The 113,205-nt window shown below is 69.0% G+C and carries 110 protein-coding genes (2 of these 110 running past the window's edge); 44 read left to right on the plus strand and 66 right to left on the minus strand.

Going from position 1 to position 113,205, the window contains the following annotated elements; all coding sequences use genetic code 11:
* Positions 1 to 460, minus strand: partial view of a hypothetical protein gene (locus tag ACIA58_RS13100; protein ID WP_396403853.1) — the 5' portion only. 167 nt of this gene lie to the left of the window's left edge; 460 of the gene's 627 nt are visible here — the first part of the coding sequence; it begins with the start codon at positions 458 to 460; its stop codon lies beyond the left edge, outside the window.
* 33 nt (positions 461 to 493) lie between these two features.
* Positions 494 to 4,042, minus strand: a complete 3,549-nt coding sequence (dnaE, locus tag ACIA58_RS13105) for a DNA polymerase III subunit alpha (protein WP_396403854.1) — start codon at positions 4,040 to 4,042, stop codon at positions 494 to 496.
* A 141-nt stretch (positions 4,043 to 4,183) separates the two neighbouring features.
* Here dnaE and ACIA58_RS13110 point away from each other — a divergent pair, with 141 nt between their 5' ends.
* Positions 4,184 to 5,791 carry an HD domain-containing phosphohydrolase gene (locus ACIA58_RS13110; RefSeq protein ID WP_396403855.1) on the plus strand — a complete coding sequence of 536 codons (1,608 nt, stop codon included), beginning with the start codon at positions 4,184 to 4,186 and terminating at the stop codon, positions 5,789 to 5,791.
* On the opposite strand, the gene ACIA58_RS13115 is transcribed toward ACIA58_RS13110, so the two are convergent.
* Genes ACIA58_RS13115 through ACIA58_RS13130 form a run of 4 tightly spaced genes read right to left on the minus strand, consistent with a single transcriptional unit; the run spans position 5,759 to position 8,737 of the window.
* On the minus strand, positions 5,759 to 6,454 hold the full coding sequence (locus ACIA58_RS13115) for a DUF998 domain-containing protein (protein WP_396403856.1): 696 nt from the start codon (positions 6,452 to 6,454) through the stop codon (positions 5,759 to 5,761). The genes ACIA58_RS13110 and ACIA58_RS13115 overlap by 33 nt on opposite strands.
* 59 nt (positions 6,455 to 6,513) lie before the next feature.
* The gene (locus ACIA58_RS13120; protein WP_396404974.1) at positions 6,514 to 7,422 is read right to left on the minus strand and encodes an RluA family pseudouridine synthase; all 909 of its coding nucleotides are present in this window, start codon (positions 7,420 to 7,422) and stop codon (positions 6,514 to 6,516) included.
* A 32-nt stretch (positions 7,423 to 7,454) separates the two neighbouring features.
* Positions 7,455 to 8,024, minus strand: a complete 570-nt coding sequence (gene lspA / locus ACIA58_RS13125) for a signal peptidase II (RefSeq protein WP_396403857.1) — start codon at positions 8,022 to 8,024, stop codon at positions 7,455 to 7,457.
* A 23-nt stretch (positions 8,025 to 8,047) separates the two neighbouring features.
* Positions 8,048 to 8,737 (minus strand): TraR/DksA family transcriptional regulator, encoded by a 690-nt coding sequence (locus ACIA58_RS13130; protein WP_396403858.1) that lies wholly within the window; start codon positions 8,735 to 8,737, stop codon positions 8,048 to 8,050.
* 472 nt (positions 8,738 to 9,209) lie between these two features.
* On the opposite strand from ACIA58_RS13130, the gene ileS reads away from it, so the two are divergent.
* Positions 9,210 to 12,359 carry an isoleucine--tRNA ligase gene (gene ileS / locus ACIA58_RS13135; protein ID WP_396403859.1) on the plus strand — a complete coding sequence of 1,050 codons (3,150 nt, stop codon included), beginning with the start codon at positions 9,210 to 9,212 and terminating at the stop codon, positions 12,357 to 12,359.
* A gap of 193 nt (positions 12,360 to 12,552) precedes the next feature.
* Here the strand turns inward: ileS and ACIA58_RS13140 are convergent, their stop codons facing one another.
* The 6 genes from ACIA58_RS13140 to ACIA58_RS13165 form a co-directional block, all read right to left on the minus strand.
* Positions 12,553 to 13,314 carry a DivIVA domain-containing protein gene (locus tag ACIA58_RS13140; RefSeq protein WP_134098310.1) on the minus strand — a complete coding sequence of 254 codons (762 nt, stop codon included), beginning with the start codon at positions 13,312 to 13,314 and terminating at the stop codon, positions 12,553 to 12,555.
* Positions 13,315 to 13,511: 197 nt separating this feature from the next.
* Positions 13,512 to 13,817 carry a YggT family protein gene (locus ACIA58_RS13145; RefSeq protein WP_396403860.1) on the minus strand — a complete coding sequence of 102 codons (306 nt, stop codon included), beginning with the start codon at positions 13,815 to 13,817 and terminating at the stop codon, positions 13,512 to 13,514.
* 50 nt (positions 13,818 to 13,867) lie between these two features.
* Complete coding sequence (locus ACIA58_RS13150) at positions 13,868 to 14,419, minus strand: cell division protein SepF (RefSeq protein ID WP_396403861.1); 552 nt, start codon at positions 14,417 to 14,419, stop codon at positions 13,868 to 13,870.
* A gap of 82 nt (positions 14,420 to 14,501) precedes the next feature.
* The gene (locus ACIA58_RS13155) at positions 14,502 to 15,215 is read right to left on the minus strand and encodes a YggS family pyridoxal phosphate-dependent enzyme (RefSeq protein WP_396403862.1); all 714 of its coding nucleotides are present in this window, start codon (positions 15,213 to 15,215) and stop codon (positions 14,502 to 14,504) included.
* Complete coding sequence (locus tag ACIA58_RS13160) at positions 15,208 to 15,936, minus strand: polyphenol oxidase family protein (protein WP_396403863.1); 729 nt, start codon at positions 15,934 to 15,936, stop codon at positions 15,208 to 15,210. The genes ACIA58_RS13155 and ACIA58_RS13160 overlap by 8 nt, the downstream gene beginning before the upstream one ends.
* 9 nt (positions 15,937 to 15,945) lie before the next feature.
* The gene (locus tag ACIA58_RS13165; RefSeq protein ID WP_396403864.1) at positions 15,946 to 16,929 is read right to left on the minus strand and encodes a S41 family peptidase; all 984 of its coding nucleotides are present in this window, start codon (positions 16,927 to 16,929) and stop codon (positions 15,946 to 15,948) included.
* A gap of 57 nt (positions 16,930 to 16,986) precedes the next feature.
* On the opposite strand from ACIA58_RS13165, the gene ACIA58_RS13170 reads away from it, so the two are divergent.
* A complete protein-coding gene (locus ACIA58_RS13170) occupies positions 16,987 to 17,502 on the plus strand; it encodes an ArsR/SmtB family transcription factor (RefSeq protein WP_396403865.1) in 516 nt (171 codons plus the stop codon).
* Between the two features lie 78 nt (positions 17,503 to 17,580).
* On the opposite strand, the gene ftsZ is transcribed toward ACIA58_RS13170, so the two are convergent.
* The 13 genes from ftsZ to mraZ form a co-directional block, all read right to left on the minus strand.
* Positions 17,581 to 19,122, minus strand: coding sequence for a cell division protein FtsZ (gene ftsZ / locus ACIA58_RS13175; protein WP_396403866.1), 1,542 nt, complete (start codon positions 19,120 to 19,122; stop codon positions 17,581 to 17,583).
* A 171-nt stretch (positions 19,123 to 19,293) separates the two neighbouring features.
* On the minus strand, positions 19,294 to 20,034 hold the full coding sequence (locus ACIA58_RS13180) for a cell division protein FtsQ/DivIB (protein ID WP_396403867.1): 741 nt from the start codon (positions 20,032 to 20,034) through the stop codon (positions 19,294 to 19,296).
* Positions 20,035 to 20,052: 18 nt separating this feature from the next.
* On the minus strand, positions 20,053 to 21,513 hold the full coding sequence (gene murC, locus ACIA58_RS13185; RefSeq protein ID WP_396403868.1) for a UDP-N-acetylmuramate--L-alanine ligase: 1,461 nt from the start codon (positions 21,511 to 21,513) through the stop codon (positions 20,053 to 20,055).
* Positions 21,510 to 22,598 (minus strand): undecaprenyldiphospho-muramoylpentapeptide beta-N-acetylglucosaminyltransferase, encoded by a 1,089-nt coding sequence (gene murG / locus ACIA58_RS13190; RefSeq protein WP_396403869.1) that lies wholly within the window; start codon positions 22,596 to 22,598, stop codon positions 21,510 to 21,512. The genes murC and murG overlap by 4 nt, the downstream gene beginning before the upstream one ends.
* Before the next feature lie 22 nt (positions 22,599 to 22,620).
* Complete coding sequence (ftsW, locus tag ACIA58_RS13195) at positions 22,621 to 23,871, minus strand: putative lipid II flippase FtsW (protein ID WP_396403870.1); 1,251 nt, start codon at positions 23,869 to 23,871, stop codon at positions 22,621 to 22,623.
* 179 nt (positions 23,872 to 24,050) lie between these two features.
* A complete protein-coding gene (gene murD, locus ACIA58_RS13200; RefSeq protein WP_396403871.1) occupies positions 24,051 to 25,490 on the minus strand; it encodes a UDP-N-acetylmuramoyl-L-alanine--D-glutamate ligase in 1,440 nt (479 codons plus the stop codon).
* Positions 25,487 to 26,569 (minus strand): phospho-N-acetylmuramoyl-pentapeptide-transferase, encoded by a 1,083-nt coding sequence (gene mraY / locus ACIA58_RS13205; protein WP_396403872.1) that lies wholly within the window; start codon positions 26,567 to 26,569, stop codon positions 25,487 to 25,489. Before mraY ends, murD begins: the two co-directional genes overlap by 4 nt.
* Positions 26,566 to 27,969, minus strand: coding sequence for a UDP-N-acetylmuramoyl-tripeptide--D-alanyl-D-alanine ligase (murF, locus tag ACIA58_RS13210; RefSeq protein ID WP_396403873.1), 1,404 nt, complete (start codon positions 27,967 to 27,969; stop codon positions 26,566 to 26,568). The genes mraY and murF overlap by 4 nt, the downstream gene beginning before the upstream one ends.
* Entirely contained in the window at positions 27,966 to 29,492 is a 1,527-nt protein-coding gene (locus ACIA58_RS13215) for a UDP-N-acetylmuramoyl-L-alanyl-D-glutamate--2,6-diaminopimelate ligase (RefSeq protein ID WP_396403874.1), read from the minus strand. Before ACIA58_RS13215 ends, murF begins: the two co-directional genes overlap by 4 nt.
* A 56-nt stretch (positions 29,493 to 29,548) precedes the next feature.
* Positions 29,549 to 31,732 carry a penicillin-binding transpeptidase domain-containing protein gene (locus ACIA58_RS13220; RefSeq protein WP_396403875.1) on the minus strand — a complete coding sequence of 728 codons (2,184 nt, stop codon included), beginning with the start codon at positions 31,730 to 31,732 and terminating at the stop codon, positions 29,549 to 29,551.
* A 4-nt stretch (positions 31,733 to 31,736) separates the two neighbouring features.
* Positions 31,737 to 32,369 (minus strand): hypothetical protein, encoded by a 633-nt coding sequence (locus ACIA58_RS13225; RefSeq protein WP_396403876.1) that lies wholly within the window; start codon positions 32,367 to 32,369, stop codon positions 31,737 to 31,739.
* Positions 32,369 to 33,334, minus strand: a complete 966-nt coding sequence (gene rsmH / locus ACIA58_RS13230) for a 16S rRNA (cytosine(1402)-N(4))-methyltransferase RsmH (RefSeq protein WP_396403877.1) — start codon at positions 33,332 to 33,334, stop codon at positions 32,369 to 32,371. Before rsmH ends, ACIA58_RS13225 begins: the two co-directional genes overlap by 1 nt.
* Before the next feature lie 213 nt (positions 33,335 to 33,547).
* A complete protein-coding gene (gene mraZ / locus ACIA58_RS13235; protein ID WP_130446673.1) occupies positions 33,548 to 33,979 on the minus strand; it encodes a division/cell wall cluster transcriptional repressor MraZ in 432 nt (143 codons plus the stop codon).
* Positions 33,980 to 34,597: 618 nt separating this feature from the next.
* On the opposite strand from mraZ, the gene ACIA58_RS13240 reads away from it, so the two are divergent.
* The 3 genes from ACIA58_RS13240 to ACIA58_RS13250 all read left to right on the plus strand — a co-directional run bounded on the left by ACIA58_RS13240 (position 34,598) and on the right by ACIA58_RS13250 (position 39,257).
* Positions 34,598 to 35,503 carry an AAA family ATPase gene (locus ACIA58_RS13240; RefSeq protein ID WP_396404975.1) on the plus strand — a complete coding sequence of 302 codons (906 nt, stop codon included), beginning with the start codon at positions 34,598 to 34,600 and terminating at the stop codon, positions 35,501 to 35,503.
* 3 nt (positions 35,504 to 35,506) lie between these two features.
* Entirely contained in the window at positions 35,507 to 36,793 is a 1,287-nt protein-coding gene (locus ACIA58_RS13245) for a DUF58 domain-containing protein (protein ID WP_396403878.1), read from the plus strand.
* Between the two features lie 94 nt (positions 36,794 to 36,887).
* On the plus strand, positions 36,888 to 39,257 hold the full coding sequence (locus ACIA58_RS13250) for a transglutaminaseTgpA domain-containing protein (RefSeq protein WP_396403879.1): 2,370 nt from the start codon (positions 36,888 to 36,890) through the stop codon (positions 39,255 to 39,257).
* A gap of 342 nt (positions 39,258 to 39,599) precedes the next feature.
* Here ACIA58_RS13250 and ACIA58_RS13255 read toward each other — a convergent pair whose 3' ends face one another.
* A complete protein-coding gene (locus ACIA58_RS13255; RefSeq protein ID WP_396403880.1) occupies positions 39,600 to 40,160 on the minus strand; it encodes a DUF3040 domain-containing protein in 561 nt (186 codons plus the stop codon).
* An 87-nt stretch (positions 40,161 to 40,247) separates the two neighbouring features.
* Complete coding sequence (locus ACIA58_RS13260; RefSeq protein ID WP_396403881.1) at positions 40,248 to 40,994, minus strand: class I SAM-dependent methyltransferase; 747 nt, start codon at positions 40,992 to 40,994, stop codon at positions 40,248 to 40,250.
* Positions 40,995 to 41,190: 196 nt separating this feature from the next.
* Here ACIA58_RS13260 and ACIA58_RS13265 point away from each other — a divergent pair, with 196 nt between their 5' ends.
* Positions 41,191 to 41,550, plus strand: coding sequence for a cupin domain-containing protein (locus tag ACIA58_RS13265; RefSeq protein ID WP_396403882.1), 360 nt, complete (start codon positions 41,191 to 41,193; stop codon positions 41,548 to 41,550).
* Positions 41,551 to 41,666: 116 nt separating this feature from the next.
* Here the strand turns inward: ACIA58_RS13265 and ACIA58_RS13270 are convergent, their stop codons facing one another.
* The 4 genes from ACIA58_RS13270 to ACIA58_RS13285 all read right to left on the minus strand — a co-directional run bounded on the left by ACIA58_RS13270 (position 41,667) and on the right by ACIA58_RS13285 (position 44,216).
* Positions 41,667 to 42,878, minus strand: coding sequence for a DUF480 domain-containing protein (locus ACIA58_RS13270; protein WP_396403883.1), 1,212 nt, complete (start codon positions 42,876 to 42,878; stop codon positions 41,667 to 41,669).
* Positions 42,879 to 42,941: 63 nt separating this feature from the next.
* Entirely contained in the window at positions 42,942 to 43,187 is a 246-nt protein-coding gene (locus ACIA58_RS13275; protein ID WP_396403884.1) for a hypothetical protein, read from the minus strand.
* Between the two features lie 28 nt (positions 43,188 to 43,215).
* Complete coding sequence (locus ACIA58_RS13280; RefSeq protein ID WP_396403885.1) at positions 43,216 to 43,689, minus strand: SAV_6107 family HEPN domain-containing protein; 474 nt, start codon at positions 43,687 to 43,689, stop codon at positions 43,216 to 43,218.
* Positions 43,686 to 44,216, minus strand: a complete 531-nt coding sequence (locus tag ACIA58_RS13285; protein WP_396403886.1) for a DUF6504 family protein — start codon at positions 44,214 to 44,216, stop codon at positions 43,686 to 43,688. Before ACIA58_RS13285 ends, ACIA58_RS13280 begins: the two co-directional genes overlap by 4 nt.
* Before the next feature lie 358 nt (positions 44,217 to 44,574).
* Between ACIA58_RS13285 and ACIA58_RS13290 the strand changes: the two genes are divergently transcribed.
* Complete coding sequence (locus ACIA58_RS13290; protein ID WP_396403887.1) at positions 44,575 to 45,138, plus strand: DM13 domain-containing protein; 564 nt, start codon at positions 44,575 to 44,577, stop codon at positions 45,136 to 45,138.
* Between the two features lie 10 nt (positions 45,139 to 45,148).
* Positions 45,149 to 45,619: a YbaK/EbsC family protein gene (locus ACIA58_RS13295; protein ID WP_396403888.1), complete on the plus strand. Its 471-nt coding sequence runs from the start codon at positions 45,149 to 45,151 to the stop codon at positions 45,617 to 45,619.
* Here ACIA58_RS13295 and ACIA58_RS13300 read toward each other — a convergent pair.
* Positions 45,606 to 46,349: a nucleotidyltransferase domain-containing protein gene (locus ACIA58_RS13300; RefSeq protein WP_396403889.1), complete on the minus strand. Its 744-nt coding sequence runs from the start codon at positions 46,347 to 46,349 to the stop codon at positions 45,606 to 45,608. The two genes, ACIA58_RS13295 and ACIA58_RS13300, sit on opposite strands and share 14 nt — an antisense overlap.
* A gap of 10 nt (positions 46,350 to 46,359) precedes the next feature.
* Positions 46,360 to 48,291 (minus strand): N-acetylmuramoyl-L-alanine amidase, encoded by a 1,932-nt coding sequence (locus ACIA58_RS13305; RefSeq protein WP_396403890.1) that lies wholly within the window; start codon positions 48,289 to 48,291, stop codon positions 46,360 to 46,362.
* A 199-nt stretch (positions 48,292 to 48,490) separates the two neighbouring features.
* On the opposite strand from ACIA58_RS13305, the gene ACIA58_RS13310 reads away from it, so the two are divergent.
* From ACIA58_RS13310 to ACIA58_RS13320, 3 genes are all read left to right on the plus strand, one after another.
* Positions 48,491 to 49,087 (plus strand): DUF4126 domain-containing protein, encoded by a 597-nt coding sequence (locus ACIA58_RS13310; RefSeq protein WP_396403891.1) that lies wholly within the window; start codon positions 48,491 to 48,493, stop codon positions 49,085 to 49,087.
* The gene (locus tag ACIA58_RS13315; RefSeq protein WP_396403892.1) at positions 49,087 to 50,394 is read left to right on the plus strand and encodes a phytoene desaturase family protein; all 1,308 of its coding nucleotides are present in this window, start codon (positions 49,087 to 49,089) and stop codon (positions 50,392 to 50,394) included. The genes ACIA58_RS13310 and ACIA58_RS13315 overlap by 1 nt, the downstream gene beginning before the upstream one ends.
* Before the next feature lie 91 nt (positions 50,395 to 50,485).
* Entirely contained in the window at positions 50,486 to 52,705 is a 2,220-nt protein-coding gene (locus ACIA58_RS13320) for a HelD family protein (RefSeq protein WP_396403893.1), read from the plus strand.
* Between the two features lie 45 nt (positions 52,706 to 52,750).
* Here the strand turns inward: ACIA58_RS13320 and ACIA58_RS13325 are convergent, their stop codons facing one another.
* Both ACIA58_RS13325 and metF read right to left on the minus strand, forming a co-directional pair.
* Complete coding sequence (locus tag ACIA58_RS13325) at positions 52,751 to 53,290, minus strand: SixA phosphatase family protein (RefSeq protein WP_396403894.1); 540 nt, start codon at positions 53,288 to 53,290, stop codon at positions 52,751 to 52,753.
* A 4-nt stretch (positions 53,291 to 53,294) separates the two neighbouring features.
* A complete protein-coding gene (gene metF / locus ACIA58_RS13330; protein WP_396403895.1) occupies positions 53,295 to 54,212 on the minus strand; it encodes a methylenetetrahydrofolate reductase [NAD(P)H] in 918 nt (305 codons plus the stop codon).
* Between the two features lie 58 nt (positions 54,213 to 54,270).
* On the opposite strand from metF, the gene ACIA58_RS13335 reads away from it, so the two are divergent.
* On the plus strand, positions 54,271 to 55,341 hold the full coding sequence (locus ACIA58_RS13335; RefSeq protein ID WP_396403896.1) for a polyprenyl synthetase family protein: 1,071 nt from the start codon (positions 54,271 to 54,273) through the stop codon (positions 55,339 to 55,341).
* 4 nt (positions 55,342 to 55,345) lie between these two features.
* On the opposite strand, the gene ACIA58_RS13340 is transcribed toward ACIA58_RS13335, so the two are convergent.
* Entirely contained in the window at positions 55,346 to 55,765 is a 420-nt protein-coding gene (locus ACIA58_RS13340) for a helix-turn-helix domain-containing protein (RefSeq protein ID WP_396403897.1), read from the minus strand.
* Between the two features lie 76 nt (positions 55,766 to 55,841).
* Between ACIA58_RS13340 and ACIA58_RS13345 the strand changes: the two genes are divergently transcribed.
* Positions 55,842 to 56,195, plus strand: coding sequence for a DUF4180 domain-containing protein (locus ACIA58_RS13345; protein ID WP_396403898.1), 354 nt, complete (start codon positions 55,842 to 55,844; stop codon positions 56,193 to 56,195).
* Here ACIA58_RS13345 and ACIA58_RS13350 read toward each other — a convergent pair.
* The 3 genes from ACIA58_RS13350 to thiE are packed head-to-tail and all read right to left on the minus strand — an operon-like array spanning position 56,178 to position 57,678.
* Positions 56,178 to 56,612 (minus strand): barstar family protein, encoded by a 435-nt coding sequence (locus ACIA58_RS13350; protein WP_396403899.1) that lies wholly within the window; start codon positions 56,610 to 56,612, stop codon positions 56,178 to 56,180. The two genes, ACIA58_RS13345 and ACIA58_RS13350, sit on opposite strands and share 18 nt — an antisense overlap.
* Positions 56,609 to 57,034, minus strand: a complete 426-nt coding sequence (locus ACIA58_RS13355; RefSeq protein WP_396403900.1) for a ribonuclease domain-containing protein — start codon at positions 57,032 to 57,034, stop codon at positions 56,609 to 56,611. Before ACIA58_RS13355 ends, ACIA58_RS13350 begins: the two co-directional genes overlap by 4 nt.
* Complete coding sequence (gene thiE / locus ACIA58_RS13360; protein ID WP_396403901.1) at positions 57,031 to 57,678, minus strand: thiamine phosphate synthase; 648 nt, start codon at positions 57,676 to 57,678, stop codon at positions 57,031 to 57,033. The genes ACIA58_RS13355 and thiE overlap by 4 nt, the downstream gene beginning before the upstream one ends.
* A gap of 52 nt (positions 57,679 to 57,730) precedes the next feature.
* Between thiE and thiO the strand changes: the two genes are divergently transcribed.
* The 5 genes from thiO to ACIA58_RS13385 all read left to right on the plus strand — a co-directional run bounded on the left by thiO (position 57,731) and on the right by ACIA58_RS13385 (position 64,159).
* On the plus strand, positions 57,731 to 58,870 hold the full coding sequence (gene thiO, locus ACIA58_RS13365; RefSeq protein WP_396403902.1) for a glycine oxidase ThiO: 1,140 nt from the start codon (positions 57,731 to 57,733) through the stop codon (positions 58,868 to 58,870).
* Positions 58,871 to 59,038: 168 nt separating this feature from the next.
* The gene (locus ACIA58_RS13370; protein WP_396403903.1) at positions 59,039 to 59,992 is read left to right on the plus strand and encodes a LysM peptidoglycan-binding domain-containing protein; all 954 of its coding nucleotides are present in this window, start codon (positions 59,039 to 59,041) and stop codon (positions 59,990 to 59,992) included.
* Between the two features lie 72 nt (positions 59,993 to 60,064).
* Entirely contained in the window at positions 60,065 to 62,014 is a 1,950-nt protein-coding gene (gene pknB, locus ACIA58_RS13375; protein WP_396403904.1) for a Stk1 family PASTA domain-containing Ser/Thr kinase, read from the plus strand.
* Between the two features lie 37 nt (positions 62,015 to 62,051).
* Positions 62,052 to 62,942 carry a DMT family transporter gene (locus ACIA58_RS13380; RefSeq protein WP_396403905.1) on the plus strand — a complete coding sequence of 297 codons (891 nt, stop codon included), beginning with the start codon at positions 62,052 to 62,054 and terminating at the stop codon, positions 62,940 to 62,942.
* A 14-nt stretch (positions 62,943 to 62,956) separates the two neighbouring features.
* Positions 62,957 to 64,159 (plus strand): glucoamylase, encoded by a 1,203-nt coding sequence (locus ACIA58_RS13385; RefSeq protein ID WP_396403906.1) that lies wholly within the window; start codon positions 62,957 to 62,959, stop codon positions 64,157 to 64,159.
* On the opposite strand, the gene ACIA58_RS13390 is transcribed toward ACIA58_RS13385, so the two are convergent.
* A complete protein-coding gene (locus ACIA58_RS13390) occupies positions 64,156 to 64,551 on the minus strand; it encodes a RidA family protein (RefSeq protein WP_396403907.1) in 396 nt (131 codons plus the stop codon). The two genes, ACIA58_RS13385 and ACIA58_RS13390, sit on opposite strands and share 4 nt — an antisense overlap.
* 75 nt (positions 64,552 to 64,626) lie before the next feature.
* On the opposite strand from ACIA58_RS13390, the gene ACIA58_RS13395 reads away from it, so the two are divergent.
* Positions 64,627 to 65,181 (plus strand): TetR/AcrR family transcriptional regulator, encoded by a 555-nt coding sequence (locus ACIA58_RS13395; RefSeq protein ID WP_396403908.1) that lies wholly within the window; start codon positions 64,627 to 64,629, stop codon positions 65,179 to 65,181.
* On the opposite strand, the gene ACIA58_RS13400 is transcribed toward ACIA58_RS13395, so the two are convergent.
* Positions 65,178 to 66,248, minus strand: a complete 1,071-nt coding sequence (locus ACIA58_RS13400) for a glycoside hydrolase family 172 protein (RefSeq protein WP_396403909.1) — start codon at positions 66,246 to 66,248, stop codon at positions 65,178 to 65,180. The two genes, ACIA58_RS13395 and ACIA58_RS13400, sit on opposite strands and share 4 nt — an antisense overlap.
* Before the next feature lie 140 nt (positions 66,249 to 66,388).
* On the opposite strand from ACIA58_RS13400, the gene ACIA58_RS13405 reads away from it, so the two are divergent.
* Entirely contained in the window at positions 66,389 to 66,886 is a 498-nt protein-coding gene (locus ACIA58_RS13405) for a SigE family RNA polymerase sigma factor (RefSeq protein WP_396403910.1), read from the plus strand.
* A complete protein-coding gene (locus tag ACIA58_RS13410; RefSeq protein WP_396403911.1) occupies positions 66,876 to 68,087 on the plus strand; it encodes a hypothetical protein in 1,212 nt (403 codons plus the stop codon). The genes ACIA58_RS13405 and ACIA58_RS13410 overlap by 11 nt, the downstream gene beginning before the upstream one ends.
* A gap of 15 nt (positions 68,088 to 68,102) precedes the next feature.
* Here the strand turns inward: ACIA58_RS13410 and ACIA58_RS13415 are convergent, their stop codons facing one another.
* Complete coding sequence (locus ACIA58_RS13415; RefSeq protein WP_396403912.1) at positions 68,103 to 68,627, minus strand: hypothetical protein; 525 nt, start codon at positions 68,625 to 68,627, stop codon at positions 68,103 to 68,105.
* A gap of 140 nt (positions 68,628 to 68,767) precedes the next feature.
* On the opposite strand from ACIA58_RS13415, the gene ACIA58_RS13420 reads away from it, so the two are divergent.
* Positions 68,768 to 71,836, plus strand: a complete 3,069-nt coding sequence (locus tag ACIA58_RS13420) for an amidohydrolase family protein (RefSeq protein WP_396403913.1) — start codon at positions 68,768 to 68,770, stop codon at positions 71,834 to 71,836.
* Positions 71,837 to 71,874: 38 nt separating this feature from the next.
* Here ACIA58_RS13420 and ACIA58_RS13425 read toward each other — a convergent pair whose 3' ends face one another.
* The gene (locus tag ACIA58_RS13425; RefSeq protein ID WP_396403914.1) at positions 71,875 to 72,996 is read right to left on the minus strand and encodes a Gfo/Idh/MocA family protein; all 1,122 of its coding nucleotides are present in this window, start codon (positions 72,994 to 72,996) and stop codon (positions 71,875 to 71,877) included.
* Positions 72,997 to 73,062: 66 nt separating this feature from the next.
* Between ACIA58_RS13425 and ACIA58_RS13430 the strand changes: the two genes are divergently transcribed.
* Entirely contained in the window at positions 73,063 to 73,626 is a 564-nt protein-coding gene (locus ACIA58_RS13430; RefSeq protein ID WP_396403915.1) for a hypothetical protein, read from the plus strand.
* A gap of 11 nt (positions 73,627 to 73,637) precedes the next feature.
* On the plus strand, positions 73,638 to 74,426 hold the full coding sequence (locus ACIA58_RS13435) for an alpha/beta hydrolase (RefSeq protein ID WP_396403916.1): 789 nt from the start codon (positions 73,638 to 73,640) through the stop codon (positions 74,424 to 74,426).
* Here the strand turns inward: ACIA58_RS13435 and ACIA58_RS13440 are convergent.
* From ACIA58_RS13440 to ACIA58_RS13460, 5 genes are all read right to left on the minus strand, one after another.
* Positions 74,423 to 74,887, minus strand: a complete 465-nt coding sequence (locus tag ACIA58_RS13440) for a cupin domain-containing protein (RefSeq protein ID WP_396403917.1) — start codon at positions 74,885 to 74,887, stop codon at positions 74,423 to 74,425. The two genes, ACIA58_RS13435 and ACIA58_RS13440, sit on opposite strands and share 4 nt — an antisense overlap.
* A gap of 60 nt (positions 74,888 to 74,947) precedes the next feature.
* On the minus strand, positions 74,948 to 75,715 hold the full coding sequence (locus tag ACIA58_RS13445; protein ID WP_396404976.1) for a phosphotransferase family protein: 768 nt from the start codon (positions 75,713 to 75,715) through the stop codon (positions 74,948 to 74,950).
* A gap of 218 nt (positions 75,716 to 75,933) precedes the next feature.
* Positions 75,934 to 76,581 carry a VOC family protein gene (locus ACIA58_RS13450; RefSeq protein ID WP_396403918.1) on the minus strand — a complete coding sequence of 216 codons (648 nt, stop codon included), beginning with the start codon at positions 76,579 to 76,581 and terminating at the stop codon, positions 75,934 to 75,936.
* 16 nt (positions 76,582 to 76,597) lie between these two features.
* The gene (locus ACIA58_RS13455; RefSeq protein WP_396403919.1) at positions 76,598 to 76,753 is read right to left on the minus strand and encodes a hypothetical protein; all 156 of its coding nucleotides are present in this window, start codon (positions 76,751 to 76,753) and stop codon (positions 76,598 to 76,600) included.
* Between the two features lie 64 nt (positions 76,754 to 76,817).
* Positions 76,818 to 77,705: an aminoglycoside phosphotransferase family protein gene (locus tag ACIA58_RS13460; RefSeq protein ID WP_396403920.1), complete on the minus strand. Its 888-nt coding sequence runs from the start codon at positions 77,703 to 77,705 to the stop codon at positions 76,818 to 76,820.
* A 207-nt stretch (positions 77,706 to 77,912) separates the two neighbouring features.
* On the opposite strand from ACIA58_RS13460, the gene ACIA58_RS13465 reads away from it, so the two are divergent.
* The 4 genes from ACIA58_RS13465 to ACIA58_RS13480 all read left to right on the plus strand — a co-directional run bounded on the left by ACIA58_RS13465 (position 77,913) and on the right by ACIA58_RS13480 (position 80,840).
* Positions 77,913 to 78,305 carry a hypothetical protein gene (locus ACIA58_RS13465; RefSeq protein ID WP_396403921.1) on the plus strand — a complete coding sequence of 131 codons (393 nt, stop codon included), beginning with the start codon at positions 77,913 to 77,915 and terminating at the stop codon, positions 78,303 to 78,305.
* Between the two features lie 22 nt (positions 78,306 to 78,327).
* Complete coding sequence (locus ACIA58_RS13470) at positions 78,328 to 78,933, plus strand: ankyrin repeat domain-containing protein (RefSeq protein WP_396403922.1); 606 nt, start codon at positions 78,328 to 78,330, stop codon at positions 78,931 to 78,933.
* A gap of 84 nt (positions 78,934 to 79,017) precedes the next feature.
* Positions 79,018 to 79,191, plus strand: a complete 174-nt coding sequence (locus tag ACIA58_RS13475) for a hypothetical protein (RefSeq protein WP_371401441.1) — start codon at positions 79,018 to 79,020, stop codon at positions 79,189 to 79,191.
* 185 nt (positions 79,192 to 79,376) lie between these two features.
* Positions 79,377 to 80,840: a DUF1214 domain-containing protein gene (locus tag ACIA58_RS13480; protein ID WP_396403923.1), complete on the plus strand. Its 1,464-nt coding sequence runs from the start codon at positions 79,377 to 79,379 to the stop codon at positions 80,838 to 80,840.
* 50 nt (positions 80,841 to 80,890) lie between these two features.
* Here ACIA58_RS13480 and ACIA58_RS13485 read toward each other — a convergent pair whose 3' ends face one another.
* Positions 80,891 to 82,594 carry a SulP family inorganic anion transporter gene (locus ACIA58_RS13485; RefSeq protein WP_396403924.1) on the minus strand — a complete coding sequence of 568 codons (1,704 nt, stop codon included), beginning with the start codon at positions 82,592 to 82,594 and terminating at the stop codon, positions 80,891 to 80,893.
* A gap of 188 nt (positions 82,595 to 82,782) precedes the next feature.
* Here ACIA58_RS13485 and ACIA58_RS13490 point away from each other — a divergent pair, with 188 nt between their 5' ends.
* Positions 82,783 to 83,697 carry a phosphotransferase family protein gene (locus tag ACIA58_RS13490; protein ID WP_396403925.1) on the plus strand — a complete coding sequence of 305 codons (915 nt, stop codon included), beginning with the start codon at positions 82,783 to 82,785 and terminating at the stop codon, positions 83,695 to 83,697.
* A 102-nt stretch (positions 83,698 to 83,799) separates the two neighbouring features.
* Here ACIA58_RS13490 and ACIA58_RS13495 read toward each other — a convergent pair whose 3' ends face one another.
* The 5 genes from ACIA58_RS13495 to ACIA58_RS13515 all read right to left on the minus strand — a co-directional run bounded on the left by ACIA58_RS13495 (position 83,800) and on the right by ACIA58_RS13515 (position 88,627).
* The gene (locus ACIA58_RS13495) at positions 83,800 to 84,777 is read right to left on the minus strand and encodes a ribose-phosphate diphosphokinase (protein ID WP_396403926.1); all 978 of its coding nucleotides are present in this window, start codon (positions 84,775 to 84,777) and stop codon (positions 83,800 to 83,802) included.
* Between the two features lie 221 nt (positions 84,778 to 84,998).
* Complete coding sequence (locus ACIA58_RS13500) at positions 84,999 to 86,021, minus strand: threonine aldolase family protein (protein ID WP_396403927.1); 1,023 nt, start codon at positions 86,019 to 86,021, stop codon at positions 84,999 to 85,001.
* Entirely contained in the window at positions 86,018 to 87,391 is a 1,374-nt protein-coding gene (locus ACIA58_RS13505; protein WP_396403928.1) for a class II 3-deoxy-7-phosphoheptulonate synthase, read from the minus strand. Before ACIA58_RS13505 ends, ACIA58_RS13500 begins: the two co-directional genes overlap by 4 nt.
* Before the next feature lie 43 nt (positions 87,392 to 87,434).
* A complete protein-coding gene (locus ACIA58_RS13510; protein WP_396403929.1) occupies positions 87,435 to 87,827 on the minus strand; it encodes a DUF2237 family protein in 393 nt (130 codons plus the stop codon).
* A 35-nt stretch (positions 87,828 to 87,862) separates the two neighbouring features.
* Positions 87,863 to 88,627: a lysophospholipid acyltransferase family protein gene (locus ACIA58_RS13515; protein ID WP_396403930.1), complete on the minus strand. Its 765-nt coding sequence runs from the start codon at positions 88,625 to 88,627 to the stop codon at positions 87,863 to 87,865.
* Between the two features lie 336 nt (positions 88,628 to 88,963).
* Between ACIA58_RS13515 and ACIA58_RS13520 the strand changes: the two genes are divergently transcribed.
* From ACIA58_RS13520 to ACIA58_RS13545, 6 genes are all read left to right on the plus strand, one after another.
* Positions 88,964 to 89,734, plus strand: a complete 771-nt coding sequence (locus ACIA58_RS13520; protein WP_396403931.1) for an alpha/beta hydrolase — start codon at positions 88,964 to 88,966, stop codon at positions 89,732 to 89,734.
* On the plus strand, positions 89,727 to 90,428 hold the full coding sequence (locus ACIA58_RS13525) for a hypothetical protein (RefSeq protein WP_396403932.1): 702 nt from the start codon (positions 89,727 to 89,729) through the stop codon (positions 90,426 to 90,428). The genes ACIA58_RS13520 and ACIA58_RS13525 overlap by 8 nt, the downstream gene beginning before the upstream one ends.
* 61 nt (positions 90,429 to 90,489) lie before the next feature.
* Entirely contained in the window at positions 90,490 to 91,728 is a 1,239-nt protein-coding gene (locus tag ACIA58_RS13530; RefSeq protein ID WP_396403933.1) for a TIGR00300 family protein, read from the plus strand.
* 25 nt (positions 91,729 to 91,753) lie between these two features.
* Positions 91,754 to 92,176, plus strand: a complete 423-nt coding sequence (locus ACIA58_RS13535) for a YybH family protein (protein WP_396403934.1) — start codon at positions 91,754 to 91,756, stop codon at positions 92,174 to 92,176.
* 17 nt (positions 92,177 to 92,193) lie between these two features.
* Positions 92,194 to 92,943: an enoyl-CoA hydratase-related protein gene (locus ACIA58_RS13540; protein WP_396403935.1), complete on the plus strand. Its 750-nt coding sequence runs from the start codon at positions 92,194 to 92,196 to the stop codon at positions 92,941 to 92,943.
* A gap of 40 nt (positions 92,944 to 92,983) precedes the next feature.
* Positions 92,984 to 93,709 carry a hypothetical protein gene (locus ACIA58_RS13545; RefSeq protein WP_396403936.1) on the plus strand — a complete coding sequence of 242 codons (726 nt, stop codon included), beginning with the start codon at positions 92,984 to 92,986 and terminating at the stop codon, positions 93,707 to 93,709.
* On the opposite strand, the gene ACIA58_RS13550 is transcribed toward ACIA58_RS13545, so the two are convergent.
* The 7 genes from ACIA58_RS13550 to ACIA58_RS13580 all read right to left on the minus strand — a co-directional run bounded on the left by ACIA58_RS13550 (position 93,699) and on the right by ACIA58_RS13580 (position 99,206).
* Complete coding sequence (locus tag ACIA58_RS13550; RefSeq protein WP_396403937.1) at positions 93,699 to 94,403, minus strand: endonuclease/exonuclease/phosphatase family protein; 705 nt, start codon at positions 94,401 to 94,403, stop codon at positions 93,699 to 93,701. The two genes, ACIA58_RS13545 and ACIA58_RS13550, sit on opposite strands and share 11 nt — an antisense overlap.
* Positions 94,400 to 95,542, minus strand: a complete 1,143-nt coding sequence (locus ACIA58_RS13555; RefSeq protein ID WP_396403938.1) for an ROK family glucokinase — start codon at positions 95,540 to 95,542, stop codon at positions 94,400 to 94,402. Before ACIA58_RS13555 ends, ACIA58_RS13550 begins: the two co-directional genes overlap by 4 nt.
* 67 nt (positions 95,543 to 95,609) lie before the next feature.
* On the minus strand, positions 95,610 to 96,581 hold the full coding sequence (locus ACIA58_RS13560) for an ROK family glucokinase (protein WP_396403939.1): 972 nt from the start codon (positions 96,579 to 96,581) through the stop codon (positions 95,610 to 95,612).
* On the minus strand, positions 96,572 to 97,018 hold the full coding sequence (locus ACIA58_RS13565; RefSeq protein ID WP_396403940.1) for a hypothetical protein: 447 nt from the start codon (positions 97,016 to 97,018) through the stop codon (positions 96,572 to 96,574). Before ACIA58_RS13565 ends, ACIA58_RS13560 begins: the two co-directional genes overlap by 10 nt.
* A complete protein-coding gene (locus ACIA58_RS13570) occupies positions 97,015 to 98,334 on the minus strand; it encodes an ArsA family ATPase (RefSeq protein ID WP_396403941.1) in 1,320 nt (439 codons plus the stop codon). The genes ACIA58_RS13565 and ACIA58_RS13570 overlap by 4 nt, the downstream gene beginning before the upstream one ends.
* A 4-nt stretch (positions 98,335 to 98,338) precedes the next feature.
* A complete protein-coding gene (locus tag ACIA58_RS13575; RefSeq protein ID WP_396403942.1) occupies positions 98,339 to 98,770 on the minus strand; it encodes an SRPBCC family protein in 432 nt (143 codons plus the stop codon).
* A 4-nt stretch (positions 98,771 to 98,774) separates the two neighbouring features.
* Positions 98,775 to 99,206, minus strand: coding sequence for a polyketide cyclase / dehydrase and lipid transport (locus tag ACIA58_RS13580; RefSeq protein ID WP_396403943.1), 432 nt, complete (start codon positions 99,204 to 99,206; stop codon positions 98,775 to 98,777).
* Positions 99,207 to 99,311: 105 nt separating this feature from the next.
* Here ACIA58_RS13580 and ACIA58_RS13585 point away from each other — a divergent pair, with 105 nt between their 5' ends.
* The 6 genes from ACIA58_RS13585 (at position 99,312) to ACIA58_RS13610 (ending at position 105,228) form a co-directional block, all read left to right on the plus strand.
* A complete protein-coding gene (locus ACIA58_RS13585; protein WP_396403944.1) occupies positions 99,312 to 101,099 on the plus strand; it encodes an AMP-dependent synthetase/ligase in 1,788 nt (595 codons plus the stop codon).
* Between the two features lie 89 nt (positions 101,100 to 101,188).
* The gene (locus tag ACIA58_RS13590; RefSeq protein WP_396403945.1) at positions 101,189 to 102,103 is read left to right on the plus strand and encodes an ABC transporter ATP-binding protein; all 915 of its coding nucleotides are present in this window, start codon (positions 101,189 to 101,191) and stop codon (positions 102,101 to 102,103) included.
* A complete protein-coding gene (locus tag ACIA58_RS13595; RefSeq protein WP_396403946.1) occupies positions 102,100 to 102,876 on the plus strand; it encodes an ABC transporter permease in 777 nt (258 codons plus the stop codon). Before ACIA58_RS13590 ends, ACIA58_RS13595 begins: the two co-directional genes overlap by 4 nt.
* Positions 102,877 to 102,901: 25 nt before the next feature.
* Positions 102,902 to 104,137, plus strand: a complete 1,236-nt coding sequence (locus ACIA58_RS13600; protein ID WP_396403947.1) for a sensor histidine kinase — start codon at positions 102,902 to 102,904, stop codon at positions 104,135 to 104,137.
* A complete protein-coding gene (locus ACIA58_RS13605) occupies positions 104,130 to 104,774 on the plus strand; it encodes a response regulator (RefSeq protein WP_396403948.1) in 645 nt (214 codons plus the stop codon). Before ACIA58_RS13600 ends, ACIA58_RS13605 begins: the two co-directional genes overlap by 8 nt.
* A 133-nt stretch (positions 104,775 to 104,907) precedes the next feature.
* A complete protein-coding gene (locus ACIA58_RS13610; RefSeq protein WP_396403949.1) occupies positions 104,908 to 105,228 on the plus strand; it encodes an STAS domain-containing protein in 321 nt (106 codons plus the stop codon).
* Between the two features lie 35 nt (positions 105,229 to 105,263).
* Here the strand turns inward: ACIA58_RS13610 and ACIA58_RS13615 are convergent, their stop codons facing one another.
* Genes ACIA58_RS13615 through ACIA58_RS13630 form a run of 4 tightly spaced genes read right to left on the minus strand, consistent with a single transcriptional unit; the run spans position 105,264 to position 109,625 of the window.
* Positions 105,264 to 106,139, minus strand: a complete 876-nt coding sequence (locus ACIA58_RS13615; protein ID WP_396403950.1) for a carbohydrate ABC transporter permease — start codon at positions 106,137 to 106,139, stop codon at positions 105,264 to 105,266.
* A complete protein-coding gene (locus ACIA58_RS13620; protein ID WP_396403951.1) occupies positions 106,136 to 107,176 on the minus strand; it encodes a carbohydrate ABC transporter permease in 1,041 nt (346 codons plus the stop codon). Before ACIA58_RS13620 ends, ACIA58_RS13615 begins: the two co-directional genes overlap by 4 nt.
* On the minus strand, positions 107,173 to 108,411 hold the full coding sequence (locus ACIA58_RS13625; protein WP_396403952.1) for an extracellular solute-binding protein: 1,239 nt from the start codon (positions 108,409 to 108,411) through the stop codon (positions 107,173 to 107,175). The genes ACIA58_RS13620 and ACIA58_RS13625 overlap by 4 nt, the downstream gene beginning before the upstream one ends.
* Positions 108,408 to 109,625, minus strand: a complete 1,218-nt coding sequence (locus tag ACIA58_RS13630; RefSeq protein ID WP_396403953.1) for a hypothetical protein — start codon at positions 109,623 to 109,625, stop codon at positions 108,408 to 108,410. Before ACIA58_RS13630 ends, ACIA58_RS13625 begins: the two co-directional genes overlap by 4 nt.
* A 104-nt stretch (positions 109,626 to 109,729) precedes the next feature.
* Here ACIA58_RS13630 and ACIA58_RS13635 point away from each other — a divergent pair, with 104 nt between their 5' ends.
* A complete protein-coding gene (locus ACIA58_RS13635; protein ID WP_396403954.1) occupies positions 109,730 to 111,460 on the plus strand; it encodes a glycoside hydrolase family 36 protein in 1,731 nt (576 codons plus the stop codon).
* A gap of 34 nt (positions 111,461 to 111,494) precedes the next feature.
* Positions 111,495 to 112,457 carry a LacI family DNA-binding transcriptional regulator gene (locus ACIA58_RS13640; protein ID WP_396404977.1) on the plus strand — a complete coding sequence of 321 codons (963 nt, stop codon included), beginning with the start codon at positions 111,495 to 111,497 and terminating at the stop codon, positions 112,455 to 112,457.
* Here the strand turns inward: ACIA58_RS13640 and ACIA58_RS13645 are convergent.
* On the minus strand, positions 112,423 to 113,205 hold the 3' portion of the coding sequence (locus ACIA58_RS13645) for a LysR family transcriptional regulator (protein WP_396403955.1). 102 nt of this gene lie beyond the right edge of the window; 783 of the gene's 885 nt are visible here — the last part of the coding sequence; the start codon falls outside the window, past its right edge — the gene reads right to left on this strand; it ends in the stop codon at positions 112,423 to 112,425. The two genes, ACIA58_RS13640 and ACIA58_RS13645, sit on opposite strands and share 35 nt — an antisense overlap.

The following is a 113,205-nucleotide window of genomic DNA, read 5'->3' on the forward strand; positions in this document are numbered from 1 at the left end:
CGACCAGATCACCCGGCCGGGCCGCCCGCAGCCGCGGCTCGAGCGCGTCGTGCCCGAGCAGCATGCCGACGCCCCAGCAGACTCCGGAACCCAAGCAGGCGCCCAGGGCAACGATCGCCACGGACCACGGACCGTAGTTGCGCAGCCACCAGAACAGTGCCCCGCCGAGCACCAGCGCGGCGAGGAAGCCGATCGCGGTGAAGGTGCCGTCCGGCCCGAAGATCCGGGTCATCTGCTCCTCGCCCAGCGCGCCACCCTGGTCATCCACGGTGTACTGCGCCAACGGCGAGAACTCCTGCCACGCCCACCCGGCCACCACTCCCGCGACCAGGAACACCGCGACCGTCACGAGCACGGCCTTCGCCCACGGCAGCGGACGCTCCACCTCCGGCGGCGCGCCGAACGGATCACTCGACGGCGGTGCCACGTACGGCGAGGGCTGGGACGACTCTTGACTCACGTCGACAGTGTGCCGCATGGGCTCCAACGCCGATCAGCTGGCCAGGCAGGAGGGACCGAGGAGCGCCTTCAGGTCGGCCATCAGCGAGGCCGTCGGCGTGACCCGGTACTGATCCGCGATCCGCCAGATCTCCGTCTTCTGCCGGGCCTGCAGCTTGAGCTGCACCTCGGTCATCCCCGGGTGCGACTTCAGCACGTCCCGCAGTTGCGTGACCACCGGCGGCGTACACCGGTTGGCCGCCATGGTGATCACCACCGGTCCGCTCGGGCCTTCGGTGAGGTCCGGTACGACGACCTCGTCACCGCTCAGCTCGAGCCGGTCCTCGCGGCGGCGGACCCGGCCCTTCATCAGGATGATCGCGTCGTTGGTCAGCAGGTGCGCGTGCAACTGGTACGCCGAGGAGAACATCATCACCTCGATCGAACCTTCCAGGTCCTCGATGGTGACGATCGCGTAGATGTCGCCGCGCTTGTTCACCTTCCGCTGGACCGCGGTGACCAGGCCGCCGATCGTCACCCGGCTGCCGTCCGGACGGTCCTCGTCGGCGAGCAGCTGACCGATCGTGCAGTCGCTGCCGTTGGTGAGCACGTGCTCGACGCCGAACAGCGGGTGGTCGGACACGTACAGCCCCAGCATGTCGCGCTCGTGCGCGAGCTTGGTGGCCTTGTCCCACTCCTCGATCTCGGGAACGGTGACGGTCAGGCGGCTGTTGCCCTCGCCCTCGTCGGCCTCGTCGTCGCCCATCGAGAACAGGTCGAACTGCCCGTGCGCCTCGTTGCGCTTGAGGTCGATGGCTTCGTCGACGGCCTGCTCGTGCACGGCGACGACCGCGCGCCGGGCGTGGTTCATCGAGTCGAACGAGCCGGCCTTGGCCAGCGACTCGATCACGCGCTTGTTGCAGACCGGCAGCGACACCTTGTCGATGAAGTCGACGAAGTCGGTGAAGCGCCCCTTCTCCTCGCGGGCCACGACGATCTCGGCGACCACGTTCACACCGACGTTGCGGATCGCGGACAGGCCGAAGCGGATGTCGGTGCCGACCGGGGTGAAGTTCGAGTCGGACTCGTTGACGTCCGGCGGCAGCACCTTGATGCCCATCCGGCGGCACTCGTTCAGGTAGATGGCCATCTTGTCCTTGTCGTCCTTCACGGACGTCAGAACAGCGGCCATGTACTCCGCCGGGTAGTTCGCCTTCAGGTACGCCGTCCAGTAGGACACCAGACCGTACGCCGCGGAGTGCGCCTTGTTGAACGCGTAGTCGGAGAACGGAACCAGGATGTCCCACAGCGCCTTGATCGAGGCTGCGCTGAAACCGTTGTCCTTCATGCCGGACTCGAAGCCGACGTACTCGGCGTCCAGGACCTCGCGCTTCTTCTTGCCCATCGCCTTGCGGAGCAGATCCGCTTTGCCCAGGCTGTACCCGGCGAGCTCCTGGGCGATCCGCATCACCTGCTCCTGGTAGACGATCAGCCCGTACGTCGGGCCCAGGATCGGCGTCAGCGCCTGCTCCAGCTCCGGGTGCAGATAGGTGATCTCCTGCTGGCCGTTCTTGCGGAGCGCGTAGTTGGTGTGCGAGTTGGCACCCATCGGGCCCGGCCGGTAGAGCGCGCCGACCGCGGAGATGTCTTCGAAGTTGTCCGGCTTCATCAGCCGCAGCAGCGCCCGCATCGGGCCACCGTCGAACTGGAACACCCCGAGCGTGTCGCCGCGGGCAAGCAACTCGTACGTCGGGCCGTCGTCCAGGGTGTGGCTCAGCCCGTCGAGGTCGATCGTGATGCCGTGTGCGGCCTCGATGTTCTTGACCGCGTCGTCCATGATGGTCAGGTTGCGCAGACCCAGGAAGTCCATCTTGACCAGGCCGAGCGTCTCGCAGCTCGGGTAGTCGAACTGGGTGATGACCTGGCCGTCCTGCTCGCGGCGCATGATCGGGATCAGCTCGATCAGCGGCTCGCTGGACATGATCACGCCGGCCGCGTGCACACCCCACTGGCGCTTCAGGTTCTCCAGGCCGCGGGCGGTGTCGACGATCTTGCGGACGTCCTGGTCGCCCTCGTACAGCGTGCGGAACTCGCCGGCCTCGGAGTACCGCTTGTGCTGCGGGTCGAAGATGCCGGACAGCGGCACGTCCTTGCCCATCACCGACGGCGGCATCGCCTTGGTGATCCGGTCGCCCATCGCGAACGGGTAGTCCAGCACCCGGCCGGCGTCCTTGATCGCCTGCTTGGCCTTGATCGTGCCGTACGTGACGATCATCGCGACCCGGTCGTCGCCGTACTTCTCGGTGACGTAGCGGATCACCTCGGGGCGGCGGCGGTCGTCGAAGTCGATGTCGAAGTCGGGCATCGACATCCGCTCGGGATTCAGGAACCGCTCGAAGATCAGGCCGTGACGCAGCGGCTCGAGGTCGGTGATCCGCATCGCGTAGGCGCAGATCGAACCGGCGCCGGAGCCACGGCCGGGGCCGACCCTGATGCCCTGCTTCTTGGCCCAGTTGATGAAGTCGGCGACGACGAGGAAGTAGCCCGCATACCCCTTGGAGACGACGATCTCGATCTCGTAGTCGGCCCGCTTGCGGATCTCGTCGGTGATCCCGCCCGGGTAGCGCTCGTGCAGCCCGACCTCGACCTGGTTGACGAACCAGGACTCCTCGTTGTGACCCTCCGGGCAGGGGAAGCGCGGCATGAACCGGCCCTCGCCCTCGGTGAAGCTGACATCGCACTGCTCGGCGATCAGCAGCGTGTTGTCACAGGCCTCCGGGAAGTCCTTCCAGACCTCGCGCATCTCGGCGGCGGTCTTGACGTAGAACTCGTTCGCGTCGAACTTGAACCGGTTCGGGTCGGACAGGGTCGAGCCGGACTGGACGCACAGCAGCGCGGCGTGGGCCTGGGAGTCCTCGGGCTTGGTGTAGTGCAGGTCGTTGGTGGCGACCAGCGGGAGGCCGAGCTCCTTGGCGAGTTTGAGCAGGTCCTGCTGGATGTCGCGCTCGATGCCGAGGCCGTGGTCCATCAGCTCGCAGTAGTAGTTCTCCTTGCCGAAGATGTCGCGGAACTCCGACGCGGCCTCGATCGCCTCCTTGTACTGCCCGAGGCGAAGCCGGGTCTGCACCTCGCCGGACGGGCAGCCGGTGGTCGCGATCAGGCCCTGGCCGTAGGTGTTCAACAGGTCGCGGTCCATCCGGGGCTTGAAGTAGTAGCCCTCGAGGCTGGCCAGCGAGCTCATCTTGAACAGGTTGTGCATGCCGGAGGTGTTCTTCGCCAGCAGCGTCATGTGCGTGTACGCACCCGAGCCGGAGACGTCGTCGCGGCCGGAGTTCGCGTCGCCCCACTTGACCCGCTTGCGCTCCGAGCGGTGGGTGTGCGGCGTCAGGTACGCCTCGACGCCGATGATCGGCTTGACGTCGTACTTCTTCGCGGTCTTCCAGAACTCGTACGCCCCGAAGACGTAGCCGTGGTCGGTCGTCGCGATCGCCGGCTGGCCCATCTCCTGGGCCGTCTTGAACAACTCGTCGATCCGCGCGGCGCCGTCCAGCATCGAGTACTCGGTGTGCACATGAAGATGCACGAAACTGTCGCTGGACCCCATATCGGCGCAGACCTCCCAGGGCGTGAGTGAGGGTGACTGGAGCAGCCTAGTTGGGCCTTCGGACAGTTTTCGAATGCCCCCTCGGCGAGTTCCCGACCCGCCCGCTATCCGGTCGGCCGAGCCGCGGCGCACACTGTCGCTATGCAGGGCGGTACGCAGGCAGGTGTGGCGGGAAGCGTCCGGATCGCCGAACTGGTGGCGACCCTGTCGTACGCCGCTGACCTGGGACTCGGCCAGCCGATGGAGCACTGTCTGCGGCAGACCGTGATCGCCCTCCGGCTGGCGGAGCTGACCGGCGCGAACGCCGACGAGCGGACCGCGACGTACTACTCGGGTCTGCTGATGAACGCCTACTGCCACGCCGACGCCTCGGAGCAGGCCCGGTGGTTCGGCGACGAGATCTCGTTCAAGGCCGACAGCTACGAGATGCTCGGCATGAGCGCGGCACAGACGGCGGCGTTCCTGGTCCGCAAGCTGGCCTCGCACGGCACCGCCCTCCAGCGGGTACGTCGGCTGGCGGCGTTCCCGGTCGCCGGTGAGCGCACGGTCGAGTCGTGGCTGGCCACGCACGCGGCCCTCGGCGCGCGGTTCGCCGAAGGCATCGGGCTCGGCGAGGCCACGGCCACCGCAGTACGGCAGGCGTACGAGCAGTGGGACGGGAAGGGTACGCCGGTGCATCTGCGCGGCACGGACATCGGCCTGCCGTCCCGGCTGGTGCAGTTCGCCGGGCCTGTCGAGGTGATCGCCCGCCGGCACGGCGCGGACCGGGCGGTGTCTCTGGCGCACCGGCACGCGGGCACGCTGTACGACCCTGAGCTGGCCGATCTGTTCGCGACGCACGCGAGCGCGGTACTCGGAGATCTCGAGACCGCGGCCGGGTGGAGTGATGTGCTCGCGGCCGAGCCCGAACCGATTCGCAGTGTGGCCGGTGCGGAGCTCGACCGGGTGCTCGAGGCGATGGCCGATCTGGTCGACCTGAAGTCGCCGTACCTGGCCGGGCACTCCCGCGGCGTCGCTCACCTCGCTGCGGAGGCCGCCCGGGGATCCGGGCTACCGCCGGACGAGCAGCGTGACCTGCTCCGAGCCGGGCTGCTGCACGATCTCGGCCGGCTCGGCGTAGCGAACACGGTCTGGGACAAGCCCGGCCCGCTCGGCGAGGTGGAGCGTGAACGGGCGCGCCTGCATCCCTACCTCACCGACAAGATGCTGTCCCGCGTCCCGGCTCTGGCCCGGAGCCGGGAGATCGCCGCGAAGCATCACGAACGGCTGGACGGCTCCGGCTATCCGCGCGGGCTGACGGCGGCCGGGCTCACCCCGGCCGACCGGCTGCTCGCCGCGGCCGACGCCTTCCACGCGATGCTCGAGTCGCGACCGCACCGGCCGCCGCTGAGCGACGAGGAGGCGTCAGCGGCGCTGGCCTCGGAAGTACGGTCCGGCCGGCTCGACGGTGACGCGGTCAGCGCCGTACTGCGCGCCGCGGGCCATCGAGCTCCGGTACGGCGCGATCGCCCGGCCGGACTGACGTCCCGTGAGGCCGAGGTTCTCGCGTTGCTGGCCCGTGGCCGGACGAACAAGCAGATCGCCCGCGAACTCGGCGTCGCGCCCAAGACGGTGTCGAATCATGTCGAGCACGTGTACGCGAAGCTCGGCGTACGGAGTCGCGCGGCCGCCACCCTGTTCGCGGCGCAGCACGGTCTGGTCGGTGCCTTCGAGCCGTCAGTGACCCGCGACGAGAGTGGCCGTCCGTAGCACCCCGCTGCGGAGTCGCAGTACTCGCCAAGCGAGGAGAGCGACGCCGGCTGCCACCAGGGCCGCAGCACCTCGTTGCGTCCAGCCCTGGAGCGCCGTACCGCTGGTCACCCCCGACACCACGAGCAGCGCGATCGTCACGAACCCGGCGATCCGGGTCGGTCCGGCCAGGTCCCGCCAGCCGTCGATCACCCGCATCCGACGGGAGAGCAGGAACGGCGCCACCGCTGTCGCCGGCGCTGCGATCACGAACGAGACGAGGTGAATCGTCGCGTGCCACGATCCGAACGCCACGGACGGTGTACAGCCGGCATCGGCGGCGCGGCAGTCGAGCCGGAAGAACGCGTCGCTGAGACCGTCCCAGCCGGGCAGTGAGAGTGCGACCAGCCAGGCGCCGACGGATTCGCGGCCGTCGGCGGTCCGTAGCTCGGGCCGCAGTACCAGGAGCGCGAACGCGATCGTCATCGCGCCGGAGATCCCCAGACTCAGCCGGCTCCAGGTCGCGTGCTGTGCGGTGAGTGCGGCCAGGTCGCTGATGTCGTGGCGGCCTGCGTCGTACCCGTGTCCTTCGATCGCTCCGAGCACCGCCCAGCCGGCGATGAACACGAGCTGGGCCGCGATGGTGGCGGCCGCGAGCGTACTGCGCATCGAGTATCTGTTCATGTCCGCAGCGTCCTGCGGCTGCACCGCGGTGTCATGAGGCGTTCACCCCATGAGCCGGTCTACTGCGCGTCGACCAGCAGGTCCAGGGCGTGGTCGAGGTCGTCGGGGTACTCCGAGGTGAACTCGACGTACTCGCCGGTGCCGGGATGGGTGAAGCCCAGGCGCATGGCGTGCAGCCACTGGCGCGACAGGCCCAGGCGCTCGGCCAGGACGGGGTCGGCGCCGTAGGTGAGGTCGCCGCAGCAGGGATGGCCGATGGCGGACATGTGGACGCGGATCTGGTGGGTGCGGCCGGTCTCGAGCGTGATCTCGAGGAGGGTCGCGTACCGGAACGCCTCGAGCGTCTCGTAGTGGGTCACGCTCGGCTTGCCGCCGGCGACCACGCCGAACTTGTAGTCGTGGTGCGGGTGCCGGTCGATCGGCGCGTCGACCGTGCCGGTGAACGGGTCGGGATGACCCTGGACCAGCGCGTGGTAGATCTTCTTGACCGTCCGCTCCTTGAAGGCGCGTTTGAGGACGGTGTAGGCGTACTCCGTCTTCGCGACCACCATCAGCCCGGACGTGCCGACGTCGAGCCTGTGCACGATGCCTTTGCGCTCGGCCGCGCCGCTCGTCGAGATGTTGAAGCCCGCGCCGGCCAGGTGGCCGATCACGGTCGGCCCGGTCCAGCCGGGCGAAGGGTGCGCGGCGACTCCGACCGGTTTGTCGACCACGACGATCTCGTCGTCGTCGTACACGATCCGGAGGTTGTCCACGGTCTCCGGCACGACAGTCACGCCGGACGGCGGCGGTGGCAGCTCGACGTCGAGCAGTACGCCGGCTGCGACCCGGGAGGACTTCGGCGCAGGTGACCCGTCCACCTGGACCAGGCCGGACTCGATCAGCTCGGCCGCCTTGGTCCGGGAAACGCCGAACAGCCGCGACAGCGCGGCGTCGAGCCGCTCCCCCGCGAGACCGTCCGGCACCATTACGGTCCGGGACGTCCCCGAGCTTCCAGATGTCACCGCCGCTGCTCCCGGGTGCCGTCGAGCTTGATCCCGCGCAGTGTCTGGATCACCAGCAGTACGGCGGCCGACGTGACCGCCATGTCCGCGACGTTGAAGATCGCCCAGTGCGGCGTCTGCAGGAAGTCGACCACATGCCCGTGGAACGCCGACGGCTCCCGGAAGATCCGGTCGATGATGTTCCCGACCGCGCCGCCGAACAGCAGGCCGAACGCGACCGCCCAGCCCGCCGACCCGAGCCGCCGGGACAGGTAGACGACGCCGATCGCGACGATGATCTGGACCGCGGAGATGTACGGCGTGTAGCCGGTGCCCAGGCTGAACGCGGCACCCGGATTCCGGATCAGGTTGAACTTCAGCAGCGACCCGACCACATTGACCGGCTCGCCCGGCGTCAGATGCGCCAGAGCCAGCGCCTTGGTGATCTGGTCCAGCAGCAGGATCAGGAAACCGACCCCGCCGAACAACCCGATCCATTTCCAGGACCGGCCGGCGGGCGGAGACGGCGGAGAACCGGCCGACGAATCGTCGGCCGGTTCCGTTGCGTCGGTGTCTGCGTCTCCCACCTGGTGAGACGAGGCGGAGTCGTTCAGCGGCGTTCCTGGCGTTCTTTGCATGACACGCACAGTGTCGCACGCGGGAACGCCTGCAGCCGACCCTTGCCGATCGCGTTGCCGCAGTTCTCGCAGACGCCGTACGTGCCGTCGTCGATCCGGGTCAGCGCGAACTCGATCTGGTTCAGCATGTCGCGGGCGTTGTTGGCCAGCGACAGCTCGTGGTAGCGCTCCAGCGTGGTCGAGCCGACGTCCGCCTGGTCGTTCCCGGCGCCGTCACTGCCGTCGCGGAACAGGCCCGCGATCTCCTGCTCGGCGTCGCGGATCTCTTCCTTGAGATGCTCCACCTCGCTCTCCAGCTCCGTGCGGAGCTCGGCGAGCTCGGCAGCGGTCCACGGGTCCTCGCCCGGCTTCACCTTGAAGGTTTCGGCCGTATGTGCAGCGGACTTCGCCGGCGCTGTGGCCGGGGTCCTGTTCTCGTTCGTCTTCATGGCCACCCTCTTCGTCTGGGCTTCCTTGGCAGGGGACTTCTTGGCCGGAGCCTTCTTTGCCGCGGTCGAGGTCGACGTCGACTTCTTCGCCGCGGGAGTTTTCTTGGCCGGCGAGGTCTTCGCCGGGGATTTCCGGGCCGTTGTCTTCTGGACCGGCTCGGACTTCTTCGCGGCGCTCTTCTTGGCCGCGGCAGAGCGTTGGGGGGCGGACTTCTTAGGTGCCGATGTAGCCATGGTGATCAGCTACCCCCTGCCTTCGTCGGAGACTGAAGCGGACCGGTCGCAAGACAGTAGGCCACGTGTCGAGCACGAGCCAGTCCGACGCGCAGACCGTGGACATACGGTAGTCGGTTCTTCAAGTCCGCTCGATGTTCCGCGCGTCACAGCCCTGTCTCAGCGACTACGCTATGTCACAGAACGTTTCAGTCGGCTCACCGGCAACTCCCCCAAGAACGATTAACGATTCGTAGTCAGCTCGTACGACGCCGTACACTGACAACCGCGATCCGCAAGGCAGTGATGGGGCTATCACCCCGGAGCCGCCGGAAGAACGGTCTGTAAGGGACCCATTAGAACCGGCAGCGGCAGCAAAAGGAAGTGGGTATCTCGCGCAGGGATACCAAGGAGGGTGGTACCGCGCGGTGCCGGCGACAAGCCGGTGCTTCGTCCCTCGTCCCGCAGGTCAGTGGCGACGAAGGACGATGAGATGGCGGCAGAGAACCCACATACCCCCTGGCGGCAGGTGCCGGCCCAGGTCGACTTCCCCGCGCTCGAGCGGGAGGTGCTCACCCTCTGGGAAGAGCACGACACCTTCGCCAAGAGCCTCGACCAGTCCGCCGGCGGGCAGCCGTGGACGTTCTACGAGGGCCCGCCGACCGCGAACGGGATGCCCGGCACGCACCACATCGAGGCCCGCGTCTTCAAGGACGTGTTCCCGCGCTACCGGACCATGAAGGGCTTCTGGGTCGAGCGCAAGGCCGGCTGGGACTGCCACGGCCTGCCGGTCGAGGTCGCGGTCGAGAAGGAGCTCGGCTTCAGCGGCAAGAACGACATCGAGGCGTACGGCATCGCCGAGTTCAACGCCAAGTGCCGCGAGTCGGTGCTGCGGCATGTGGACGCGTTCAACGACCTGACCGTCCGGATGGGCTACTGGGTCGACCTCGAGCACCCGTACAAGACGATGGACCCGGAGTACGTCCAGTCGGTCTGGTGGTCGCTCAAGCAGATCCACGACAAGGGCCTGCTGGTCGAGGACTACCGCATCACGCCGTACTGCCCGCGCTGTGGCACCGGCCTGTCCGACCACGAGCTCGCCCAGGGCTACGAGACGGTCGTCGACCCCTCGGTGTACGTCCGCTTCCCGCTGACGTCAGGTCCGCTGGCCGGCAAGGCGTCGCTGCTGGTCTGGACGACGACCCCGTGGACCCTCGTGTCGAACACGGCGGTCGCCGTACACCCCGAGGTCGAGTACGTCGTCGCCACCGACGGCACCGAGTCGCTGGTCGTCGCCAAGCCGCTGCTGGACAAGCTTGGCGAGGGCTGGACGGTGACCGACGAGTACGGCGGTCGCGAGATGGAGCGGTGGACGTACCAGCGTCCGTTCGAGCTGGTGCCGTTCGACGAGCCGGCGCACTACGTCGTGCTCGCGGACTATGTCACCACCGAGGACGGCACCGGTCTGGTGCACCAGTCCCCCGCGTTCGGCGCTGACGACCTCGCGGTGGGCCGCGCGTACAACCTGCCGGTGGTGAACCCGGTGGACAACAGCGGTCACTTCAACGCCGACGTACCGCTGGTCGGCGGGCAGTTCTTCAAGAAAGCCGACGAGGACCTGGTCCGGGATCTCGACCAGCGCGGTGTGCTGTTCAAGCACGTGCCGTACGAGCACCCGTACCCGCACTGCTGGCGCTGCCACACCCCGGTCATGTACTACGCGCTCCCGTCCTGGTACATCCGCACCACCCAGGTGAAAGACGCGCTGCTCCGGGAGAACGAGCAGACCAACTGGTACCCGGACTCGGTCAAGTGGGGCCGGTACGGCGACTGGCTGCGCAACAACATCGACTGGGCCGTCTCCCGGTCCCGCTTCTGGGGTACGCCGCTGCCGATCTGGCGCTGCGCCGAGGACCACCAGGTGTGTGTCGGCTCGCTGGCCGAGCTCGGCGAGCTGGCCGGTCGCGACCTGAGCGCCACCGACCCGCACCGGCCGTACGTCGACGACATCACCTTCGACTGCCCTCAGTGTGGTGCGGAAGCCCGCCGGGTCCCCGAGGTGATCGACGCCTGGTACGACTCGGGCTCGATGCCGTTCGCGCAATGGGGCTACCCGTGGGCGGAGGGGTCGGAGGAGAAGTTCGCGAAAACCTATCCGGCCGACTTCATCTCCGAGGCGATCGACCAGACCCGGGGCTGGTTCTACACGCTGATGGCGATCGGCACGCTGGTCTTCGACGAGTCGTCGTACCGCAACGTCGTCTGCCTCGGGCACATCCTGGCCGAGGACGGCCGGAAGATGTCCAAGCACCTCGGCAACATCCTCGAGCCGATCTCGCTGATGGACGACCACAGCGCGGACGCGGTGCGCTGGTTCATGGCCGCGTCCGGTTCGCCGTGGAAGGCGCGCGGCATCGGGCCGAACGTGCTGAACGAGATCGTCCGGAAGGTCCTGCTGACCTACTGGAACACAGTCGCCTTCCACGCCCTCTACGCACGGCTGGCGGACTGGTCACCTGCGGACGCTCCCCCGGTCGCGGACCGCTCGGTGCTGGACCGCTGGCTGGTGAGCGAGACGCACCGGCTGGTCCGCGACACCGACGAGGCGTACGCCTCGTTCGACACGCAGCGGCTCGGTCTGCTCATCAACTCGTTCGTCGACGTGCTCTCGAACTGGTACGTCCGCCGTTCGCGACGCCGGTTCTGGGCCGGTGACGCGGGTGCGCTGGCGACCCTGCACGAGACGCTCGAGGTGCTGACCCGGGTGATGGCGCCGCTGACGCCGTTCGTCACCGAGCGGGTCTGGCAGGACGTGTTCCGCCCGGTCACGCCCGGCCTGCCCGAGTCGGTCCACCTGAGCAGCTTCCCGACGTACGACGAGACGCTGATCGACGACGTACTGGCGCAGCACGTGTCGATGGCCAAGCGGGTCGTCGAGCTCGGCCGGTCGGCCCGCGCCGAGGCGAAGGTGAAGACCCGCCAGCCGCTGGCCCGCGCCCTGGTCGGGTCGGCCGCGATCGCGGACCTGTCGCCCGAGCTGCTGCAGGAGATCGCGGACGAGCTCAACGTCGGCGCGGTCGAGCCGCTGTCCGCGGCGGGCGCCCACCTGGTCGAGTTCTCCGCGAAGGGCAACTTCCGCGAGCTCGGCAAGCGGTTCGCGAAGCAGACCCCGGTGGTGGCAGCGGCGATCGCGGCCGCCGACGCGGGTGGGCTCGCGGTCGAACTGAAGGAGACCGGGACGGCGACGGTCGTCGTCGACGGCGAGGACGTCCGGGTCAGCGAGGCCGAGGTGCTGCTGTCCGAGCGGCCGAAGGAAGGCTGGTCGGTGGTCAACGAGCAGGGCGAGACCGTTGCCCTCGACCTCGAGGTCACCCCGGAGCTGCGGCAGGCCGGCCTGGCCCGCGAGGTGGTCCGGACGTTGCAGGAGGCCCGCAAGAACGCCGGCCTCGAGGTCTCGGACCGCATCAAGGTCTGGCTCACCTCGACCGACACCGACCTGTCCGATGCCCTCGGCAAACACGCCGACGAAATCGCCCGCGAGGTCCTGGCCGTCGAACTCAACCAGTCCGCCCCGACGGAGGCAGACGTTGCCACCGGCACCGAAGAAGACCTGCAGCTGACCTACTGGCTGACGAAGGCCTGATCAGCGGTCTGCGAGCAGACGCAACGAACGGCGCGGGGCCCGGGAAACCGGGTGCCGCGCCGTGCTCGTTGTTCTGTCGACAACTCGTCCGGTCTTGACGTTCTGTTACCGCTGGCGGACCGTCAGTCAGTTGGGTCCAGACATGCCGAAGAGGCGGTGCTGCCGGAAAGCACCGCCCCTTCTCGAGGTGTTTTTAGACGCCGTGACCGTGAGCCTGGGCGCGGGCCTCCGGGCGGAAGCCGTTGCGCGGGCTGAGCGTGTCGTCGCCGTTGCCGAGCGCCTTCAGCTGCTCGGTGAAGTACGTCTTCAGGCGGCTGCGGTACTCACGCTCGTACGCGTGCAGGTCGTCGATCGTGCGCTCGAGCTGACCCTTCTGCTTCTCCAGCGTGCCGAGCATCTGCGCGCGACGCTCCGCGATCTCGCCGTCGAGCTTCTCGGCGCGGGCACGGGCCTCACCGGTCATCCGGTCGGCCTTGCCCCGCGCCTCGTTCTCCAGGCGCTCCGCCTTGGCGCGGGCCTCGCCGATGATCTTGTCGGCGGTGTCCTTCGCCTCCTGGACCAGGTCGTCGGAGTGCTTGGTGGCCATCTCCAGCAGCCGAACGGCCGAGCTGGAGGCGTCGCCGACCGAGCCGGCCGCCGCAGCCGCACCGGCCGCCGCGACCGCGGGCATCACCGGGGGCTTCTCCTCCGGCTTCTCGACCACGACCGGGGGCTTGGGCTGCTGCACGACAGGCGGCAGGGCAGCGGTCTGGTCGACGACCGGCCGCTGCTGGTCCGCACCCGCGCGCTGAGCCGCCGCGAGCTTGGCCCGCAGCTCCTCGTTCTCGGCGAGAAGTCGCTCGAGCTCTGCCTCGACCTCGTCGAGGAAGGAGTCGACCTCTGTGACGTCGTAGCCCTCCCGTAGTCGGACGGGCGTGAATTGCTTCGAGCGGACGTCATCCGGCGTCAGCGGCATCTTTCACCTCGTTTGTCTGTGTCTTGGCGGAGTCCCCGTAGTGTTGCACCCCGGCGACTCAGTAGATCACGTTATCGCTTCGTTGTCTTATGACGGAATCCGGGCGGGCGACAACGGTCCTGCCCGGCGGAGCGGCCCGGTGGACACAGCCCCGATTTCCCGAGACTCTACCTACCCGGTCCTCACCGTTCTCACCCTCACAGCGACCGCAAAGCCGTTGAGTTGATGGACATCGCGACCGACACGATGACGAACAGCATCAGCATGGACAGGTCGATCCGCACCCCGCCGGCCCCGATCGGGGGCAGGATCCGCCGCAGCGGCTTCAGGAGTGGATCGGTGATCGAGTAGATCAGCTCGAAGAAGAGCAGCAGCGGCCCCTTCGGGTGCCACTGGGGCGCGAACATGACGATCAGGCTGAGCACGAACCTCGCCACCAGCACCAGGAAGAAGGCGAGCAGCACCCAACTGAGAACACTGAGGACGATCGCTAGAGCATTCATGTCGTCAATGAGTGTAGAAGACGGCGGAAGGGCGGTGACCAGCCAGAGCGTCAGCTCTGGTTGTAGAACCCGTCCGCGGCGATCTTCTCCTTCTCCTCGGCGGCGACCGTCACGTTGGGTGGGCAGACCAGGAACACCTTGGTGGTGATCCGCTCGATCGAGCCACGGCAGCAGAAGATCAGCCCGGCGGCGAAGTCGACCAGCCGCTTGGCGTCGGCGTGGTCCATCTCGGTCAGGTTCATGATGACGGGCGTGCCGTCGCGGAAGTGCTCACCGATGACGCGCGCCTCGTTGTAGCTGCGCGGGTGCACGGTGGTGATGCGGGCCAACTCGGTAACCTCCGGGGACGGCGCGACCCCGCGCCGGTCTGGGAACTTGCTGACCGTGGCGCCGCTGGTGTTCTCACGGTCCTCGCGGTGCTCGCGAGATTCGCGGCTCTCCCGGCCGGCAGGTACCGGCTCGGTCTCGTGGGAGTCCCCGTCGACGGCTTCGTCGTCGTACTCTTCGTAGTCGTCGTACTCGTCGTCGTACCGCGCGTTGTAGCGCTCCCCGTCCTCGACCAAGCCGAGGTACACACCCATCTTGCGCAGTGCGCCGCTCATGGCCCTCCAGCACCTCGATCCGGTTCTACGACAACTTCGACGACAACAGTGAGCAGGAAGCAAAATCCGCTCGATGTCGACACTAACCGAGTGGAGGACGCGTACCGAGTAAGGCGCGCCCGAGCCGGACGTGTGTCGCACCGTGCTTGATCGCGGCCTCCAGATCGCCGGTCATCCCGGCCGAGATCCAGTCGGCGCCCGGGTGATCGGAGCGTAGCCGGAGGGCTACGTCCCGCAGTCCGGCGAAGGCCTCGTCCGGATCCGAACCCAACGGCGCGACCGCCATCACTCCCCCGAGCTCCAGCCCGTCCGCGGTCACGATCTCCGCGGCCAGTCCAGGTACGTCGGAAGGCTCGACACCGCCCCGGCCGGCACCGGTCGCCGCGTCGGCCGGTCCGTACGCCGCCAGGCTCACCTGGATCAGGCAGCGCAGGGTCTTGTCCTCGGCGACTGCCGCCTTGGACAGCGCCACGACGAGTGACGAGCGATCGACCGAGTGCACGACCGACGAGTGCCGGACAACGGATCTGGCCTTCTTCGACTGGAGCTGGCCGACGAAGTGCCAGGTGAGGTCCGGACAGTCCGGCGCCTTCGCCTTGAGCTCCTGCTCGCGGTTCTCCCCGACGTCGTGGACTCCGAGGGCCGCCAGCGCCCGTACATCGCTGACTGGGAAGGTTTTGGTGATCGCCACAAGGGTGACCTCGTCCCGGGATCTCCCGGCCGCCTGACAGGCCTTCTCGATCCGCTCCTGAACCTGCAGCAGGTTGTCGCGCAACTCGTCGGCGCGGTCACTCATTGCTGACCAGCTTGATCAGACCGGCCATCCGGCCGCTGGTCGGACCTTCGCGACGGTACGAGTAGAGGTGGTCCGACTCGATGGTGCAGGCGGTCGCGTCGACAACCGCCACGTCGAGCTCGGCCAGTTGCGCCTTCACTCCGGCAGCCACGTCGAGAGCGGGAGTGCCCCAACTGGTTTCGGAGTACGCCGCCGGCACGCGCTCGGCGACCTCGGCCCGCATCTCGTCGGGAACCTCGTAGCACTTGCCGCACGCGTACGGTCCGAGTACGGCGGTGATCCGTGAGGCGCCGAGGTCCCGCATCGCGTCGACGGTCGCCGGCACGATGCCGAGGTACATCCCCTTGCGGCCGGAATGCGCCGCACCGATGACGCCGTCGCCGACGAGCAGGACCGGCAGGCAGTCCGCGGCTCGTACTGCGAGCACGACATCGGAGCGCGTCGTGACCAGGCCGTCCGCCTTCGGGTTGCGGTCGAGCGGAAGGTCGTCGTCCGGACCGAGCACGTGGACGTCGCGGCCGTGCACCTGGCTGACCCGGACGACCCCCTCGGGCGCCACCTCGAACGCGGTGGCGACCCGGCGGAAGTTCTCGGCGATCAGCTCGGCGTCCTCGCCGTACCCGCCGAGGTTGAATTCGCCGTACGGCGGTCTGCTGGCGCCGCCGTACCGATCGGTGAAGACGACCCGGGCGGGGGACAGAACCTCGTCGTAGCCGAACACGACTGAAGGTTACCCAGCGCCGACTCCCGCGCCCAGCAGCGCCCGCGCCTCGTCGGTCACACCGTTCCGCTCGGGATCCGGCGGCAGCCCGAGCACATACCCGGCCGCCAGGCGATAGGCCTCGGCAAAGGCCTCGTCCGCCGGCACGCCGAGATCGGGAACGACACCAGTGCCTTCCCAGTTGGTCCCCGTGACCGAGTTCACCGAACGCGCCACCGGCACACTCGCCTCGAGCTGCTCGTGCAACTTGAAACCGTCGCGCGGATGCGCGCCGCCGCCGGTCCGCTCGCCCACGACGACCGCCCGCCCGAACTGCTGCAGGTTGTACGCCAGCTCCTCGCCGCCGGAGAAGGTCGCGGGGCTGGTCAGGACCCAGATCGGCTTGGCGCGGCTGAACCGCGGACCCGGCACGTACGGCGTGGTCCAGAACTGCCGCGTCGTACCGTCGGACGGTTTGACCAGGTCCTGCAGATGGATCGCCTCGTCGGAGTCGAGCAGATGACTGCAGACATAGGCGACCTGATCGGGCGATCCACCCACGCAGCGGCGCAGATCGACGAGCAACGCGTCGGTCGACGCGAGCAGCGACATCGCTGCCGTGACCGCCGGTCCGGCCAGGTTGGGGGGATAGAGCAACGGCCGGATCTCCAGCAGCCCGACGTTGCCGTCGAGCCGTTCGACCCGCGCCATCCCGCCGGCGTCGAGTGCGGCCCGGCGCCGCCAATGCGCTTCCTCGGCCACCGGGTCCGTCTCGTCCGGCAGTCCGTCGCGGCGGAAGATGAGGCGCAGATGTTTGTCGCGATTGCCGACCTGCAGGTCGGCCGTGACCCGCTCGGCCAACTGCTCGGGCGTGACGAGTTCGTCGTACCGGCCCTCGGCGACCGCCGCAGCGAGCCGGTCCGCGACCTCGGCACCGATCTCGGGAAAGACGTAGTGCTCGGCGACCAGCGCGCCCAGCCGGCCGACGACGGCCCTGATCTCTTCGGTGTGCATGGGCAGCAGTAGAGCATGCGGTTTGACAAAGCGTCAAGAAATCTCGACGCTTGATCCATGGCCGAGATCGTCGATCACCTGGAAGTGTCGAGCGCCGCACAGTTCAAGGCGCTCGGGCACCCGTTGCGGCACCGCTTGCTGTTCGCGCTCGGGCAGGAGGCAGCCACGATCAGTCAGCTGGCCTCCGCGCTCGGAACAGCCAAGGGCAACGTCGCCCACCACCTGGGCGTGCTGCGTGATGCCGGGATGGTGCACGTGGCCGAGACCCGGCAAGTGCGCGGTGGGACCGAGCAGTACTACCGGCGCTCGGTGCGGCGGTTCGACTTCGTCGGTGAAGGCGCCCGGGCGGCCAACACCGTCGCGCTCCAGGCCGTCGCCGCCGAGCTCGAGAGCGCGCAGGACGAGCCGCTGTTCAACCTGCGGAACCTCCGGCTCACCGCCGACCAGGCCGCAAAACTCGCCGCGACACTGGACCGGATGGTCCACGAGCTCACCGACGCCGGCCCGACCGAGCCCCGGTACGGCGTCCTGGTCTCCGTCTACCGCCCCCGCCAGCCCGCCCCGCCCGCCTGAAGGACCCCACAACCTTGTGCACCCACCAACCAGTTTCGCGGGCGCGAAGTGGTTGGTGGGTGCACAAGGTCGATGGAGTTACTTGAGGAAGTCCGGGATGTCGAGGTCTTCCTCGGGCTCCGGCTTCTTCGGCTTGGGGGCGCTGGGCTGCGGGGACTGGTTGCCTGGCGAGGTGCTCGGGCCGTGGGTCGGCCAGGAGTGTGGAGCGGTCGGTGACGCCGGGGTGTGCGGGGCCGGCTGGGTCGACTGCTGACCGGACTGCACGGTGCGAACTCCGTCCCCTGCCTGCGGGCGCGCGGAGTTGGTCGTGCCGACGCCGGGCCGCGGCTCGGTCGGCGCAGGCACCGGGACCGTGTCGTCGGTCGGCAGCGGAGGCGTCGTCGGTGTCACGTTGGCAGCCGGGCCGCCCGTTGCCGGCGCACCTTGGGCGTTGGCGCCGGGAGCCGTCGGCGGCTGCGCGGCTGGGGGCTGCGTCGCGCCGGGTGTCTGGCCGGGCTGACCCGGAGTACCAGGCTGCGAACCGGGAACCTGTCCGCCGGACTGCGTGCCGGTGGCGGGCTGACCGGACTGCTGCGCCGGCGGGGTCGAGGTGCCGGTCATCGGGGCCGAGTAGCTCTGCGGGCGGGAGGACTGGGGGCGGGCCTGATTCATCGCCTGCTCGCGGCGCTTCGGCATGCCGCCGTCGAAGCCGGCCGCGATCACGGTGACCCGGACCTCGTCGCCGAGGGCGTCGTCGATGACCGCGCCGAAGATGATGTTCGCGTCCGTGTGCGCGGACTCCGACACGAGCTGGGCCGCTTCGTTGATCTCGAACAGGCCCAGGTCGGACCCGCCCGCGATCGACAACAGCACGCCGTGCGCACCCTCGATGCTTGCCTCCAGCAACGGAGACGAGATGGCCGCCTCGGCGGCCGCGACCGCCCGGTCCTCGCCGCGGGACGAGCCGATGCCCATCAGCGCCGAGCCGGCGTTGGACATGACCGCCTTCACGTCGGCGAAGTCCACGTTGATCAGGCCGGGCGTGGTGATCAGGTCGGTGATGCCGGAAACACCCTGCAGCAGCACCTGGTCGGCCTGCTTGAACGCGTCCAGCACGGACACGGCGCGGTCGGAGATGGTGAGCAGGCGGTCGTTCGGAATCACTATCAGCGTGTCGACCTCTTCGCGGAGGGTGGCGATGCCGTCCTCCGCCTGGGTCGCGCGCCGCTTGCCCTCGAACGAGAACGGCCGGGTCACCACACCGATGGTCAGCGCGCCGAGCGACCGGGCGATACGCGCCACCACGGGCGCGCCGCCGGTGCCGGTGCCGCCGCCCTCACCGGCGGTGACGAAGACCATGTCGGCGCCCTTCAGCGCCTCCTCGATCTCCTCGGCGTGGTCCTCGGCGGCCTTCTGCCCGATCGCCGGGTTCGCACCGGCGCCCAGGCCGCGGGTCTCCTCGCGGCCGATGTCGAGCTTGACGTCCGCGTCGCTCATCAACAGCGCTTGCGCGTCGGTGTTGATGGCGATGAACTCAACGCCCTTCAGACCGTGCTCGATCATCCGGTTGACGGCGTTCACGCCGCCCCCGCCGATGCCGACGACCTTGATGAGTGCCAGGTAGTTCTGCGGTGCCGCCACGTCCGCGCCTCTCGCCTCGTTGCTTTCCCGTTGTCCAGCGAAAAGACTGAACCTCAAGTGGATGCTTAGAGTTATGTCAACTTTAGATTACGCCGCACGGTACGTGACGCTTTCCGGCGCTGTCCACGCGCCTCGCCGCCCGGATCCGCATGTGTCCCGCGATGTGATCAATCACCGCTTTTCCCCTTTGGTGACAGGGAGATCGGGCGCCGAGACGTCGTACACCTTCGCCTGCCGCTTCATCAGCACGCTCAGTACCCCGGCCTTGCGCTCACTGTCATCGGAACTACCCCAAACGACCTTCACCCCGGAGCCGAGGTTGAGGGTGATCGAGTCCGGCGACGCCGCCGAGATCGAACTCACCTGCGACCGTAGAGCCTCCGGGAGCGCCGCCGAGACGGTGACCACCGAGTGGACCGTGACGTCGCGCCGCACCCCGGTCACCTTCGCCTCCGGCAGTCCGGCCGGCCGGTTCGGCACCGTGCGGTACGACGTACCGGTCGCGTCCACCAGCTCGTACCGCGAGCCGTCGGTGACGACCACGACCGGAACCCGTTCGGTGACCACGATCACGATCTTGTGCGGCCACGCCCGGGTCACCTGAGCATCGGCGACCGCCGGGATCGTTCGCACCCGGTCCGCGATCGACCGCAGGTCGACCTTGGCCAGCGGTGCGCCGATCGGTGCGGCCGCGGTCTGCTCGATCGTTGCCAGCGGCACCGTGTCGGCGCCGCTGATCCGAATCCCCGAGACCGCGAGCGCGGACGAGAAGTAGAACAGCCAGACGATCAGCCCGGCCAGGACGAGCAGTCCGCCGCCGATCGCCCACGGCAGCCAACTCCGCCAGCGCACCAGCCGTTGCCGGCGCGCGAACCGCTGCTGTGCCCGAGCCAGATCAACGCTCTGGCTCATTCAACAAACCCCACCCAATTACTCCACCACAGCTACCGGCGTTGACTCGGCAGGCTCGCGGGTGGCGGCGCGTTCGGCCAGCAGACCAACGACTTCCGGGCCGATCAGCGTCACGTCGCCCGCGCCCAGCGTCACCACCAGGTCACCCGGCTCGGCCAGATCCGCGACCAGCTGCGGTACGGCGGACCACGACGGCTCGAACCGGACCTGGTCCGGCTTCAGCGGCACGTGGTTCGCGATCAGCGCCCCGGTGACGCCCGGCTCCGGGTCCTCGCGGGCCGCGAACACGTCCATCACCACGACCTCGTCGGCCAGCGCCAGCGCCTCGGAGAACTCCTTGGCGAAGATCCGGGTCCGGCTGAACAGATGCGGCTGGAAGCAGGCGACCACTCGCCCCTCCCCCGCCACCGTGCGCGCCGCGGTCAGGTCGACGGCCAGCTCGGTCGGGTGATGCGCGTACGAGTCGAACACCCGGACGCCGTCCTCGAGCCCCTTGAACTCGAACCGCCGGCCGGTGCCGGTGAAGGCCGCCAGCCCCTCGGCCAGGTCGGCCGCGGAGAATCCGAGCCCGAGCCCGACCGTCAGCGCCGCCGAGGCGTTCAGCGCATTGTGCTTGCCGGCCTGCTGCAACTGCACGAGCGGCAGCTTGCGCCCGCGGTACACCGGCACGAACGACTGCGTCGCCCCGGCCGCGGTGATCTCGGTGACGTGCAGATCCGCGTCCTCGGACTCGCCGTACGTCCGGACGTCGATACCGCGGTCACGCGCGTACTCCGCCAGTCGCCGGGCGCCGGCGTCGTCGTGGCAGATCACCATGAAGCCCTCGGGCTGCACGCGGGCGCAGAACTCCTCGAACGCCTTGCGGTAGCTGGCCTCGTCGCCGTAGTTGTCCAGGTGGTCCGGCTCGACCGACGTGACGATCGACACCTCGGGCGAGTAGGTCAGGAACGATTTGTCCGACTCGTCCGCCTCGGCGACGAACAGGTCGCCGGTGCCGTCGTGGGCGTTCGACCCGGACTCGTTCAGGTTGCCGCCGATCGCGTACGACGGGTCGGCGCCGCAGTGCTGCAGCGCGACCGTGAGCATCGACGTCGTGGTCGTCTTGCCGTGGGTGCCGGCGACTGCCAGCGTGCGGCGGCCGACCATCACCGACGCGAGCGCGGCGGCGCGGGGCAGGATCGGGATCCCGGCCTCGCGGGCGGCGATCACCTCGGGGTTGGTCTCGCGGATCGCGGTCGACACCACCACGGTGTCGACGTCCTTGACGTGCTCGGCGGCGTGGCCGACCCAGCAGGTCGCGCCGAGCGCGCGGAGCGCGGCGAGGACCTTGCCGTCCTTGGCGTCGGACCCGGACACCTCGATCCCGCGGGACGCCATGATCCGGGCGATGCCGGACATGCCGGCCCCGCCGATCCCTACGAAGTGCACTCTGCCCAGCTTTTCGGCAGGCAGCAGCGTGTCAGGTGCGGTGACGATCACGACGCAGACCTCACCACATCCAGGATGATCCGCGCCAATCGCTCGTCGGCATCCGTCCGGATCACACCGGTCGCAGCTGTGGACATGGCTGTCAGACGCTCGCGGTCGTGCAGAAGTTGCGGCACGTTCGCACGGATCCAGTCGACGGTCATCTCGGCGTTGTCGATCAGCACTCCGCCGCCGACGTCGACGACGGGTTTCGCGTTCAGTCGCTGCTCACCGTTACCGATCGGCAGCGGTACGTAGATCGCGGGCAGCCCGACGCCGGAGACCTCGGTGACGGTGTTCGCACCCGAGCGGCAGACGACCAGATCGGCGGCGGCGTACGCGAGATCCATCCGGTCGACGTAGTTCAGCACGACGTACGGATAGCGGCCGGTCTGCGGTACCTCGAGGGTGTTCTTCGGGCCGATCGCGTGCAGGACCTGGATGCCGGCCGCCTGCAGGTCCGCGGCGGCGCCGGAGACGGCCTCGTTGATCTGCCGCGCGCCCTGTGACCCACCGGTCACGAACAGCGTCGGCGCGTCCGGGTCGAGGCCGAAGAACTGCCGCGCCTCGGCCCGCAGCGCGGCCCGGTCCAGCGTCGAGATCGCGCGCCGGATCGGCAGCCCGACGTACTCGGCGTGCGGCAGCTCGGTGCCCGGGAACGAGGTCTTCACGTGCTGCGTGCAGTAGCGGGCGGCGAACTTGTTCGCGATGCCCGGCACCGCGTTGCCCTCGTGTACGACGATCGGCGTCTTCCGCCGCCAGGCGGCGACGTACGCCGGGGTCGACACGTAGCCGCCGAATCCGACCAGGACGTCGGCCTTGGCCTCGTCCAGGACCCGTCGCGCCGCGCTGACCGAGGCCAGCATCTTCCCCGGTACGGCGAGCAGCGCGGGCGTCGGCTTGCGTGGCAGCGGCACCGGCGGGATCAGCTCCAGCCGGTAGCCGGCCTCCGGCACGACGCGGGTCTCGAGGCCGCGCTCGGTCCCGAGGGCCAGGATCTCCACGGTCGGGTCGATCCGGCGCAGGGCGTCGGCGGTGGCGATCAGGGGTGAGGTGTGGCCGGCGCTACCGCCGCCGGCCAGAACGATGCTGGGCACAGCTTTCAACGCTCCCGCGGGTTCACTTGTGTTGCGGCGTACGCCGCGAAGGCAGCCACCCGAACCGGGGCCGCCGGGTCTCTTTCAGGGCGGCCTGCGCGCCGGGCTCGGCCTTCGCGAAGGACAGCAGCATGCCGATCGCGATGAGGGTCGGCAGCAGTGCGGAACCACCGTACGACAAAAGCGGGAGCGGGATACCCACGATGGGTAGCAGTCCGATCACGGCGCCCAGGTTGACGAGCGTCTGGGCCATGATCCAGATCGTGATCCCGGCCGCCGCGTAGCGGACGAACGGCTCGGTGTTCCGGGTGGCGATCCGCACCCCGGCGTAGGCCAGCGTGAGGAACAGGGCAAGCACGGTGAGCGACCCGACCAGGCCGAGCTCCTCACCGATCACGGAGAAGATGAAGTCGGTGTGCGCCTCCGGCAGGTTGCTCCACTTCTGCCGGCTGTTGCCGATCCCGACGCCCCACCAGCCGCCCGTCGACAGCGCGTAGAACGAGTGGTAGGCCTGCCAGCCGACGCCCATCGGGTCGGAGAACGGGTCCAGGAACGACGTCACCCGCTGCATCCGGTACTTCTCCGCGTTGACGAAGTACGTCGCGACCGCGCCGACCACGACGATCGTCGCGACGAACAGCCGCGTCGGTGCGCCGACGATCCAGATCATGCCGATCATCACGGCCATCAGCACCAGCGCCGTACCGAGGTCGTGCTGGCCGACCACGAGCGCGATCACCAGACCGCAGACCGGCACCATCGGGACGAGCAGATGCTTCCACTGGGTGAGCAGTTTTTCCTTGCGGGCATACAGGTCCGCGCACCACATCACCATCGCCAGCTTGGCGAACTCGCTCGGCTGGATCTGCAGCGGTCCGCCGAGGTTGAGCCAGTTGGTGTTGCCGTTCACGCCGACGCCGAGGCCCGGGATGTAGGTCAGCACCAGCAGGAAGATCGATCCGAGCAGCGCGACGTAGGCGAGCATCCGGAAGTGCCGTGGCGTCATCCGCGAGGCGACGTACGCCATCGGCAGGCCGACCACGACCCAGATCAACTGCCGGACGAAGATCGTGTAGCTGTTCCCGTTGATGCGCAGCGACAGCACACTCGATGCCGACAGCACCATCATCAGTCCGAGCACCAGCAGCAGACCGGTCGCACCCAGCACGATGTGGTACGACGTCAGCGGCCGGTCGAGCACGTCCCGGATCGCCGCGACCCAGGCCCGTTCGCCGTTCTTCCTGCCCTGGGGCTGATCCGCGATCGACGTCACGCGATCACCTCCGGATCAGTTGCCGTGGGGCGTGGCTGATGGTCCCACGCCGTAGCGAGCAGGTGCTCGGCGCGGTGCCTCGGCGTGCTGGAGGGGAGGCGTCGATGTGGTTTCATCGTGGCCTTTCCTCCAGTGCGGCGAGGCGCCGTGCCGAGCGCCGCGCAGTAGGCGTGGGACCATCAGCCACGCCCCAAAGCGTGTACGGCTTCGGCGAAGGCGTCCCCACGGGCTCCGTAGTTGGCGAACATGTCCCAGGATGCGCAGCCAGGCGCGAGCAGCACGGTGTCACCCAGCTGTGCGAGCTTCGCCGCCTCCCCCACCACGATCTGCATAGCTCCAGTGTCTGTTGCCTCGACGACGATCCTCGGCACATCCGGTGCGTGTCGCTCGAGAGCTTCGGCGATCACCTGCTTGTCCTGGCCCATCAGCACAACGGCACGCAAACGGTTCCGCGCCGCGATCACCAGGTCGTCGAAGGTCGCACCCTTGGCCTGTCCGCCGGCGATCCACACCACGTGCTCGTACGCGAGCAGCGATGCCTGCGCGGCGTGCGGGTTGGTTGCCTTCGAGTCGTCGACATAGTTGACCCCGGCAACCTCCGCGACGTGCGCGATCCGGTGCAGGTCGGGACGGAAACCACGCAGGCCGTCGCGGATCGCGGTCGCCGGTACACCGAACGCCCGCGCCAACGCGGCCGCGGCCAGCGCGTTCGCGATGTTGTGCGGCGCGGCCGGCGTGATGTCCGAGATCATCGCCAGCTCGAGCGCTGAGGTGGCGCGCGCATCGACGAAGGCCCGATCCACCAGCAGGTCGTCGACGATCCCCATCATCGAAAGCCCCGGTGTGCCGAGGGTGAAGCCGATCGCGCGGCACCCCTCGATCACGTCCGCGTCCAGCACGAGTTGCTCGGTCGCCGGGTCGGCGACGTTGTACACGCACGCGATCTGACAGTTCTCGAAGATGCGGCCCTTGTCCTTGGCGTACGCCTCGAGCGAGCCGTGCCAGTCGACGTGGTCCGGCGCGATGTTCAGCACGGCGGCCGAGTGCGCGGACATCGAGTGCGTGTAGTGCAGCTGGTAGCTGGACAGCTCGACCGCGATCACGTCGTACGGCTCGGGGTCCATCACGGCCTCGAGCAGCGGCAGCCCGACGTTGCCCGCGGCAACGGCCCGTAGACCGGCGGCCCGCAGCATCGCCGTCAGCATCTGCACGGTGGTGGTCTTGCCGTTGGTGCCGGTGATGCACAGCCAGGGCGCGGCGTTCGCCGGATCCCGCAGTCGCCAGGCCAGCTCGATCTCGCTCCAGATCGGCACGTCCCGCTCGGCCGCCTGGGCCAGCAACGGCGCGTGCGGCGGTACGCCGGGTGACGTGACGACGACGTCGGCCTCCTTCGGCAACTCCGCCGTACTGCCCGGGCCGAGCGTGATCGTGGCGCCGAGCGTCTCCAGGATCAGCGCCTTCTCGCGCAGCGCCTCGGTGTCGCGGTCGTCGAGTACGACGAGGTTCTCCGCGCCCGCCTGGATCAGGGAGTCGGCGCAGGCGTAGCCCGCGGTACCGAAGCCGAGTACGACGAATCGCGTCGTCGCCCAGCCGTCATCCACCCGTGTCTCGAGACTCATCCGGTCACCCATTCCGCGTAGAAGACCCCGAGACCGATCACCACACACAGTCCTTGGATGATCCAGAACCGGATCACCACGTTCACCTGTTCCCAACCGAGCATCTCGAAGTGGTGATGCAACGGCGCGATCAGGAACAGGCGTTTCCCGACGCCGGTGGCCTGTTTGGTGACCTTGAAGTAGCCGACCTGCAGGATCACCGAGGCGGTGATGATGACGAACAGGCCGCCAAGCAGCAGGACGAGCAGCTCGGTGCGGGTCATCACAGCCATGCCGGCCAGCGCGCCGCCGAGTGACAGCGAACCGGTGTCACCCATGAAGATCTTGGCCGGCGACGCGTTCCACCACAGGAAGCCGAAGAGCGCACCGGTCAGACAGGCGGCGACGACGGCGAGGTCGTGTGGATCCCTTACCTCGTAACACTTGGCGCCGACGCCCTGCGCGGTCGCACAGCTCTGGTTGAACTGCCAGATGCAGATCAGCGTGTACGCGCCGAACACCATCATCGACGCGCCGGTGGCCAGACCGTCCAGGCCGTCGGCGAGGTTGACGCCGTTCGACATGCCCGCGATCAGCAGGAGGATCCAGATGATCACCAGGATGGCCGGCAGTTCCAGCCAGCCGATGTCGCGGATGAACGAGATGAACGGCGACGCCGGCCGCTGCCCGCGGTTGTCCGGGAACTGCAGCGCGAGCACCGCGAAGATCACCGCGACCATGGTCTGACCGGCCAGTTTCGCCTTGCTCCGCAGGCCGAGGCTACGTTGGCGGAAGATCTTGATGAAGTCGTCCAGGAAGCCGACCGCGCCCATGCCGGCCATCAGGAACAGCACCAGCATGGCCGATGCGGTCGGCGCGGTCATCGTGAACACCTTCGCCGCGAAGTACCCGACGATGGTGGCCATGATGAACACGGTGCCGCCCATCGTCGGCGTACCGCGCTTGACGTGGTGCGAGGTCGGGCCGTCGTCGCGGATCTCCTGGCCGTAGCCGCGCTTGGCCAGCCACTTGATCGCCCAGCGGGTGCCGATCAGCGTCAGCACCATCGCGACGGCGCCGCCGAACAGGATCGAGATCACTGAGCTTCCCCCCGGACGTCGGCGAGCAGTGCGTCCGCGAGGCTGCGCAGTTTCGACCCCTTCGACGACTTCACCAGTACGACGTCACCCGCGCGCAGCTCGGACCTGAGCAGCTCGAGCGCTTCCGGGATCGTGTCGACGAACGCGGATTCGTTGCCCCACGAGCCTTCCAGCGAGGCCCCGAGGTGGATCGGTTTCGCGCCCTCGCCGACCACGACCAGCCGATTCACGTCCAGCCGGACGACGAGCCGCCCGATCGCGTCGTGCGCGTCGGCCGAGGTGTCGCCGAGCTCGAGCATCTCGCCGAGCACCGCCCAGGTCCGCGCCCCGCGCGACCGGCCGATGGCGACCAACGACTTCAGCGCCGCGCGGGTCGAGTCCGGGTTGGCGTTGAACGCGTCGTTGATGATCGTCACGCCGTCGGCCCGCTCGGTCAGCTCCATCCGCGCCGCGGACACCCGGGTCGCGGCGTTCAGGCCGTGCGTGATCTGCTCCGGCGTCAGGCCGATCGCCGACCCGACCGCCGCGGCGGCGAGCGCGTTCGACACGTAGTGCTCGCCGATGAACTGCAGTTGTACGTCGCCGCTGAAATCCCCGAGGTGCAGGGCGAACGCGGGCCGTCCCTCGGCGTCGAGCTTGACGCCCTCCGCGCGAACGTCGGCCTCGGCCGCCTCGCCGAAGGTCACCACCCGGGCCGGCGTCCGGCTCCGCATCGCGGCGACCCGGTGGTCGTCGGCGTTCAGGATCGCGATGCCGTCCGCCGGCACCGCCTCGATCAGCTCGCCCTTGGCGATCGCGATGTTGTCCTGCGATCCGAACTCGCCGATGTGCGAGGTGCCGACATTCAGCACCAGGCCGATGTCCGGCGGGGTGATCCCGGTCAGGTAGGTGAGGTCGCCCTGGTGCCGGGTGCCCATCTCCGCGATCAGGTACTTCGTCGTCGCCGTCGCCTGCAGCGCGGTGAGCGGGTGCCCGATCTCGTTGTTGAACGAGCCTTCCGGCGACACGGTCTCGCCGTACGGGCGGATGACCTGGGCGCTCAGGTCCTTGGTACTGGTCTTGCCCGACGATCCGGTCAGGGCGATGACCTTCAGCTCCGGCAGCCTGCCGACCACGAGCCGGGCCAGGTCACCGAGCGCGCGCTGGGTGTCGTCGACGACGATGCACGGGCTGCCCTCGATCGGCCGGGTCGTCAGCGACGCCGTGACGCCCGCCGCGGTCGCCGTACCGGCGAAGTCGTGCCCGTCGACGCGCTCACCCGGCAGGGCGACGAACAGCCCGCCCGGCTCGGCGGCTCGCGAGTCGATGACGACCGCACCGTCGACGACGGCCGCGGGCTCGACGCCCACGAGCTCGCCGCGGACGGCGTCGGCGATCTCGCCGCAACTGACAGGGATCACCGATCTGCCTCCAACAGCTCACACACGGTTTCGCGGTCGTCGAACGGGTGGATCACTCCGCCGACGTCCTGGCCGGTCTCATGGCCCTTGCCGAGTACGACGACGGTGTCGCCGGGGCCGGCCAGCTCGATCGCGGACGCGATGGCCTGCCGGCGGTCGCCGATCTCGTGCAGGTCGACGGCCGGGACCGCCTCCCGCGCACCGGCGACGGCAGCTGCGCGGATCGTCGCCGGGTCCTCGCTGCGCGGGTTGTCGTCGGTCACGATCACCACGTCCGCGGTCCGGGCGGCGGCGGCTCCCATCGCCGGCCGCTTCCACGGGTCGCGATCGCCACCGCAGCCGACGACGGCGAACAGCCGGCCCTTGGTCGCCCCACGCGCCGCCTTCAGCGCCAGCTCGACCGCATCCGGGGTGTGCGCGTAGTCGACGATCACGGCCAGGCCGTCGTCGCGGGTGAACAGCTCCATCCGCCCGGGCACCGTAGCGGTCCGCAGACCGGCCGCGATCGCCTCGCCGGGCACGCCGGCCTGTCGCAGCATGACGGTCGCGAGCAGCGCGTTGGCGATGTTGAACTCGCCGGGGAGCGCGATCTCGACAGTCAGCGTCTCGTCCGGGCCCAGGACGTCGAACACCGTCGTGCCGTGCTCGGACTGATGCCGGTCGGCCACGGTCCAGTCGGCATCGCCCTTGGTCGAGACCGTCACCAGCGGTACGACGGTCTGCGCTGCGAGCCGGCGTCCGTACTCGTCGTCGATGGTCACCACCGCGACATCACACCGCTCCGGGGTGAACAACGAGGCCTTCGCCTGGAAGTAGTCCTCGAACGTCTTGTGGAAGTCCAGATGATCCTGCGTGAGGTTGGTGAACCCGGCGACCGCGAACCGGGCGCCGTCGACGCGGCCCATCGCCAGCGCGTGGCTCGACACCTCCATCGCGCACCAGGCGACCGCCTGCTCCCGCATCACCGCGAACAGGGCCTGCAGGTCGGTGGCCTCCGGAGTGGTCCGGACGCTCTTCACCACCTCGTCGCCGACACGCGTTTGAATCGTGCCGATCAACGCGGCCCGGCCGAGCTCCCGCAGTACCGAGTCCAGGAGGAAGCTGGTCGTGGTCTTGCCGTTCGTGCCGGTCACCCCGAGCAGCCGCAGCTCACTGGTCGGCTCGCCGTAGATCCGGGACGCGACCGCACCGAGGACACTGCGCGGATTGCCGGCGACCAGCACCGGAAGGCCGGTTGCCGCGGCACGATCAGCGCCGGCGGGGTCGGTGAGTACGGCGACTGCGCCGGACCGGTGGGCTGTCGCGACGAATTCCGCGCCGTGCGTGACCGCGCCGGGCAGAGCGGCGTACAGGTCGCCGGGAAGGACGGAGCGCGAGTCGAGGGTGACGCCGGTGACCGTCACCGGCGACGCTGCCGGGATCGGTGCACGGGCGACGCTCGCGAGGTCGGCGAGGCCGACCGGCACGACATGCCGGGGCCTGATCGCTGCGACCGCGCCGCCTGCGGCGGTAGGGGTGGACACGGGCCCTGAGGCTACCGCTCCGGACCCTGTGACTCCTACCTGACCCTGCGTCACCATCACCAGGTGATGGGTACGTTGGGCTGCTTAGCTCCCGTCGGCGGAACGACGTACTTCTGCAACGCGTAGCTCATCACGTCCCGGAACACCGGTCCTCCTTGCAGGCCACCACCCCGAACGCCGTCGCTCGGGTCGTGCAGTACGACGTAGGTAACGAAGCGTGGGTTGTCGGCCGGGGCAAATCCGGCAAAAGAAGTCGCCCACTTGCGGTAGCAGCTGCAGGACGAGTCGACCTCCTGGGCGGTTCCGGTCTTGCCGGCCACCAGGTAGCCGTCGATCGCGGCCTGCGGCGCGGTGCCCTTCTTGGCGGTCACCGCCTCCATCATCGTGGCGACCTCCTTGGCGGCCTTCTCGCTCACCACCCGGTGCGGCGCCGCGGTCTGGTTCGGGATCACGGTGCCGTTCGCGTCGACGTAGTTGCGGACCAGCTTCGGCGGGACGTACACGCCGCCGTTGGCGACGGCGTTCACCGCGGACGTCATCTGGACCGCGTTCACCGACAGGCCCTGGCCGAAGGCGACGTTCGACCGGGTGATCTCCGGCCACTCGTCGCCGCCCATCAGCTTGCCGTTGCTCTCGCCGGGAAAGTTCAGGCCGGTCGGCTGGCCGAACCCGAAGTCGTGCAGGTACTTCACGAACTGCGGGATCCGCATCTGCTGCGCGGCCATGATCGTGCCGACGTTCGAGGACTTCGCGACGACACCGGCGATGGTCAGGTTGATCGGGTCGTGGTCCCAGTGGTCCTTGATCGTGCGGCGCTGCACCTCGATGCTGCCGGGCACCCGGAGCTTGGTGTTCAGGTCGATCAGGCCGGCGTCGGCGAGGGCGGCCATGGTGGCCACCTTCTGCACGCTGCCGGGCTCGTAGGTGCGCTCCAGCGCGGGGTTGTTCAGGTCGCTCGACTTGTACGGCTTGTTCGGGTCGAAGGTCGGGTAGTTGGCCATCGCCAGCAGCTCGCCGGACTTCACGTCCTCCACGATCACCGTGCCGGAGCTGGCCTTGTACTGCTCGACCGCCTGCTCGATCCGCTTCTCCGCGAAGAACTGCAGGTCGGTGTCCAGGGTCAGCTGTACGCCGACGCCGGGCTTGGGCTCCTCGACCGTGTGGTTCGCGTTCGGGATCTTGTTGCCCTTGGTGTCGACCTCGTACATCGCCTTGCCGTCGTGGCCGGACAGCTTGTCGTTCAGGCCGTACTCGAGCCCGGACAGACCCTTGCCGTCGGCCCCCGTCACGCCGACCACGGTCGCGGCGATGCTGCCGTTCGGGTGGCTGCGGATCGGGTCGTCCTCGGTGTAGAGACCGGCCAGCAGCGGAGACTGCTGGTCCTGCGGCTTGCCCTTGTTCTGCTGGGTGATGGTCGCGTTCACGGTCTTGATCTCGCCCTGGATCGCGCTCCACGTCGTCGGCGGCACCTGGTGCGCGAGGTAGGCGAAGCGACCCTTGCCGGTCATCGCGGCGACCAGCTTCGCGTACGTCGTACCGGTGAGCTTCGGCGCGAGGATCGAGGCGAGCTGCTGCGCGACGGGCTTGGTCTGCGTCGGGTCGGCGGTGATCGCCACCGCGTCCTCGGAGACCGCCAGCTCGACACCGTTGCGGTCGGTGATGGCGCCGCGGGTGGCGTGCAGGATGAACGGCTTCGTGTTCTCCCTGGTCGCCGCCTGGGCATAGCTGTCCGGGTCCACGCCCTGCAGCAGCACGAGCCGCCCGGCGAACAGCGACAGCACGAACGCCATCACCCCGAACGTCACCCGCAGCCGCACGGTCGGCCGCCCGAGCCGCAACATCCGGGGCGCCTTCGGCACCCTGCGCTTCTTGGGCCGCGGCTGCGGCCGGTTCTGCGGAGGCCGCTTCCGCGCGGAGGTCTTCTTCACCGGACGCTTGGCCGTCTTCTTCGCGGCGCCCTTGGCAGGAGCTTGTTTGCGCGGCGTCGCGCTGCCCGGAGCAGGCCTCTTCGCAGCCGCCTTCTTCACCGGACGAGGGTTCGCCGCAGCTTTCTTCGCCGGACGCTGCTCCTCCTGGGCTTTGCGCAGGAGGCGGTCCCGGGTGGACTCGGGGCGTTGCGGGGTGGTGCGGCCACCGTCCGTAGCGGATGGTCGACGGGGTCGAGCCTTGCGGGGCGGGTTCTCCCGGCCCGGCGTCGCACCACGCTTGCGTGGCGGCTCGTTACCCCGTCGATCCGTCATCCGATCATCCCCGTGTGGTCGTGGCAGGCGGCTTCTTCGTCGTGGCCGGCGGCTTCGTCGTACCGGTCGTGGGCGGCTTGGTCGTACCCGTCGGAGGCTTGGTGGTGCCCACCGGCGGTTTGGTAGTGGTTACCGGCGGCTTGACCGGTGTCGTCGGCTTCACGGCCGGCGGCTTGGTGGTCGTGGCGCCGGTCGGAGTGCCCGGGCCGAACATCGCCGTACCGGTGCCGGCCTTGCCCTCCGCCGGTACGCCGAGCACGCGCCCGTCGGACAGCCGCAGGAACACCGGGTTCGGATTCGGCACCATGCCCATCCGCAGCGCGCGGTCGGACAGGTTCTGCGGCGACTCCAGCGTGCGGACCTGCTTCTCCAGCTGCTCCTGCTGGTCGCGCAGCTGATCGGCCTGACTGCTCAGCTTGGTGACCTGGAACGTCCCGCTCTGCAGCTGCGTGTTGAGCAGCAGCAGGCCGACCAGTCCGGCGGCCAGCAGCGACACCACGAAGATGACGAACGGCATCCGCGGCGGCCGGAACGGCGCGCCGTAGACGACTCTCAGCCGCGGCTCGGAGCGCTTCTTGGCTGCACCACTGGCGGCCGGCGTCACCCGCGCCTTCTGCGGGCTGAAGACAGTACTCATCAGGCCACCAGTCCCTTCTCGCGGACTCTCGTCGCCGCCCGCACCCGAGCGGAGGCGGCCCGCGGGTTCAGCGCGACCTCGTCCTCGGTCGGCCGCTCGGCGCCGCGGGTCAGCAGTTTCAGATATGGCTCGTGTCCGGCCGGGATCACCGGCAGGTCGTCAGGTACGTCGGACTTCGTCGCGGCCGCGAACGCCTGCTTGGTGATCCGGTCCTCGAGCGAGTGGTAGCTCATCACCACGATCCGCCCGTGCAGCGCCAGCGCCCGCAGCGCCGCGGGCAGCGCACGACGCAGTACGTCGAGCTCGCCGTTCACCTCGATCCGCAGCGCCTGGAACGTCCGCTTCGCGGGGTGTCCCCCGGTCCGCCGGGCCGCCTGCGGGATCGCGTTGCGGACCAGCTCGGACAACCGGGCGCTGTTCGTGAACGGCTCGGTCTCGCGCTCCCGCACGATCCGGTCCGCGATCCGGCGGGAGAACTTCTCCTCGCCGTACTGGAACAGGATCCGGGCCAGGTCCGCCGCGCTGTAGGTATTGACGATGTCGGCCGCCGTGGTCGGGCCGGTCGGATCCATCCGCATGTCCAGCGGCGCGTCCTGCGCGTACGCGAACCCGCGGTCGGCCTCGTCCAGCTGCATCGACGAGACGCCGAGGTCGAACAGGATCCCGTCGATCGCCGGTACGCCGAGGTCAGCCAGCGCGCGCGGCAACTGGTCGTAGACCGCATGCACCAGCGTGACCCGCTCCTCGTACGGCGCCAGCCGCTCACCCGCCAGCCGCAGCGCGGCCGGGTCCCGGTCGAAGCCGATCAGCTGTACGTCGGGGAACTGCCGCAGGAACGCCTCGGAATGACCACCGAGGCCGAGGGTGGCGTCGACGAAGACGGCGCCGGGATGCGCGAGCGCCGGCGCCAGCAGCGCGACCACGCGCTCCAGCATCACCGGCACATGCCGCTCCGCAGCGTCCATCCTCGACCCTTCCCGTCGCCGCGGGAGCGACCCTGCCCCCGCAGGTCTTGTGATGCGTAGACAGCACCGTCCGGTCAGATCGCGGGTACGTCTCCCGGGGAAGTACCTGGCGGCCTTGGCGCCGGGGAAGTGGCGTCAACACTGCAGGTCGGAAGTCGGACCCGTGATCTCACCGGACGGTCAGTGGTGTTCCTGTCCTCGCACTCTGTTCAGCTAGAAGATTCCTGGTAGCACTTCCTCGGAGAGGTCGGCGAACGCCTGCTCCTGCTCCGCGGAGTACCTGTTCCAGTTCTCCGTGTTCCAGATCTCCACCCGGTTCATCGCCCCGATGACGACGCAGTCGCGATCCAGTGACGCGTAGTCGCGCAACATCGGCGGGATGGTGACCCGGCCCTGCTTGTCCGGCATCTCGTTGGAGGCGCCGGCGAACAACATCCGTAAATAGTCCCGCGCACCCTTGTTGGTGATCGGAGCCTGCTTCAACTGCTCGGTCAGCTGGACGAACTCACGCTCCGGCCACACGGACAGCGATCGCTCCTGCCCTCGCGTGATCACCAGACCGTCGGCCAGCTCGTCGCGGAACTTCGCCGGCAGGAACAGCCGTCCCTTGTCGTCGAGCTTGGGGAAGTGAGTTCCGAGGAACACGCTCCACCTCCCCGTTGCGGACTCTCCGACTCAGGCGGGTGCTTCCACCACTTCAGTTCCACTGCGCTCCACCTTACTCCACTTTCCACCACCGTCAACCAACTTCCGCCCCATCCCGCCCCCGCGCCGCCTAAATCCACGCCCGCCTTCCCGCGTGTCGCTGCCGCCTCAACCGTCCAGCGCTCCACTTCGCTCCACCGAGCGCGACTTTGAGCACCCACCAACCATTTCCGGGGCTGATTTGTGGTTGGCGGGTGCTCAAGGTGCGGGTGTGGAGGTAGCGGGGATGAACCATTCGGGGCTGGTTTGCGTGAACCTTCTGGGGGAGCGGGACGTCGTACGCCGCACGCGCCGCTTTTCCCGCCCGTACGCTTGGAGGGACGTCAGCTCTGCACAGGACAGACCGACCCGCCGTGAGGGCGTGCGCCGATGAACACCGAAACGCCAGGTAACGAAACCCCCGCCGGTCTAGGCCCGACCCCTACAGCGGGTGAGAATGTGTCGGCAGTCAACGAATGGGGAGGACACCGAGTGAGCACCACCGCGACCAGCTCGCCGCTGGCAGGAGCCGGGGACTTCGACGAGCTGTCAGAGGTGGCGGGCCGCGTCCGCCGGGCCATGGAGCAGGTGATCGAGGGCAAACCCGACGTGGTCGAGGTCGCCATCACCGTCCTGCTGGCCGAAGGACATCTGCTGATCGAGGACGTGCCGGGCGTCGGCAAGACGATGCTGGCCAAGGCGCTGGCGAAGTCGATCGACTGCACCGTGCGCCGGATCCAGTTCACGCCGGACCTGCTGCCGTCGGACATCACCGGCGTCTCCGTCTTCAACCAGGAGATCCGCGACTTCGAGTTCAAGCCCGGCGCGGTGTTCGCGAACATCGTCGTCGGCGACGAGATCAACCGCGCCTCGCCGAAGACCCAGGCCGCGTTGCTGGAGTCGATGGAGGAGCGCCAGGTCACCGTCGACACCACGACGTACCACCTGGACGCGCCGTTCATGGTCATCGCGACGCAGAACCCGATCGAGATGGAAGGCACGTACCCGCTGCCGGAAGCACAGCGCGACCGCTTCATGGCCCGGGTCTCGATGGGCTACCCGGAGCCGGCCGCCGAGCTGCGGATGCTCGACGGGCACGCCGCCGAGGACCCGCTGCTGAGCCTGCAACCGGTCACCGACGGCCAGCAGATCCTCCGCCTGGTGAAGACGGTGCAGTCCGTGCACGTGTCCGAGTCGGTGAAGGAGTACGCCGTCGCGCTGGTCGGCGCGACCCGGCGGTCGCAGGAGCTCCGGCTCGGCGCCAGCCCGCGGTCGACGCTGCACCTGATCCGGGCGGCGCGTGCGGCAGCCGCGCTCGACGCGCGCGAGTTCGTCCTGCCGGACGACATCCAGGAGCTCGCGGTGCCGGTCCTCGCGCACCGCGTGCTCCCCGCGGCTGAAGCGCATCTCGGTGGGCGCGGTGCAGCCGACATCATCTCCGGGCTGGTGTCCAGCGTGGCCCTCCCCCGCACCCGCCGGGACTGAGACATGCGGCAGGCACTGCGCGGACTGACCACCAGAGGGCGGGCGTTCGTCGCGGCCGGTCTCACCGCCTCGCTGTGCGCGCTGCTGCTCGGCCAGAAGGACCTGCTGCGCGTCGGCATCCTGCTGGCGGCGTTGCCGATCGTCGCGGCTCTCGTCGTCGGGCGGACCCGGCTGCGGCTGCAGGTACGGCGCAGCCTCGCGCCGGACCAGGTCCCGGTCGGGACGCAGGCGACCGTCGAGCTGACCCTGAGCAACCAGGGCCGGATGCCCGCGGGTCTGCTGCTGCTCGAGGACCGTATTCCGTATGTGCTCGGTCACCGGCCGCGCTTCGTCGTGGACCGGGTCAGCCCGAACTGGCGACGTACCGTGACGTACCCGGTCAAGTCTGACGTCCGGGGGCTGTTCCAGGTCGGGCCGCTGATGCTGACCGTGGCCGACCCGTTCGGGCTGGTGGAGACGAGCCGGACCTTCACGCGGAGCCAGCACCTGCTGGTCACGCCGCGGGTCTACCGGCTGCCCGAGATCCGGCTGGGTGCGGACCGGGCCGGCTCGGGCGAGAACCGGCCGCGGGCGATCGCCTCGGCCGGTGAGGAGGACGCGACGGTCCGCGAGTACCGCGACGGCGACGACCTGCGCCGGGTGCACTGGCGGTCGACCGCTCGCCGCGGCGAGCTGATGGTCCGCCGCGAGGAGCAGCCGTGGCAGAGCCGGTGTGCGCTGTTCCTGGACGCGCGGACGATCTCGCACCACGGGCACGGACCGTCGTCCAGCCTGGAGTGGGCAGTCAGCGCGGCCGCGTCGGCCGGCATCGACCGGATCAGGCGCGGCTACGTCACCACGATGCTCGGCGGTCCGACCACGCTGAGCGCCATCACCCACCGGACTTCCGCGTCGGTGCACCAGCCACTCACCCAGCAGGAACTGCTGACCGAGTGCGCGACCGTCGAGGAGCACAAGTACGCCGAGATCGGTCCGCTGCTGACCGTCGACCGGCACGCGCAGGAGCCGAGCCTGGTGATCGCCATCCTCGGCGCCTGCAGCACCGATGACGTCATCGCCCTGAACCGGTGGCGGACCAGCCAGGCGACCGGGGTCGCCCTGCTGCTGGACGCGGCCAGCTGGGCGGTCGGCGCCGAAGCCACCGAGAAGGCGGCTCGCCTCACCGCCGCCACGGACGGCACCGAGAACGAACTACGCCGCAACGGCTGGCGAGTAGCCAGAGTCCGCCGCGGCGACCACCTCCCTACCGTGTGGTCCGGCCTAGGACTTCGGAGCGGAAGGATCGCATGACTGTATTGATGCCACGACTCCGTCGCGGCGGGTTACCGGACTGTGACTCCTGTCCTTCCCTCGTCGCTCCGGTCGCTTCGCTCCTCAGTCCAGGATGGGAGGCCCGGTGACCGGCCACGCGCGGATTTCTATCGCTGCTTGGGGGGCGACTGTTCTTGGGTCGCTGGTGCTGACGCCGGTGTTCTCCGGGCCGTTCCTGTTCATCAGCGCATTCCTGTGCGCCCTGGTGACGGGGATCGGGGTGTTCCTGCAGAACCTGCGGACCCCGCGCGTCGTCGTACCGATCGTCCAGCTGCTCGTGCTCGTCGAGCTGCTGTCGCTGTTCTTCCTGCACGGGACGATGAAGTTCGGGCTGATCCCGTGGAAGGCGACCGCGCTCGAGTTCAACTCGCAGATGGTCGACGCGATGGACTCGATCAACCGCTTCAGCGCGCCGCTGCCGCAGGACCCGCATCTGACCCTGTTCGCGGTCTCGGTGATCACGGCGACCGGTTTCCTGGTCCACATCATCGCCGTGCAGCTGCGGCAGGCCGCATGGTCGGGCCTGCTGCTGCTGATCATGTACACGGTGCCGGCCGCGACCGTGCACGGCGGACTGCCGGCGTTGCTGTTCATCCCCCCGGCGATCGGCTACATCGTGCTGCTGTCCTCGGAGGGCCGCAGCAGGCTGAGCCGCTGGGGCCGCCGGATCTCGGGTGTCTCGCACCTCGACGCGGCCGAGCCCGTCGAGGCATCGGCGCTCGGCCAAGCAGGGCGCCGGATCGGGCTGACCGTGGTCGCGATCGCCGCGCTGTTGCCCGCCTTGCTGCCTGCTCTGCCGGAAGGTGTCGTCGGCAACGGCCTGGCCGGCGGCGGCACCGGCAACGGGATCGGGGCGTCGATCTCGTCGACCGACCCGATGCTCGACATGGGCAAGAACCTGAAGCGCGGCGACAACGTCGTCGCCCTCACCTACAAGGGCGGCCCGTCCGGCGGCACGTACCTGCGACTGACCGCGCTCGACCTGTTCGACGGCAACACCTGGCGGATCGCGCCGCGGTCCGACGGGCACAAGATCGGCGGCGACCTGACCCCGCCGCCCGGGTATGCCGGTGACCTGTCCAAGGTCCCGCAGAACAACATGGAGATCGACGTCACCCGGACGTTCCGCTCCCAGTTCGCCCCGGTCCCGTATCCGCTGCACTCCATCTCGCTGAAGAAGGACTGGCAATACGACGCGGAAGCGCTGGACGTCGTCTCGACGAACGGGTCGATCGTCGCCGGCAAGAAGTACAAGCTGGCCTCGTACGACGTACAGCCGACGCCGCAGCAGTTGCACGACTCGATCACCACGAGCGGCCCGGACCAGTACACGCTGGTCGTGCCGCAGAAGACGCCGAACGACATCAAGCAGAAGACGTTCGAGGTCACGGCCGCCGCCGGGGACAACAAGTTCGAGGCCGCGGTGCTGATCCAGAACTGGTTCCGCAGCGGCGACTTCACCTACAGCACCGCGAATGCCAAGGGCAGCGGGATGTCGGCGCTCGAGGACTTCCTGCTGAAGAACAAGACCGGGTACTGCGAGCAGTTCGCGACCGGGATGGCGCTGATGGCGCGGATCATGGGGATCCCGTCGCGGGTCGGGATCGGCTTCCTGCCCGGGACGGCCGGCAAGGACGGCGAGTTCACGGTCCGGATGCACGACATGCACGCGTGGCCGGAGCTGTTCTTCCAGGGCATCGGATGGGTCCGCTTCGAGCCGACCCCGTCCGCCCGGGTCTCGGCCACGCCGAACTGGACGGTCCCCGCGACCGGAGACTCGACCAGCCCGACGACCGTACCGACCAACGCTCCGACCACGCCCGGCGGCTCCGACACCCCGGGGATCAGCAAGCCGCAGCACGACCCGAACCTGCCGAACGACAGCGGTGTCGCGATCGTTGACTCCGGCAACTGGTTCACCAACGGCGGTGGGCAGATCATCGCCGGGGTTCTCGCGGTGGCGCTGCTGCTGTGCATCCCCTGGCTGATCCGGGCGCTGACGCGCCGGCGGCGGTTCCTGCGACCGCCGGGACGCGCCGGCGCCGAGGGGTTGTGGGCGGAGATCCGCGACACGTCGCGCGATCTGGGGCTGGACTGGTCCGAGATCTCGACGCCGCGGCAGACCGGTCAGTGGCTGGTGACCAAGCTCCCCGAGGAATCACATCCGGCCGCGCGGAAGTTGGCACGCGGGATCGAGGCGCTCCGGTACGCCGAGGACGCCAATCCCGAGCTGGACCTCCGCCCGGAGGCATCCGCCGTACGCAAGGCGCTGTGGGCTCAAGCCCCGCGCCGCCGCCGCTGGCGGGCCCGCATGCTCCCGCCGTCCTGGCGCTGGTACCTGAGCCGGGGCAGCACGGAGGCCTCCGACCTCCTGGACGAGTTCGACCTCCTCCTGGCCCGCCTCCGCTCCCTGATCCTCCCCAAACGCCCCCACACCAACTAGCACCCCTGCCTGCAGCTGAGCGCGCCCGACGCGCCCAGCTGCAGGCGAACTTGCGCGTGGCCGCGAACACGCACCAGCTGACCGAGCCGAAGAGATGGCGTAGTGAACACCTCAGCGCGGGACGACAGCACCTGCGCTGGACAGACGTCCCGCGGCTCCACCCGGCGGCAAGCGCGTCAGCGCCTCGTCACTTCGTCCCGTGGCAGACGCGCCAACGCATCCGGTCTTCCTTGACCTGCGCCGCAACGTGCGCGGCTTCCGGCGATGTTCAGCCGCGGTGGACGGGTGAACATACGACCGCACCCGTGCCCTCAGGGGCACGGGTGTGGGGAGATGGTGGGACTAGAGGTCCTCGTCGCGGCGGCGGCGCCAGCGGTCTTCCATGCGCTCCATGAAGCTGCCGGACGAGTCGTGCTTGGTCCGGTGACGTTTGGTCGGCGGTGGCGGCGGGATGTCGTCGGACTCCCCCGCGTTGCTGATCCGCTTCATGCTCAGCGCCGCGATGTACAGACACGCGACCATCATCACGAAGCCGATGACGCCGATGATGGTGTTGGGGATGATCGCACCAGCCATCAGCACAGCGATGCCCAGCACAAATCCAACGCCGGCAAGCACTGCCCGCCGCTTGTAGTACAAGCGCACATTGGTTCCCCGCATGGCGGAAACGAACTTCGGGTCTTCCGCAGCGAGGGCGCGTTCGAGCTGCTCGAACTGGCGCTGCTCTTCTTCCGAGAGGGGCACCGTCGATCCCTCCTGATGAGCGCGATCTCGATAGGCCGCCTTCAGTCTAGGCCGCGTGTGGCTGACACGAAACCCTGACCGGCTGTCCAGCGCGTCACGGTCCGGCAACTGCCCCGCCAGAAGAGGTCCCAAACCCATGTATTCCGGCGTGTCGCTCACAGCCCGTTCCCAGCGAACACCCCGTGACCGTGTCACTGGTAGCCCGATCGTCACCCTCCGTCGCAACGACCGGAGTGACAGCCAAGCTCAGCGCGTGGCGAGAATGTGCAGCTGGGTCGCGAGTGCACGGAACGCCGGATGCTGGCTGGCAGCCCGCTCGAGCTCGGCTAGCGAGTCGGCGGCACCCGGCTCGGAGTCGACGAACGCCGCCGGCACCAGGTCGGCGAACGTCCGCACGCCGTGCACCGTGTGCACCATGAATCCGGCGTCGGCCAGCTGCGCCGTGATCCCGGCCTCGTCGAACCGCCGCGGCATCGGGTCGGTCGCACCCCAGCGGCCGTCCGGATCCTGCAGCGCGATCCGTGCCTCGGCCAGATGACCGGCCAGCGCGCGAGCCAGTACGACGGCGTTGCGTTGGGCAACGAGCAGACTCAGTACGCCGCCCTCCCGCAGTACCGACGCCATCGCCTGCAACGCCTGGACCGGGTCGTCGACGACCTCGAGGACGCCGTGGCACAGCACGGCGTCCGCGCTCGCCTCGCCCGCCAATCCGGGAAGTTCCCCGGCGTCGCCCTGGACACCGCGGACCAGCTCGCGCACGCCTTCGTCGCTGGCTCGTCGCTCCAGCGATGCCAGCGCGTCCGGGCTCGGGTCGACGACCGTGACGCGGTGTCCTTCGACTGCCAACGGGACCGCGAACCCACCGGTGCCGCCGCCGAGGTCGACGATGTCCAGCCCGCCGCCCGGGTCGGTCCGGCTCCGAGCCGCCAACGCAACACGCAACGCCTCGCCGACCAACGCAGTACGAACGCTCCGCCGTCGCCGATCCACCATCAACCCTCCAGCTAGTCCCCCATCAGCACCGCCGCGCCACACCCTACTTCCACCCCGCCCCCGCTCCGGCAGACGGATCCCGTCCGCCCTCGCGTGCCGTCCGTCGTAAGCAGTCCATAAGTCCCGACACCTATCGCCTGCCGGGCAGCGGAGCAATGGTGAACGGAAGGGGAGAGCCGATCACCAGGGAGGGATCATGGCCATCTTCAGCAAGTCGTTCGACGAGCCGGACGAACAACGTTCGCCGGACAAGACGAGAGTCGACGTCGTCAAGCTGCCGGGCGCCAGTGTCGCCCGGCTCACCTTCCAGCCGGGCTGGCGCTGGTCCGAATGCATCCAGCCCGTCATCGGCGGCGAGTCCTGCCAGGTCCGCCATGTAGGGACGCTGCTCTCCGGCGAGATGGAGATCGTGCACAACGACGGCACCAAGGCACAGCTGGTGGCAGGCACCGCGTACGTCATCGAACCGGGACACGACGCCTGGGTCGTCGGCAATGAGCCGGCGGTCGGCCTGGAGTTCGAGTCACTCGCGGCGGAGACGTACGCGAAGGCCTGACGCGAGAACACGGCGGGCTGCGGGTGAAACCAGCTGAGGCGGCGGGCAGCGCCTGAACGATGCGCTGCCCGCTGCCCCCACGACGGCCGACGGAGTGGATCCGGGCACGGGGCTCGTCACGACGGCGTACGGGCGATGACGTACAGGCGGCGGGTGGTTTCGGAGCGGGCGGTGATCGGCCCGCGCAGGTACCACTCGACGTCGACGAGACCGGCCGCCTCCACAACGCTCACAACCTGGTTCGGGTCGTGGAGCACGTAGTCGAGATCGACCTCGTGGCCGAGGAACTCCTCGACGTGGCGGACCTCGGCGCCCGCGTGCAAGGCGAGCACCAGCCAGCCGCCGGGGTCGAGCGGACGCGTCAACGCCCCGATCGCATCGGGAAGCTCCGACGCGGCCAGGTGGATGAGCGAGTACCAGCCGAGGACCGCAGCCCAACCGGAGCTGGTCGGCGGCCGACCGAGTCGCCGGAGATCCCCGACCTCGAAACGTCCGTCCGGGAAGCGTCGCCGCGCCTCGGCGACCATCTCCGGCGAGATGTCGATGCCGACGGCGTCCGCGCCCTGCTCGGCCAGGTACGCCGTGATGTGGCCTGGCCCCGCACCGACCTCCACCACCGGACGACCGTTGGCCTGGGCAACAATCCGGTCGAGCAGCCACCGCTCGAACGGCAACCCGTCGAGCTCGTCGAGCAACTCGTCCGCGTACGTCGCCGCCACCGCGTCGTACGACGAACGCACCCGGGCGTCACGCGCTTCGGTGCCATCGGCGATGACCGTGTCGCGATCGACGGACTCGACGACGGCGACTGCTTCCTCCTCGGGCACGGGGCCGAGGAGGTGGATCCACCGGCGGTCGTGCTGACCGGCACGACGCTCCAGCTCACGCACCAGCGGTTCGGGACGCGCGGCCATCCGACGCAGGCAGTCCTCGACGTCGCTCCGGTCGGCGAACTTGTGCAGCCGCTCGGTCCGAGTCCGCAGCTCGCCGGGCGCCTGCGCACCGCGCAGCAGCAGCACGGTGATCAGCGCCCGCTCGTCCGGCTCGAGTCCGAGCTTCTCGTCGAGAGTCTGGTGATACTTCAGCGTCCGCCGGCCGGTGTCGACCCAGACGATCCGCAGCAGCTCCCGATCCCGCAACGACCGCGCGACCCGCTCCACGGTCCCCTGGTCGTAGTCGACGACCGGCTCCCGATTGCTCGTCTGATTGCACGCCGTCCGCAGTGCGTTCGCGGTGAGCGGGTACGACGCCGGAACCGTCGCCTGCTTCTCCAGCAAGCTCCCGAGCACCCGCTGATCCTCAGCATCCAGAACAGGAAGATCACTCACCTGCCTGACCTTAGTTCCATGCAGGTATCAGCTGAGCGCCAACTGGGTGCAGTGGCTGGCCGATCAGCCGGGTTGGTAGGTCTCCGGCAGGGTCAGTGGCTCGAAGGCGGTGCCGTTGCAGGCGGAGCAGAGGGCGTCGGCCTGGAGGCCCGAGCCGGCGCACTGGGTGCAGAGGCCGTCGTGCCAGGACTCACCGGACAGGGAGTGGTGGGGTCGTGGGTAGTGGGTGTCGGGCAGGTAGCACTCGGCGCCGGTGTGGGCGTGCCTGCGCCCGCACAGGTCCGTGCCCAGGCCTCGCTGTTCGCTCACGGTCGGGATCTCCTCAGTGCCAGGCTCGTCAGCTGGCTTGCATCCAGGGTTGGGTCAGAACGGACTGCGGGTCGGTGGTGGCGGTGAGCACAGGCGTGGTGGACAGCCGGAGGCTGGCTTCCACCTGGCCGTAGAAGGTGTCGACCGCGCGGACCAGGTCGTCGGCCTCGCGGGTGGTGACGGCGCGCTCCAGACCTGCCTCGGCCGCGGCGCGCTGGGCGGCGCCGGCGGCGAAGAACGTCGCCCACTCGCCGAATTCCGGCGCGACCTCGGCCAGCAGCACCCACGCGTTGCGCTGCACCCGGCGGCGGCTGCCCGAACGGACCGGGCGGGCGCGGACGGCGAGCACCGCGGCCGCGACCCGGAGCGCCGCGACGTGGGCGCTGGAGTAGCGGATCAGGTGGTCGCTGGTCTCCGTGGCCTCGGCCAGTGCGGTGCGAGCCCGGGACAGCTCTCGGCTGGCCGCACCGGCAGCTGCCGGCGATACCGGTGAAACAGTCATCGGTCGGTCACCCTCTCCAGTTGCCAACGGCCCGAGTCCGGGTCGTGGGCGAGATCGAACAACTCACGCCGGCCGTGCCGGCCGCATCCTGCTTCCACCCTGAACACCGTGCGCTCCGGCCCCCAGTCCGCGTCCAGCACCCCGACGGCCGCCGGGCTCGGACCCTCGGCCGGCTGATCGGAGGAGAGCGTGGCGGCGGCTCGCGAGCGGGGGGTCGCTGCCGCTGCCACGCCGGCCGGGTGGACCCGGGTCGGACGGGTCGTGCGCACCGCCGAGCAGGCTTCGGCGACCATCGCCGCGTCGATCCGGGCCGGCAACACGTCAGTCTGCGCCGGATGCTGGGCGCGGGGGTCGTGGATGGAGCCGGGGCCGATGATGCCGCGCTCCCACCAGACGGCGGTCTCGGTCCACTGGGACCTGAGCGCGCAGACCCGCCAGAGGCGGCCACGCCAGAGGAACTGGTCCGGGGTCTCGATGCCGTCCACGAACACCGAGTGCACCTCGACAGCGTCGTCGAACTCCCACATGGCCCATCGCCTCCTCTGTACGTCCTGCTCCTGATCGACGGCCGGCCCTTGCGTCAGGACCGGGTCGGAGGCCCGGCGGGTGAGCCCGGGGTGGGGGTCGAGGACCACCCCGGTGCCCGGCCCGCCGGGACCACCGGATTCCGATGCGGCCGCAACTCCGCACCGGAGCCGTCCAGCTGTCCGGCTCACCCCCGTCCGGCCTCCCGACGAAACCGGATCCGAGGTAATCGAACATCTGTTCGAACAATGGAAGCGTATCGTCGCCCACCGGCAATCGTCAACGGCCCGTAATTCCGGCGCGCCGCCGGACGGCCGCTCCGGCCGCCAGACTGGAAGTCCAGCCACGGAGGGACGAACGGTGAAGAAGCGGACAGCCGGAATCGCCGCGGCGGCGGTCGCCGTCGTGGTGGCAGCGATCGCGCTGCCGCTCTTCCAGCCGTGGCGGCTCGCGACCGACAAGGTCGTCGACGAGGCGCTGCCCGGCACTGCTCCGATCTCCACACAGACATCGTCGACGACGCCACCGACAGTTTCCGTCGCCCCGGCACAACCGACGCCTCCCGTCAAGACCGGACCGAGGATTCTCCTGACCGGGAAGCTGACCACGCACGAACACCGCACGTCCGGCACCGTCGCCGTACTCGCGCTCCCGGACGGCAGCCGGGTCCTGCGGATCGAGAACCTCGACACGTCGGACGGTCCCGACCTGAAGGTGTGGCTGAGCGATGCCGAGGTGATCGCCGGCCGGTCGGGCTGGCACGTCTTCGACGACGGCGCCTACCGGAGCCTGGGCAGCCTCAAGGGCAACCACGGGAACCAGAACTATCCGATCCCCGCGGACGTGAAGCTCGAGGACTTCCGCAGCGTGGTGATCTGGTGCGACCGCTTTAACGTGTCGTTCGGCGCGGCCACGCTCGCATAAGCTCAGTGGGGTGAGCAGTCATCCCAATGTGCAGAAGGTTGCCGACGCGCTCGCGGCGGCAGGCGCCACCGGCACGATCGTGATCCTGGACGAGGCGGTGCCGACGGCGGCTGCCGCGGCGGCCGAGCTCGGCTGCGAGGTCGGTGCGATCGCGAACAGCCTGATCTTCAACGGCGACGGCGTACCGGTTCTCATCCTCACCTCGGGCGCGCACCGCGTGGACACCGCGAAGGTCGCCGCCGAGCTCGGGATCGCCAAGCTGAAGCGGGCCACCCCGGAGTTCGTGAAGGAGCACACCGGCCAGTCGATCGGCGGCGTCGCCCCGGTCGGGCACCCGGGCCAGGTCCCGACCTACGTCGACACCGCCCTGGAGCAGTACGACGTGATCTGGGCCGCTGCCGGCATCCCCCACTCGGTCTTCCCGACGACGTACGACGAACTGCTGAAGCTGACCGCCGGCGCGCCGGTCACCGTGAACTGAGCGACGAACCGAGTACGGCGGGGATCGCCGTACCCACGAACCGCCGGGTCAGCCCGGCGCGCGTGTGCCGCCACCACGGCCCGGTCCGGAACTCCGGCCCGTACCGTCGGCGGCGGATGTCCTCGACGACGTCGGCGGGAGCGCCCAGCTGCGGCAGTATGTCGAAAGCGGCGCGCTTGGTGATCAGGTCGCCGGTCGCCAGCGTGACGTGCGCGCGGGCGATCGTGAGCAGGCTGAGGTCGACCCAGATGTCGGCGTACCAGTTGCTCCGCTTCTTGGTGGCCGGCAGCCAGAAGCCGCGCAGGTCGCGGCGGATGAAGGCGAACAACTCCTCGTCGCTCGTCGGCGGCAGCAACTCCGCGGGCGCCGGGCCGAACAGAGTGCGGTTGCCGATCGCAAGCTCTCGCCGGGTCACGGGGGTGACCGGGCGGTCGAAGTACCGCTCGTGGGCGAAGGTCGGATGCCGCACCGAAGCGTCGGCCAGCTCCGTCAGGTACGAGCAATGCAGCTTCGCGGCGAGCGGGAAGTCGCGGATCAGCTGTCTGTGTACGTCGGCAACGGTGGGCGGAGGCGGCGACGAGGTCACGACGATCACGTCCAGGTCGCTGCGCCCCAACTGGTAGTCCCCCAGTGCCAGTGAGCCGTGCAGCCAGACTGCCTTCACGGCTGCGACTTTCCGCACAGACATGACGAAGCCGTCCAGCACTTGCTGGACGGCTTCATCGATCACGACGGCCAGACTAGATCGCCGGTCGGACGTCTACGTCGGCGGCCCGTACGTAGGCCATCCGGTGGCCGAACCAGATCTGGTAGTACCTGTCCTTGCCGAGGACCTGCACGTGGTCGGTCGGCGGCGCACCGTCGAACGTCACGGCCCGGTAGTAGTCGGTCTCGATGTTCAGGTCACCGACCGGGTAGGACTGCCCCGCGCCGATCGTGTACTGCAGCGGCGTGACCGTCTGGTACGGAATGCCGGCCGGGTACGCCGACTGCTCCGGGTAGGCGCGTCCGTACACGGGCACTGAAGCGAGACCCGCCTTCGGCTTCACGACCAGACCCGGCTTGACGAAGGCATCCGGTGACGTCTTCGGGCTCTTGAACCAGCCCAGTGCACCCAGGTACCAAACGGCCACCCAGTCGCCCTGACGCTGCGCCACGACGTACTGCGAACCCGCTGCGGCCCGGGAGCCCATGTCGGAGACGTCAGTGGTGCCGTCGATCCCGTTCGGATGCAGTCCGATGTCCTTGACCAGCGGAGCGTTGTCATCCGGCGACTGACGCAGGTAGACGAAGTTGGTCCCCTGCGGCGTGCACGTCGTGTTCGGGGCGTCGCAGTTGCTGACCACCTGGACGTTGTTCGCGAAGCCCGGCTTGATCGTCACGATCGAACCGGCGCGCACCGGCAGCACGGACTTGCCCCAGATCGGGGCGCCGAGCAGGTCGAAGTAGTGCTCCCAGTCCCAGTAGGGTCCCGGGTCCCAGTGCATGCCCGCGACCGTCGACGGGACCGTGCCCGGCACCTGGTCGTGGCCGATGATGTGGGCCCGGTCGAGCGGGATGTGGTTCTTCGCGGACAGGTACTTCACCAGCTTGGCCGAGTTGCGGTACAGCGACTCGGTGAACCAGGTGGCGCCCTGCGGCGCGAAGCCCTCGTGCTCGATGCCGATGCTGTGCATGTTCACGTACCAGTTGCCGGCGTGCCAGGCGACGTCCTTGGCCTTCACGTGCTGCCAGGTGTGGCCGTCGGACGACCGCATGGTGTAGTTCCAGCTCACGTACGTCGGGTCCTGCACCAGGTTCAGCACGCCCTGCCAGGTGCCCTCGGTGTCGTGGATGACGATGTAGTCGATCTTGCCGGTGTTCGGCCGGTTGGCGAGGTCGTGGTTGCCGTAGTCGCCGGCGGTGCCGAACTCGGAGTACGGCGCCGGCAGCCACTCACAGCCGAGCGTCGGCGGGCACTCGACATCCGACTTCGACGGCTGCACGCCGGCCGGCAGCGACAGCTTGCCGACCTGCGCCTTGTCCGGCTTGACGGCGACGGCCGGCATCACGATCTGCTGGCCGGTGTTCGTCGTACGCGCGGCGCCCTTGGCCATGATCGAGTAGACGTCGTCGGCGAATCCGGCTGCGCCGACCCTGTCCCCCGCCTCGGCGTACGACGCCACAGCGCCGTACCACTCGGCCGGAGAGGTGGTCGCGCCGACCGGCAGGCCGAGCGACTTCTGGTACGACGCCAGCACCGCGGCGCCACCGTTGATGTTCGCGGTGACGTCGGTGCGCAGCGAGGAGGCGTCCAGGCCGGTCAGCTCGGACGCCTTCTTCAGCGTCTGCAGCGACTCGGCCGAGGCGACCTTCTGCTTGCCGGACAGGTCGGCCACCTCCGACGCACCCAGCGAGGTGAGGTGCATCGGGCCGTAGCCACCTGACGTGCTCGGCGCGCCGGCGTGGTCGTCCCACCGCGACTCGGCGTACGAGACGGCCAGCAGGACGGACTCCGGTACGCCGTACTTCGCGGCGGCAGCGCTGTACGCCGTGGCGGCGACGGCTGACGGTGCGGGCTTGGCCGACGGTTGTGACGCCTCGGCGGGTGGACCTCCCAACGACACGCCGACCAGGGCGGCCGGCAGCGCTACCGCAGCGAGTGCGGCAAGAATCTTCGGACGACGCAGCATGATGTTCTCCTGAACCCCTCGGGCGGGTGCCGGTCACACAGACTGGCAGCCTAGTCACTGTGGGTCGAGGCGACGCGGATGTCAACGGTTAACTAAAACTCACGTCGACGGGTTCGATACTGACGAAAAGGTGCGTCGGGAAGCACAGCCACTGAGGGTTACCAGAAGGGTTGCGGGCAGGACATTGGAAGCGCTGCCGTTGGCGGTCACGACTGGCTGGGCCAGTGGCGTGAATGCCTATGCCTGCGTGCTGATTCTCGGTCTGCTGGGCCGGTTCGCCGGCGCCGACGACGTGCCGCACGCCCTGACCACGACGCCGGTGCTGATCGCAGCGGGTGTTCTGTTCGCGTTCGAGTTCGTCGCCGACAAGATTCCGTACGTCGACTCCGCGTGGGACGCGATCTCGACGGTGATCCGGCCGACGATCGGCGCGATCCTGGCCGCCATGCTGTCCGGTCAGGCGAGCACGCTGCACCAGGCGATCATCGCGACCACCGGCGGTCTGGTGGCGCTGCTCTCGCACACGGTGAAGGCCAGTCTGCGGCTGGCGATCAACACCTCCCCCGAGCCAGTCACCAACATCGCCGCGTCCTCCGGTGAGGACGTCGCCGTCGCCGGTGTGGTGTCGCTGGCCGCCTTCCACCCGGAGGCCGCGCTGATCATCGCCGGTGTCCTGCTGGTCCTCGGACTGATCGGCGTGTACTTCGCGTTCCGGTTCATCCGGCGCGGGTATCTCAGGTTCAAAGCCTGGCGAGAGAAACGTAGTACCCCTGCGACCAGGAGCAGTGCTGCTTGATGGCCAACGTAATTGTCGTCGGGGCCGGTCTGGCCGGTCTCGCCAGTGCTGTGCGGCTGGCCAAGCTGGGCCACCAGGTCACCATCTGCGAGCGGGACGAGCACCTCGGCGGAGTGCTCGGCCAGGTGAAGGCAGATGGCTTCACCTGGGACGCCGGCGCGGCCAGTACGACGCTGCCGGCCGCGCTGCGTGACCTGTTCCGCAAGAGCGGCCGTCCGATCGAGAGTCTGGTCCAGCTCGACCCGGTGACCGAGCCACGCCGCCACATGTTCACCGACGGCTCCGTGCTCGACCTGCCGATCAGCGACCGCGGCTCGCAGGAGGAGGCGTGGACCGACCTCGCAGGCGCGGCTGTGGCCGAGCAGTGGACCGCACTGGTCGACGCGTACGGCGACACGTGGCAGATCCTGCGGAAAAGCTCACTCGAGCCGCCACTCGAGGACAAGCTGCCCATCAAGACGATCCGCGCCCTCAGGCCCTGGCAGACGCTGGAGAAGGTCGCCCAGCGCGAGCTGAGCGACGGACGCGCCCGTGCGGTGCTGCGGCACTTCGCAGCCCAGGGCGGTTCGGACGCGAGACTGACTCCGGGCTACGTCGGCGTGTGGTCGTACCTGGAGCGCACCTTCGGGCGCTGGACGATCGCAGGTGGTTTCGGCGCTCTGGCCGATGCTCTGGTGCAGCGCGCGAGCGAGCGGAAGATCACGGTCCACACCAGCGCTGAGGTGGTGGCGGTGACGACAGCAGGCGGCGCAGTGACCGGCGTACGGCTGACTGACGGCACAGAGCTCACAGCGGACATCGTGGTGAGTGACGTCGACCCACGGGTGCTGTACGAGAGCTTTGTCGACGATCCGGCCGCCAAGAAGGTCCGCAAGCGGATCCTGTCGACCCATCAGGCCCAGGCGGCGTACGTCGTACATCTCGGTCTGAAGGACCCGGTCCCGGAGCTGCCCTTCGAGACCGTGCTGCACGGGACGCCGACGGTCGTGGTCCGCACGGGCGGCACGGCGCCGGCCGGTCACCAGGCGTGGTCGGTGCTGGTCCACGGCTACCCCACCGACGACGTACTGGACCTGCTGGTCGCGCGCGGGCTGCACGTCCGCGACAACGTGGTCTCGCGGCAGACGTCGCCGTCCTGGTGGGCCGGTGTGGCCTGGGAGGGCTACAAGACCGCCCGCCGCCGCGCCTCGAACGTGTCGCCGGTGAAGGGCCTGTACTGCGTCGGCGCGGGCGCACACCCAGGCTCCGGAGTGCCCGCGACCACCCTGGGCGCGGCCATCGTGGCCGACGCCATCGGGAAGGCCTGAGACCCCCGTGGGGTTGGACATGGCAGCGAACTAAGATTGGTTGTTCCTGTGTTCTGTGTCGGGGTGGTGCCCGGCGGTAGAGAGGACCTCGGTGGATCAAACCCCCACATCGGCCGATCACGACGACAGCGTGGAGCGGGCTGAACTGGCGGCTGAGCAACAACACGTCGACCGGGTGTACGGCCGGGTCGAGGAGGCTGCCAGGTCTGCGTCCCGGATCGCGGTCGAGGGCCACCAGCGTGGTCAGGCGCAGAACGTCGGCCGGGTCCGTGACGAGGAGCAGACCGGTCTGTACGAGCGGGACGTGCTGGTGTTCGCGGCCGCCCGCCGGATCGCCGAGCTGGACGCCGAGCACGAGGGCCTGGTCTTCGGCCGGCTCGACTCCGACCACGGCGACGACCAGCCGCCCGCGGAGACGGCGGCCGGGCTGGAGAAGCTGTACGTCGGCCGGATCGGCGTCCGCGACGCGGAGTACGAGCCGCTGGTGATCGACTGGCGCGCGCCCGCGGCCGAGCCGTTCTACCGGGCCACCGCCACTGACCGCCAGAAGGTCGTCCGGCGTCGCGTACTGCGGAACAAGGGTCCCCGGATCGTCGGCATCGAGGACGACCTGCTGGCGCCGGAGCGCGCGCCCGAGGACCTGCCGGTGATGGGTGAGGGCGCGCTGATGGCCTCGCTGTCGCGGGCCCGCGGGCACACGATGCGCGACATCGTTGCCACCATCCAGGCCGAGCAGGACGAGGCGATCCGGGCGCCGGCTCGTGGCGTCACCGTCATCGGTGGCGGACCGGGCACGGGCAAGACGGTGGTCGCTCTGCACCGGGCGGCGTACCTGCTGTACAGCGACCGCAGGCGCTTCGAGCGTGGCGGCGTACTGGTGGTCGGACCGTCTGCTGCGTTCATGGCCTACATCGAGCGCGTGCTGCCGAGCCTTGGTGAGAACACGGTCTCGCTGCGGGCTGTTGGTGAGCTGGTCGATGGCGTGAAGGCGACTGCGGTCGACGAGGCCGACGTAGCTGCCATCAAGGGCTCGCTGCGCATGCGCGCCATCCTGTCGCGGGCTGCCCGCGATCGGGTGCCTAGCGCACCGACCACGCTGCGGGTGTTCCTCGGTGGCGCAACGGTCGAGCTGGACGCCAACCAGCTCGACAACGTACGCCGGAACGCTCTGCGCCGGACTGCTCGCAACAAGGCGGCCACGGAGGCGCGGAAGGGACTGATCGCCGCACTGTGGCAGCGCTTCCCGGATGACCTGCGCAACGGGCCGCTGGGCGATCGTGAGGCCTTCGGCGACCGGGTTGGCGACACTCCGGCCTTCCGTACGTTCTTCAGCCAGTGGTGGCCTGTGCTGACACCAGAGTCCGTCCTGCGCTGGCTCGGTGACCCACGCCGGTTGCAGCGCTGGGCGCGGAACGACCTGACCCCGGCGGAGATCGATGCGCTCGCCAGAGGAATCCGGACGACGGACGAGTTCACCATTGCCGACGTTGCCCTGCTGGACGAGCTGAGCGCATTCCTCGGTCGCCCACCGGTGCAGGAGAACATCGATGAGGAGTTCGACTGGCTGGAGGGCATGACCGACGGCGTCAACGAGGTTCTGACCAGCTCCGAGCGCCGGGCCCGGGCCGCAGCTGCACGGGAGGCCGAGGAGCCGGAGGAGTACGCGCACGTCCTGGTGGACGAGGCGCAGGACCTCTCCCCCATGCAGTGGCGGATGGTCACCCGGCGCGGACCGCAGGCCAGCTGGACGATCGTCGGCGACCCGGCGCAGAGCTCGTGGCCGGACCCGGACGAGGCGCGAGCCGCGATGGACTCGATGCTGTCGCACCTGCAGCGGCACTCGTTCCGGCTGTCCACCAACTACCGGAACTCGGCCGAGATCTACTCGTTCGCCGGTGAGGTGATCCGGCAGTCCATCCCGGACGCCGACCTGCCGAACGCGGTCCGCAGTACCGGAGTGGAGCCGGAGCACCGGATCTTCGACGACGGCAAGGTCGCGGAGGCGGCCGGCGACGCGGCGGCCGAGCTGCTGCAGCTGGTCGAGGGCACTGTCGGCGTCATCGTGCCGCCGAAGCTGCGCCCTGGCGTCGACCAGGTGCTCGCCGAGCTGGGCGACCCACGGGTCGTCGCGCTGAGCCCGCTGGAGTCCAAGGGCCTCGAGTACGACGCGGTCGTGGTGGTCGAGCCGGACCGGATCGTCAGCGACACGCTGGGCGGAGTGCGAGCGCTGTACGTCGTACTCACCCGGGCAACCCAACGGTTGATTACCATCAACAGCACCACCCATTGGTTGCCCGTCCGCGACTCTTGACCAGGAAGTAGCGTGCCTGCGCGACGGCAACTGCCCGGCGCTGAGTTAGCCGCGCGGTACGACGTACTGCACGAGGTCGGCGTCGTCCGCGGCGAGGTCCGACCAGCGGCAGGTCAGGTGCAGGACCGCGAGACCGGAGGTCGGGTACTTCTGGGTGAGCTCGACGCGCTCAGGGCTGGTGCCGTCCAGCGCGAGCTCGTCGGCCAGCCACGGGATGCCGGGAGCGTGCCCGACCACGATCACGGTGCGGGCCTCGCTCGGGGCTTCGTGGATCACATCGAGGAGTCCGTCGGTCTCGGCGTTGTAGATCCGCTTGTCGTACCAGACATCGGCCGCGGTGACGCCGGCGTCGGCGACGCACTTCCAGGTCTCGCGGGTGCGCTTCGACGGCGAGCACAGGACCAGGTCCGCTTCGATGCCCTGGGCAACGAGATGTCTACCGGCCGCGCCGGCGTCGGCGCGGCCGCGGTCGGCCAGCGGCCGCTCGAAGTCGGGCAGATCCGGCCTGGACTCGGGTGGCACCGCCTTGGCGTGCCGGAGCAGGACGAGCGTGCGGTCGATCAACAGGTCCGACGGGTCAGCCATCGTGTCAGGATACGACGGTAGAGCTGAGGTTGCGGAAGACCTGTCGAGTCGCTGTCGACCTGTTCAGGGTGATGAAGTGAATGCCCGGCGCGCCGCCGGCCAGCAGTCGTTCGCAGAGCTCGGTCGCGATCTCGATGCCGACCTCGCGAACCGCCGCCGGCTCCTCCTCGACCGCGAGCAGCCGGGACGTCACCGCCTCCGGCAGGGCCATGCCGGTGAGCTCGGCCATCCGCTGGATCTGCTTGATGTTGGTGACCGGCATGATGCCCGGCAGCACCGGCATGTCGCAGCCGAGCGCCGTGGCGCGATCGACCAGCCGGAAGTAGTCGTCGGCGCCGAAGAACATCTGGGTGATGGCGTAGTCGGCGCCGGCCTGCGCCTTGGCCGCGAGCACCTGGGCGTCCGCCTCCAGCGAGGTCGCCTCCGGATGCTTGTCCGGGAACGCCGCGACGCCGACGGAGAAGTCGCCCAGCGAGCGGATCAGCTCGACCAGCTCGACCGCGTGGTTCAGGCCCTCGGGGTGCGCGACCCATGGCTGGTTCGGCCCGCCGGGCGGGTCGCCGCGCAGGGCGAGCATGTTGCGTACGCCGGCGCCGGCGTACGCGCCGATCACCGAGCGCAGCTCGTCCCGCGAGTGCGAGACGCAGGTCAGGTGACCGAGCGGAGTGAGCGACGTGTCCTGGGCGACGCGCTCGGTGACGCGGATCGTGCCGTCCCGGGTCGTGCCGCCGGCGCCGTACGTGATCGAGACGAAGGTCGGCCGCAGCTGCTCGATCTCGCGGATCGAGCGCCACAGCACCTCCTCGGCCTCCGGGGTCTTCGGCGGGAAGAACTCGAACGAGAAGGACCGGTCTCCGGACGCGAGCAGCTCGCGAATGGTCGGCGCACCGCCGGGACGCGTCGAGGGAAGACCGTTCGCCATGCGGCTCAGGTTACCCGGGGTGCTCGCCGCTGTCTGCCCACCGACTACGCTCCGAGACGTGGATGGCGATGTGGACATTCCGGGCGGGATCCAGCAGGCACTGAGCGGGTTCCTCGACCGGCAGGAGGAGCGGCTGGCGGCGCTCGGGCCGGAGCTGGCCGAGCAGGTGCAGGCCGCGCGGGACGCGACCAGCGGCGGCAAGCGGCTGCGTCCGTCCTTCTGCTACTGGGGTTTCCGGGCCGCGGGCGGCGATCCGGCGCAGCCGATCCTGACCGCCGCGGCGAGCCTGGAGATGCTGCATGTCAGCGCGCTGGTCCACGACGACGTGATGGATTCTTCCGACGTACGCCGCGGCGCACCGGCCGCTCATCGCCGCTTCGAGGCGCTGCAGCGGGAGCGCGCCGAGAAGAGCGGGCACGGGAGCGATCCGGTCGGCTTCGGGATCGGTGCGGCGATCCTGCTCGGCGATCTGTGCCTGATCTGGGCGGACGAGCTGCTGCACACCTCCGGGTTCGATGCGGCGGCGCTGGCGCGCGCGGAGCAGTACTTCGACGCTGTGCGGGTCGAGGTGACCGCCGGGCAGTACCTCGATCTGCTGGCGCAGGCGAGCGGCGAGTCCGACATGGATCTGGCGCTGCGAGTACTGCGGTACAAATCCGCGACGTACACGATCGAACGCCCGCTGCATGTCGGGGCCGCGCTGGCCGGCGCCGACTCGCAGTTGATCTCCGCGTTGTCTGGCTACGGGCTCCCGCTGGGCGAGGCGTTCCAGTTGCGGGACGATCTGCTCGGGGTGTTCGGTGATCCGGCGGTCACCGGGAAGCCGGCCGGGGACGACCTGCGCGAGGGCAAGCGCACGGTCCTGATCGCCTATGCGGTCGACCACGCCTCGGAGGTCCAGCTGTCCGAGTTCGACCGGTTGTTCGGCCGTCCGGACCTCGACGACGACGAGATCCAGCTGCTGCGCGAGATCCTCCAGGACTCGCGCGCCGTACAGGCTTGCGAAGACCTGATCACCAACCGCACCGAGGACGCTCTCGACGCGCTGGACCAGGCGCCGCTTGCCGACGACGCCAGCCGCAAAGCCCTGACGGACCTGGCGATCGCGGCCACCTCACGCGACGTGTAGTCGCCTACTGGTCGGCCATCAGGTTGATCAGCCGCAGCAGGTCGGCGGTCGCCGGAAGGTTGCCGAGGACGATGACCTTGAGGACGGCGCGGTCTTCGTCGTAGATGGTCTCGGCCTTCAGATGGACCGCCTCGGGCTGGTTGAGGGCGCCGAGGATATGGGTGGTGATGCGGTCCGCGGTCGCCCGGTCGACGGCGTCGATGTGCACGATGCTGGACGCCTCGACGTGCCGGGCGGACCGGTCGACGTCGACCACGGCGGTGGGGGCGCCGGTGAACTTCTCGAGGTCCTCGCGGGTGATGCGGTACTGCTTGCCGATCCGCACGGCCTTGAGCCGGCCGTCGCGGACGTAGTTCCGGATCGTGCGAACGTGCAGCCCCAGCCGATTCGCCACCTGCTCGACCGAGTACAGCTCCTGCGCCATCTCACTAGACTATGGCAAGTTCCTTAGAATTCCCTATAAATGGCCCTACAGAGATAGATAGGGTATTTTGAGGTACATGACTGAGCTCGCCGGCGTGAAGGTATTCGTCAGCGACACGGCCGTCGCCACCGACAGCGACGCCGTGCAGCTGATCGTCGACGCGTACTACGCCCACCAGGCCTCGTGGATCGCGTTCACACCGGAGCAGCTCGGTGACGAGTTCTTCGAACTGCGGACCGGGCTGGCCGGTGCGATCACGCAGAAGTTCGTGTCGTACCGGATGGGGCTGGCCGTGGTCGGCGACATCTCGGCGCGGGTCGAGGCGAGCAAGCCGCTGGCCGATTGGGTCCGGGAGAGCAACCGGGGCCACAACCTGTTGTTCGTCGAGGATCTCGACGAGTTGGCCGAGCGCCTACAGGACCGGCAGTGAGCTCAGCAGGTCCGGTGTCTTGGCGTCCGCCGTCTCGTGGATGAGCACGCGGAGCTGACCGGAGTTGGTGGTGTCCTCGGCGAAGATCTGCAGGGCGACGTCGACCGTGTCGTGGTCATGCTCGAGCAGGTGCCGCAGACCGGACCACAGGACGACCTCGGGCTCGCCGGTCGACCGGTCGCTCAGAGAGTCGGCCAGCGCGTCCCAGTTCCGGCCGAACCAGCGCGGTAGGTCGAAGGCGGTCGCACAGAGGTCCAGGAACCCTGCCTTGTCGTGGATCTCGCCGGTGTCGAGCAGGACGAACCCGAACCCGGCGGCGGCAGCGTCACGGCGTACGTCGTCCGCAGCAGCAGTGGACGGCCAGCGGTAGACGCCCGGACGCAGCCCGTCCGTCAGTAGCGCGCGCAGGTCGGTCATGAGGTTCCCCCGGCTTCCGCGACGCGGCGGAAGGACTTGTAGTGGTCGTCCGTGTAGTAACGCTCCTGAGCGTTCCCGGTCACGATCCGACGGGCGCCACGGTCCTTCTCCCCCGGCGTCGTCACGGTGTACTCGTGGTAGTAGCCGCGGTCGCGCTTCGGCAGGATCTTCTCCAGGTTGCCGAACACCACGCCGTCGCGGCTGTACGGGTACGGGCCGCCCTGGTCGATCAGCTTGAGGGTGTCCTGTGCTTCCTTCGGCAGGTCGGCGATCGCGACGATCTTCAGACCGCTCCCGGGATCGACGTCGCTGGAGGTCTTCTTGTCCGCGGCGCATCCGAACAGGGACGCCGCCAGGGTGATCACCATCATGGCGATCACCACGACCGCGACGATCCGCGCGGTCTTCGGGTTGTTGATCACCCGGCCTCCCGGAGCCGCCGGGCGAACTCCGCAGCGGCCGCGCCCGGGTCGTCCGCCGCGGTGATAGCGCGTACGACGACCACTCGCGTCGCACCTGCCTCCAGTACGTCGTCCAGCCGCTCCAGGTCGATCCCGCCGATCGCGAACCACGGCTTCGACTGCCGGCGGCCCGCGGCGTACGACACCAGCTCCAGACCGGCGGCCTGACGTCCCGGCTTGGTCGGCGTCTCCCAGGTCGGTCCGACGCAGAAGTAGTCCGACCCCTGCTCGGCCACGACAGCGTTCACCTGACTGAACGAGTGGGTAGACCGTCCGATGATCGGCCCCGGTCCGGTGACCGCCCGCGCGGCGTGCACCGGCAGGTCCCGCTGCCCCAGGTGCAGTACGTCGGCCCCCGAGGCGAAGGCAACGTCCGCGCGGTCGTTGACCGCCAGCAGCTTCCCGTACCGCTTGCAGGCGTCAGCGAACACCTCCAGCGCGGCCAGCTCGTCGGCAGCCTCCATCTCCTTCTGCCGGAGCTGCACGATGTCAACGCCACCAGCCAGGGCGGCGTCGAGGAACTGCTCGAGGTCACCCTGCTTCTCGCGGGCATCCGTACACAGGTAGAGGCGGGCGTCGTCGAGCCGATCGGTGTGGTCAGTCACACCCCAAAGCCTGCCATGCCTGCCCTGCCTGCACAGACGTAGGCTCTGGGGCATGCCTGAGCTGACGTCGGATGTGGTGGTGATCGGCGCCGGGCTGATCGGTCTGGCAACAGCCTGGCGGCTCGCTGCGGACGGGGTCCAGGTGGTGGTGTGTGACCCGACTCCGGGCGCTCGGACCTCGAACGTCGCCGCCGGCATGCTCGCACCGGTCACCGAGGTGGAGTACGGCGAGGACGAGCTGCTGGCGCTCAACCTGGCCTCGGTGAACGCCTGGCCCGCCTTCGCCGAGGAGCTGGAAGAGCTGACCGAGCAGCCCGCCGGACTGCACCGCACCGGCACGCTGTCGGTCGCGTACGACGTCGACGACGCAGCGGCCCTCCGCAGGCTCGCCGACTACCAGCGTCGGCTCGGACTCGACGTGGAGGAGCTGTCCGGTCGCGACGCCCGCCGCCGCGAACCACTGCTCGCCACAGGGGTCTCGGGCGGCGTCTGGGTCCCCGGCGACCACTCCGTCGACAACCGGCAGGCAGTCGCAACGCTTCTGCGGGCCATCGACCTCTCCGGCGTTCAGCTCATCCGCCGGCGCGTCTCGCGCGTGATCACCTCCGGTACGACGGCTGTCGGCGTACAGCTCGAGAACGGCGACGCCGTGCACGCGGGTCATGTGATTGCTGCGACCGGACCGTGGTCGCCGCAGCTGGACGGCGTACCCGAGGAGCTCCGTCCGCCGGTGCGCCCGGTCAAGGGCGAGGTACTTCGACTGCGCGTACCCGAGGCCTACCGCCCCGCGCTGCAGCACACCGTCCGGGCGACCGCCCGCGGCTTCTCCGTCTATCTGGTCCCACGACCCGGCGGCGAGCTGGTCGTCGGCGCGACCACCAGCGAACTCGGCTACGACACCCGCGTACTGGCCGGCGGGGCTTTCGCGTTGTTGCGCGACGCCCGGACCGTCCTGCCGGTCATCGACGAGCTCGAGCTGGTGGAGGCGATCGCGGGCCTGCGCCCCGCGACGCCCGACAACGCGCCGATCCTCGGCCCGTCCGGCCTCGATCGGTTGCTCTGGGCAACCGGTCACTACCGGAACGGCGTCCTGCTGACGCCGGTCACCGCCCAGGTGCTGGCCGCGACGGTCCGCACCGGCACCCTCCCGGATCTCGCGAAACCCTTCCTCGCGAGCCGGTTCGGGCACTGACTCACAGTTGCCCGCAGCAACCGCATTGCTTGTGAACGACAACAATGTAGTTCAGCCTTGAATTGTAAACATTGCATTACAGGCGTAACACGCACCCCATGGCCCCCTGTTGTCCCATCCGTACCAGCGCTTACGGTCAACTGGACGTCACACGGGGAGATGGTTGCCATGCACAAGGTCCTTCGGGTGCTGAGCGGGCTCGCCGTACCGGTCCTGACCGCGGCCGTGATCACCGCCGGATCGCCCGGCTTCGGCGCGTACAAGGTCAAGCAGGGTGACACCCTCAGTCACATCGCCGGGCGCTACGGCACGTCGGTCAGGACGCTCGTCGCGCTGAACCAGCTGCCCGGCAACGGCAACGCGATCTACGCCGGCGAAGTCCTGAAGGTCCCGGCCAAGGGCACGACCACCAGCAGCGCGAAGCCGGCCAGGCGCTCCCAGCTCGGCCGCGTGACGTACGTCGTGAAGCGCGGCGACACCGTCTCCAGGATCGCGAAACGGTTCAAGTGCTCCCAGGCCAACCTGCTCGCCGCCAACGGGCTGCGCGCCGGCGACCGCATCTACGCGGGCAAGCCGCTGCAGGTCCCGGTCAAGCTGCATCCGAAGAAGCCGAAGGCGCGGACCGACAACACGTTCGCCGGGCGCACGTACGCCGACCACGTCGTCGCGGCGGCCAACCGCAACCGGGCGACCCTGAAGAAGCGCAAGCTGCCGACGCGAACGCAGATGCGGTCACTGATCGTCACCACCTCGAAGCGGTACGGCGTCGATCCGGAGCTGGCGCTCGCGGTGAGCTGGCAGGAGTCCGGCTGGAAGCAGCGGGTCGTCTCCCCGGCCAACGCGGTCGGCGCGATGCAGGTGATCCCGTCGACCGGCAGGTTCGCCTCGAGCATCGTCGGGCGCAACCTGGATCTGCTCAAGCCGCAGGACAACGTCACCGCCGGAGTGGTCCTGCTGAGCCGCCTGACCGGTGCGGCCCGCCTCGATCTCGCGGTCGCCGGCTACTACCAGGGCCTGGGCGGCGTGAAGAAGAACGGCGTCTACCCGGACACGAAGCTGTACGTCCAGAACGTCCTCCGGATCAAGGCTCAGCTCGAGCGCGGGTGGAACCCTCTGCGGTGAGCCTGAGCCAGTCACGCTGAGGCGTTATCTACACTCTCTGAGCAGAACGTTTAGGGAGGCGGCTCACCGCAAGTGACGGACGACGTGGACACGCAGGTCAGCGACCGCCTCGTCGGGCGAGTGCTCGACGGTCGGTACCGCGTGGACTCGCGGGTCGCGAAGGGCGGGATGGCAACCGTCTACCGCGCCCTCGACACGCGGCTGGACCGGATCGTCGCGCTCAAGGTGATGCACGACGGGCTCGGCGACGACGCCCAGTTCGCCCGCCGGTTCGTGGCCGAGGCCCGCGCCGCCGCCCGGCTGTCGAACCCGAACGTCGTGGCCGTCTTCGACCAGGGCGACGACGACGGCACGCTGTTCCTGGCGATGGAGTACGTGCCGGGCCGCACTCTGCGCGACGTCATCCGCGAGCAGGCGCCGCTCTCCCCTGCCCGCGCGCTCGATCTGCTGGCACCGGTCCTGTCCGCGCTGTCCGCCGCCCACGACGCGGGCATCGTGCACCGCGACATCAAGCCCGAGAACGTGCTGATCTCCGACAAGGGCGCCGTGAAGGTCGCCGACTTCGGTCTGGCTCGTGCGGTCAGCGCGAGCGGCAACACCGCGACGCAGGGCCTCCTGATGGGCACGGTGTCGTATCTGGCGCCCGAGCTCGTCACCGACGGCAGTGCGGACGCCCGCTCGGACGTGTACTCGGCCGGCATCCTGCTGTACGAGATGCTCACCGGCAACAAGCCCCACTCCGGTGACACACCCATTCAGGTCGCCTACGCGCACGTCCACGCCGACGTACCAGCTCCATCGCTCGAGGTGCCGAGCATCCCGCCATACGTCGATGCCCTCGTGCAGCGTGCTACGGCGCGCGACCGGGACCTGCGGCCGACCGACGCCCGCGTGTTCAGCAGGCAGGTGCACCGGGTGCGCAGCGCGCTCGAGGAAGGGCTGCCGGACGACCCGGAGCTGACCGGCGACCTCACCGTGCCGATCCAGCAGATCCGGCAGGACAGCGGGTACGACGACGGCTACACGCGCGGAGACCCGCCGCCAGGCAGTGAACCGCTCCGCCACGACACCATCGTCGTACCGGTGGAGCGTGGTCGCCCTACTGGAGCACCTGCGAAGCCGGCACCGCAGCAGCAACGGAGAAGCCGCGGGCCGATCGCGCTGATCGTGATCCTGGCCGCCGCGATCGCCATCGGCACAGCAGCCTGGTACTACGGCATCCACCGCTACACCTCGACGCCGAACCTGGTGAGTATGGCGCCGGCGGCCGCGGCTACGAAGGCGGAGGAGCAGGGCCTGCACACCAAGCTGGACAACCAGGACTACTCCGAGGACGTGCCCGTGGGCGCGATCATGCAGACCGATCCGGCCGCCGGTGACCGGATCCGGAAGAACGGTGAGATCGGTCTCACCGTCTCGAAGGGCCCCGAGCGCTACCGGGTGCCGCAGCTCGTCGGTCTGCAGCTCGACGCCGCCCAGCAGGCGCTGTCCCCGATCAAGCTGATCACCGGGCAGATCAACGAGGTCTACAGCGAAACCGTGCCACAGGGCCGCGTGATCGCGATCAGCCCGAAGTTCAACACGGTCGTGAAGCCCGGCGCCGCGGTCAACTTCGCGGTCAGCAAGGGCAAGCAGCCGATCACCGTGCCCGACTGGACCGGCAAGTCGTACCACGACGCGAGCAAGGCGCTGCGCAAGCTCGGCTTCGTCGTCGGCCGCACCACGCAGTACGACGAGAAGGTCGCCGAGGGCAACGTCATCAGCCAGACACCCAACAGCGGCACGTTGTTCGCCAAGGACAAGGTCACGCTGGTGGTGTCGCTCGGGCCGCCGCTCGTCGACGTACCGGACGTCAAGCGGAAGAGCACCGCGGACGCGCAGAAGATCCTCACCGACGCGGGCTTCAAGGTGACGGTGCAGAAGGCGCCGTTCAACCTCGGGCTGAACATCGTCGCCGCACAGAGTCCCAGCGCCGGCAAGAAGGCGCAACCGGGCAGCACCGTCATCATCACCGTGCTGTAGCCGGCTGTTTTGCCTTCCGCTGAAGGCGTCTGATGAGATGTGCGGCGTGAACCACCCGCGTATCGCCGTACTCGCCCTGCTCGCGGTCGCGGCGGCGTGGGGGTCGACATTCTTCCTGACCAAGGACCTGCTCACCAGGATGGACGTCGCCGACTACCTGGCGTTGCGATTCCTGATCGCCTCGGTCGCGCTGGTGCTGGTCCATCCGCCCGCGATCGCGAAACTGAGCCGTCTCGACCGCGGCCGGGCCGTTGCCCTCGGCATCACCTACGGCATCGCCCAGCTGGTGCAGACCGAGGGCCTGCGGCACACCTCGGCGAGCGTCTCCGGCTTCGTCACCGGCATGTACGTCGTCTTCACCCCGCTGCTCGGCGCGGTCATCCTGCGGCACAAGATCGGCCGCTGGGCCTGGTTCGCCGTGATCCTCGCCACTGTCGGCCTCGGCGTCCTGTCGCTGCGCGGGCTCACGCTGGGCACCGGCGAGCTGCTGACGCTGGCATCAGCCGGGCTCTACGCGCTGCACATCATCGGGCTGGGCGCCTGGTCGACCCCGAAGAACGCGTTCGGGCTGTCGGCGCTGCAGATGATCGTGATCACCTGCGTCTGCGCGATCGGGGCGCTGCCCGGCGGGTTCTCGGTGCCGGGCTCGGGCCGCGACTGGGTCGCCGTGGTCTACATGGCGCTGGTGGCCGGGGCGCTCGCGCTGATCGTGCAGACCTGGGCCCAGGCACACCTGACTCCCACGCGGGCGGCGATTGCGATGACAATGGAGCCAGTGTTCGCCTCGACGTTCGCAGTACTGTTCGGCTCCGACAGCCTGACCTGGCGGATGCTGGTCGGTGGAGCGCTGGTGGTGTCGGCGATGTACCTGGTCGAGCTGGCGCCGCGGCGTAAGTTCGAGGCGGAAGTGCAGCACCTGGCTCAGTAGGACGGGAGGGGATCATGCGCGAGGCCGGCCGGTACCGGTGGTTCCCGTACATCGTGATCGCCGTCCTGCTCGCGATCCTGGCCGCCGGGACGACCAGCAACCTGATCCGCAACCCGCAACCCCGCCTCGTCGCCGACGGCATCCCGGGTCGGACCGCGACGCATGCCGACTCGGCCCTCGTCAGCGGGAAGTACGACGACCTAGTCCAGCACGCGCTGGCCGACCTGGACGGGCTGACCCTGCCGAACGGTGCCACCCTGGCCGGTTGGGACGGCCCGTGGCGCTACGTCTGGCCGCGCGACGCGTCGTTCGTCGCCGTCGCCCGGTGCTCGATCGGGCAGTACGACGAGGCTCTCGACGTGCTGTCGTTCCTGGATCGCGTCCGGCCGTCGACGGGCCGGTGGCAGGCGCGGTACGCCGAGACCGGCGGCCGGGTCGACGACGGGCGTGCGCCGCAGCTGGACGGGTCCGGCTGGGTGCTGTGGGCGACGTGGTTCTGCCGCGCGGGCGCCAGGTACTGGGACATGGTCCGGGAATCGGCTGATCAGATCGTCGCCGAGCTCGCGCCGGACGGGCTGCCCGATCCCTCGTCGGACTACTGGGAGCGGCGCGAGAAGGAGCTGACTCTCGGCACGGTCGCTCCGCTCCTGACCGGGCTCCGGTCCGCGGTGCGGATCGCGACCGATCAGCATCACCCGGCCGAGGCGGCCCGCTGGCAGACCGCGGCCGAAGCGTTGTCAGCGGCGACCGATCGGGTCTTCGGGCCGGAGTACGCGCGTACCCCGGCGGAAGCGACGAGCTTCGTGGAGCCGGGTGTCGAGCCGATCGGCATCGGCGGCGGCGCCGACGCGATCGTGACGGTGCTCGGTCCACCGTTCGCCCCGGCGCGGGCCGTCGTCACGACGGCGATCGACCGCGCCCACGCCGTACTCACCCAGCCCAACGGCGGCGTGACGCCAGGCGAGTCCTGGCGCGCGGATGGTGTGTCCTGGACACCCCAGACCGCGCTGTTCGCACTGAGCGCCGCCGCACGCGGAGACCGCACCACCGCGGACCATCTGCTGTCCTGGCTCGACCAGCACCGCACCAGCACCGGCGCGCTGCCCGAGAAGGTCAACCGGGACCTGGAACCAGCCGGCGAGGCACCGCTCGCATGGACCGCGGCCCTGGTGGTCCTCGCCGACTCAGCTCTGCAGAACCCACTGCCGGTCCCCTAGTCCATGGCAGTCGCCTCGAGGGCGACCAGGAGGTCCGGCCCCGCAAGACTTGCGACGCCCAGCACGCTGCTGGCGAACCGATCGGGGCTGCCACCGAAACGCTCGGCCAGGATGCCGAAGTGCGGCAGCAGGCCGGCGACGTCGGTCGTGTAGATGTTGAGCCGGACGACGTCGGCCACGGTCATGTCGGCGCTGTCGAGGACAGCTTCGAGGTTGTCGAGTGCCAGCCTGAGCTGGGCTGCCAGGTCACCTGGATGCTGTGAGTTTCCGTCGCCGTCGACCGAGTCCTGCGCGCTGCAGATGAGCTCACGACGGCGGCCTTCGACGAGCTGCGCCTGGTCGAAGCCCAGGCCCACCGACCAGTTCCACGGGTTGATCGCGGTGCGTTGCATGGTGCTCTCCTCACCTTCGAGTTAGTTAGGTAACTAACCTAGAACCCGCCACCGACAGTTCTTATACTCGAGGTTGTGGGCAAACGGGAACGACTGGTCGCTGCGGCCGGAGAGATGGTCTATCGGCAGGGTGTCGCGGCGACGACGCTGGCGCACATCGCGGCCGCGGCCGACGTACCGCTGGGCAACGTCTACTACTACTTCAAGACCAAGGAAGAGATCGTCGGCGCGATCAGCGAGGCGCATGCCGAGGGCCTGACGGCGACGCTCGCCGAGGTGGAACGCCGGCATCGCAGCCCGAAGGCGCGGCTCAAGGCGCTGGTCGACGTACTCGCGGATCGGTCCGACGAGACCGCGCTGTACGGCTGTCCGTACGGGACCCTCGCGACCGAGCTGGCCAAGCGCGCCGACGGGACGGATCCGCACGCCGTCGAGCTGATGCGGATCCCGCTCGACTGGGCCGAGCGGGAGTTCCGGGCGATGGGCTGCCGGGGTGCGCGCGCACTCGCGGTCGAGCTGGTCGCGGGGTACCAGGGCGCCGCCGTCCTGGCCGGCACGCTCGGCGAACCCGAGGTGATGGCCGGCCAGGCCCGGCGGCTACGACGATGGATCGATACCCAGGCGGGTTAGCAGATCTCCATCACGTCGTGCGTCGGCGCGTCCGGTCGCGTCGTGCTCGTCTGGCCTGAGTAGAAGAACGCGGTCGAGGAGATGTCGTCCTGGAGGGGTAGGTAGCGGCCGCCGGAGCGCCAGCCGAGGGCCTGGACGTCGACGCGCAGCTTCTCCTTGAAGCGGATCGGGTCAGGCAGGTGGAAGCGGTACATGCCGAAGCGCTGCTGGCTCTGGTACTGCCCGTCCGGGCGGATCACCTGCGGCATCCCGAGGTACGGCGTACTGAACTCGGTGTAGCCGCCCAGGTGCGGCACGTCGAAGTTCCACGCGCCGCCGAAGTAGTCCTCGGTACCGGTCCCGCAGATAGTCGGGAACTCGTCGTCGCCGTCGAGGTAGAACTTCACCTCGCCCTCGCCCCACCAGCCGGTGCTGTTGACGCCCCAGGCCAGGTAGGTGCCGACGTAGTGACCGGGGCCCTCGACACCGTCCAGCAGGGTGTGGACCGTCTCCGATACGAGCGGATTGCTCCGCCGCCATTGCGCGTGCAGGTACGCCGACTTGTCCGGTACTGCGCCGAGCCAGTAGTCCACCTGGAAGTACACGACCACCGTCTCGTCGTGGGTGTTCTCCAGCGTGAACGTGGCGTGCTCGTTGAACGGCATCTCCCAGTAGCAGTTGAAACCACCGTTCGGGTTTACCGCGACGGGCAGCGAGCTCACCTGGGCGAACTTGCCCCAGCCGGAGCAGAAGAAGTCGCCGACCGGGGTCTCGATCGCCGGCGCGGCGTCACCGTCCCAGAAGCCGCGCAGTACCAGCCGGCGCCAGTGGTCGACGTGGGTGGTGAGCCAGATGTGGGTGATGCAGCCCGAGCCGGCGATGTCCGCCAGCGTCGCGGTCTCCCCCGGACCGATCTCGATCGAGGGCGAGACCTTCCAGCCCTGGCCGAGATCCCGGGCCGCGCGCGCCCCGGTCCCCTCGGTCCGCCGCCCGCCCTGACCGGGCTCGCCGGTCGGGTTCTCCGCACTGATGGAGCGCGTCTCGACGTCGGCGAGCGCACTGATGCCGGTCAGATTCCCAAGAGTCATACCCGCGACCCTAGCGGTCCGGGGCTCGCTGAGAAATCGATTGCCCGCGACCTGGACTCACCCTGGACTCAGCAGATCCGAACCTGCCGTCGTCTGTACTGGTGTAGGCCGGTGACAAATTGGCCGGAAGAGGAGACGACGTGACCTTCGACGAGTGGACCCGGTCCGGGCTTCCGTCGCTGCTCCGGTTCGCCACGGTGCTGTGCGGCTCGCCCCACCTTGCCGAGGACGTGGTCCAGGACGTCGCGATCAAGGCCCAGCGGAACTGGGCGCGGATCGGGTCCGCCGACAGCCCGGACGCGTACCTGCGCCGGATGACGGTCAACGAGTACCTGTCCTGGCGCCGCAAGTGGTCCCGGTACGTCCCCATCGCCGAGGTCGACTCCGGCACCAGCCCGGACCACGCCGAACAGGCCGCCGACCACGACCAACTGCTCAGCGAGCTGGCCAAGCTCCCCCGCCGTCAACGGGCCGTCCTGGTCCTGCGGTACTTCGGCGGCCTCACCGACAACGAGATCGCCGAAACCATCGGCTGTACGCCGGGCACCGTGCGCGCCCACGCCTCCCGCGCGCTGGCCACCCTGCGGATCGAATTCACCAGCGACCGCGTGACGGAGGACGTCCACCATGCGTACTGAAGAAGACCTCCGGGACGCCCTCGACCACCTGGCCGACCAGGCACCGGATCCCAGTGACGTCCGCGCGGCCCTGCTGCCCCGGAGCGCCGGCCGACCACGTCGTACCGGACCGATCATCTGCACCGCGGTCGCCACGGCCTGCGTGGCGGTCGCGGCAGTCGTCGTACCGCACGTCATCTCGGACGACAGACCAGGTCCGGTGGCGCAGGACACGCGCAACACCGCGTGGTCGCAGTGGGTCGATCTGAACCTGCTGAAGAGCTTCAAGGCGGTCGACCAGAGATTCTCCGCGAACCGCCAGGACTACGAGCTGGTCGACACCGGTCTGCGGACCGGGGTGCCGTTCTGTCAGCTGCAACTGCACCGCAACGGCGACTTCGACCCGTCGACGATCCCGGCCGGCAGCCCGTCGGTCGACCTAGGCGGGCACAAGGCGTGGACGGTCACCTCGGACCGGAAGACCGCGTTCATGCCCGGGCCGCCGAACTACAGTTTTCCGCTGTCCGCCAACGTCCGGAACACGATCGTGTGGCAGCCGGTCGCCGGGGTGTGGGCGCTGCTCAGCTGCGAGAGTCTGCTCCCCAAGGGCACCGAGCTCGTGCCGACGACCCAGCCAGGATCTGCCCTGAAGCTCGCCGGGTTGCTCTCACCGCCGACCGACCGCCTCGGCTCGCCGTTCAAGCTCGGTGAGCTTCCGAAGGGCCTCTCACCGCACGAGGTCCGCTACCACCCGGCCGACAGCAGGATCCTGAGATCCGGCGAGGAGTTCACAGCGCTGCTGAGCGACGGCAACCCCGCCACCGGCTACGTGCCGCGGGTGCTCCAACCGGCCGGCCTGATGGCGGGCAACCCGTGGGACGCGGGCCGCGGCGACGACCTGTCGATCAGGTACGACACCGGCACATCGTGGAACCAGCTGACCCTCATCCGAGGCGACAAACCGGACGGCTCGATCCACGGCATGAAGGCCTTCTTCACCAACCAGACGATCACCTACTCCAAGCGCGATCCGTCGAAGGTGACGTTGTCGGGCCCGCTGAACACCCTCCGGCTCGAAGCCGACGGCGTCGCGGTCGTGATCACCAGCTACGCCCCGAAGCCGTCCAAGGAACAACTCCTCCGGATCGCCGAGACCATGGAGCTGACCCAGAACCCGAAGGACCCCACCACCTGGTTCGACGCGGCAACTGCCATTCCGTGATCCCGGCTGCAGGTCTCAGCAGGGGCGGACCGCGGCAGTGGTGCCGGTGAAGGAGAGGCAGGCCCAGGGGCGGCCCTGGTCGTGCTTGGGGCGGACGATGACCGGGTAGGCGTCCGCCCCGTGCACTTGCGGGCTCTTCTCGGTGGCGAAGGAGCCGATGGCGCCACCGCGTGCCTCGGCCGCGGTCTTCACGTTCGCGACCGTGACGCTACTGCTGGATGCCTTCTCGGCCGCGGCCTTGGCGTCGGTCGCGACCTGCAGCGCGAACTTGATCTCCGGCGGCTTCGACCACGTCGTCTGCGTCACCGGGATGATCACCCCGAACATCGCCAGCCCGATCGCGGTGACGATCTGACGGATCCGCCGGGTCTGATCGGTCAGCAGCAGGGCGGCGCAGCACACGGCGAGGAAGGCCGTCAGCCCGCGCAGGATCCAGTGCCGGTCGAGCCGGCTGTCCACCGCGAGTCCGGCCGCGACGGCGATCACCAGGCAGAGCACGGCCGCACCGAGCGCCCGGGCCCGTGGAGACAGAGATTGCATGCCGCAGACGATAGACGCTCACCGTTCGTCGCACGCTAGCGGCCGTTCGGCGCGAGGCACGCCAGTCAGGATCGTGCTGCGTGAATGGTGCTGGCAGATTCGGACGCATCCCACCGCCCCCTAGGGATTGGATCCGGATCGTGACCGAGAACCCTGGATCGTGGAGCATCTCGCGCCGTCGTGCGCTGCAACTCAGCGGCGGAGTCGCGGCCGTCGGCGCCGTACAACTGCCCGCTCGAGCAGCTCCGGCGGGGAATCAGGTCGTACTGCGGGAAGGCACCAACTTCATGGTGTCGGTGTCGGCGGACGGGAAATGGCTGGCGTTCGACCTGGTGACGGCGATCTGGGTGACGCCGGCCGCGGGCGGGACCTCGCGCCGGCTCACCGACGACTTGCAGGACGCGACCCGGCCGCGTTGGTCGCCCGACGGCAAGTGGATCGTGTTCCAGTCGTACCGGGACGGGAACTTCCACCTGTGGTCGATCCGGCCCGACGGCAGCGGGCTCCGGCAGCTGACGAGCGGGCGGTACGACCACCGCGAACCACATGTCACGCCGGACGGCCGGTCGATCGTGTTCTCCTCCGATCGCGGCGGCAGCTACGGAATCCACCGCCTCGATCTCGCCAGTGGCGCGATCGCGGCCCTCACCGACGAGGCGAGTGAAGAGGGCGAGCCGGCCGTGTCCCCGGACGGCACGAAGGTTGCCTTCACCGTCGACACCACTTCGATCGTCGAGCTCGATCTCGCGACAGGCGCTCGTACGACGCTCGTCGCGGCGCAGACCGGGATCAGTGTGTTCGGGCCGTCGTACTCCCCCGCCGGCAAGCTCGCGTACGTGCGGCTGACCGGTCCGACGTGCGATCTCGTTGTCGACGGCAAGCAGGTTACGACCGGCAAGGACGTGTTCGCACTGCCGCCGTCCTGGGCGTCTGACCTCTTCTATACAGCGGATGGCACGGTCCGGCGCTATCACTTAGGCGGCGGGCACAGCGTCGTACCGTTCGCGGCGACTGTTCCGGTGACGTCGAAGAGGCCGCGGCCGAAGACGCCGGATCTCGAGTCCGCCGGGAAGCGTGCGGTCCGTGGGATCGCCGGTCCAACCGTGTCGCCGGACGGAAAGTCGCTGGCGTTCCGGGCGTTGAACGCGCTCTGGATCGCGACCGATGGTCATCCGCGCAAACTGGTTGCTGACGGCTACTTCAACTCGGATCCCGACTTCTCGCCGGACGGCAAGAAGTTGCTGTATGCAAGCGATCGCGACGGTACGGCGGACCTCTGGCTCCATGATCTGGGCTCTGGCGAGGACACCAAACTGTCCAGTCTGCCGGGGGCTCAGACCGCGCCGCGCTTCTCGCCGGACGGACGGCAGATCGCGTACCAGGACCAGGACGGGATCGCCTGGGCCCTTGACCTCGCATCCGGGCAGGTCCGCCGGCTCACACCGACGCTCTTCCAGCCGGGCCGGGTCAGCTGGTCGCGCGATGGCCGCACGCTGGTGCTGGCCGCCGTCAAGCCGTTCTCCAAACGGTTCCGCGAAGGCACCAGCCAACTCCTGTACGTCGACGTCGCGACCGGGGCGCTCGAGTACGTCGAGCCGATGCCCTTCCGATCGCTCGCCACCCGCGGCGACGACGGCCCGGTCTTCTCCCCAGACGGCACGCACCTCGCGTTCGTCGTCGAGAGCCTGCTGTACGTCGTACCGGTCGACGCCCGCGGCCGATTCACGGGCGAGCCGCGCGCGATCACCAGCGAGGTCACGGACTCACCCGTCTGGCAGGACGATCGCACGCTGATCTATCTCTCGAACGGGAAGTTGCGCAGGACAACGATCACCGGCGGGCGGGCGGAGACGATCCGGCTCGATCTGCAGTACCGGCGGGCGACGATCAACCAGCATGTGACGATCCACGCCGGTGCGCTGTGGGACGGCCGTGCGACCACGCTGCGCCGCGACGTCGACGTGGTACTCGACGGCTCGCGGATCGCCGCCGTACGGCCGCATCATGGTCGTGCCGACGTTGACGCGTCGGGGCTGACCGTGATGCCGGGGTTGATTGACGCGCACAACCATTGGCATCTGCGCGGTCGGGCTTGGGGTGCGCGGCAGGGGAACCTGTGGCTGGCGTACGGGATCACGACGACGCGGTCGCCCGGCGATCCGGCGTACCAGATGCAGGAGACGCGCGAGGCCCTTGTCAGCGGAGCCCTGCGTGGACCGCGGTACTTCGCGACCGGTGAGGCGATCGACGGGTCGCGGGTGTACTACAACTTCATGCGGCCGACGCTGTCGCTGCGGCAGCTCGGGCTGGAGCTGGATCGCGTCGAGGGGCTCGCGTACGACCTGGTGAAGACGTATGTGCGACTGCCGATCGAGTACCAGCGGCGGGCGATCGCCTTCGTCCACCAGCTCGGGCTCCGGCTGTCGTCGCATTATCTCTACCCGGCCGAGCACCTCGGGATGGACGGCATGGAGCACACCGGCGCGACGAACCGGCTCGGGTACTCGCACACGGTCAGCCGGCTGGGACGCGCGTACGCCGATGTGGTCACGCTGTTCACACGGGCGGGGCTGTCGGTGACACCGACGCTGTTCAACTCGACGATGGCGCACGTCGACGATCCGTCGCTGCTGACGGATCGGCGTACGACGACGTTGTATCCGTCGTGGGAGTACGACGCGTTGATGGCCGAGGTGAACACCGCGCGTGGGCCGGCCGGCGTCACGACGCGCGAACTGCTCCGCGGCAACGTCGACATGGTGCTCCGGATCCATCGCGGCGGGGGGCTCGTGATCTCGGGTACGGATACGCCGTTGGACAACATGGCCGTCTCGTTGCATGCCAATCTGCGTTCGATGGTGGCCGGCGGATTCACGCCGTACGAGGCTCTGACGACAGCGACACGTAACCCGGCGCGCTGGCTGAACCTCCAGGACAAGCTCGGCGCCGTGAAACCCGGAGCGCAGGCAGACCTTTCGTTCGTCGTCGGAGATCCGCTGGCCGACATCCGCGCGGCCGCTGCCGTGGAGCAGGTGATGATCGCCGGCAAGCTCCACACCGTCGACGACCTGCTGGCGCCGTACGCGACCCCCGTGGTCCACACAGCCAACGCCCCACAACCACTCACCCGGGACCAGGCACACGCGCACGACGACACCTACTGGTGGCACGAGCCGGAGTGGCTCCACCGGCTCTGCTGCGAGGGCTGACACACGTCCGCCATCCGATCAGGATCGCAGAGGTTCGGTCAGAACGAGGTGGTGAGGTCCTGGGTTCGGCCGGTCGCGGCGGCGCGGTAGGCGGACTCGATGATGTCGATGACGTGGCGGGCGTGTTCGGCGGTGACGATGGAGGGCGTGCCGTCGCGGACCCAGTCGACCAACTGCATGACGTCCTCGTACACGTGCTGCTCTTCGATGTCGCGGTGCGCGCCGGTCACGTGCGGAAGCAGGGCCTGGTTGCCCGGTCCGCGTGGCGAGAGCTCGGCCGGGTCGCGGTGGGGGAAGTCGAACGGTTCGTCGTTGAGCAGCAGGCCGTCGATCGTGCCCTCGGTGCCGTAGTACGCGCCGCCGAAGCCGCCTCGGATCGGCCCCGCCGCGGTGCCGGTCGCGACGCAGTACAGATTGTCGCCGAAGTCGATCAGCACGATGGTGTTGTCGTCGGCATCGGTCCGGACGTCCACGCCCGCGCTGCTGCGAACGGGGATTCGTACGCCGGACATGGCGGTCACGCGCTTCGCCGTACCGAGGATGCCGGTGACGGCGTGCAGCGCGTACACCGTCATGTCGTACATCGGTCCGCCGCCGGGTTTGCGGAAGTACCACGACGGGTCGATGTTGCTCAGTACGTCGTTGCCGCCGCGGACGGACTCGTTCTCGTGATAGGTGCCGAACGACGCGCCGCAGCTCACCCACGACAACGCGCCGATCGCGCCCTCGGCGATCAGCTCGCGCGTGCGGACGTGGTGCGGGCGCAGCATCTCGCCCGGCGAGGCGACGATCCGCAGGTCGTTGGCGGCGGCGAGCTCGATCAGCTCGGTGGCCTCGGCAACGGTGATCGTCATCGTCTTGTTGAAGTGCACATGCTTGCCGGCCCGCAACGCGAGCTTGCCCTGCTCGTAGTGCAACCCGATCGGCGAAGCGATCGTCACCGCGTCGACATCGCCCCGAGCCAGCAGATCCTCGTACTCCGTGAACGCCTGCTCGACCCCGAACCGCTCAGCCGCCGCCTCCGCCCGCCCCGGTACCGGATCACACACCGCCGCGAGCCGCACCCGGCCGGCCAGGTCCGGCTGCCCCAGATGGGGCAGGAGCCCACGAACCGAGATGCTCCCCGCGCCGACAACCCCAACCCGCACCGAGTCCGCCATACGAACAATCATCCCATGAGTGATCAGCGCTTCCGGGGGCGACGGTCGCGAGCGTACTTTGAGAGCGTGGCCTCGAGATCCCTGCCGGAACGCGCGGTCCGCGCGGTCGGTGAGAGTCAGCTCTCCGAGCGGGTTGCCCGCGCCCAGGAGCTGGCGTACGCACCGCTGATCGAGTGGGTACAACGGACTCCGCTGCACACCGACGTACTCGGTCATTCGCTGCATCCGTCGCTCACCGACGTGACCGCCGGGTGCTGGCTCGGCACGTCCCTTCTCGACCTCGCCGGCGGATCCCAGTCGCGTCGCGGGGCGACGATCCTCGCCGGGTTCGGACTGCTGGCGTCTCTGCCGACAGCTCTCGCAGGCGCCGGTGACTGGGCGGAACTGTCGGGCGAAGAACGCCGGATCGGTGCGGTCCACGCCGTTGGCATGGATACTGCGACGTTCCTCTTCGCCGGCTCGCTCGTCGCGCGTCTGCGCGGCAACCACCGGCTCGGCACACGACTCGCCGCGGCCGCGAACGTGGTCGTGGCGGGTGCGGGCTTCCTCGGCGGGCATCTGGCCCTGCACCGCGGTACTGCTCGCCGAACTTCCGTGGATGAGCGCGACCGGAGCTCTCCGGTCGGATAGGTTTCGGCGACATGAGCGTTGTCGAGCATGTCGTCCTCATCCACGGGACCTGGGGCCGCGGGAGTCACTTCCGTGAGGCGCGGGCCGCGTTCGAAGCGCGCGGGTTCGTGGTCCACACGCCGACGTTGCGCCACCACGAGCTGCCGCTGGAAGAAGGCTCCGCTCAGGTCGCGTCGCTCAGCCTGACGGACTACGCCGACGACTTGGTCGAGGTGTGTGAGTCGCTCGATGCGCCGCCGTTGATCCTCGGCCACTCGCTGGGTGGGTTGCTGGCCCAGCTCGTCGCGGCCCGTACCAAGCACGTGGGTCTGATCGGTGTGTGCCCGGCGCCGGCGGCCGGGATCTTCGCCATGTACCCGTCGATGAGCCGCCTGTTCCTGAGCCACTACCTCCAGCCGCGGCCTTGGGCCAAGCCGCTCCGGCCGACCTGGGACAAGTTCCACGTCGGCGGGCGGATCACGCAGACCGAGGAGGACTCGCGTGCCCTGTTCGCGGATCTCGTCTGCGAATCGGGCCGTGCGTACTGCGAGATGGCCTTCCCGCAGCTCGACCGCCGCAAGGCGTCCCGCGTCGACTACTCCGCGATCGACGGCCCGGTCCTGATCTTCGGCGGCGCCCAGGACCGCACCGTCGTACCGGCAGTCTGCCGCGCCACCGCCGCGAAGTACCGGAACGCCACCTACCAGGAACTCCTCGAGGCCGACCACATGATCCTGATGGGCAAGATCCTGCAAACCACCATGTCCCACATCGACAACTGGCTCGCCACCAACAACCTCGACTCCCCGACGGCGGGCTAGAGCGGGTCGGAGACGGCGAGAGGTGGGCCGGCGAACTCGACCCAGTTGGCGTGGCCGACGGCCGCGAGCTCTTCCGGATCGATCGGCCGCGACAGCTGGGCTGCCTGCTCGAAGAACCGCTCGATGCCGGACGGGCTGGTGATGATCAGCAGCCGTCCGACCGTGTCGCCGATGTTCTGGAAGGCGTGCTGCATCCCACGTGGACCGAAGGCCATGCCACCGGTCGTGGCTCGCAACATCTGGTCGCCTGCCTTGAACCGGAAGTCACCGTCGATCACGTACCACACCTCGTCCTCGCGTAGGTGAGTGTGTGCCGCCGGACCGTCGTACGCCGCTACCTCGAGCTCCAGCACCGACAGCGAGCCGTTCGTCTGCAGCGTATCCGCGAGGACCACAACCGACCCCTTGGTGGGCGTCGAGAGCCACACCCCGTCGCTGGGCTGCACCGCAAAGGGCTTCATCGCATCTCCCCCTCTCCCGAATCCCAGTAGGCCACTCTTCGGTGGCCTTGGACAAGGACTTCAGCGTTGGGGGTTGATACCGAGCGCGGCGAATCGGTCCGCCAGATCGTCGACCCACGCTGCCGGGGTGCGGTGATCCGGCAGCGGTACGCCGGCCTCGCTGCGCCACAGCGCGTCTGCGAACGCCGTACGCAGATGCCAGGCCATCACCCGCTCGACTGCCAGTTCACGCCCAGTCAGCTGCGCGTAGTGACGCATGGTGGCCGTGAGCAACTCAACGCCGGGACCCGTTCCCGGGAACGCACGCAGGTCGTACTCCGCTTCAGCGAGCCCCGCGGTCTCGAAATCCACCACTACGCGGAGCTTGCCGGCGTCCCACACCTGATTCCCACCATGCAGATCGCCGTGCACCAGCACCTGCGGACCCGGCGTCGCGAGTACGTCGTCCGCCCAGTCGCACCACCTGATGACATCAGCACGCTGATCCGGACGAGCCCATCTCACGAACTGCTCACGCAGTACGTCGGTCGTGGCCGGCTGCAACGACGCGGCGGGAAGATCCCGTCCTGCTTGGTGGTGCAGCGCCCCGAGGAACTCGGCGACCTGCCGCCCGGCCTCATCCCGATCAAGCGAGTCCACCACATCGAACAGCGCCACACCCGGCACCAGCCTGGTCACGAGCAACACCGGATCGGTGCTACTAGCAACTACTTCCGGCAGATACGGGACCGCCGGCCGCAACCTTTCCAACATGGCGATCTCATGTGCCAGCCGCCCCGCCGCCGGCTCCGACCAAGCGAACTTGGCCACAAACCGCCCACCCACCATCGCACTGGCCGACCACCACGTCGGGTCGTCCCCTATCGACGGACGAACAACAACCGAATACCCACCAAGCCCAGGCGCAACCTCCCCCAACGCCCCCACGACCGCCCCCACCGAGCCATCCTCAAGCCATCTCACCCCACCGAGGCTAATACTGGCTCTCGAGGTGATCTGATGATTGGCGTCCCCGGCATGACGGTTCAGCGCACACCCTCCCGCGCCTAGGCTGGGCCGGAGCCGTCTGGCCAGGCGGCTATGCAGACCTTGTTGCCGGCGCGGTCGGCGAGGATCCAGGCGCTGGGTGCGCTGGAATCGTCGGCGACCCGGCCGCCGGCGGCCAGCGCCGCGGCCAAACGCAGCTCGGCCTGTTCGCGAGCGACGGATACGTCGACGTGCATCGCGTGCCGCAGGGGCTTGTTCGGGTCGAGGTCCTGCATCCAGAAGGTCGATCCGTGGCCGAGCGGGTCGACACCGTTGTCGTAGTCCAACGCGTCGTACCCGAGAACAGCCCGCCAGAATCCGACGTCGATCGCATCCGGCTGAGCCGCGACGGCAAACGACACCTCTTGCGCGAGCGAGCGATCAGCCGTGGCGCCATGCTCTCGCGCTACCGCCGAGACCGCTCGCGCCACCTCGACATGCCGCTCCTCCAGCCGAAAGACGCCGCGAGCCAACCGCACAGTCAGCTGGCTGTCGGTCAACGTCAGAACCGCGCCATCCGCCCCGGCGACCTGCGCCACCGCCTCAGCCAACCGCGCCGCCTCAACCATCGACCCCACCCGGAAGGCCGCCATCGCCCCGCCGTGCAGCACCACCCAGTCGCCCCCACCCTCCGCGGCGAGGAACCGCTGCCATCCCTGCTCGCTCACGACCAACTCCCATCGTCTACGGCGTAATGGTGATCTCCAACGGCGCCGACCACATATGACCCTCGGCCGTCTGTACTGCGATGACCAGCCCCCAGTCCCCCGGCGGTACGGCGTCCGGTGACTCCTCGCGCAACCGCAGCAGGTCCGCGCGCAGACTCTCCCAACCCGCCACAGCCTGACGATACCGAGCGTGGCGGGCGTCTGGTATGCGGATCCGTAACGCGCCTGTCCGGTGACTAGGCCGTGAGGCGGTCCGCTTCGGCCAGCAGGAGATCGCCGAAGGGCTGAAAGCCGATGCTGCAGGCGTAGACGCCGCTGAAGACCCGGTGGATGGTTCCCCATTCCCAGATGGCGGTGGCATCGACGCCCATGCGAGAGGCCAGGTGCTCGGTCCGCGTCCGGAGGTCGTCGCCGAGGTTCGGGTTGCTGCGCACAATCGTGCCGAGATCGCACGCCGGTTCGGCCCGCAGTCCGGCGGGATCGATGAGCTTGTAGGTGCCGTCACTCGCCTGCAGAGCGTTCATCTCGTGGATATCGCCGTGAACCAGAACCGCGGACCGATCGTCGTGGGCCACGCGACGACGATTCATGCAATCCAGCGCGTCCGCCACAGTGGCCGGCGAGCACGGTCGTCCCGCCTGCTCCCACAGCTCTGGCAGCCGATCGGCGTACTGCTCCGCCAACTGCGCGCCGGTCCGAAGGTCAACATCGGGACCAAGCGGACGCCACAGGCGAACCGCCACGTCGCAGAGCAGGTTGATGCGGCTCGCAGGGTCGGCCACGACGTCGTACATCGGAGCCCCAAGGCGCTCCAGGAGAAGGGCTTGTCGACCCAGGTCTTCGCCCAAGAGCTTGGCGCAGCCCTCTCCGTCCGCCAGGCGCATCACCACGGCCTCCGGCCCGACATCCCGGCCTGGCACACCGACCTTGAGGACCGCCGCAGTCCCGTCGACAAGCGTCACCTCGACAACCAGGGCGGCGTGACCGCCCGCGGAGCTGGACCCGATCACCAGGGACCACTCCTCGGCCAGCGAGTCGACCACGCCTGGCAGCTCGTCCAGCCAGTATTCGTTCCCGTCTGCTATGACCGTCTTGCGGACCTGGTCAGGAATGTCGAGGCTCATATCGCCAGCCTAGTTAGCGAAAGTCGCGCCGAATCAAGGAGAGGTTGCAATTCATGGGCCGACGGCAATCTCTTGTGGATTCATCGTGGCCTGAACGGGGTGCTGGTGCCACACTGGCCTCATCCCGGGGGGACGGGGCGGGCGCGGCGGACGGCTTGACCGATGCCGTCGTGGATGGCGTGATCGCCATCGGAGCAAGGGGGCGGCATGGACAAGGTGCTGAAGGCGTTGGGAGCCTATTCGGCGGTGGTCGGCGCAGTAGCGCTGGTGACCGGTAAGGACAGTTGGAGCGGCAAGTTCAGCGAGATCCTGTGGCTTCTGCTGAGCATGTACATCGCTTTGGTTCCGACCGGGCTGATCGTGGCGGCGATCACCAACCTGCCGAAACACGTGCTGGACGTGGACAAATGGAGTGATGCTCAGGCGATCTTCGCTGCGGGTGCAGTCAACTTGAGCCTCGCCTTCGTGATCCGCTACGCCCTCCTGGACCCCGGTACCCGGACGCCGAGCACGGGCTCGGCTGTCGCAGGGGCAGTCCTTCTTGCCATTCCTTTCGTGCTGATGGCGTTCAGAAGTCTGGGCGCACCGGCAAAGGCGTAGTCGCAGCGAGGTAACGTGCTTCATGGCTGACATCAAAGACCTCCCGACGCTGCTAACAGCCATCGCGTCGGGCGACCGTCGGTCCGTGACGGCATCGCTCGACGTCGTACCGTCGCTGGCGACGGCGCGCCTAGCTCGCGACGACGAGTTCTTCATCGACCAGTGTCATGCCCAGCTGTACGAGGGCGACACCGCGCTGCACGCCGCGGCGTTCGCGTACGACGTCGAACTCGCTCGGGACCTGCTGGCGCGCGGTGCAGACATCAACGCGCGGAACCGGCGCGGTGCCGAGCCCTTGCACGCCGCGGCCATCGGCGTACCCGGCTCACCGAACTGGAACCCGACAGCTCAACGAGCCGTCATCGAACTCCTCATCGAATCAGGCGCCGATCCGAATGCCGCCGCGGCGGGCGGGATCACCCCACTCCACCGAGCCATCCGCAACCGATGCTCCGCAGCCGTCGAGCAACTCCTCCATGCCGGCGCCGACCCGAGCCTGCCGAACAACCACGGCTCAACCCCGACCGACCTCGCCCACCTCACGACAGGCCGCGGCGGATCCGGCTCGACGGAAGCGAAAACCGAACAGCAACTCATCATCGCCCTCCTCGACAAAGCCACGAGCTGAATTTGCTCGTCCCGCGAAGTCTGTCCGGGACAGCGGCTGGGTACATCAGAGTTAATTCCGCCTGATCGTTCGAAGGAGCAATCAATGTTCGCGATCATCGCCGCCGTTATCTTCGGGTTGGCCCTCATTCTGGACTGGGCCGACGCCAGGGTAAGTGATGCATTCACCCCCCAGACATTGCTCATGGCCGGCCTCTTGTGCATCGCTCTCCACCTGGCCGGCATCGGCGCCAACCGCCGCTGGGGCCGCCGCCGCTGATCGGCGTCGTACCCCGCATCCTCATCCTGAGACCCCGGGCCATGGGCAGTAGGTGAACCCTGGCCTGGGGGCGTGGTGGTCGATCGCGGGTTCATCCGAGGTGGGTGAGGCGGAGCGGGAATCTGTCGGGACAGTGTCTGAGGGACAGGTCGACCGCCTGTGTCCGGACTATTCGAGGAGTGTCGATGAGCGCACCACAGGACCGCTACGCCTGGCTGGCCGAGGCGGCGCTCGAGGGTGGGTACCCGACGTCTGAGACGTCGACGGCGTTGGGCGAGGAGTTGTTCTTCCAGCGTGCGACGCAGGTGTATCTCTGGGCGCTGCCGGCGATGAACATGCAGGCGATGAAGCGCGGGCTGGGGGCTGCCTTCGGGGAGGGCTATCAGGTCATGAGTGTGTTCGAGGAGCGCCTAAAACCCCGGACCACTATCACCACGCCGAACTCCGACGTCATCTACGGGATGGCATTCGTCGATCTCGCCGAGACGGGCCCGCTGGTTATCGAGGCGCCGCCCCGTATTCAAGGTTTGCTGGACGACTTCTGGCACCGGCCGCTGACCGGCCCGCACATCGACGGCGTCCAGTACCTCGGCGACATCGGCATCCCCGGTCCGGACAAGGGCGCGGGTGGCCGGTACGTGATCGTCCCCGACGGGGAGCAGGACGACCCGAAGTACGACGGCTACTTCGTCTACACCAGCCGCACCAACGGCGTACTGATCTTCCTGCGCGGCTTCTTCCAGTCCGTTGACGACCTCGCACCAGGCGTCTCGGCCGTCGAGGGCGTGACCGTCCGCCCGTTCGAGGGTGACGCGCTGCCGATGCACCACGTGAACGCCTCCGACACCCCGGCCAACGCGCTGTTCGACCGCGACGGGGCGTACTTCGACCGGCTGGACGAGTTCATCCAGAGCGAGCGCGTCGACACGGTCGATCCGTACATGCACGGCATGCTCGGCTCACTCGGCATCGTCAAGGGTGGCACCTTCGCGCCGACCCAGCGACAGCGTGAGCTGTTCGATCTGGCCGCACGCACCGGTTGGCGGATGGCGAAGAACATCGCGGCCAACTACGACCAGGAGCCCAATACGCTCTTCTGGGAGGACCGCCACTGGGTCGCACACGTGAAGACCGTGTTCGACGACTTCCTGCACAGCCTCCTCGACGAGGAGTGGCGCGCCCGGGCCACCGGGCACACCGACGTCAACGCGAAGGCGCACATGTTCGTGAACCACTATTCGATCAGCACCGGGATGATGGGCCTGCGCCCCGGGTTCGGTGCGAAGTACTGCAACGCCTACAAGGACAGTGACGGGAACCATCTGCGCGGCGAGAAGACCTACCGGATCGACCTGCCGGCGGATCCGCCGGCGAAGCTGTTCTGGTCGGTCGCGATCTACGACGCCGACACCGCCGCCGGCATCGACGCCGACGGCCAGGAGTACCCCTCCCTCAACTCACTGAACAACCTCGTCCCCAACGACGACGGCACCACCACCATCCACGTCGGACCCGAACGCCCCCAAGGAGCGCTGAACTGGCTCAAGACAAACCCGGGTACGGGATGGTTCTCGCTCCTGCGCTGGTACGGACCCAAACAAGAATTCTTCGACCGCCAGTACAAGCCCGGCGACTTCACCAAGATCTAGCTGCCGCACATCAGTAGCGTCTCAGTCGCTCGTGCCGCGTCTGATGCTGCCTATTTCTCGAGGGCTGCGATGGCGGCCCGAACGGTCGGGTAGGTCCGCAGTGGAGTGTCGCCCTCACCGAGCTGGACGAGGCCGCGTACCGCTGCCACGTCGCGCGCCAGGACCAGCTCGATCCCGTCGCGCCGGAGGTCGCCGGCCAGCTCCACGAGCATGCTGACTGCCGTGACGTCGATGGACGGCACGGTCTCGGCGTCGAGCACGACGGCCTTCGTGCCCTTGACCGCAGCGTGCGCTCGGATGGCATCGCGGACGGCGTCGGCGTTGGCGAAGAAGAGGCCGCTCTCGGGACGCAGCACAACGACCCCAGGGACGCGCTCATTGACAGGATCGCGCTGAATATCGCTCCATCGGCCACTCGCTGCGGAGTCGCGCCCGAGCACCGCGATGTGCGGGCGCGACGCTCGGTACAGGAGCAGGAGGAGCGAGACGGCGATGCCGATGAAGAGGCCGGGAACTGTGTCGAAGACGAGCACCCCGAGGAGCGCCGCACCAGCGGCGGCGAAGTCGGGACGGGCGGCAAGAGCATAGGCTCGGCCCGCGCCGCGGGTGTGGAACCGGTAGAGGTGGATGAGCGCTTCGATGTCGACGAGCTCGATCAGCGCGGCGACGACGATCGCGGCCAGTGTCGCCTCGGGCAGATCCTCGAACAGTCCGGTCAGGAACAGCAGCGTCACGACCGCCAATGCAGCGACGACGAGGCTCGAAAACTGGGAGCGGGCGCCTGCGGAGCCGTTGACGGCCGTCTTCGAGAGGCTCCCGTTGACGACCATTCCACTCGAGAGCCCGGAGGCCAGGTTGGCGGCGCCAAGCCCGATCAGTTCCCGGTTGGCGTCGATCTCGTAATGGTTCTTGGCCGCGTACGTCTTCGCGGCACCGAGCCCCTCGGCGAACCCGATCAGCATGACGCCGACCGCGAGCGCGGAGAGATCCAGGTAGCTGTGGGCAGCGACGTCGGGCAGGCCGAAAGAAGGCAGCCCGCTCTCGATGTGGCCGACGATCGCGACGCCATGGCCGTCGAGGTCGAACAGGTTGACCGCGAGGATCCCCAAGAGCACTGCGACGAGAGCCCCGGGCACGACCGGCAGGTACCTCTTGAGCCCCACGACGAGTAGCAGCGACAGGACGCCGACCACGAGCGTGGGACCGCTCGTATCGCCGAGATCACCGAGCAAACCCCAGAGCTGCTGGAAGAAGGCGCCTTCGCTCTTCTCAATCCCGAACAGCTTCGGCAGTTGGCCGACCATGATGGTCAGCGCCAGACCGATGACGAAGCCCTTCAACACCGGCTCAGAGATGAAGCTCGCCAAGAAGCCGAGCCGCAGTACGCCGGCAGCCAGTGCGAGGATGCCGACAACGAGCGCGAGGGTGATGGTGAGCTGGACGAAGGCGTCCGATCCACCCGCCGCCAGCTCCCCTACCGCGGCCGCGGACAGCGCAGCGGTCGCCGCCATCGGCCCGGTCACGAGGTGGCGTGAGCTGCCGAAAGCGGCGTAGAGGATGAGCGCGCCGGGAGCCGCGTAGAGCCCGACCACCGGCGAGACACCGGCGATCTGTGCGTACGCGAGCGCCTCGGGGACGAGCACCGCCCACACCGTGACACCGGCGATCATGTCGCCCCGCAACCAGCTGCGGTGATAGCCGGCGAACCAGGTAAAGAGCGGCACCTTCACGACGCACTCGTTCTTCTCAGCCAAAGCGCCACACCTCAGCATAGAGTCGCGCCGCACGAACGCAGTCTCAAGCAGCTTCGGAACACTTCACGAAGCGAACAGAGACAGAGGCCCTCCGGCGCGTTCGCTCTTCGGTGAGGAAATGGCATGCGGTGGGTCGTGGAAGGGTGCCAGGATGCGGGGATGGTTGCGCGCGCGTTGAGGATCGGGTGATGAACCAGGGCACCCATCTCGAAGGGCTGCCGACCGATGTCCTGGCCGATGTGGCCGGCGTCGTCGGGGCAGAGGTCACTCTTCTCAGTCGCCTACCCGGAGGCTTCGATGTGGGTGCCGTGCGCGTCCAGTTGGCCGGAAGGGCAGATGCCGTGCTCAAAGCCTGGCCGCGGGCACGCCCCAACCAGCTGGACGAGTCGTTGCGAACCCAGAGAATCGTCGAGCGCATGCGTGGGCGCGGTTATCCCACCCCGGCCTGGCTTGGAGTGGGGGCCACAGCCACTCATATATGGCATCTGATCGACTTCGTTGACGCGGCCCCCGTGCCAGAGCTGACCCCCTCCCTCGTTGAGCAGCTGATGGAGATCAACGAACTCCAGGCCGGCCAAGCGTCCGAGCCCTACGACCACTGGTCGTACGCCTGGCGGCTCGCCACCGGTCAGGAATTCGGTCAAGACCTGGCTCCGAGTTTGTCGAGGGCTGTCGCCGCGCTTTCGGGGTACTCCGCTGTGGTGTCGGCCTTGGTCGAGCGACTGCGGCTCATGTGTGCCGACGTCTCACCACCACGAGCGGCGCCTGACATGGTCCATGCCGATTTCAAGCCCGACAATGTCCTCGTCCGTGACGGGGCCGTCGTGGCGGTTGTGGATATCGGGAATGCAGGTAGCGGCACGCGGGCGACCGACCTCACCACCCTCCAGTGGCACACCTTCCAGGATCCGCTGGACGGTGTCCGAAGGCGGCTGTCGACGAGGATCCTCGACCTGGTCGGCTGGGAGGGGGCGGCGGTGCTCGTAGCGACACAGATCCTCGTGCAGCTCGAGTGGCCCATCCGCCACGGAGACCACGATGTCGTTCCAGGTGTCGTCGAGCGCGGCCATCGCGCCCTTGACGAACTGAACACGCTTCGCTAACTGGCGCCCGGTGGAGATGGTGTGCGAATGGGCGCAGGTGCACTGAGGAGCGGAGCGACGAAGGAAGCGGCTGCTGCGTAGCGCGCGGGTCGATTACCCCGGTTAGAAGGGGAGTTTGGGTTGGGGTGGGGCGTGGGTGGGGTCCACGCCGTCGAAGAGGCTGCTTACTGATTCGCCGTCGTGGATTCGTTTGATGGCTTCGGCGAAGAGGCCGGCTACCGAGGTGACTTCCAGTTCTGGGAAGCCGTCGGGGCGGGGGACGGTGTCGGTGCTGATGACTTCGGTGATGGAGGGGTGGGAGCGGAGGCGCTCCACGGCGGGACCGGCGAACAGGCCGTGGGTGCAGGCTACGGCGGCTTGCGTACAGCCTCGGTCCTTGAGGCGGTCGAGGAGTTCGATGATGGAGCCGCCGGTGGCGATCTCGTCGTCGAGGATGATCGCGCGTTTGCCGGCTACGTCGCCGACGATGGCGTCGATCACGACCCGGTCGTCGGCCAGGCGCTGCTTGCTGCCGGCGGCGACGGGGGTGCCGAGGAGCCGGGCGAACTGGGTCGCGGTCTTCGCGTTGCCGAGGTCGGGGCTGACGACGACGGTGTCGCTCAGGTCGCGGCCGCGGAAGTGGTCCGCGAGTACGCCGATCGCGGTCAGGTGATCGACCGGTACGGAGAAGAACCCGTGGACCTGCGGCGCATGCAGCGCCATCGTCAGCACCCGGTTCGCGCCGGCCGTCGTCAGCATGTCCGCGACGAGTCGGCCGCCGATCGAGATGCGGGACGCGTCCTTCTTGTCGGAGCGCGCGTACGCGTAGTGCGGGATGACAGCCGTGATCTGCTGGGCCGACGCGCCACGGGCGGCGTCGATCATCAGCAGCAGCTCCATCAGGTGCTCCTGCGTCGGCGGCACCAATGGTTGCACGATGTACACGTCTCGTTGCCGACAGTTCGCCTGGAGTTGGACCTGCAGGCAGTCGTTGCTGAAACGATGGATCTCGACCGGTGAAAGCGGTACGCCGAGATCACCACAGATCTGCTCCGCCAACTCGGTGTGGGCACTTCCGCTGAACACGACGATCTCTCGCACGGCTCTCCCCGAACGCTGCGACCCCGACACCGGCAGCCTACCTGGCGCATGCCCGCCCGGAGCGCCGAGGGCATCGAGCAGCGACGCCATCGAGCCGAAAGCTCAACACTTCCAGGGTCTCGAGTGGCGCGTCCGGCACGACGATCGCTGCTACCGAGTGGTCGAGCTGATCGACGCGGGCGGCAACGCGTCCGGGCTGACGACGATCGCCGCTTACCGCTTCAGGTAAGGATCCGGGCGAGGACTGTCGCCGCCGTGCGGCAGTCCTCGCCCGAGGCGTCGAGGTGCGTGACGATCCGGAGCTGGGTGGCGCCGACACCGCCGACCAGGACACCGGCCTCCTTCGCGCCGGCCACCACCTCTGCGACCGTGCGACCGGTGCTGGCCAGGTCGGCGACCACGATGTTGGTCTCGACCTGGTCGGGCTTGACCGAGCCCGGCGCGGCGTCCGCGAGTACCTCGGCGATCGCGCGAGCATTCGCGTGGTCGGAGGCCAGCCGCTCGACGTTGTGCGCGACGGCGTACAACCCTGCGGCAGCCAGTACGCCGGCCTGCCGCCAGCCGGCGCCGAGACGCTTGCGCCACACGCGCGCCTCACGGATGAGCTCGGCGGAGCCGACCAGGACCGAGCCCACCGGAGCGCCCAGACCCTTGGACAGACACACGCTCGCGGCGGCCGCACGAGAGGCGTACGACGACACAGGCCGGCCGGTGGCGACGGCTGCGTTCCAGAGCCGGGCGCCGTCCAGGTGCAGCGGAATGCCCCGCGCGTCGAGCTCGTCGGCGAGGGCGTCGTACCCGTGCTGGATCGCGCCGCCGCCGAAGTTGTGCGTGTTCTCGACCGAGACCGCCGACGTGGTGACGAAGTACGGCCCGAGGTCGGGCGCGATCAGCGCGCGGATCTGCTCGAGGTCGATCTGACCGGCCGGCGCGCTCCACGTCCGCGTGGTCACGCCGCTGGCGGCCGCGTGCGAGCCGAGCTCGGCGCGGACGATGTGCGCGTTCGCCTCGCAGAGCACCTCGCCGCCGCGCGGCACCAGCGCCCGTACGCCGAGCATGTTCGCGAGCGACCCGGTGACGGTGAACAGCCCGGCCTCGTGCCCGAGCAGCCCGGCAACCGTCTCCTCGAGTTCGTTGACCGTCGGGTCCTCGCCGTACACGTCGTCGCCCAGCGGCGCCGACGTCATTGCGGCCAGCATCTGCGCCGACGGGCGGGTGACGGTGTCCGAACGGAGGTCGATCACGCCTGCGCACCCCTGAGCCGCTCGGCGACCAGGAAGGCCAGCTCCAGCGACTGGTGCCGGTTCAGCCGCGGGTCGCAGGCCGTCTCGTACCGGTTCACCAGGTCCTCGGCGACCAGCTCCTCGCCGCCGCCGAGACACTCGGTGACGTCGTCGCCGGTGAGCTCCATGTGTACGCCGCCCGGCCACGTCCCGACCTGCTCGTGCGCGTCGAAGAAACCCTGGACCTCGTCCATCACGTCGTCGAAGTTGCGGGTCTTGTAGCCGTTCGGCGTCTCGTAGGTGTTGCCGTGCATCGGGTCGCAGACCCACGCGATCGGCGAGCCGTGATCACGCACCGCCTCCAGCAGCGGCGGCAGCGCCTCGCGGATCTTGCCCGCACCCATCCGGGTGATGAACGTGAGCCGCCCCTCGATCCCCTTCGGGTTCAGCTTGTCGATCAGGGCCCGGATGTACTGCGGTGTCGTGGTCGGGCCGATCTTGACGCCGAGCGGGTTCGTCAGCGAGGCGAGGAACTCGACGTGCGCGCCGTCCAGCTGACGGGTCCGCTCCCCCACCCAGAGCAGGTGGCCGGACACGTCGTACGGCTGCTCGGTGCGCGAGTCGATCCGGGTCAGGGCGTGTTCGTACTCGAGGATGAGCGCCTCGTGCGACGCGTAGAAGTCGACGGTCCTGAACTCGTCCGAGGTGGCGCCACAGGCCCGCATGAAGGCGAGCGCGCGCTCGATCTCGGACGCCAGCTGCTCGTAGCGCCGGCCGACCGGGGACGACTTCACGAAGTCGGTGTTCCAGGCGTGTACCTGGTGCAGGTCGGCGTACCCACCGGTCGTGAACGCGCGGGTCAGGTTCAGCGTCGCGGCCGCCGCGTTGTAGACACCCCGCAGCCGCTGCGGGTCCGGGATGCGGGACTCGGGCGTGAAGTCGAAGCCGTTGACGGCATCGCCGCGGTACGACGGCAGCGTGACGCCGTCGCGCGTCTCCTCGCCGGAGCTGCGCGGCTTCGCGTACTGCCCGGCGATCCGGCCGATCTTCACCACCGGGACGCTCGCGGCGTACTGCAGGACGACCGACATCTGCAGGAGCACCCGGAGCTTGGCCCGGATGTTCTCCGCGGTCACGCCGGCGAACGTCTCGGCGCAGTCGCCGCCCTGGAGGATGAACGCCTCGCCGCGGGTGACCGCGCCGATCTTCGTGGTCAGGTCGTCGCACTCGCCGGCGAACACCAGCGGCGGCAGCTTCCGGAGCTCGGAGATCACCTGGCCCAGCACGGCGCCGTCCGGCCACTCCGGCTGCTGCAGCGGCTTCAGCCCCCGCAAGTCGTCCAGACTCGGAACCCCGGGCACTTCCCCCGCCGTCAACGTCGCAAATTGCATGCCCACAGCCTAGTTGAGCCGCTCCAGCCCCCGCGCCCGCGTCTCAGGTCAGCGAGCCCGGGTCCGGGGGTACGTCGACGGCGTGGTCGCGCAGAGCCGTGAGGGGGATGGTGTCGAGGGTCCGGGCGTGGGTGGAGGCGAGTACGACGGGCGACGGGGCGCCGGCGTGGTACGACTGCAGCCAGCGGGCGGCGACCACGCACCAGCGGTCGCCCGGCTCGAGGCCCGGGAAGTTGTACTCGGGGCGGGGTGTGATCAGGTCGTTCCCGACCGAGGCCTGGTGGGCGAGGAACTCCGCGGTCATCACCGCGCAGACGGTGTGGCTGCCGAGGTCCTCGGGGCCGCTGGTGCAGCAGCCGTCGCGGTAGAAGCCGGTGACCGGGTCGGTCCCGCACTCCTGCAGCGGCTCGCCGAGCACGTTCAGGTCGCTGTCCATGGCGACATCCTCGCCCGGCACCGCCCCGAACCGGGTCAGCTGGCCTTGGTGTCGCCGAGCCGCAGGTGTTCGTCGACCGATTCGCCGGCCTTGATCAGCTCCTTGGCCTTGTCGGCGTACATGTCGACGTACTCCTGGCCGGACAGCTCCATCAGCGCGTACATGATCTCGTCGGTGACCGAGCGCAGGACGAAGCGGTCCCGCTCCATGCCCTCGTACCGGGAGAAGTCCAGCGGCTTGCCGAACGCGACGCCCGGACGGACCAGGCTCGGCAGCAGCTTGCCCTTCTCGCGGTAGAAGAAGTTCGGCCGGATCTTGCCCGGCGGCTGCAGCTTCTCGGTGTCGATCATCGCCACCGGGATCACCGGGACGCCGGCCACGATCGCCATCCGGGCCACGCCGGTCTTGCCCTTGTAGAGCCGGCCGTCGGGCGAACGGGTGCCCTCGGGGTAGATCCCGAACAGGCCGCCCTCCTCGAGGATGCGCAGCCCGGTGTTCAGCGCCGCCAGCGAGGCGCGCCCGCCGGACCGGTCGATCGGGATCTGGCCCACCGAGCGGAAGAAGGTGGCGACCAGCTTGCCTTTCAGGCCTGGACCGGTGAAGTACTCCGACTTGGCCGGGAAGACGATCTGCCGCGGCACCGAGACCGGCAGGAAGATCGAGTCGCAGAACGCCAGGTGGTTACTGACCAGCAGTGCCGGTCCGGTGGTCGGCACGTGCTCCACGCCGGTCACCTTCGGCCGGAAGAGCAGCTTGACCAGTGGTGCGACCAGGAACCGTCTCAGGAACAGGTACAGCATCCGCCTCGACCTCCGTCACTCGCCCGACACACCCGACTCGCATCACCCGACAACGCTCACCGAACCATCGTCGGCCGTACCCTCGTCCGGCACCAGTGCCCGCCGGCAGCGGCCAGGCGACAACTTCGGCGCACAGACCGTTCCGGTGCGGACACTACGTTCCAGCTTCCCCCTCAGGCAATGTCACCGCCAGGAATGCGAGTGTTGCTCACCGTGTTGTCACCTGGATGCAGACTGGATGCAGACTGGATGCAGCCCAGATGCGACGATTGATGCGCGCGCTGGCCGGGTTCCGGTCCGGGCGTCTGTGAGGACCGGAACGGCGAGGAGTCGAGCGTGCCAGTGCAAGCCCACGCGGAGGAGTTTCGCAGTCCCGGGAGCGGGGAGAACGCGGCCGTCGCAGTCCTCCTCAGCCACGGGTTCACCGGCTCGCCGAAGTCGATGCTGCCCTTCGCCGAACACCTCGCCACCGAGGGGTACGGCGTCGCCGTGCCGCGCCTGCCCGGTCACGGGACCAGCTGGCAGGAGATGAACAAGACCGGCTGGCCGGACTGGTACGCCGTACTCGACAACGAGCTGGAGCGCCTGCGCAAGGAGCACGACCAGGTGTTCCTGGTCGGGCTGTCGATGGGCGGCTGCCTGGTGCTGCGCCTGGCCGAGCAGCACGGGACGGACGTTTCCGGTCTGGTCCTGATCAACCCGTCGGTGCGCACCGACGACAAACGGCTGGCGCTGCTACCGGTGCTGTCCAGGCTGATGCCGTCGTTCCCCGGCATCTCCAACGACATCAAGAAGCCGGGCGTCGACGAGGGCGCCTACGACAAGATGCCGCTGCGCGCGCTGCATTCGCTGTCGCAGCTGTGGAAGCTGACCCGCGAAGATTTGGCGGAAGTCACTCAGCCGGTGCTGCTGTTCCGCAGTACTGTCGATCATGTCGTGGAGCCGAGCTCAGGGCGGACCGTGCTGTCCTCGATCTCGTCCCGCGACGTGACCGAGACCCTGCTCGAGGACAGCTATCACGTGGCAACCCTGGACAACGACGCACCGCGGATCTTCGCGGACTCGACAGCCTTCATCCGGCGGCTGAGCGGTAAAAGTGATGCGTGACAACGGACTGACCGCGGCGTCGTACACGTCGCTCGGGGGCATCGACCCGCTCGTCGCCGAGCCGGTGCTGGACGCGCTCGCCGCGGCCGGGATCGCGGCGTACTGCGAGAACCAGAGCGAGGCCCGCACGCCGGAAGAGGCCGAGGAACCGGTCCGGATACCGGTCGGGTACGACGAGATCTTCGTCGACGCCGAGGCGGTGGCGAAGGCCCGCCCGGTGATCGACCGCAGCACCGAGGACGCGGAGTGGGAGTCGCTGGTCGAGCAGTTCGGCAAACCGTCCGCGCCGGGGCACGACGGCGGCGAGGACGCGGTGCCGCGATGGCCGGCCAGCGAGGACGTCGACGACAAGTACGAGCCGCTGATCGACGTGCCGACCGGACTGACCGTCTCGGCGAAGCCGGACGACGACGAGGACGAGAAGCCGGCGCGCAAGGCCGACGATCCGCACGACCACTTCGTCCCGCCGGAGCCGCCGCGCGGCCCGCGGCTCGACTGGATCTCCCGGCTCGCCTGGCTCGGGCTGCTCGGCGGTCCGCTGCTGCTGATCGCGGCCGCCGTGCTCGACTTCGGCACCGGCCGGATCACCACGCTCGCGGTCGCCGGCTTCATCGGCGGCTTCCTCACGCTGGTGCTCCGGATGAAGGACCGGCTTCCACCTGGTGACGGGGGCGACGACGGGGCGGTCGTCTGAGCTAGAGTGCAGATCGTCGGACAATCCGACGAATGCAGTTGCGGCTATGGGGAGGGCACCCGTGCAGGTCACCGAGACGGTCGAGATCACCGGCCACCTGATGGACTCCGGGCTGCTGTCCCGGGTTCTCGACGACATCCGCGGGTACGGCGGCGAGTACACGCTGGACAAGTTCGACCTCGGCTACGACAAGGACGACCCGTCCACGGTCCGGATGACGGTCGGCGCGGACGACGAGGAGTCGCTGCAGCGGCTGCTGATGCGGATCCAGACCAAGGGCGCGAACCTGGTCGACCCCGGTACGCCGGAGATCAGCGAGGTCTCGCAGGACGGGGTGTTCCCGGACGGCTTCTACTCGACCACGAACCTGCCCACGAGCGTCCGGCTCGGCGGCCACTGGGTCCCGGTGCAGAACCCGGAGATGGACTGCGGCCTGCTCGTCGAAGGCGACTCTTATGACTCCGTGCGGACGATTCCGATGTCCGACGTACGCGCCGGGATGAAGATCATCACCAGCGCGCAGGGCGTGCGGGTCACTCCCCCGATCGTGGTGAACGCCGAGGAGGGGTTCGGCTTCATGGAGTCGGACGTGTCGTCGGAGAAACCGCAGCGGGTGCTCGTCAAGCAGGTCGCCGACGGCATGCGCGAGGCGAAGGCGAACGGGCAGAAGGTGCTGTGGGTCGGCGGCCCCGGCATCGTGCACACCGGCGCCGCGCCGGCGATGGTCGCGATCGTCGAGGCCGGGTACGTCGACGTGCTGTTCGCCGGCAACGCGCTCGCGACGCACGACATCGAGTCGTCGCTGTACGGGACGTCACTCGGGGTGGATCTGTCCCGCGGGCGCGGCGTGGAGCACGGGCACGAGCACCACATCCGCGCGATCAACACGATCCGCAAGGCCGGGTCGATCGCCGACGCCGTACAGCAGGGGGTGCTGACGTCGGGCGTGATGCACGCGCTGGTGAAGACCGGCGGGAAGTTCGTGCTGGTCGGGTCGGTGCGCGACGACGGCCCGCTGCCGGACGTCTACACCGACGTGCTCGAGGGGCAGCGCGCGATGCGGGCCGAGCTGGACGGCGTCGGGTACTGCCTGATGGCGGCGACCATGCTGCACTCGGTTGCCACCGGCAACATCCTGCCCGCGTCGATCCCGCTGACCTGCGTGGACATCAACCCGGCGACCGTGACCAAGCTCGCCGACCGCGGTTCGTCGCAGGCGCGCGGGATCGTCACCGACGTCGGGCTGTTCATCGAGCATCTGGCGCGTGAGCTGTCCGCGGAGTACGCCGACAGCAAGTGACCCCGTGGCGAGTGAGACTGGGTCGGTGATCGAAGACTTCGAATCGTTCCTGCGCCGGTTCGAGGAGGCCAACTCCGCCTTCGTCAACGGGGACCCGTCGTTGTGGATGCCGCTGGTGTCGCACAGCGAGCAGACCTCCATCTTCGGCGGATTCGGCGGCCAGGAGGTCGGCTGGTCCCAGATCGGGCCGCGCTACGAGTGGGCCTCGTCACAGTTCCGCGACACCGGCGCGACGGTCGACTTCGAGTACCTCGAGAAGCACGTCGGCGCGGACACGGCGTACACGGTGGCGATCGAGCGGTGCACCGTCCACCACATCACCCAGCCCGAGCCTGTCCCGCACGTATTGCGCGCGACGATGGTGTTCCGCGCCGAGGACGGTGTATGGAAGATCACCCACCGCCACGCCGATCCCCTGAACCCGAAGGCCTCCCCGTCCGGCCCGTAACGGTGTTGGATGGCGCCATGACCGAACTCGTGCACCTGGACGTGGCCGACGGCGTCGCGACGATCACGCTGGACTCGCCGGAGAACAAGAACGCGTTGTCGCAGCAGTTGACGGGCGAGCTGCTCGAGCAGCTGGAGGCGGCCGGGGCGGACGATCTGGTGCGGGCGATCGTGATCCGGTCGGCGCTGGACGTGTTCTGTTCCGGGGCCGACATGTCCGAGGCGACGACCGTGGGTATGGGGGTCGGGGCGCAGCGGATGGTCGACGTACAGCGGGCGATCGTCGCGAACCCGAAGCCGGTCGTCGCGCGGGTGGCCGGGCCGGTCCGGGCGGGTGGGACGGGGATCGTCGCGGCGGCCGATATCAGCATCGCCGGGGAGAGCGCGACGTTCGCGTTGACCGAAGTACGCCTCGGGCTGGCGGCGGCGACGATTTCGCTCACGGTCATTCCCCGGCTGACGGACCGCGCGGCGGCGTACACGTTCCTCACCGGCAACGGGTTCGACGCGCTGGAGGCGGCGCGGCTCGGCCTGCTCACGCTGACGGTGCCGGACGCCGACCTGGACGCGGCCGTCGACACGGTCCTCGACGCGCTGCTGAAGGGCGTCCCCCAGGGCATGCGCGAGACCAAGAAGCTCCTCAACCGCGACCTTCTCGCCAACATCGATGCCCACGGCAAGGACCTCGCCGAGCTCTCCGCCTCACTCTTCGGCTCCCCCGCGGCCCAGGACGCCATGCGCGCCTTCCTCAACCGCCGCAAGAGCTAATTCGTTTGCCGGTCCGGTAGGGCGCTGCTGGACTGGCCGGGTGATCACCGACGCACAGCTGACCCACTTCCGGGAGCAGGGGTACGTCGTCGTTCCCGGCGTACTGTCCGACACGCAACTCGCGACCGGGCGCCGGATCGTGGCGACGATGCTGGAGCGGAAGCCACCGCAAGGCGTCGGGCCGCACTTCCTCTCGCCTCGGCTCCACGAAACGCATCCATTGCTGGAGCTCTATCGGGCGGCCGGGATCGCGGGCTTGGCCGGGGAACTCGTGCGGCCCGAGCTGGCACCGCAGGAGCCGAATCAGGTGCAGGTGGTGACGACGGTCCCACCCTGGCCGCACGTGCCGGGTGGTCCGCATGTGGACGGGATCACGCCGACTCTCGACGACGGCACGCCGGGGACGTTCACCGTGCTCGCAGAGCTGTGGCTGACCGATCACGACGAGCCCGACCGCGGGAATCTGTACGTCTGGCCCGGCACACATCTCCGTTTCGGCGCATACCTCGCCGAGCCCGCCGGCGGATCCCCACGCCATCACAATCGGCAGTTTCGTGGGACCGTCCGGGTGGAGGGCCTTCGATGGCTCGAATGTGATGGCCTGGGGATCCGCAGTGCCGGGGCGAGTCGCCGGGCGCAGGAAGGGACGGATCTCCAGCACTCACCAAGGGCGTGCCTGCGCCACGTCTCTACCTCGGCCCCGCGTGGCGAGGGTGGAGCCGGTGGGGATAGTGAGTGGTGGAGGTCCGCGTGGGTTATGCGGTGAGCTCGACCAGTAGCGGGAGGTGGTCGGAGGCGGCGGCTAGGTCTTCGGGGGTTGCGGGGAGGTGGCGGAGGCGGCCGGTGAGTTGGGGGGAGAGTTCGGCGGCGTCGATCCGTTTGTGCGGCGTTATCGAGTTGAAGGTCGGGCCGGCATCGAGATCGAGCAGGCCCTCTTCGGCGAGGCGTTTCCAGACCGGGCCGTCGGGCTCCTCGTTGATGTCGCCCGCCAGGAGGTAGGGCGCGTTGAAGGTGCGGCAGAGGGCGAGGACCTGGGCGATCTCGTGGATGCGGCCGCGGGGGTGCAGGCCCAGGTGGCAGACGACGACGGCCAGTCGGGTCGAGCCGAGGACGAGCACGCCGCCGACCGCACCGCCGGGGAGCTGGGTGGCGACGAAGTTCAGGCGGCGGCGGACGAACGGGCGCCAGATCCGGCGGCCGCGGATGCCGGTGAGATTGATGCCGTCGGCAACCAGGATCGCGTTCCGGGCCGACGCCGCGACGTACCGCATCCCGAACGTCGCCGCCATCGCGCGCCGCTTACGCCTGGTCCCCCACCAGGTCGGCGCCTCCTGTACCAGCATCACATCCGGCCGGCACGCCTTCACCACCCGCGCAAGCGCCGTCCGGTCGTCGCCCCACCGGTGCACGTTGTACGACAGCACCCGCAGCACCGCCTCGCCAGGCGGCCTTTCGGTCATGCCTCGTTGTCGCCGTTCACGTCGGCTGACTGCAGCTCGGGGTCGGCGGGTGCGGCGCGCATCCCGGTACGGCGGGCGGCCGACTTGCGGGCGGCCCGCTCCAAACGGGTCGAGCGCCCACGCGCAGCGGCCGTCTTCGCGGTGACCGCGGTCGTCTTGACCCGGACCCGGCGCAACCAGGTGGCCTCTTCGCGAGCCAGGTCCGCCGCACCGACCAGACCGGCCTCCGGGCCGAGCACCGCGCGCACGATCCGCGCCTCCGGACGGAACCCGCGACCGGTCAGCGTGCGCTTGAACGCCTCGCGGGCCGGCGCCAGCAGCAGCTCGCCCGCGTCGGACACACCACCGCCGATCACGAACGTGCCGGGGTCGAGCGCCGCGGCCAGGTTGGCGAGGCCGATACCGAGCCAGCGGCCGACATCCTCGAGCAGCTCGACCGCGACCGGGTCGCCGTCCTTGGCCAGCTCGGTCACCATCGGGCCGTTGATCTTCCGCGGGTCACCGCCGGCCGCGCGCAGCAGGTTGTGCGCGACGGGCGAGCCGGACAGCGCCAGCTCGCGGGCCTCGCGGGTGAGGGCGTTGCCGGACGCGTACTGCTCCCAGCAGCCGCGGTTCCCGCACTCGCAGCGGTGACCGCCGGGGACGACCTGCATGTGGCCGAACTCGCCCGCGATGCCGAACTTCCCGCGCTGCAGGGCACCGTCGTTCAGAATCGCGCCGCCGATACCGGTGCCGAGCGTGACGCACACCAGGTGGCTCTCGCCCTGCCCGCCGCCGAACCGCCACTCGGACCAGGCGGCCGCGTTCGCGTCGTTCTCCACCACGACCGGCAGCCCGAGCCGGCGCTCGACCGCGTCCCGCAGCGGCTCGTGCCGCCAGGCGAGGTGCGGCGCGAACAGCACCGAGGACCGGGTCACGTCGACGAACCCGGCGGCGCCGATGCCGACCGCGATCACGTCGTGCCGGGACTCCAGGTCGTGCACGATCTCTGCGATCGCGTCCTCGGTCTCCCGCGGGTCGGTCGTCGGCGTGTCCCGGCGTACCCGGTCCAGGATGTTGGCCTCCGGGTCGACCACCCCGGCGGCGACCTTGGTCCCGCCGATGTCGATCCCGATCGTCAAAGCCTGCGTCAGAGCCAAGGTTCGACCTTCCTCGCGGTACCTCCGACCCCCGCCGGAACCTCTCCAGTATCGCCGGTCAGGACAATCACCGGGTCTTTTCCGGCGCCGGGGCCGGGCGGCGGGCCAGGTCGGCGGCGCCGATCAGGCCGGCGTCGTTGCCCAGCTGGGCGAGGCTGAAGGTGGGGTGGGGACGGTTCGACTTGGCCGGGAGGACCTTCTCGAAGGCGACCTCGGCCGACTTCATCAGCAGGTCCTTCGCCGCGCTCACACCGCCGCCGATCACGATCAGCGTCGGGTCGAACATCGTCGCGAGGCTCGCCAGCCCCTCCCCGAGCCAGCGGCCCAGGTCCTCGAGCAGCTCCACCGCACACGGGTCGCCGGCCATCGCGGCCTCGGTGATCATCGGCCCGGTCAGCTCCGCCGGGTCGGTGATCCCGCACACGCTCAGCATCTGCGCCGCCGCGATCGAACCCGACTCCGCCTGCGCCCGCCCCTCACGCACCAGGGCCCGCCCGGACGCGTACTGCTCCAGGCATCCACGCGACCCGCACCCGCACCGATGCCCACCGGGTACGACGCGCATGTGGCCGAGCTCGGCCGCGACGCCGTGAGCGCCGCGGAGCAGCTCACCCTCGATCACCACGCCGCCACCGATGCCGGTGCCGACCGTGAGACAGAGCATGTGCTCGACGTCCTTCGCCGCGCCGAAGGCGAACTCGCCCCAGGCCGCGGCGTTCGCGTCGTTCTCGACGACGACGGGGATGTTCAACGTCTTCGCGACCCGTGCGCCGAGCGGCTCGTCCCGCCAGGCGAGGTTCGGTGCGAACAGCACAGTCGAGCGGTCCGACGAGACGAACCCGGCGGCGCCGATCCCGACCGCCTGCACGTCGTGCGCGGCGATCAGCTCGGCGGCCGCGTCGCAGATCGCCGCCGCGGTCCCGTCGACGGAGTCCGCCGGGGTATCGCGGTGCGTGCGGGCCCCGATCGTGCCGTCCTCGTCGACCACGCCGGCCGCGATCTTCGTACCGCCGACATCGATGCCGATCGTCAGTCCCATGGTTCGGGGTCCTCGCTCACGTCGATCCGGTCCACCGTGGACGGGGCCGGTTCCTCCTCGGGCTGCGCGGAGCTGGTCGGTCGCGACGCTGCGTCCTCCCGCGCCTGCCGGGCCGCGTCCGCGGCGGCCTCCAGCAGAGATCTCAACGAGCCCAGCACATGCGCGGCGGCCGTCGACAGCTGCTCGATCGTCTCGGGGCTGGTGTTCCGCACCCGGTGGATCAGCTGACAGACCGGACACCACAGGCAGTCGGGCCCCAGCTTGTGCTCGTGCTCCGCCTCATCGGCCGACGGCGTCTCCGCGGAATCAGCAGCAGAATCAGCAGCCGAGTCAGCAGCGGACTCAGGCGCCGGCGCAGCGTCGGTAGCCGCATGCTGCAGCACCGCGAACAGCTTGGCCGCCTCCTCGGCAACCGAGCCGACAGGCTCCTTACTCAAAGCCCCTCCCCGATCGCAGCCGTACGGCGGGCCAGTTGCTCGTGGTACTCCGCTGTCAGTCCCTGGGCCAGCTCCTGCGCGGACTCCAACGGCCCCGACCCGCTGGGCACCTCCGAGGGGGCAGCCGGCCGCGCAGTCTCCCGCGGTGCGAACCGCACCTGCAGCCGCCCGTCGTCGAGCCGCGCACCCGCGACCACGCCACGCGCCAGTGCCGCCGGCAGCGGCAGCACCCGGCGGTACGACCCGACGGTGATGATCAGCTCGTCCCCGTGCCGCGCCAGCTCCAGCTCGCTGGCCGATGCCAAGGGCAACGGCATCGTCAGCGTGTACGTCCGCCCGTCGGTGTCGATGTGCCGATCCACCCACAACGACGTCTCGTCCGTGGCGCGCGCGAACGGGTCGTCCCCGCCGTACATCTCCACTGCGAACGCGGCCAGCTCCTCGACCCCGACCGGCTCACAGACCCGGTACGGCGACTCCCAGATCGGCAGCGGCCGGAACGAGTCCGCGACCTCCTCCAGGATCCCCCGCTGGGCGGCAACCCACTGCCGCCGCCAGGTGTCCGCCCCAGCAGCCGGGAAGACCCGGTTGGCCACCACACCGTCCACGCGGTACCCGTACAGCGAGAGTCTGGTCAGCGACCGCCGCGCCTCGGCGACGACGACGGCCTCCGGCGTCAGCACCAGCCGCACCGAGGCGTCCGGACCGGCCAGCAGCGTGCGGATGTCCGACAGGTCGCTCTGCAGCCGGCGCAGCGCGTCGAAGACGTTGTCGTCGGGCATCGGCAGGCTCGAGCCGCGGCTCAGGAACGGCCGGAAGGTCCGCATCATCTTGCGCTCGGCGTTGAAGATGCGATCCATGTACCAGTTCAGCGCCTCCGGCAGCGCGAGCAGCCGGAGCGTCTCCGCGGTCGGCGCGCAGTCGACGACGATCACGTCCCAGCGCCCGGACCGGACGTGGTCGCGCACCTCGAGCAGCGCGAGCACCTCCTCGGCGCCGGGCAGGACGGTCAGCTCCTCGGCCTCGATCGGGTCGACGCCGACCATGTGCAGCACCGACCGCAGATAGGACTGGATGTCGCCCCAGGACCGCTCGAACTTGCGCTGCGCGTCGATCTGCTGGACGAACAGCAGGTCGTCGATCTCCGTCGGCTCCGGACCGACCTCGGAGTCGAACGCGTCCGACAGCGAGTGCGCGGCGTCCGTCGACAGCACCAGCGTCCGCAGCCCGCGCAGTGCGGCGAGCGTGGCGGTCCCCGCGGCGGACGTGGTCTTGCCCACGCCGCCCTTACCCGTATACAGCAGAACCCGAGTCACTGGATCAGGACTCGACGCGCTTCTTGAGGCCCTTCAGGGCGGTGTCGATGATGACCTTCTCGGCCTTCCGCTTGAGCATGCCGATCATCGGGATCGCGACGTCGACGGCCAGCCGGTACGTCACCTCGGTGCCTTCCGCGCCGAGGTCGCGCAGTACGTAGGCACCGTCCATCCCCTTCACCATCTTCGCCTCGACCAGCGTCCAGGTCACCTCGTTGCGGGACCAGACGTAGGCCAGCGTGTACTCGTCGGAGATCGCGCCCGCGTCGACCTTGAAGCGCACCTTGTTCGGCCGGCCGGCCTCGTCGGTGGACAGCACCTCGGTCTCCCGCATCGAGTCGGCCCAGTCCGGGTAGGCCGCGAAGTCCGCGATCACCGCCATGATCTCTTTGGGGGTCGCGTTCACCTGGATGGTCGAGGTGGTCTGTTCCGCCATCGATTCACCTCTTCGCCGATCGGTTCTCCGTGTCCTCAACGGAGACTATCGCGGGATCGGACGAGGTACGTCGTTCGCCCGCCGCGCGGCCCGCCTCGGCTTCGTCCTTGAACCGCCACAGGTGCTCCCGGTACGACGCGACGTACCGCTCCTTGAGCCGCTCGAGGGCGCGGCCGCGGACCGGGCGGGCCGGGTCGACGCGGAGGTACCAGTGCACGACGACCCCGTCGCGGACCGGCTCCAGCCACCACTCCGCCGTACCGATCGCGGCGCCGGTGACGGCCCAGCGGACCCCCTCCACGCCGCGCCGCTCGGACGGCGTCAGGGTGAGGTCCGGCCACCACTCGCGCCAGAGGGTGTCCGAACCGAGTCGCTCGGCGACGTAGGCTGGATCAGCAACGACCAGGTCGTCGCAACTGATGTCGAGCGTGGGCATGGCTAGAACCTAGTTCCGTGAGTCACATAAACCTGGCTACTTGTGGGTAGGTGACTGTAGCGTGCGCCGGAAGTCGACAATTCGTGACCGACTGAGGAGACGCGGATGCGTGAGTACACCGTTCCTGCTGTGACCGAGCCCGCCAGCGGGAGCCTGAGCGACCCGGTGTGGGCGAACGCGTCCTCTCATCCTGACACCGCGGTGTTCAGCCGACGGGTGCAGGGCGGCTGGCTGGACGTCACCGCCGCCGAGTTCGCCAAGCAGGTGACCGGCGTCGCGAAGGGGCTGATCGCAGCCGGCGTGAAGCACGGCGAGCGGGTCGCCCTGCTCAGCGCGACCCGCTACGAGTGGACCCTGATCGACTACGCGATCTGGAGCATCGGCGCGGTCACCGTTCCGATCTACGAGACCTCCTCGGCCTCGCAGATCCAGTGGATCCTGACCGATTCCGACGCGGTCGTCGCGATCGCCGAGAACGCGGCGCACGGCGCGGTGGTCGAGTCCGCCCGTCCCGAGGCGCCCGCACTGCAGGAGATCTGGCAGATCGAGGCCGGCGCCGTCGACGAACTGACCGTGCTCGGCCAGGACATCACCGACGCCGAGTTCGACAAGCGCCGTTCCGCGGTCACCGCGTCCGACCTGGCCACGCTGATCTACACCTCCGGCACGACGGGACGCCCGAAGGGCTGCCGGATCAGCCACTCGAACTTCCTCGACGAGCTCGGCCCCGCGGTGAAGATCCTCGACAACCTCTTCGACTCCACCGGCGCGAGCACGCTGCTGTTCCTGCCGCTGGCGCACGTGTTCGCCCGGATCATCCAGGTCGGCTGCGTGATGAAGATGGTCAAGGTCGGCCACAGCGCCGACGTGAAGAACCTGGTCGCCGACCTCGGCGAGTTCAAGCCGACGTTCATCCTGAGCGTGCCGCGGGTCTTCGAGAAGGTGTTCAACTCGGCCAGCCAGAAGGCGCACTCCGAGGGCAAGGGCAAGATCTTCGACGCCGCCGCGGACACCGCGATCGCGTACTCGCGGGCGCAGGACAAGGGCGGCGCATCGTTCGGGCTGAAGGCCAAGCACATGCTGTTCGACCGGCTGGTCTACGGCAAGCTGCGGGCGGTCCTCGGTGGCCAGGTGCAGTACGCCGTCTCCGGTGGCGCGCCTCTCGGTGACAAGCTCGGTCACTTCTTCCGCGGCATCGGCGTACCGGTCCTGGAGGGCTACGGCCTGACCGAGACCACCGCCGCGGTGGCGGTGAACCTGCCCGGCGACATCCGGATCGGCACCGTCGGCCGGCCGCTTCCCGGGGTGACGGTCGGCATCGCGGACGACGGTGAGCTGCTGTTCAAGGGCGGCCAGGTGATGCAGGGCTACTGGAACAACGACGAGGCGACGGCGGCCGCGATCGACGCGGACGGCTGGTTCCACACCGGCGACCTGGGCGAGTTCGACGTCGACGGGTTCATCAAGATCACCGGCCGGAAGAAGGAGATCCTGGTGACGGCCGGCGGCAAGAACGTCGCGCCGGCCCTGCTCGAGGACCAGATCCGGCTGCACCCGCTGGTCAGCCAGTGCATGGTGGTCGGCGACGGCAAGCCGTTCATCGCCGCGCTGATCACCATCGACCCGGAGAACATCGTGCCGTGGGCAACCGAGCGCGGGAAGCCGACCGACGTGGCTTCGCTGACCCAGGACGGGGACCTGATCGCCGAGATCCAGAAGGCGGTCGACGACGCGAACGCTTCGGTCTCCAAGGCCGAGAACATCAAGAAGTTCTCGATCCTGGAGACCGACTGGACCCAGGAGTCCGGTGAGCTGTCCCTCAAGCTCTCGCTCCGCCGGCACATCGTGATGGAGAAGTACGGATCCGACGTCGAGGCCCTCTACGCCAAGTAGGTCGTAGGCCGGCATCAGCCGAATGGCTGATGCCGGGTCGAGCTTCCCGGACGATGTGCGCGGGGTACGGCGTCGGCGAAGCTCGAGGCATGATCACAACCGGGCCGATCGTCGAAGTCGGCAACCTGCGCAAGTCGTACGACGGCCGGACCGTCGTGGACGATCTGTCCTTCACCGTCGACGAGGGCGAGATCTTCGGGATCCTCGGCCCGAACGGCGCCGGCAAGACCACCACGGTCGAATGCGTCGAGGGGCTGCGCGTCCCCGACAGCGGCCGGGTCCGCGTCGCCGGGCTCGACCCGGTCGCCGACCACGCGGCCGTGACCCAGGTCCTCGGCGCGCAACTGCAGGAGAGCGAGCTGCAGGCCAAGCTCACCGTGCGCGAGGCGCTCGAGCTGTACGCCGCCCTCTACCCGAACCCGGCCGACTGGCGGCCCCTGGCCGAACGGCTCGGCCTGACGGACCAGCTGACCTCGCGCTTCGGCGTACTCAGCGGCGGTCAGAAGCAGCGCCTGTTCATCGCGCTCGCGCTGATCGGCAACCCCAAGGTCGTCGTCCTCGACGAGCTGACCACCGGCCTCGACCCGCGCGCCCGCCGCGACACCTGGGAGGTCGTCGAGGACGTTCGTTCCCGCGGCGTCACCGTCCTCCTGGTCACGCACTTCATGGAGGAAGCCCAGCGGCTGTGCGACCGGATCGCCGTCATCGACAAGGGCCGGATCACCGCGCTCGACACACCCCAGGGCCTGATCAGCCGGACGGCGGGAGCCACCGTCATCTCGTTCACCCCGTCGGCATCGCTCGACGACGTGGACCTGGCCGCGCTGCCCGCGCTCGCATCGATCGAGCAGAAGGACGGCCGGATCACCCTCGGCGGCACCGACGAGACCGTCACCGCTGTGCTGTCCCTGCTCGCGCGGCACCGCATCACCGCACACCAACTCCGCGTCACCGACGCGACCCTCGACGACGCCTTCCTCGACCTGACTGGAGCCAACTCATGACCGCCACCGCCCCCACGGCGCCCGTACGCCGTACCTCGCCCCGGGCCGCTGTACTGCGTGCCGAGGCGCGGCTGTTCCGCCGGGAGCCGGGGACGCTGTTCTGGATCCTCGGGTTCCCGCCGCTGCTGCTGGTGATCCTCGGGTGCATCCCGGCGTTCCGGAAGGCCGACGCCGGCCTGGGCGGTCTGCGGATCATCGACCTGTACGTGCCGATCCTCGTTCTCGTCGCGCTGATCGTGACCGGTCTGCAGACGATGCCGCCGATCATCACCGGCTACCGCGAGCGGGGCATCCTGCGGCGGATGTCGGCGACGCCGGTCAAGCCGTCCGCGCTGCTGACCGCCCAGATGGGGCTGAACGGTGCGGCCGCGCTGGTGTCCGCCCTGGTCTGCCTCGCGATCGGCCGGATCGCATTCGACGTCAAGCTGCCGCACCAGGCCGCCGGCTATGCCCTGTCGCTGCTCCTCGCGGCGGCCGCGGCGCTGGCGCTGGGAGCCCTGGTGTCCGCGCTCGCCCGGACCGCGAAGGCCGCCACCGCGATCGGCTCCGGGGTGTTCTTCCCGAGCATGTTCTGCGCGGGTGTCTGGCTGCCGGTGCAGTCCATGCCGCATGTACTGCGGACGATCGTCGAGCTGACGCCGTTCGGCGCCGCGGCGCGCGCGATGGGTCAGGCAGCCGTCGGCGACTGGCCGTCCTGGTCGCACCTGGGCGTGCTGGCCGCGTGGGCAGTGGTCCTGACGGCGGTCGCCGCGCGCTGGTTCCGGTGGGAGTAGGCGATCGTTCGTGCAGACTGGGTGGGTGACAACGGTCGACAGCGATCTCGATCGGCGCCAGGCGGCCTTCCGCCGCTGGGCGCCCTACTTCCTGCTCGGCCTGGGCACCTTCCTCGCAATGGCGACCGCCGGCCTGATCACACCGTTCAACGACCAGCGGATCGTGGCGGCGACGTTGGTAGGAGCTGCTCTCGTCCTGGAGGTGTGCTGGACCCGGTTCGGCCGCGGCCACCAGACCCCGGACCGGCTGTCGGTCGTGTACTACGGCCTGCGCTGGGCGATCGGCTTCGCGCTCACCCTGCTGAACGGCTTCTTCGCGTTCTACTCCGCGGCGGGCTACTACGACGCCGACGAGCGGCTCCCCGGCAAGCGGATCCGGCGGCTCGCGCTGTTCGCCTGCTCGATCCCGATCTCCGCAGCGCAGGCGAGCGGCATCCCGGTGCACGACACGGCGCGGTGGCTGGTGTTCGGCGGCCTGCTGATCGCGAACAACGCGCTGCTGACGGTCGCCAAGCACTTCGCCGACCAGGAGGAGGAGCGGTCGCGGGCCCGGGCCGCGACGATCTCCGAGCTCCAGCAGGCGCACGAGGACAACGCCGCGCTGCAGGCCCAACTGCTGGTCCAGGCCCGGGAGGCCGGCATCGCCGACGAACGGCGCCGGCTGGCCGCGGAGATCCACGACACCATCGCGCAGGGGCTGACCGGCATCATCGCCCAGCTCCAGGTCGTCGCGAACACCTCCGACCCGGCGACCGTCAAGGACCACGTCAGCCTTGCGACCGATCTGGCCCGGCACAGCCTGGGCGAGGCCCGGCGCTCGGTCCACAACCTCGCCCCGGTCGGCCTGTCGAACGACGGCCTCCCGGAAGCACTGCGGAAGATCGTCGACCAGTGGGCCGAGCGTCACGACGTACGCGCGGAGCTCACCGTCACCGGTCCGCCGCAACACCTGCACGGCGAGATCTCCGCGACGATCCTGCGCATCACCCAGGAGGCGCTGGCGAACGCGGCCAAGCACGCCGCCGCCACCCGCGTCGGAGTAACTCTCAGCTTCATGGACAGTGAGGTCACGTTGGACGTCCGCGACGACGGCAAGGGCTTCGACCCGATGTCCCTGCCGGCCCGGACCCGCACCGGCGGCTTCGGCCTCGACGGCATGCGTGCCCGGGCCGAACGGATCGCCGGATCACTCACCCTCGAGTCCGAACCAGGTTTCGGTACGGCGGTGTCGGCTCGCGTACCGTTGGTGCCCCATGCCTGACACCTTCCCCGAGATCTCGCTGATCCTCGTCGACGACCACCCGGTGGTCCGCAACGGCCTGCGCGGCATGTTCGAGTCCGAGGCCGGCTTCACCGTGCTCGGCGAGGCCTCGAACGGCGTCGAGGCGGTCGAGCTGGCCGCGGACCTCGATCCGGACGTGATCCTGATGGATCTGCGGATGCCCGGCGGCGGCGGGCTGGACGCGATCACCGAGCTGACCCGTCGCGGTATCCGGTCGAAGGTTCTGGTCCTGACCACCTGGGACACCGACACCGACACGCTGCCGGCGATCGAGGCCGGCGCGACCGGCTACCTGCTCAAGGACGCGCCGCAGGACGACCTGTTCAACGCCGTCCGCCAGGCCGCCGAAGGTCGGACGGTGCTCTCTCCCGCGGTCGCTTCCCGGCTCGTCACAGCTGTCCGTACGCCGGCGCCGAGCCCGCTCGCCGCGCGCGAACGGCAGGTCCTGGAGCTGGTCGCGAAGGGTACGCCGAACCGCGACATCGCCCGCGAGCTGTTCATCAGCGAAGCGACCGTGAAGACCCACCTCAGCCACGTCTTCACCAAGCTCGGCGTCACCGATCGCGCGGCAGCGGTGGCCAAGGGGTACGAGCAGGGCATCCTCGGCCGCGACTGATCGACGTTAGCCGCGGGGTACAGGTCAGGACATGAAGCCAACCCCAAAACCTCGAGTGGTCAGCTCCGCCCGCCGGCCGGCGGAGGCGAGCGGGCCCTTCGTCTGTAGCTGGAGTGCTGTCGGTAGCTGTGCTGTGGTCCGCGTCGCCGGTGTGATCGACGTCGTCGCCATGCCCACCTTCGCCGGCGAACTGCACCATGTGATCACCACCAAGCTGCCCCGCCTGGTGGTCGATCTGCGCCGCGTCACCTCGATGGAGGCGGCCGGCCTCGAGATACTCGCAGACGCCCACGACCTGGCCGTCGAACACGGCGGATGGCTGCGCGCCTCCGGAGCCGGTCAATGGCTGGCAGACCTGGTCCGGGCCACCCGCACCTCTCGGCCGCTCGACCACTACCCGGCCCTAGCCGACGCCCTCCCCGCCTACCGCCCCAGCATCATTTCCCCTCGCTGAAGGACCTACTTACTTCCTTCGCTTGTTTCCTCCCGTCACTTGCTTCCGCCGCTGAACGTGATGCCGTTGGTGAGTTGTTTCTGGGCGAGGAAGAAGATCAGCAGGCAGGGAATGGTGATCAGCACGGACGTTGCCGTTAGCAACGGGGTGTCGGTGCCGTTGACGGACTGGAAGCCGGCGAGTGCGAGCGGCAGGGTCTTCCACTGGTCGGAGTTGATGTAGATCGCCGGGCCGAGGAAGTTGTTCCAGTAGCCCATGAACAGCAGGATCGAGACGGCGACCACGGCCGGCCGGGCCAGCGGCAGGTAGACCAGCAGGAACATCTTGAACCAGCCGCACCCGTCGACGACCGCGGCGTCGGCCAGCTCGGACGGCATCCGGGCGAAGAACTGCCGGAACAGGAAGATGTAGAACGGCGACCCGAAGAACGCCGGCAGGATCAGCGGGTACAGCGTGTCGACCATGCCGAAGTTGTTGAACAGCATGAACTGCGGCACCATCGTCACCTCCCCCGGCAGCAGCATCGTCGCCAGTACGACGGCGAACAGCACGCCGGCGAACCGCACCCGCAGCCGCGCGAACGCGAACCCGGCCAGCGAGCAGGAGAACACCGTCCCGACGATCGGGATCAGCGTCGTGAGCACCGAGTTCAACGCGTACCGCCAGAACGGGAACGACGTCACCGCGCGGGTGTAGTTGCTCCACAGGAACTCGTGCGGTACGACGCTCGCGCCCGAACTCCCGACGCCCGCCAACGAGCGCAACGACGTCGCGATCATCCACAGGAACGGGTAGACGAACACCAGCGACCCGAGTGCGAGCACGACGTACAGGACGACGGTCAGAGTGAGGTTGCGGCGCCAGAGCGGCCGATCCGCACGTACGACCAAGGGTTCTGCGAGTGCAGTCATCGACGCCTCCGTTTCCGGCCTGGTTCGGTCTCGTAGTACACGGCGAACGCGCTGCCGCGGAGGGTGACCGCGGTCAGGGCGAGGATCACGACGAACAGGATCCAGGCCAGCGCGGACGCGTAGCCCATCCGGAAGTTCTGGAAGGCGTTGTCGTAGAGGTAGTAGACGAAGAACAGCAGCGAGTCCTTCGGTCCGCCGTTCGCGATGAAGCCCTGGGTGAAGATCTGCAGCGAGCCGATGATGCCGGTGAGCGCGTTGAACAGGATGATCGGCGAGAGCTGCGGCAGGGTCACATGCCAGAACTGGCGCACCGCGCCGGCGCCGTCGAGCGCCGCCGCCTCGTACAGGTTCGGCGGGACATCCTTCAGCCCGGCCAGGTAGATCACCATCGCGCCGCCGACCGTCCACAGGCTCATCAGGATCACCGTCGGCAACGCCCACGACGAGTCGTTGAACCAGCCCGGTCCCTGGATGCCGAAGTGCGCGAGTACGTCGTTCGCCAACCCGTACTGCGGGTTGAACACCCACAGGAACAGCACCATCTGCGCGACGCCCGAGACGAGCGAGGGCAGGTACCAGACCGTGCGGAACAACCGCATGCCCGGGAGGTCGGTGTTCAGCAGCAGTGCGACGAGGAACGCCAGCGCGGTCTGCAACGGCACGCTGATCACGGCGTACAGGAGGGTGACCTTCAGCGCCTGCGCGACCTGCGGATCCTGGAAGGCCTCGGTGTAGTTGGACAGGCCAACGAACTGCGGCGGCGTGATCAGGTCCCAGGACGTCAGGCTGACGTAGATCGACGATGCCATCGGACCGAGCGTGAACAAGCAGAACCCGATCAGCCACGGCGAGACGAACAGCCAGAACGCGATCGTCTTGTCGGCCCGTGGCCACCGCCGCCGCGCCCCGTACGCCGCCAGCCCGATGACGGCGTACAGGACGATCAGCAGGAGCAGGAACGGGACCAGCGGGACGAGGACGCCGGGGACACCCCACGAACTGGCGAGGTCCCGGATCCAGCCGACGGTGGGAGTCATTTCTTCAGGGCCTGCGTGCACTTCTGGGCGAGCTGCGGCAGGATCTTCGCGACGTCGTCCTTGCCGGTGCCGAGCGCGGTGTAGCTGGTCATGCCCTTCTCGGCGTCACCCGACAGCTGCGCCTCCTTGGCGACCGAGACGCCGACGATGCCCGACTTCAGCGCGGTGGTGAACGCGGCCAGGTTCCGCTCCGTCGGCAGGACCTTCTCCAGGGTCGGCGTCGAGGCCGCGATGATCGGTACGCCGAGCGCCGTGTTGCCCTGGATCAGCTGGTCCTGGGCGACCTGCTGCGTACTGGCGAACTCGACGAACTTCTTGGCGGTCTCGAGCTGCTTGCCGCTCGCGTTCTTCGCGATGCCGAGGCCGTCGACCTCCATCGGGAATCCCTTGCCGGGCACCGGGACGAGCGTCCAGTTCGGCTTGCTGATCTTGGCGAAGTCGGCCACCGTCCACGGCCCGAAGTCGCTGAACGTCGCGAGCCGGCCGGCCGCGAACCACTGCGCCTGGTCCTGCCCCTGGATATCCGTCGAGGTCGGCGCGTACCGGTTCTTCTGCATGTCGACGACGTACTGCGCGGTCTGTACGCCGGTCCCGTCGCCGAACGTGCACTCGGTCGCGTCGGCGTTGTAGTACCCGCCGCCGGCCGCGGTCAGCCAGCCGCGGTACCAGAGGTTGCTGGACCCGTAGACGCGGGCCTTGCCGTCGCCGTGCGACAGCTTGGCGGCGGCGGCCTTGAACTCGTCGAGGCTCAGCGGTGTGGTTGCGCTGGGCAACGGTACGCCGGCGGCCTTGAACGCGTCGGTGTTGATCGCCATCACCTTGGGCTTGGCCGCGAACGGCATCGCGTAGTACTTGTCCTGGTACTGCATCGCGGACGAGATGTTCGGCTGCACGTACTTGCCGGGGTCAACGGTCTGCTCGGCGAAGCTGGGCGCGAAGCCGGCCAGGCTGGTGTTGCTGATCTCCATCACCGTCGACTGGGTGCCGGCCGCGATCGAGGTCTGCAGCTTCTGCTCGTAGTCGGACTGGATCCAGTTGGTCGTCACCTTGGTGCCGGGGTTGGCCTTCTCGAAGGCCGCCGCGATCGCCTTGAGCGAGGCAGCTTCGGAGTTGGTGCCCCAGAACGAGAAGCTGATCTCGGCGGTACCGCTGTCCTTGTTGGACGCGGGGGCATTACCGGTCGCACAGCCGGCGGCCAGGAGGACGGCGATTGCGGTGGGCAGCAGTTTCTTCATGAGAGGTCCTTAGTGACCCGGGCGGTCCGACCGGGTTCGAGGGAATGGGTCTCGGTCCCGACGGTCACCGCGAGCGGACCTGGTCCGCTGAGGACGGTGACTTCGGTCGTGTGCCGGCCGACTTGGTGGATCCGGACAGTCCACGCGCCGAGCGGCAGATTGTCGGCAATCAGATTGTCGATCTCGGCGGGCAGGTGGGACGTGATGGCGACGGCGGCGTTCGGTGCGTCCGGGCGTAGCCCCAACAGACCGGCGACGAGGTGCTCGACGACCGTGAACGAGATCTCCGGGTAGTCGTCGCGGCTGTCGATCAGGTGCTTGGTCCAGCGCCACGCCGACTCGTCCCGGCCGTGCGTGAACAGGAACTCGGGCCAGTAGCTGAACGACTCGATATTGAGCGGCGGATCGGACTCCATCCGGGCTTCCAGATAGTCGAGGAACCGCTCGTTACGTTCCCCGGTCCCACTCAGCCCGAACAACGGGACGAGCGTGTGCGACTCCAGTCCCCAGTCGAAGTCGAGTCCGTCCTTGGTGATGCCCCGGGCGAAGTGGTCCCCGTTCCACCACCCGTCGTAGGTCGCTTGGATCCGGTCGGCGTCGGCGTGCCGGCCGAGCTTGCGGAGGACGGCGTACTGCGTCGCGAGGCCGTCGCCCGCGACGAGGAGCGGCGCCTCGCGCTCGTTGTAGGTGGCGGTGCCGAGGAAGATGTCCGCGGTCCCGCCCGCCTCGGGGATGCCGTCGCCGTCGGCGTCATGTGCTTCGACGAACTCGCCGGCGCTGTGCCGGTAGTACGCAGCCAGGTCGGGGTCGTCGATCCATCGGCGGTCGCCGGTCCAGTCGTACTGCTCCAGCGCCCGGTAGGCCAGGTCGAACACCGCGGGGATCTCCCGGACGAAGTGCTCGTCGTCGTGGTAGTCGAGGTCGGCGATCCGGCCGTCGAAGTGGAAGGCCCAGATCGGGAACCACTTCCGGGCCGGCGTCGCCGAGCGGGCGAAGTGCCGGAACATCGCGAAGTTCTCCGCGTCCAGGCCGAGCAGATGCGCGCCGGCCGCCTGGTGGCAGACGTCGCGCGAGTAGAACATCGGCCGGGACGGGTAACCGGCCCAGTACGACGGGAGGTTCCCGGGGCCGGTCCGCACCCAGTCCAGAGCCCGCTTCCGGGCCCACACGAAGGCCTCCTCGACGTAGGCGCTACTGGACGTCAGGGTCAGCACGGCAGCTCCTCACACACATTGGATATTAGCGCTAAAACTAGGGACGTCCGCCAATTCCGTCAATACCTTCTGGGGGGTCGTGTTTTACCGCTATAGTCCAGGACGTGACGACTTTCGAGATCCGCTCTCCCGACGGCCGCACGCGGCGCACCGGCACCCTCAGCGGCCCCGGCACGATCACCCCCCGGCCACTGGAGACACCTGGTCTGCAGTCCTACGAGGTGGCTGCCGGCGGTGCGGTGACGTTGCGGTGGACCTGGCCGGCCGAGGATGCGGTCACGCTGTGGCGGCCGACCCAGGACTCCCGGCGGAACTTGCCGACCGACTGGGGCTCGCACCGCGACATCCGTTCCGTCCGCTCGGCCCCGGTGGCGGCGTTGGTCGACGGGCAGGACAACGCATTGTTGACAATCTCCTTGTCGGCAAGCGTTCGCGGCTGCGACTTCGCCGTGGGGGTGAACGAAGAGACCGCCGAGCAACTGGTCGAGTTGACCGTCACCGACGCCGAGGACGATGCATTCAGCCTGCGGATCGACACCCGGCCGCAGCACTTCGCCAAGGCGCTCCGAGGGGTGACGGACGAGTGGACAGCTGAGCTCGGGGACCGCATTGCGCGCGTGCCGCAGGTTGCGCGGACCGCGATGTACTCGACCTGGTACAGCGACCACCAGCACGTCTCGGCCGGGTCCGTCGAGCGCCACGCCCGCGCCGGAGCGGCGTACGGCTGCACGGCGGTGATCGTCGACGACGGCTGGCAGACCGACGACACGCGGCGCGGGTACGCGTACTGCGGCGACTGGGAGCCGACCAGCCAGACCTTCCCCGACATGGCCGAGCATGTACGGCGGGTGCACGAGCTCGGCCAGCGGTACGTGCTGTGGCTCGCGCCGCCGTTGATCGGGGTGCAGTCGAAGGCCTGGGACCGGTTGAAGGACCGCACGCTCGGGTTCGCCGACGCCGATGTCACCGCAGTACTGGATCCGCGGTTCTCCGAGGTGCGGGAGCACCTGCTCGAGTGCTGTATCCGTCCGGTTCGGGATTGGGGCGTCGACGGCCTCAAGCTCGACTTCATCGATTCGTGGGCCCGTGACAACACTCCCCCGGCGCCTGGTGCCGATTGCGAGTCCATTGACGAGGGCGTCGAGCGATTCCTGCAGGCGGTCACCGGGGAGCTGCGCCGGCTGCGGGCCGACGTGCTGATCGAGTTCCGGCAGGACTACGTGAACCCGCGGCTGTGGCAGTTCGGCACGTTCCTGCGAGCCGGCGACTGCGCGCTGGACCCGGTGGAGAACCGCGTCCGCACAGTCGACTGCCGACTGCTGGCGGGTGACCGTGCGGTGCACTCGGACATGCTGCTGTGGCACCCGTCGGCGTCCGCGGAGAACGTCGCACAACAGTTCATCGGAGCATTGTTCAGCACGCCGCAGGTGTCGATGGAGCTCGACGCGTTGTCGCCGGAGCATGAGCAGGTGGTGCGGCACTGGCTCGGGTTCATGCGTGAGCACGCCGACGTGCTGCTGCACGGCGCGCTCCTGCCGTCCCGACCGGATGCGCGCTACACGCAGGTGCGTGCGGTCGGGGCCACCGAGACCGTGGTGGCGGTGTTCGCCAACCCCGTCGTGCGCGTATCGGACCCGTGCACGCTGGTCGTGAACGGCGGTGTGGACCAGAGGATCTATGTCGAAGGTGTCGAAGATCGGTCCGTCGAGCTCGTAGTCTCGGACTGCGCGGGCGTCGAGGTGTCTCGCAGCACCACGACATCGACGACATCGACGACAGGGCCGTGGGCGATCGACGTACCGGTCGGCGGGGTGGCCCGGATCGTACGGACCTGAGGGGGATCGATTGAAGCGAACAACCGTTGCGGACGTGGCAAAGCTGGCCGGGGTGTCGGCGATGACAGTGTCGAATGTGCTGAACGCACCGCATCGCGTGGCACCGCCGACGGTCCAGACCGTGCGAGCCGCGATCGAGGAGCTCGGGTACACCCCCAACCACGCGGCCCGCGCGCTGTCGTCCGGCCGTAGCCAGGTGATCGGACTACCGCTGTACTTCGAGGACGAGGAGAACCCCGGCCTCGGCGGATTCCTGCACGGCTTGCTCGGCGGCCTGGTGAAATCGGCGGCTTTGTCCGGGTACGGCGTGCACGTGGCGACGCCGGTGGAGGGTGCGACCGAGATCGCGCTGTACGAGAAGCTGATCGCGGCCCGTCAGGTGGATGCGATCGTCGTACTGGAGACGATGCCGCACGACGAGCGGATCGACTTCCTCAGCCAGCGGCGGTTCCCGTTCGTCGCGTTCGGGCGGACCGGGCCGGCGCAGCGGCAGTGCTGGGTCGACGTGGACAACGAGACCTCGATGGCCGGGATCGCCGAGCATCTGAAGTCGACCGGCCGCGAGCGGGCGGTGTACCTGGCGACCGACAGCTCGCTGCCGTGGGTGCATCAGCGGCAGGCCGGGTTCGTCCGGGAGTTCCCGTCGACGGTCGTGCGCTCGTTCGGATCGCTCGAGGCCGTGGCGGCGTACGTCGAGGAGACGGCGACAGGAGCAGGGGCGCCGGACGTTTTCGTCGCGGACAACGACGCGTTCGCGGTCGTGGCGATGCGGTCGCTGCAGCGACGTGGTGTCGCCGTCGGCGAGGACGTTGCCGTCACCGGGTTCAACGATTTCCCGTTCGCGAGCCTGCTCGACACCCCGCTGACGACGGCCCGGATCCCGCTGCGGGACATCGCCACCTGCCTGTTCGACCGTGCCCTGCAGGAGATCAGCGGCGAGCCGGACGCGCCGGGACGACTTGTCACCGCGCCGCTGGTCGTCCGCTCGAGTGCCTGATAGCGGCCTCGACGAAGCGCGCGAGCTCCTTCGAGCGGCTGCCGGCGGGCCAGACCACGAACATCCGATACACCTCGACATCGGCCACCGGCCGATAGACGACGTCCGGCCGGATGTTGCGCTCGGCCATCGACTGCGGCACCAGCGCGACCGCCTGCCCGAACGCGACGACCTCGAGCAGCTGCGACGAGTCCTGGACGATCGGCCCGTCCACCGGATCGTCCGGCCGCGCCGACCAGTAGTTGCGCTCGGCAACATTGGACCGGCTCCACCGCGGCGCCGGAATCCCAGCCAGGTCGTCGGCCCGCAGCACCTCGCGTCCAGCCAGCTCGTGCCCGGCCGGCAGCGCGGCAACCCGCGGCTCGGTGTACAGCTCCTCCATCTCCAGTCCAGGGTCGTCGAACGGCCGACTCACCAGCGCCACATCCGCACGTCCGTCGCGCACCATGTCCGCCTGCTCCCCGAACCCACTGACCACGACCTCGATCCCAGGAAACTCGCCGCCCAGCTCGGAGACGATCCGGTGCAGCAACTCGGTCGCCACACCAGGCTTCGCCGTCACCACGAGGCCCCGCGACGAGGCACCGGCCCGCTGCGTCCGCCGTACCGCGGAATCCAACGCGTCGAGCACCGGCCCGGACTCCTTCAGCAACGTCTCCCCCGCGTCAGTCAGCTCGAGACGGGTCCCGGATCGGTCGAACAGGTCGACGCCGAGCCGGTGCTCGAGCTGCCGCATCGCGCGGGACAG

Origin of the sequence: Kribbella sp. NPDC051586 (assembly GCF_044453965.1) — a bacterium.
Taxonomy (GTDB): Bacteria; Actinomycetota; Actinomycetes; order Propionibacteriales; family Kribbellaceae; genus Kribbella.

Bases quoted from the DNA above. Each gene is read 5' to 3' on its own strand.
- dnaE (WP_396403854.1), bottom strand. From the start codon at position 4,042: ATGGGGTCCAGCGACAGTTTCGTGCATCTTCATGTGCACACCGAGTAC.
- ACIA58_RS13110 (WP_396403855.1), top strand. From the start codon at position 4,184: ATGCAGGGCGGTACGCAGGCAGGTGTGGCGGGAAGCGTCCGGATCGCC.
- ACIA58_RS13115 (WP_396403856.1), bottom strand. From the start codon at position 6,454: ATGAACAGATACTCGATGCGCAGTACGCTCGCGGCCGCCACCATCGCG.
- ACIA58_RS13120 (WP_396404974.1), bottom strand. From the start codon at position 7,422: ATGGTGCCGGACGGTCTCGCGGGGGAGCGGCTCGACGCCGCGCTGTCG.
- ACIA58_RS13130 (WP_396403858.1), bottom strand. From the start codon at position 8,737: ATGGCTACATCGGCACCTAAGAAGTCCGCCCCCCAACGCTCTGCCGCG.
- ileS (WP_396403859.1), top strand. From the start codon at position 9,210: ATGGCGGCAGAGAACCCACATACCCCCTGGCGGCAGGTGCCGGCCCAG.
- ACIA58_RS13140 (WP_134098310.1), bottom strand. From the start codon at position 13,314: ATGCCGCTGACGCCGGATGACGTCCGCTCGAAGCAATTCACGCCCGTC.
- ACIA58_RS13145 (WP_396403860.1), bottom strand. From the start codon at position 13,817: ATGAATGCTCTAGCGATCGTCCTCAGTGTTCTCAGTTGGGTGCTGCTC.
- ACIA58_RS13150 (WP_396403861.1), bottom strand. From the start codon at position 14,419: ATGAGCGGCGCACTGCGCAAGATGGGTGTGTACCTCGGCTTGGTCGAG.
- ACIA58_RS13155 (WP_396403862.1), bottom strand. From the start codon at position 15,215: ATGAGTGACCGCGCCGACGAGTTGCGCGACAACCTGCTGCAGGTTCAG.
- ACIA58_RS13165 (WP_396403864.1), bottom strand. From the start codon at position 16,929: ATGCACACCGAAGAGATCAGGGCCGTCGTCGGCCGGCTGGGCGCGCTG.
- ACIA58_RS13170 (WP_396403865.1), top strand. From the start codon at position 16,987: ATGGCCGAGATCGTCGATCACCTGGAAGTGTCGAGCGCCGCACAGTTC.
- ACIA58_RS13180 (WP_396403867.1), bottom strand. From the start codon at position 20,034: ATGAGCCAGAGCGTTGATCTGGCTCGGGCACAGCAGCGGTTCGCGCGC.
- murD (WP_396403871.1), bottom strand. From the start codon at position 25,490: ATGAGTCTCGAGACACGGGTGGATGACGGCTGGGCGACGACGCGATTC.
- ACIA58_RS13220 (WP_396403875.1), bottom strand. From the start codon at position 31,732: ATGACGGATCGACGGGGTAACGAGCCGCCACGCAAGCGTGGTGCGACG.
- ACIA58_RS13225 (WP_396403876.1), bottom strand. From the start codon at position 32,369: ATGAGTACTGTCTTCAGCCCGCAGAAGGCGCGGGTGACGCCGGCCGCC.
- rsmH (WP_396403877.1), bottom strand. From the start codon at position 33,334: ATGGACGCTGCGGAGCGGCATGTGCCGGTGATGCTGGAGCGCGTGGTC.
- ACIA58_RS13240 (WP_396404975.1), top strand. From the start codon at position 34,598: ATGGAGCAGGTGATCGAGGGCAAACCCGACGTGGTCGAGGTCGCCATC.
- ACIA58_RS13245 (WP_396403878.1), top strand. From the start codon at position 35,507: ATGCGGCAGGCACTGCGCGGACTGACCACCAGAGGGCGGGCGTTCGTC.
- ACIA58_RS13250 (WP_396403879.1), top strand. From the start codon at position 36,888: ATGGGAGGCCCGGTGACCGGCCACGCGCGGATTTCTATCGCTGCTTGG.
- ACIA58_RS13260 (WP_396403881.1), bottom strand. From the start codon at position 40,994: ATGGTGGATCGGCGACGGCGGAGCGTTCGTACTGCGTTGGTCGGCGAG.
- ACIA58_RS13265 (WP_396403882.1), top strand. From the start codon at position 41,191: ATGGCCATCTTCAGCAAGTCGTTCGACGAGCCGGACGAACAACGTTCG.
- ACIA58_RS13280 (WP_396403885.1), bottom strand. From the start codon at position 43,689: ATGACTGTTTCACCGGTATCGCCGGCAGCTGCCGGTGCGGCCAGCCGA.
- ACIA58_RS13285 (WP_396403886.1), bottom strand. From the start codon at position 44,216: ATGTGGGAGTTCGACGACGCTGTCGAGGTGCACTCGGTGTTCGTGGAC.
- ACIA58_RS13305 (WP_396403890.1), bottom strand. From the start codon at position 48,291: ATGCTGCGTCGTCCGAAGATTCTTGCCGCACTCGCTGCGGTAGCGCTG.
- ACIA58_RS13315 (WP_396403892.1), top strand. From the start codon at position 49,087: ATGGCCAACGTAATTGTCGTCGGGGCCGGTCTGGCCGGTCTCGCCAGT.
- ACIA58_RS13325 (WP_396403894.1), bottom strand. From the start codon at position 53,290: ATGGCTGACCCGTCGGACCTGTTGATCGACCGCACGCTCGTCCTGCTC.
- metF (WP_396403895.1), bottom strand. From the start codon at position 54,212: ATGGCGAACGGTCTTCCCTCGACGCGTCCCGGCGGTGCGCCGACCATT.
- ACIA58_RS13340 (WP_396403897.1), bottom strand. From the start codon at position 55,765: ATGGCGCAGGAGCTGTACTCGGTCGAGCAGGTGGCGAATCGGCTGGGG.
- ACIA58_RS13345 (WP_396403898.1), top strand. From the start codon at position 55,842: ATGACTGAGCTCGCCGGCGTGAAGGTATTCGTCAGCGACACGGCCGTC.
- ACIA58_RS13350 (WP_396403899.1), bottom strand. From the start codon at position 56,612: ATGACCGACCTGCGCGCGCTACTGACGGACGGGCTGCGTCCGGGCGTC.
- thiO (WP_396403902.1), top strand. From the start codon at position 57,731: ATGCCTGAGCTGACGTCGGATGTGGTGGTGATCGGCGCCGGGCTGATC.
- ACIA58_RS13370 (WP_396403903.1), top strand. From the start codon at position 59,039: ATGCACAAGGTCCTTCGGGTGCTGAGCGGGCTCGCCGTACCGGTCCTG.
- ACIA58_RS13380 (WP_396403905.1), top strand. From the start codon at position 62,052: ATGTGCGGCGTGAACCACCCGCGTATCGCCGTACTCGCCCTGCTCGCG.
- ACIA58_RS13385 (WP_396403906.1), top strand. From the start codon at position 62,957: ATGCGCGAGGCCGGCCGGTACCGGTGGTTCCCGTACATCGTGATCGCC.
- ACIA58_RS13390 (WP_396403907.1), bottom strand. From the start codon at position 64,551: ATGCAACGCACCGCGATCAACCCGTGGAACTGGTCGGTGGGCCTGGGC.
- ACIA58_RS13400 (WP_396403909.1), bottom strand. From the start codon at position 66,248: ATGACTCTTGGGAATCTGACCGGCATCAGTGCGCTCGCCGACGTCGAG.
- ACIA58_RS13410 (WP_396403911.1), top strand. From the start codon at position 66,876: ATGCGTACTGAAGAAGACCTCCGGGACGCCCTCGACCACCTGGCCGAC.
- ACIA58_RS13415 (WP_396403912.1), bottom strand. From the start codon at position 68,627: ATGCAATCTCTGTCTCCACGGGCCCGGGCGCTCGGTGCGGCCGTGCTC.
- ACIA58_RS13425 (WP_396403914.1), bottom strand. From the start codon at position 72,996: ATGGCGGACTCGGTGCGGGTTGGGGTTGTCGGCGCGGGGAGCATCTCG.
- ACIA58_RS13435 (WP_396403916.1), top strand. From the start codon at position 73,638: ATGAGCGTTGTCGAGCATGTCGTCCTCATCCACGGGACCTGGGGCCGC.
- ACIA58_RS13440 (WP_396403917.1), bottom strand. From the start codon at position 74,887: ATGAAGCCCTTTGCGGTGCAGCCCAGCGACGGGGTGTGGCTCTCGACG.
- ACIA58_RS13445 (WP_396404976.1), bottom strand. From the start codon at position 75,715: ATGGTGGGTGGGCGGTTTGTGGCCAAGTTCGCTTGGTCGGAGCCGGCG.
- ACIA58_RS13460 (WP_396403920.1), bottom strand. From the start codon at position 77,705: ATGAGCCTCGACATTCCTGACCAGGTCCGCAAGACGGTCATAGCAGAC.
- ACIA58_RS13465 (WP_396403921.1), top strand. From the start codon at position 77,913: ATGGACAAGGTGCTGAAGGCGTTGGGAGCCTATTCGGCGGTGGTCGGC.
- ACIA58_RS13470 (WP_396403922.1), top strand. From the start codon at position 78,328: ATGGCTGACATCAAAGACCTCCCGACGCTGCTAACAGCCATCGCGTCG.
- ACIA58_RS13475 (WP_371401441.1), top strand. From the start codon at position 79,018: ATGTTCGCGATCATCGCCGCCGTTATCTTCGGGTTGGCCCTCATTCTG.
- ACIA58_RS13480 (WP_396403923.1), top strand. From the start codon at position 79,377: ATGAGCGCACCACAGGACCGCTACGCCTGGCTGGCCGAGGCGGCGCTC.
- ACIA58_RS13490 (WP_396403925.1), top strand. From the start codon at position 82,783: ATGAACCAGGGCACCCATCTCGAAGGGCTGCCGACCGATGTCCTGGCC.
- ACIA58_RS13505 (WP_396403928.1), bottom strand. From the start codon at position 87,391: ATGCAATTTGCGACGTTGACGGCGGGGGAAGTGCCCGGGGTTCCGAGT.
- ACIA58_RS13510 (WP_396403929.1), bottom strand. From the start codon at position 87,827: ATGGACAGCGACCTGAACGTGCTCGGCGAGCCGCTGCAGGAGTGCGGG.
- ACIA58_RS13515 (WP_396403930.1), bottom strand. From the start codon at position 88,627: ATGCTGTACCTGTTCCTGAGACGGTTCCTGGTCGCACCACTGGTCAAG.
- ACIA58_RS13525 (WP_396403932.1), top strand. From the start codon at position 89,727: ATGCGTGACAACGGACTGACCGCGGCGTCGTACACGTCGCTCGGGGGC.
- ACIA58_RS13540 (WP_396403935.1), top strand. From the start codon at position 92,194: ATGACCGAACTCGTGCACCTGGACGTGGCCGACGGCGTCGCGACGATC.
- ACIA58_RS13550 (WP_396403937.1), bottom strand. From the start codon at position 94,403: ATGACCGAAAGGCCGCCTGGCGAGGCGGTGCTGCGGGTGCTGTCGTAC.
- ACIA58_RS13560 (WP_396403939.1), bottom strand. From the start codon at position 96,581: ATGGGACTGACGATCGGCATCGATGTCGGCGGTACGAAGATCGCGGCC.
- ACIA58_RS13575 (WP_396403942.1), bottom strand. From the start codon at position 98,770: ATGGCGGAACAGACCACCTCGACCATCCAGGTGAACGCGACCCCCAAA.
- ACIA58_RS13580 (WP_396403943.1), bottom strand. From the start codon at position 99,206: ATGCCCACGCTCGACATCAGTTGCGACGACCTGGTCGTTGCTGATCCA.
- ACIA58_RS13585 (WP_396403944.1), top strand. From the start codon at position 99,312: ATGCGTGAGTACACCGTTCCTGCTGTGACCGAGCCCGCCAGCGGGAGC.
- ACIA58_RS13590 (WP_396403945.1), top strand. From the start codon at position 101,189: ATGATCACAACCGGGCCGATCGTCGAAGTCGGCAACCTGCGCAAGTCG.
- ACIA58_RS13595 (WP_396403946.1), top strand. From the start codon at position 102,100: ATGACCGCCACCGCCCCCACGGCGCCCGTACGCCGTACCTCGCCCCGG.
- ACIA58_RS13605 (WP_396403948.1), top strand. From the start codon at position 104,130: ATGCCTGACACCTTCCCCGAGATCTCGCTGATCCTCGTCGACGACCAC.
- ACIA58_RS13615 (WP_396403950.1), bottom strand. From the start codon at position 106,139: ATGACTGCACTCGCAGAACCCTTGGTCGTACGTGCGGATCGGCCGCTC.
- ACIA58_RS13620 (WP_396403951.1), bottom strand. From the start codon at position 107,176: ATGACTCCCACCGTCGGCTGGATCCGGGACCTCGCCAGTTCGTGGGGT.
- ACIA58_RS13625 (WP_396403952.1), bottom strand. From the start codon at position 108,411: ATGAAGAAACTGCTGCCCACCGCAATCGCCGTCCTCCTGGCCGCCGGC.